Raw genomic sequence first — 115,343 nt, 5'->3', positions numbered from 1 at the left:
GCGGCCCTCCAGAGCCGCCCCGGGGGCCCATACGCGCCGGTTCACGGGCCAGCCGCCGTCCTCCCGCTGGAGCGCGGCGAGGTGGTCCAGCGCCCGGCGCGTCTCCGAGTCCGTGAACCAGGCGCGGGCCAGCGAGCCCGGCGCGGCCGCGTAGTCGTACGCGAAATGGTGCTCACCGGGCGCGAAGCCCTCGGGTACGGGGACGTCCGCCGCCCGGTCCGGGGCCAGGAGGACCAGCCGCTGCTCGCGCACCATGGCACCCAGGCGCCGCGCGGCGGCCTCGGCGCGCGGCCGGTCGGGCGCGCCCTCCAGGAAGGCGAGCGCCGCCAGGACCTCGTACGGATGGGGCCGTTCCAGGGACTCCACCGCCCGCCAGCAGAAGTCCGTGGCCCGGAACAGCCAGGCGTGCCACACCTCGTTACGGTGCAGCAGGCCCACGACGGGGCCGGTGGCCAGGAGGGCGCTCGGCGGGTCGTCGCGCACCGGCAGCCACGGCGCGGCCGGATAACCGCGCAAGGTGGGGTGCACGGCGGGCAGCGCCCCCTCCAGGGTGGACACCCCGGTCAGATAGCGGCAGATCCGCTCGGCCCGCTGTCCGCCGCAGCGCCCGATGAGGTCGAGGACGTACAGGGCGTGCGCGGTGTGCAGCGGCTGGCTGACCGGCCCGCGCAGGTCAGGCTCCAGGGCGTGCCCGTAACCGCCGTCGGGATTCGTGTACGCGGCGAGCGCGGCGTCGACACCGTCCGCGCTCCCGCCCAGGAAGTGATACGCGAAACGGCGCTGTTCGAGCACCCGGGCAGTGAGCCAGATGAACCGCTCGGCACGGGCCAGTGAGGTCGGCTGTGGTGCTCCGTTTTCCGCCATGGACCGACGGTAGGGCCGTGGGCCCCGCCCGGCACCGGCGCGGACGCGGCTGCACCCTCAGGGCGGGGTGTCGGACGTCCGCGGTTGACGGCCGCCCGGCGGCGGACGGGGCGGACGGGGCGCCGCCCTGGCCGCCCGCCGGCGCTCACCGCCGCGCAGCATGCCCCCCCCGCGTTCGCCGACGGGCGTGTCGGGGTCCTTCGACAGACGGAGCGTCAGAGGGGCGAGGCTCGCGAGGTCGACGGCGTGGTCGCCTCCCTTGCCCGTGGCGTCCGGTTTCGCGTGGGTGATGTTCTCGCGGAGGGCACCGTGCACCGCCGGGCATGCTGTTCGACCGGACTCATGGCGGCGCGGCACTCGCCGAGGGGGAGGGCACGGCCGCGCCGGGCGGTCGGAAGCGAGCGGCGGCCCGGGACGCTTCCCAGGGCCTTCGGGCCCGCGCTCCGGGCCTTACTCTGCGTCCATGCGTGCTCTTCACTCGTGTGGGGGGCGCGGCAGAGGAAACGTGCGGGTCAAGGCGAGTGCGGAGTGGGTTTCATGCGGTTGACGGTCTTCTGGGAGCGGATGGCGGATCACTTCGGCGAGGCGTACGCCGACTCGTTCGCGCGGGATCACGTGATGTCCGGGCTCGGCGGGCGGACCGTTCACCAGGCACTGGCGGACGGGTGGGAGGCCAAGGACGTGTGGCGGGTGGTCTGCGCGACGATGGACGTGCCGTACGACAAGCGCTGACGGGAACCACGCCTCCGGGGGCGGAGGAGAGCCGCCCGGAGGTATCGGGCCGCGGCGGGCGGCCGGGGTGCGCGGGGCAGGGCGGGCATTGTCGGACCCGTGAGCGACACTGGGCCCGTGCCAGCGACCGAGAATCCCATCAGCCACGACGACCCACGCCCCGGGGGGTCCGCTCAGCGGATGCCGCGGTGGCTGCCCCGCGCCATGGTGCTGGCGCTCGCCCTCGTGGCCTGTTTCCAGCTCGCGAGCTGGGCGTTCCACCAGCTCATCTCGTTGCTGCTGAATGTGCTGATCGCCTTCTTCCTCGCCCTGGCCGTCGAGCCGGCCGTGGACTGGATGGCGGCCCGGGGGATGCGCCGAGGGGGCGCCACCGGGCTGGTCTTCCTCGGGATACTCGTCGGGACCGCGGGCTTCTTCGCGCTGCTCGGCTCGATGCTCGCGGGGCAGATCGCGAACATGGTCCAGGAGTTCCCGCAGTATTTGGACTCGGTGATCAGTTGGATCAACACCACCTTCCACACCCACCTCTCGCGGGTCGAGGTGCAGAACAACCTGCTGAAGTCCGACTGGCTGCAGAAGTACGTCCAGGACAGCGCCAACAACGTGCTCGCCGTCTCCGCGACCGTCCTGGGCAGCCTGTTCAACCTCCTGACGGTGGCGCTGTTCTCCTTCTACTTCGCCGCCGACGGCCCCCGGCTGCGCCGCGCCCTGTGCTCGGTCCTGCCGCCGTCCCGGCAGACCGAGGTGCTGCGCGCCTGGGAGATCGCGGTCGCCAAGACCGGCGGGTATCTCTACTCCCGCGGCCTGATGGCACTGATCTCCGGCATCGCGCACTACGTCCTGCTGGAGATCCTGGGCGTTCCGTACGCCCCCGCGCTCGGCATGTGGGTGGGGCTGGTCTCCCAGTTCATCCCGACCATCGGCACCTACCTCGCGGGCGCGCTGCCGATCCTGATCGCCTTCACCGTCGATCCCTGGTACGCGCTGTGGGTCTTCGGGTTCGTCGTGGTCTACCAGCAGTTCGAGAACTACCTGCTCCAGCCGCGCATCACGGCCAAGACCGTGGACATCCACCCGGCCGTCGCCTTCGGGTCGGTGATCGCCGGTACGGCGCTGATGGGCGCCGTCGGCGCGCTGATCGCCATCCCGGCCACCGCGACACTGCAGGCGTTCCTCGGGGCGTACGTGAAGCGGTACGAGGTCACGGACGACGTACGGGTGCAGGGTGGCGGACGGCGCCGGCGCGCGTCCTCTGCCCTGCGGCGGCTGCGCCGCTCCCTGCACGACGAGCCCCCGGCCGCGCCGCTGGAGGGCCGTGGAGCCGAGGGCGACCGGGACGGGCGAGGTGAGGGGGAGCCCGGCACAGGGGGCAAGGGGGAGTGAGGGGAGCGGCCCGTCCGGGGTGAGGGCCCGGCCGCAGTGAGGGCCTGGTCGGGGTGAGGGCCCGGCCGGGTGGCAGCGTACGGTGACGGGCCCGAGTCCCTGGCCGGCCGGCAGGGGAGCGGGGCCACGGGGCCCCTGCCCCATGCCGTCGAACCTTGCGAGTGCCATCCGAGTTTGCATGATCTGGGCCACATGCTCGCGTTCCTGCGCCGGAGGGCAGTGGGCCGGTCCGGACGGCGTGATGTGTGGTTACGGACTTGCCGGCCAATCGGTGTACCGAGCACGAAACCCGGAGCTCACCGGTACGAGCCGCCCCGGTCCGGATCGATCTGCCAGATCTCGCCTGCGTGCGGGCCTCAGGGGGAGCCGGATGAAGGCGCCGTAGCCTGTACGGCCAGCATGAGGCTGCCCCGGTTCACTCCGTCGACCGGTGTCCCGATCCGGCCTGCCGCGGGATTGCTCGAACGCCCGGATCCCCGTCTCGGGCGGGTGCGGCACCAGCGCGCCCACACCCCGGCCCCCGCGTCCGCACGCTGCGCGGCCGTCTGCTGCGGGCTTCCGCGGTCGGGCCTCTGACCAGCGCGTTCCATCCTCGGTGACACCACCTCGCAGCCATCGAGGTTCACTGGCACGCGGTCACAGTTCGACGGCGCCGGGCGGCGCTGGAAGGCAGGGGCGGCGGGCCTGCGGGGTGCGCTTGACACCAAAATCGAACATCTATTCTTATGAGGCATCCGACCCGTGTTTCCGCCCGGAGGCCCCGGGAGTTATCCACAGGCCGGAGCCGGGTCCGGGCGCATTGTCAGTGGCAGGCGTTAGCGTCATGGACGTGAAGCGATCGACTCAAGCAAACCGGGTGGAAGCCATGGCAGGGACTGACCGCGAGAAGGCGCTGGACGCCGCACTCGCACAGATTGAACGGCAATTCGGCAAGGGCGCCGTGATGAGGATGGGCGAGCGCCCGAACGAGCCCATCGAGGTCATCCCCACCGGGTCGACCGCACTCGATGTCGCGCTCGGCGTCGGCGGCATCCCGCGCGGCCGTGTGGTGGAGGTCTACGGCCCGGAGTCCTCCGGCAAGACGACCCTGACCCTGCACGCGGTGGCGAACGCGCAGAAGGCCGGCGGCTCCGTCGCCTTCATCGACGCCGAGCACGCGCTCGACCCCGAGTACGCCAAGAAGCTGGGCGTGGACACGGACGCGCTGATCCTGTCCCAGCCGGACAACGGCGAGCAGGCCCTGGAGATCACGGACATGCTGGTCCGCTCCGGCGCGCTCGACCTCATCGTGATCGACTCGGTCGCCGCGCTGGTGCCCCGGGCCGAGATCGAGGGTGAGATGGGCGACTCCCACGTGGGTCTCCAGGCCCGTCTGATGAGCCAGGCGCTGCGGAAGATCACCAGCGCGCTCAACCAGTCCAAGACCACCGCGATCTTCATCAACCAGCTCCGCGAGAAGATCGGCGTGATGTTCGGCTCGCCGGAGACCACGACCGGTGGCCGCGCCCTGAAGTTCTACGCCTCGGTGCGCATCGACATCCGCCGCATCGAGACCCTCAAGGACGGCACCGAGGCGGTCGGCAACCGCACCCGCTGCAAGGTCGTCAAGAACAAGGTCGCCCCGCCCTTCAAGCAGGCGGAGTTCGACATCCTGTACGGCCAGGGCATCAGCCGCGAGGGCGGCCTGATCGACATGGGTGTGGAGCACGGCTTCATCCGCAAGTCCGGCGCCTGGTACACCTACGAGGGCGACCAGCTCGGCCAGGGCAAGGAGAACGCCCGCAACTTCCTCAAGGACAATCCCGACCTCGCCAACGAGGTGGAGAAGAAGATCAAGGAGAAGCTGGGCATCGGCGTCAAGCCGGAGGCCCTGGCGGAGCCCGGCGCGGACGCGGCGGGTGCGGCGGCCGACGCGGAGGCCCCGGCCAAGTCCGTACCGGCACCGGCCGCCAAGGGGGCCAAGGGCTCCAAGGCCGCCGCGGCCAAGAGCTAGTCCATCGTGACGCGGCGAACGGAATGGCCCGACGACCACGACTACGGCCCCGGTGCGGAAGTCGGTCACGACGGGGGGCGTGACGACGACGGCCGGGGCGGGAGCGGCAGCGCCGCGGGCGGCGCCGAGAACCGTGGGAAACGCAAGGACGGCGGTGGTTCCTCCTCGTCGAGGGCCGAGGCGGGACCGCCGCGTACGCCCCAGGAGCAGGCGCGGGCGATCTGCCTGCGCCTGCTCACCGGGTCCGCGCGGACGCGCAAGCAGCTCGGGGACGCCCTGCGCGAGCGGGGCATCCCCGAGGAGGCCGCACAAGAGGTGCTGTCCCGCTTCGAGGAGGTGGGGCTGATCGACGACGCGAAGTTCGCCGACGCCTGGGTGGAGTCCCGGCACCACGGCCGGGGGCTGGCCCGCCGCGCACTCGCCCGCGAACTGCGCACCAAGGGCGTCGACCCGGCGACGGTCGACGAAGCCCTCGGACAACTGGACTCCGACCAGGAGGAACGCACGGCCCGGGAACTGGTCGACCGCAAGCTGCGGACGACCCGGGGCCTGGACCGGCAGAAACGGATACGGCGCCTCGCGGGAATGCTGGCCCGCAAGGGCTACCCGGAGGGCCTCGCCCTACGGGTGGTCCGGCAGGCGCTGGAGGAAGAGGGTGACGAGGGGGAGGACTCGGAGCTGATGGGGTATCACCTGCCGGAGGGGTGAGCTGGTGGGGTGCGAGTCGGGAGGCGTCTCGGTGGAGGCGTGATCTGGGGATGCGTCTCGGCGGGTACGTGATCTGGCGGTGTGTCTCGGCGGAGGCGTGGCCTGGGGGTGGCGTACCTCGGTGGAAGGGGCGACCGGTGGGGGCGACACAGCAGGGGTGTGGCTTGGCGGGGTGGGTCCTGGCAGAGGTGTTCCGATGCGGCGGGCGTGATCCAGCGGGGACGTGGCCTGGGGGGGGCGGCACGGCACGCCGGCACCACCTCGGCCTGGGTGAGGGCCCCGGCACCCGCCCGTACGGCCACCCGCGGGCGACCGTCACCGCCTCGGTCGACGCGTTGCGCGCGGCTCGTGCGTTTTCCCGGCAGGAGCGCCGCACCCTCGCCAGGAACGTGCTGGTCAGTGGCTTCTCGCAAGGCGGGCCCGCCAGCATGATGGCCGGCCGGGGCCCTGCAACGGGGTGCTGATCCGTACTTCCGCCTGGGCGCGCTCGTCCCGATCGCCGGGCCCTTCGACCTGAGCGGCTTCGAAGCCGCCGCGGCCAACGACGAGATCGTCCGGTCGTCGCTCTACCTGGCCTACTTCCCGGCTGCGGGTCGGATGTGCGGCTTGTACGACACGCCGGGTCAGGCGTTCCGCGCGCCGTACGACACGACGGTGGAGGTTCTCTTCGACGGTGACCACAAGGCGTCGGAGATCGCGGCAGCGCTGCCGGCGACCTCGCAAGGACTGTTCATCCCGGAGTTCCTGGACCCGATCCGCAGCCCGAGGGGCAGGCTGCGGCAGCAGGTGAAGGCGCTGAACCCCACCTGCGACTGGCACCCGGATGTGCCGGTGCACCTCTACCACGCAAAGGGGGACAAGGACGTGGCGTTCGCCAACGCCCGCACCTGCCAACGTCAGCTCACCGTCAACGGGGCCGCCCAACAGCTCACGGACGGCGGGGACGCCGACCACAACGGGACGGTGCGCGAGGCCCTGCCGTCAGTGGTCCGGCAGTTCGACGCCGACCGCTGAGCCGACGGCGGATCCGCCCCGGGCGGATCCGCCACCACCTCACGCGTGGACCGGCAGTCCCGCCGCCCGCCACGCCTGGAAGCCGCCCACCAGGTCGGTCGCCCGGAACAGGCCGAGCTGACGCAGGGAGACGGCCGCGAGACTCGACGCGTAGCCCTCGTTGCAGACGACCACCACCGCAAGGTCGTGACCGGTGGCTTCCGGGGCGCGGTGGGCGCCGGTGGGGTCCAGGCGCCACTCCAGTTCGTTGCGTTCGACGATCAGCGCGCCCGGGATGGTGCCGTCGCGGTCGCGCAGGGCCGCGTAGCGGATGTCGACCAGGAGCCCGCCACCCCGCTGGACCGCCGCGGCCTGCTCGGGGGACACCCGGTCCAGTTCGGCGCGCGCCGCGTCCAGGAGCGCGTCGACGGCGCTCACAGCCAGTCCTCGGGGCCCTCGACCTCTTCGAGGCGCAGGACGGGCCCGGTGCGGCTGTAGCGGCGCATCAGCGGCAGCGGCGGATAGTAAGCGTGTACCGAGACGGCGTGCGCGTCCTCGGAGAGGTTGAGCACCTGGTGGACGTGGTGCGGGCCGAAGGCGCGGCCGTGGCCGTCGGCCAGCTTGCGCTGCCGGTCCACGCCGTCCGCCAGCTCCAGCGTCTTCCAGCCTTCGGTGGGCAGTCGGGCGGCGAGCGACTGCTCGGTCAGCTCGCCCGCGGCGGCGGCGAACGCGCCGTGCGAGCCGCCGTGGTCGTGCCAGCCGGTGCCCGTACCGGGCGGCCAGCCGATCAGCCACGCCTCACTGCCGCCGGGCCCGTCCAGACGGATCCAGGTACGGCCTTCGGGGTCGAGGGGCAGGGAAGCGATGAGCGCGGTGTCGGCGGCGGTACGGCGGGCGAAGTCGAGGAGTTCGGCGGCGCCGGGGCCGCCGGTGGCGGCAGGTTGCGGGCGCGCGGAAGTACGTACGTCGGGCACAGGAACCGTCCTGAGTGATCGCGAAGAGGCGCGCGGGCAGCGTGGGACGCGGCGGCGCGCGGGGAAGGACTGCGGATCAGCAGGACGGACGACACACACAGCCCGCGTAGCGGACCAGGTCCAGATGGACCCTCCGCCAGAAGCGCGAACCGTTCTCCGTCACGTTCCGGAGTCAAGCACGGGGCTTCCCACAGGGTCAACCGCCGACCGGCGCAACGGGGGGCGCACAGGGGCAGCCGCAGGCCGACCCTGGACGCCTCCCGTGAAGCAGGCCGTCGGCCCGGCCCCAGCGGCCCCGTGGGCTCACCCGCCCGCCGACCGGACCTCCGCCTCCGTCCCGCCCCGCGCCGCGTCCCGCTCGGCCTGCGGGTACGCCCCTTCGGCGGGTGGCGGGCCCCCGGCCGCGCGCGCCGGGTCCGGAATCGAGCCCTCCGGATCCGCGCCGACCCCAACGGCTCCGGCCCCAGCCCCGGCTCCGGTCCCACCACCGGCCCCACCCCCGGACGCCGCAGCACCCTCCGCGCGACCCGTGCGCCCCGTGGGGCCCACCCCCCCCACACCCTCCAAGCCGCTCCCCGCACCCTCCCGGCCGTCCTCCGCGCCCACACCCCCGCCCCGTACCGCTTCCGCGCACGCGTACAGCTCCGCCGGGCGAACGCCGCCCATGGCCGCGACCAGGTGGCCGTCCGGCCGTACGACCAGGACGGTGTGCGCGACCGCGCCCGGGTACCCCTCGGCGACCAGCACCTCGGCGGGCATCGGCAGGGCGTCCACCGTCTTCGAGAGGCGCGGCATCAGGCCGGCCGACTTCCAGTGCCGCCGGTCCCACACACCCGTGCCCGGCGCCACCAGCACCACCAGCAACCCCCGGCCCAGCCGGGTGCGGAGCGGTACCTGGGACCCGTCCGAGGCCGTCACGGGAACGTCCGCGACCGGCGCGCCGGCCGGCGTCCCCACCGTCATCGCGCAGGACGGATCGGTGACCGGGGCGAGCGGGGAGCGGGCGTACGCGGGGGGCGCGCCGAGTGGTCCGCGCCCTAGATGCCCGTCGGTGAGCATCGCCGTGTGCCCGCGAGCGGCTCCCGGGAGCACCGCCCGCCACCGACCGCCCCGCTCGCCGTCGCGCAGCAGTGGCAGAGCCCGGTCGGCGGCGCGCAGCCGGGCCGTGACGGCGCCCCTGCGCTCCGTCTGGTAACTGTCCAGCAGGGTCTCCGAAGCGCCCTGGTGCCAGGCCAGCGCCAGCTTCCACGCGAGGTTCTCGGCGTCCCGCAGGCCCTCGTCCAGGCCCTGGGTGCCGAGCGCGCCGAGCAGGTGGGCGGCGTCACCGGCGAGGAAGGCGCGCCCGCGCCGCCAGCGCCGCGCCAGCCGGTGGTGCACCGTGTGCACACCGGTGTCGAGGAGTTCGTACGGCGGCACGGACGGAACACGTACGCCGCCCCCGTCCCGGGCACCACGAGACGGCTTGGCCCCGCCCCCCGGACCCACACCCGCCCCGGGCCCGGCACCCACCCCCGGCCCGAAACTCCCTTCAGACCCGCCACCAACCCCCGAACCAGCACCAACCCCCGAACCAGCACCAACCCCCGAACCAGCACCAACCCCCGAGCCAATCCCGGCCCCGACCCCAGCCCCGGCTCCCACCCCCGACCCGGCCCCCGCCTCCGCGCACCACACCGCCAGCGAATCGCGGATCCGGGCCACCAGCGCGTCCGGAGTGACCAGGTCCCGGCCGGGCGGCAGCAGCCAGTCCAGCCGCCAGACCCCGCCGGGCAGCGGCCGGGCCGTCACCTCGCCCCCGGACCCGCCACCGCCCTGCCGCGCGGGTGAGCGGTGCAGGAGCGCCTCGCCGGGCCAGGGGAGTTCCGTACGCAGCGCCGCCACCGCGTGCCGTTCGACCGCCGTACGCCCGGGGAAGCGGACCTCCAGCAGCTTGCGGACCGTCGAGCGCGGGCCGTCGCAGCCGACCAGGTAACTGGCGCGCCACCACGTGCCGTTGCTGCCGCGGGTGTGGGCGCTGATCCCGTACTCGTCCTGCCGCAGGTCGTCGAGCCGGCTGCCGGCGACGATCCGGGCGCCGGGTTCCGCCGCGAGCGCGGTGCGCAGCGCCCGGGTCAGCGCGTGCTGCGGCACGTGTACGGGGGAGGGGTTCTCCGGGCCGAACTCCACCCGCTCCAGCAGCCGCCTGCGGCGCACCGAGCGCCAGGCCGTCCAGCGGGTGCCCGCCGAGTCCAGGGCGGGGCCGCAGCCCAGCCGCTCCAGGAACGCGGTGGTGTCCGGTCGCAGGACGACGGTGCGGGCGGGCCGCGGGTCGACCGCGCCGGGGGCTTCGTCCAGGACCACACACGGCACGTCGAGGCGGGCGAGGGAGAGGGCGAGCGCGAGGCCGACGGGGCCGGCCCCGACGACGATCACCGGGTCCACGGCGTGGCTCCCCCGGTCCGCAGGTGCTTACGGGACGTACGGGAACTGGCAGTTGGAGCCCGGTGCGCGATCACACAGCGTATGCAACCCATTGCGGGCGCCCGCGTCAAGTGACGGGGGCAGCGGCGCACGCGGCACTGCCCCCGTCCAAGGTGTCACACCGTCAGCCCCCGGCGCCGCCCCCGCCGCCCGCGGGCGGGATGTCCGGCGGCCGCCGGGTGCCCGCTGGGTCGCCGGGTGTGCCGTCGGCTGTTTCCAGCGCGTCCGCCGCGGTGACCGGCTCGGCCGCCCCGGCCATCACGATGCCGGTCTTGGCCCGCCGGCCGCGCCGCTCGATCCAGTTGGCCAGCGCGGACAGCGCCAGACACATCGCCACGTAGATCGCGCCGGCCACGATGATCATCGGGACGTACGGGTTCTCGTCGTTGACGACGATGGTGCTGGCCATCTGCTGGATCGTGTACAGCAGCTCCTCGAAGGTGATGACGTAGCCGAGCGAGGTGTCCTTGAGGGTCACCACGAGCTGGCTGATGATCGTCGGGAGCATCGCCCGGACGGCCTGCGGCATCAGTACCGTCGTCATGACCTGTGTCTTGCTCATGCCGAGCGCGTACGCCGCCTCGCGCTGGCCCCGGGGCACCGCGTTGATGCCGGCCCGCAGGACCTCCGCCTGCACCGAGCCGTTGTAGACGGTCAGGCCGATGACCAGCGCCCAGAACTGCGGGGTGTCGCCGGTCAGGCCCAGCTCCCCCTTGTAGGAGAGCAGGATCACCCACAGGGCGTAGATCGTGATCAGCAGCGGGACGGCCCGGAAGAGTTCGATGAAGCCGGTCGCCAGCCAGCGCACCGGCTTGTGGTCGGAGAGCCGGGCGACGGCGAGCAGCACGCCGAGCGCGAGGGAGAGCACGGCGGCGACCACGAAGACCTGGAGGGTCGTCAGGACACCGTTGCGGATGTTGGTGCGCACGCCCGCGTTGTTGAAGATGTTCCACATCTCCGGCTCGAACTGGCCCTTGGAGGCCAGCCGCAGCACGGCGAAGACGATCAGGCCGAGGACGGCGAGCCCGCCCGCGACGGTGTAGAGACGGTTGCGGACCTTGGCCTTGGGCCCTGGGGCGTCGTAGAGGACGCTGGTCATCGGGCCACCTCCAGGCGGCGTTCGAGCAGCCGGAAGATGCCGCTGATGGCGAACGTGATGATCAAGTAGGCGAGGGCGATCCAGAGGAAGATCCAGCCGATCGGCCGGCCCTGGTCGTTGAGGAGCTTGGAGACGTTGAACAGCTCGGCGTTGCTGAAGGCGCCCGCGATCGCCGAGTTCTTGGTGAGCGCGATGAGGATGCTGCTCAGCGGCGGGATCACGGTGCGGGTGGCCTGCGGCAGGACGATGATGCGAAGCGTCTGGATGAAGGTCATCCCGATGCTGCGCGCGGCCTCCGCCTGGCCCAGCGGCACGGTGTTGATGCCCGAGCGCACGGCCTCGCAGATGAACGAGGACGTGTAGAAGCCCAGCGCCAGGGTGGCGAGCACGAACGGGCTGATGCCCGGGAAGAAGATCTGCGGGACGACGAAGAAGGCGACCAGGAACAGCAGGGTGAGCGGGGTGTTGCGCAGCAGCGTCACCCAGGCCGTCCCGAAGGCGCGCAGCGGGGGCACCGGCGAGACCCGGAAACCGGCTATGAGGAGGCCCAGCAGGAGGGCGAGCGCCCCGCTGGCCGCGGTGAGCGACACGGTTCCGAGGAACCCGGTGCGGAACTCGGGGAGATAGTCGAGGAGTACGTTCATGGGTTCTCCGCGGTAGCGGTCAGGTCAGCGGCGGGCGGGTGGACGGTCCGGCACGGGGCGTGCGCGACGCGCGGGGTACGGGAGTGTGCACCGGCGTGCGGGCACTTGCGTGCGCGGCGTACGGATGCACGGCCTGGGGCGCGGGCGCGGCCCGCGACGGCGTGCGCACGGGCGGCCCGGCGCGTGGCTCCCCAGGCACCCACGCCCCGTACGCCCGCCGAGGCGGCGTACGGGGCGTGCGGCGGCGGACAGCGGGCGGGCGACCTGGATCAGTCGCGCGGCAGCGGCGTCTCCGGCGCGACGAAGCTGGTCCCGGACTTGCCGAGGGTGCCTTCGTACGCCTTCTTGTAGTCGCCGTTCTTGATGTGCTTCTCCAGCGCGTCGGTGATCGCGTCACGCAGCGCCTTGTCGCCCTTCATCAGGCCGACGCCGTACGGCTCCTTGGTGAACTTCTGGCCGACGACCCGCAGCTTGGTCTTCCGCTCGGCCGCGTACCCCTTGAGGATCGCGTCGTCCGTGGTGACCGCGTCCACCTGGCCGTCGAGCAGTTGCTTGACGCACAGCGAGTACTTGGCCAGCTCGGTGGTCTGCGCGCCGTACTTCGGCTTCTTGATCTCCTGGAGCGGTGTGGAGCCGACGATCGAGCAGACCTTCTTGCCCTTGAGGCTGTCCGGGCCGGTGATGGACTTGTCGTCCCGGCGCACCAGAAGGTCGGCGCCCGCGGTGTAGTACGGGCCCGCGAAGTCGATCTGCTTCTTGCGCTCGTCGTTGATCGTGTACGTGCCGACGTAGTAGTCGACCTGGCCCTTGGAGATCGCGGTCTCGCGGACGTTGGAGTCGATCGTCTTGAACTCGATCTGCTTCTCGGAGAAGCCCAGGTCGGCGGCGATCATCTTGGCGATCTCGATGTCGAAGCCGGACCGCTTGCCGGTGGTGTCCTGGAAGCCGAGGTAGGGCTGGTCGGCCTTGGCGCCGATGGTGATCTTCCCGGCCTTCTTGGCCTTCTTCCAGGCCGGCGAGTTCACGTCCGCCTTGGCGTTGACCGGGTACGTCCCGCTGAAGACCTCCCCGCCGGACGCCTTGTCGCCGGCCGTGCCCGACTCGCCGCCGCACGCGGTCGCCGTCACCGCCAGCGCGAGCGCCACCGCACCCGCCGCGGCCGTCTTACGAATCCTCATGGTGAACATCCTTTGGTTCAGCGGAAGTTGGCAATCATGATGACCGGCCGCGGGATCAGTGGTGGAGGATCTTCGAAAGGAAGTCCTTGGCCCGGTCGCTGCGCGGGTTGCTGAAGAACTGGTTCGGCTCGGCCTCTTCGACGATGCGGCCGTCCGCCATGAAGACGACCCGGTTGGCGGCCGAGCGGGCGAAGCCCATCTCGTGCGTGACCACGACCATCGTCATGCCGTCCCGGGCGAGCTGCTGCATGACCTCCAGCACCTCATTGATCATCTCCGGGTCGAGTGCGGAGGTCGGCTCGTCGAAAAGCATGACCTTGGGGTCCATCGCCAGGGCCCGGGCGATGGCCACCCGCTGCTGCTGTCCGCCGGACAACTGTGCGGGGTACTTGTCCGCCTGGGTACCGACCCCCACCCGGTCCAGCAGGGCCCGGGCCTTCTCCTCGGCCGCCTTCTTGTCCGTACGGCGGACCTTGGTCTGGCCCAGCATCACGTTCTCCAGCACCGTCTTGTGCGCGAAGAGGTTGAAGGACTGGAAGACCATGCCCACGTCGGCGCGGAGCCGGGCCAGCTCGCGCCCCTCCTGCGGCAACGGCTTGCCGTCGATCGTGATGGAGCCGGAGTCCACGGTCTCCAGCCGGTTGATCGTGCGGCACAGGGTCGACTTGCCGGACCCGGAGGGCCCGATCACCACGACCACCTCACCGCGCCGGATGGTCAGGTCGATGTCCTGGAGTACGTGCAGCGCGCCGAAGTGCTTGTTCACGTTGTCCAGCACGACCAGCGGGTCGCCCGCCGGCGCGGGCCCCTTGTCGCTCTTGGTCACCGATACTTCGCTCATCGGCGTACAGCTCCGTCCTCCTCGGTTGGGGAGGACCCTAGTAACGCCCTGCGACCAGCGTCATTACATCTGAGCGGGATTTGAGCATAACGATACGGCCGCGAAGGGACACGCGGCGTGAACGGGGCGCACGGGGCGGGCACCCCGGGGTACCGGCTGCATAACGGAACCGCCCCACCGGGAATACCCCCTTGACGTGCGTGCCGTCCATCGCCGTAGATGCCTTTTGGCCGCTCCGCCGACGGCCCGTGCCCGTACGCGTCCGCGCACGGGTGTACACCTATGCACCCGCGCGTCCACCTATGCGCGGCCGGGCACACATCGTGAGGAGGGGGCCGGTGCGGCTGCTGCTCGTGGAGGACGACGACCATGTCGCGGCCGCCCTGTCCGCCGTGCTGTCGCGGCACGGCTTCGACGTCACCCACGCCCGCAGCGGCGAGGAGGCGCTCCAGGCCCTGCTCCCCGGCGACCAGACGCCCTTCGGGGTGGTCCTGCTCGACCTCGGCCTGCCCGACCAGGACGGCTTCGAGGTCTGCGGGCGGATCCGGCGGATCAGCAGCAGCCCGGTGATCATGGTGACCGCGCGCGCGGACGTACGGTCGCGGATCCACGGCCTGAACCTCGGCGCCGACGACTACGTGGTCAAGCCCTACGACACCGGCGAGCTGCTCGCCCGTATCCACGCCGTCAGCCGGCGCCGCGCCGCCGCGCCCGCCGCCGCGGGGGAGCCGCCCGCCGAGGAGGGCGCCCCGCGCGACGGACTGCGGCTCGGCGCCGTCACGATCGAACTGTCCACCCGGCAGGTCTCCGTGAACGGCGGCGCCGTGCCCCTGACCCGCAAGGAGTTCGACCTGCTCGCCCTGCTCGCGCAGCGGCCGGGCGTCGTCTTCCGGCGCGAGCAGATCATCAGCGAGGTGTGGCGCACGAGCTGGGAGGGGACCGGCCGGACCCTGGAGGTGCACATCGCGTCGCTGCGCGCCAAGCTGGGGACGCCCGCGCTGATCGAGACGGTGCGCGGCGTCGGCTACCGCCTCGTCGCGCCGCCCGCCGCCGTGTCACCGGCCGGCCCGGCCTCCTGACGGCCGGCGGCACCGCACCGTGCGCACCCGACTCCTCCCCCTCCTGATCGTCCTGCTGGCCGGTGTGCTGCTCGCGCTCGGCTTCCCGCTCGCCGGCATCACCGCCGCCGTCGAACAGCAGCGGGTGGTCGTCGACCGGATCGACGACGCGGCGCGCTTCGCCTCCCTCGCCCAGTACGTCACCGCCCGGCCGGGCGCCGGTGGCAAGTCCCCCGACGAGGACGAACGGCAGTCCACGCTCGGCGCCGAACTCAAGCGCTACCACGAGCTGTACGGCATCCGCGCCGGCGTCTTCTTCCGCGACGGGACGCCCATGGCGGCGGCGCCCGCCGACTGGCGCGTACCGGAGGAGGGCGAGGGCGCGCGGGCCTTCAGCGAGGCGCTGGCGGGCCGCCGCAGCCACGACCCCCACCAGATCTGGCCCTGGGACGAGGACGGCCGGATTCCGGTCGCCTCGCCCGTCGTCCGGGACGGCGACGTGGTGGCCGTCGTCGTCACCGACTCGCCCACCGGGCAGATGCGCTCCCGCACCCTGCACGGGTGGCTGCTGATCGGCGCGGGCGAGTGCGCCGCCATGCTCGTCGCCGTGGCCGCCGCCTTCCGGCTCACCGGCTGGGTGCTGCGCCCCGTGCGCGTCCTGGATGCCGCGAGCCACGACATCGCCACCGGCCGGATGAAGTCCCGGGTCGCCGCCGCCTCCGGGCCGCCGGAACTGCGCCGCCTGGCCCGTTCGTTCAACGAGATGGCCGACAACGTCGAGGAAGTGCTGGAGCAGCAGCGCGCCTTCGTCGCCGACGCCTCCCACCAGTTGCGCAACCCGCTCTCCGCGCTGCTGCTGCGCATCGAGCTGCTCGCCCTGGACCTGCCCGAGGGCAACGCGGAGATCGCCTCCGTGCGGACGGAGGGCAAGCGGCTGGCCCGGGTCCTGGACGACCTCCTGGACCTGGCGCTGGCCGAGCATGCCGCCGCCGACCTCCAGCTCACCGACATCGCCGCGCTCGCCGACGAGCGCGTCGACTCCTGGCGCCCGCTGGCCGGTGACAAGGGGGTGCTGCTGTCCTACGAGGGCCAGCGGGCCGTGACGGGCTGGGCGGACCCGGTCGCCCTGTCCAGCGCCCTGGACGCCCTGGTCGACAACGCCCTGAAGTTCACGCCCGCCGGGGAGCGGGTCACCGTCGGCGTGGTGCCGGACGGCGAGTGCGTACGGATCACCGTCCGCGACCACGGGCCCGGCCTCACCGAGGACGAGCTGGCCCGCATCGGCGACCGCTTCTGGCGCAGCGGCCGCCACCAGAACGTCTCCGGCTCCGGCCTGGGCCTGTCGATCACCCGCGCGCTGCTCGCTGCCGGAGGCGCCACCCTCTCCTTCGCGCCGCACCGGCCGCACGGGCTGCGGGTGACCGTGGTGGTGCCGCGCACCGCGCCGTGACCAGCGGCTCCGGTGCCGCACTCGTACGATCGTTCGCGGCTGCGGACCTGTGTTACCGTTGGCGGCGTTGCAGTTGTGGTACCCATGAACTTTGTGCGCGCCCGGAGGCTGGAAGCCCCGGGCGTTCCTTGTTTTCCGGACCTTTCTCCGGTGTGGGGCGATCATCTCGGCGACAGGGAGGCCGTGCAGTGCGGTCTCCGGCTTGCGCCCCTAGAAGGAGAAACACATGGCTACCGGCACCGTGAAGTGGTTCAACGCGGAAAAGGGCTTCGGCTTCATCGAGCAGGACGGCGGCGGCCCCGACGTCTTCGCCCACTACTCGAACATCCAGTCCCAGGGCTTCCGTGAGCTCCTGGAGGGCCAGAAGGTCAGCTTCGACGTGACCCAGGGCCCGAAGGGCCCGCAGGCGGAGAACATCATCCCCGCCTGACGGACCGCGCGTCCGCGGACGGGGCCCGCACCGGTCGGTGCGGGCCCCGTCCGTATCCGTACGGCCCGCCGTCCGTACGACGATCACCGTACGGACGCCCCGCGCCCGTACGACCCGTGTGCGTGCGTCCCGTACCCACACGGCCCGAGACCGCACGGCACCGTGCCGTACGCGCTCGGCCTCCCCGCCACCGAAGGGCTTTCAGTGACCCGAGCGAACGCACCGCGACAGAGCGCCGCCTCCGAGCCGTCCCCGGGGACGGCCGGTCAGCCGCCCGCCGTCTCCTTCGACGAGCTGCCGCTGGCACCGGCTCTTCTCACCGCGCTGCGTGCGCAGGGCGTCACCGAGCCGTTCCCCATCCAGGCCGCGACGCTGCCCGCCACCCTCGCGGGCCGGGACGTGCTGGGCCGCGGCCGGACCGGCTCCGGCAAGACCCTGGCCTTCGGCCTGGCGATGCTCAGCCGTACGGCGGGCCGCCGTGCCGAGAGCAAGAGCCCCCTGGCGATGGTGCTCGTGCCCACCCGCGAACTGGCCACCCAGGTCACCGAGGCGCTCGCCCCGTACGCCACGGCGGTCGGCCTGCGTACGACCACGGTTGTCGGCGGCACCTCGATCAACCGCCAGGTCGACGCGCTGCGCAAGGGCGCCGAGATCCTGGTCGCCACCCCCGGCCGGCTCGCCGACCTGCTGGACCGCCGGGCCTGCAAGCTCGACCAGGTCGCCGTCACGGTCCTCGACGAGGCCGACCAGATGACCGACATGGGCTTCCTGCCGCAGGTCACCCGCCTGATGGAGAAGGTGGACCCGGGCGGCCAGCGGATGCTGTTCTCCGCGACGCTCGACCGCAATGTCGACAAGCTCGTCCGCCGGTTCCTGACCGACCCGGTCACCCACTCCGTGGACCCGTCGGCCGCGACGGTCACCACCATGGAGCACCACGTCCTGTACGTGGACGACACCGACAAGCGGGCCACCACCACCGAGATCGCCGCCCGCGACGGCCGCGTGATCATGTTCGTGGACACCAAGCGCGGCGCCGACCGGCTCACCAAGCACCTGCTGGCGCAGGGCGTCCGGGCCGCGGCGCTGCACGGCGGCAAGTCCCAGCCGCAGCGCACCCGCACCCTGGAGCAGTTCCGCACGGGGCAGGCCACCGCGCTGATCGCCACCAACGTCGCCGCCCGCGGCATCCACATCGACGGCCTCGACCTGGTGGTCAACGTCGACCCGCCGACCGAGGCCAAGGACTACCTGCACCGCGGTGGCCGCACCGCGCGGGCCGGCGAGTCGGGCACCGTCGTCACCCTGGTCACGCCCGCCCAGCGCCGGGACATGACCCGGCTGATGTCCCAGGCGAAGATCACCCCCGGTACGGCGCGGGTCCGGCCGGGCGACAGCGAACTGATACGGATCACGGGCGCGCAGGCGCCGTCCGGCCAGCCGGTGGTGATCGCCGTCCCCGCGCAGCAGGAGCGGCCCAAGCCCGCGGGAGGCGGCGCGCGGCGGCGTCCGCGCCGCGGTGGCTCCGGCTCCGGCTCGGCGGGCGGCGGCAACGGTGCGGCGGGCGGCGGCCGTCCGTCCCGCCGCCCCTCCCGCGCCCCTAAGGGCCCCCGCGCCCCGCGGGCACCGAAGGCGTGACGCGCGCCGGGGCGCGCACGGAAGCCGGTGCGCGCCCCGCGCCGGGGCCACGGTCGGACCGTCCGCTCACGGCTTCTCCGACACGTAATAGCGCCGCGCGCCCTCGTGCAGCGGCAGCGGGTCGGTGAACACCGCGGTCCGCAGGTCCACCTTCTGGGCGGCGTGCACCTCGGTACCGATCCGGTCCCGGCTCCTTATGACGGTCCTGGTGATCGCCTCCGTCAGCACCGGGTCCTGCCGGTCGGTGGTGACCAAGAGGTTCGCGACCGCGATCGTCTTGATCGCCTGTCCCTTCTGGACCCGCGGGTACGCGTCGGCCGGCATCACCGCCGCCCGGTAGTGGCGGGTCCGCCCGCCCTGCCGGTGCAGCGCCGGCAGCAGGTCTCCGAGCTGGACGAGCCGTACGGGCAGCCGCCGGGCCACCTGCTGCACGGCCGAGGTCGGCAGCCCGCCCGACCAGAAGAAGGCGTCCAGCTTCCCGTCCTCCAGCAGCTTCGGCATCCGGTCGATACCGACCCGTACCGCTTCGATGTCGTGGTCGAAGTCCAGCCCGGCCGCCGCGACCAGCCGCCGGGTGATGAGCTGGACGCCGGAGCCGTCCGCCCCCACGCCGACGCGCAGCTTCCCGAGGTCCTTGGCCGAACCGACCGGGGAGTCCGCGCGGACCACGAGCTGCATGTAGTCGTCGTACAGCCGCGCGCAGGCCCGCAGCCGGGCCGCCTCCCGTGGCTTCAGACGCTGCTGCTCGGCCACCGCGTCCGCGGTCGCTATCGCGAACTGGGCGTTGCCGCTCGCCAGTTGGCTCAGGTTGTCCAGCGACCCCGCGCTGTTCCTCAGCCGTACGTCGACCCGCGGCAGGTCCCGGCGCAGATCCTGCTTGAGAAGCTCCCCGTAACGCGCGTACACCCCGGAGCGCACGCCGGTGGACAGCGTCAGCGGCCCGCCGGGCGCGGGCGGGCCGCCCAGCGGCAGCAGCCACCACAGCAGCAGGCCGAGCGCGACCAGCGCCGCGGCAGCCGCGAGCAGCGCCCGGCGACCGCCGGCGCGGGGGAGTACGGAGACCATGGGCCGGATCCTGCCAGCCCCGCGACGGGAACGGGAGGGGCGAGGCGGCGGCGGGAACACGTACCCTGGTCGATTGAGATGAGTGCGAAGACATACGAGGTGCGCACCTACGGGTGCCAGATGAACGTCCACGACTCCGAGCGGCTGTCGGGCCTGCTGGAGGACGCCGGATACGTGCCCGCGCCCCAGGGCGCCGACGGAGCCGACGTCGTCGTCTTCAACACCTGCGCGGTGCGGGAGAACGCCGACAACCGGCTCTACGGCAACCTCGGCCAACTCGCGCCGAAGAAGGCCGCGCGGCCGGGCATGCAGATCGCCGTCGGCGGCTGCCTGGCCCAGAAGGACCGCGACACCATCGTCAAGAAGGCCCCCTGGGTCGACGTGGTCTTCGGGACGCACAACATCGGCAAGCTGCCGGTGCTCCTGGAGCGCGCCCGCGTCCAGGAGGAGGCGCAGGTCGAGATCGCCGAGTCGCTGGAGGCGTTCCCCTCCACGCTGCCCACCCGCCGCGAGAGCGCGTACGCGGCCTGGGTCTCGATCTCCGTCGGCTGCAACAACACCTGTACCTTCTGCATCGTCCCCGCCCTGCGCGGCAAGGAGAAGGACCGCCGCCCCGGCGACATCCTCGCCGAGATCGAGGCGCTGGTCGCGGAGGGCGTCTCCGAGATCACCCTGCTCGGCCAGAACGTCAACGCGTACGGCTCCGACATCGGCGACCGTGAGGCGTTCAGCAAGCTGCTGCGCGCCTGCGGGAAGATCGAGGGCCTGGAGCGGGTCCGTTTCACCTCGCCGCACCCCCGCGACTTCACCGACGACGTCATCGCCGCCATGGCCGAGACGCCGAACGTGATGCCGCAGTTGCACATGCCGCTGCAGTCCGGCTCGGACACGGTCCTCAAGGCGATGCGCCGCTCGTACCGCCAGGAGCGCTTCCTCGGCATCATCGAGAAGGTGCGCGCCGCGATGCCGGACGCCGCCATCTCCACGGACATCATCGTCGGCTTCCCGGGCGAGACCGAGGAGGACTTCGAGCAGACCCTGCACACGGTCCGGGAGTCCCGCTTCGCGCAGGCCTTCACCTTCCAGTACTCCAAGCGCCCCGGGACCCCGGCCGCCGAGATGGACGGCCAGATCCCCAAGGAGGTCGTCCAGGCGCGCTACGAGCGGCTGGTGGCCCTTCAGGAGGAGATCTCCTGGGAGGAGAACAAGAAGCAGGTCGGCCGCACGCTGGAGGTCATGGTCGCCGAGGGCGAGGGGCGCAAGGACGATGCCACGCGCCGCCTGTCCGGCCGTGCGCCCGACAACCGCCTGGTGCACTTCACCCGCCCCGAGGAGCCGGTCCGCCCCGGCGACCTGGTGACCGTCGAGATCACCTACGCCGCGCCGCACCACCTGCTCGCCGAAGGACAGGCCCGGGCCGTCCGCCGGACGCGCGCGGGCGACGCGTGGGAGAAGCGCAACGCCGCCCCGGCCGCCCAGCCCGCCGGCGTCATGCTCGGCCTGCCGACGATCGGCGCGCCGGCCCCCACCCCGGCCCCGGCGGCGGGCTGCGGGTGCGACTGACGCCCTGAGGGGCGCGTGCTGGACGGGGCGGCCGTGATCATGCCGTGTCGGGGCGTGGCCGGTGCCCCGTGCGGCTGTGGCGTGGCTTTCGCCCCGTGCGGCTTTCGCCGCATGCGGCTTCCGCCTCATGCGGCCGGTGCCTCATGCGGCCTCCGCCCCGTGCGGCCGGTGCCTCGTACTGCCTTCGCCTCGTACTGCCTTCGCCTCGTTCGGCCGGTGCCGGACGCGGCGTGGGCCGGCGTCCGAGCGCCCGTGGTCGGCGGTGCGCCCTTGCTAGGGTTCCAGCCATGCTTGTCGCCGCCGCCGTCTGCCCGTGTCCGCCGGTCCTCGTCCCGGAGGTCGCCTCCGGAGCCGCGCCCGAGCTGGACGGTCTGCGGGCCGCCGCCCTGGACGCGGTCGGCGTGCTCGCCGCGGCCCGGCCGGACCGGCTGGTCGTCGTCGGCCCCGCCGAACAGGCCGGCCGCGGACCGCACGGACAGGGCGCGGTCGGCTCGTTCCGCGGCTTCGGTGTGGACCTGGACGTGAGCCTGGGCGCCGCCGAGACGCCCCCGGAGCGGCCGCTTCCGCCGTCGCTGTCGGTCGGCGCCTGGCTGCTGACCCGTACGGACTGGGCCGACGCGCCGGTGGAAGGGCTGGGCATCGGGGAACCGCTCGCCGCCGACCGCTGCGTACAGGTCGGCCGGGAGATCGCGGCCTCGTCGGAACGGGTCGCCCTGCTGGTCATGGGCGACGGCAGCGCGTGCCGCTCGGTGAAGGCACCGGGCTACCTCGACGAGCGGGCCGAGGCGTTCGACGCCGCCGTGGGGCGCGCCCTGGGCGCCGCCGACACCGAGGCGCTGACCGGGCTGGACGCGGAGCTGGCGTACGAGCTTAAGGCCTCGGGCCGGGCCTGCTGGCAGGTCCTGGCAGGCGCCGCGCAGGACGCCGGGCTCCGCGGCGAGCTGCTGCGCGAGGAGGCGCCGTACGGGGTGGGGTACTTCGTGGCGGCCTGGTCCTGAGACGGGCCTGAAGCCCGCGGTGGAGCCCGCGGCGGGCCGGGCCCGGGCCGGCTCGGGCCCGGGGTGTACGGGAGATGCGCGCGAGGCGTACGGGAGCGGTGCGCCAGGCGTACGGAGAGGCCCGGGGCGTACGGAGAGCCGCGGGCCGGGCCGCGGAGCCACCGGCGTGGCGTACGGCCCCGAAGGCGTCGCCCCACTCCCGCGACGCCCGCTCTCACGCGCTGCCCCACTCGCGCGCCGCTCCACTCACGCGACGGCCGCGGAGCGCTTCGCTCCGCGGCCGTGGTGCCGTCCGGGCCGTCCCGCGCGGGCCCGGTGGGAAGGTCAGGAGGCCGGTCCCTGTGGGCCGGAGCCGCCGGGGCCCTGGTTCCCGGAGCGGCGGGACTCCTCGGACAGCCGGCCGAGGGCGTCCTTCGCCTTGCCCGCGCCGGTGCCGATCTGACTGCTGTACTTGCCCTTGGTCCTCTCGTCGGCTGCCCGCGCGGCCTTGTCGAGCCCCTGCTCGATCTTGTCGCCGTGCTGCTGCGCGAGGTCACCGGCCTTGTTCTTCAGAGGACCGAGCTTGGCCTTGAGGTTGTCCAGCAGGCCCATGGGCCACCTTCCTTCGTACGGCGTGCGTGCTACTTGCGGGCGCCTTCCCCGGCTTCGCTGTCCGCAGCCTCCTCCGCCGACTGCTGCTTGGGGATCTCGACGCCTTCGGCGGCCGCCGCCTCGCCGGCTTCCTCCACCGATGGCTGCCCGTCCGCCGCTGCCGCCTCGTCCCGCTCCGCCACCGGTGCGGCCTCGGACCGCCCGGCGGCGGGCTCCCCGCCCTCCGCGGCCGACGGCTCCGCCGTCAGCGTGATGGCGGCGGCCTCCTCCGTCGACGCCTCGTCCTTGCGGCGACGAAACCGTGAAAACACGCCCATAACTACTCCATACCCTACTCGTGTGGGCGAAATCCCGGGGCGCCCGGAGCGTCCCATTGCGCCGCCCGCGGGCCCCGGTTCGTAAACCGGCGGCCGGAACCTCGCAACAGGCAACGAACACGGAGACGAGCCGTCACGTCGCTCGTTCGAGATGAGCCCCGCAGGTTTGCGAGACTGGGCCGGTGAACACCGCAGTTCCCGCACCCCGGGTCATCGCCGTCGTCGGTCCCACCGCGGCCGGAAAGTCCGATCTGGGCGTCGCGCTCGCCCGCCACCTCGGTGGCGAAGTCGTCAACGCCGACTCCATGCAGCTCTACCGGGGAATGGACATCGGCACCGCCAAGCTGACGGTGCCCGAACGCCAGGGCGTCCCGCACCACCTCCTGGACATCTGGGACGTGACCCGGGCCGCGAACGTCGCCGAGTACCAGCGGCTGGCCCGCGCCGAGATCGACCGCCTGCTCGCCGAAGGCCGCACCCCCGTCCTCGTCGGCGGCTCCGGCCTGTACGTACGCGGCGCCATCGACGCCCTCGACTTCCCCGGTACCGACCCGGAGGTGCGGGCCCGGCTGGAGGCCGAACTCGCCGAGCGGGGCAGTGGCGCCCTGCACGCCCGGCTCGCCGCCGCCGACCCGGAGGCCGCCCGCGCCATCCTCGCGAGCAACGGACGCCGCATCGTGCGCGCCCTGGAGGTCATCGAGATCACCGGCCGCCCCTTCACCGCGAACCTCCCCGGACACGAGGCGGTCTACGACACCGTGCAGATCGGCGTCGACGTGGCACGCCCCGAACTGGACGACCGCATCGCCCGCAGGGTGGACCGGATGTGGGAGGAGGGCCTGGTGGACGAGGTGCGGCGGCTGGAGGGCGAGGGGCTGCGCGAGGGCCGTACCGCCTCCCGTGCCCTCGGCTACCAGCAGGTGCTCGCCCAGCTCGCGGGGGAGTGCACGGAGGAGCAGGCGCGGGCCGAGACGGTGCGGGCCACCAAGCGCTTCGCGCGCCGCCAGGACTCCTGGTTCCGCAGGGACCCCCGGGTCCACTGGCTCAGCGGCGGCGCCGCTGACCGCGCGGAACTCCCGGGGCGGGCGCTGACGTTGGTCGAACGACCGGTCACAGCCTGATCACGTCATGGCATCGGGACGCTCCGCCCGTCATCCGGGCCCCCGGGAGCGTGTCATCATCGACCTTCGATCGAGGCGTGCAGTCGGAGTGGGGAGGGCGCGTGGCGATGGAGGCCGGCCCTCGCAACAGACCGCAGCAACCGGACGGGCCGAGAGACGGACAGCGGGACGCGACGGAGTCGCTGACCCAGGACGGGCCCGGGGCCGTGGGCCCCGACGGGCCTGCCCTCGACCACGCCGCGGCCGTCGGGCCCGACGGCCCCGACGCGCTGGGTGAACCGGTTCGCCCGGCGCCCCTGGACGCCGGGGACGGCCCCGCGGAGGCGGCCGAGGGCGGCGAGTCCTTCCGGGAACTGCGCCCGCCGCGCCGGCTGCGCATCTGGCAGCTCGCGCCGATCGTGGGCCTGGCCATCCTCGGCTCGCTGATGTTCGCCTTCCCACTGGCCTTCGAGTTCGGCGGCGACAGCGGCGCGGTGATCTCCATGCTCGGCCTGCTGCTGTTCGGCTGCGCCGCCGGCTGGGGCATGATGGCCGCCCGCCGGGTCGGCCACACCTGGCCCGGCCTGCCCGCACGCGGCTCCGGCCGCCGCCCGGACTGGCGGGTCGCCCTGGCGTACGCGGCGGTCGTGATCGTCCTGGCCCTGCTGGCCGTCTGGCGCGTCGCCCGCCTGCACTGACTGTCACCGCCGCGCCGTACGATGCAGTCATGACCAACGCACAGGGGACCGCAGAGGCCACGGGGGCCGCGGTGAGCGCCGCCACGACCGCCGCGGGTGGCTCGGGCCGGGGCATCGCCTTCCTCAAGGGACACGGCACGGAGAACGACTTCGTGATCGTCCCCGACCCGGACGGCGCCCTGGAGCTGTCCGCCGACGCCGTCGCGCGGATCTGCGACCGCCGGGCCGGCATCGGCGGCGACGGCCTGCTGCGCGTGGTGCGCTCCGCCGCCGACCCCGCGGCCCGCGCCCTGGCCGGCGAGGCCGAGTGGTTCATGGACTACCGCAACGGCGACGGCTCCGTCGCCGAGATGTGCGGCAACGGCGTCCGCGTCTTCGCCCGCTACCTCCAGCACGCCGGCCTGGCCGGCGAGGGCGAGCTGGCCATCGCCACCCGGGCCGGCGTCCGCAGGGCGCGCCTGACCGCGACCGGCGAGGTCACGGTCGCCATGGGCCGCGCCGAGCTGCTCCCGGACGGCGTGACGGTCACCGTCGGCGACCGGAGCTGGCCCGCCCGCAACGTGAGCATGGGCAACCCGCACGCCGTCGCCTTCGTCGAGGACCTCGACCACGCCGGAGAGCTGCGCACGGCCCCGCCGTTCGGCCCAGCCGCCGTCTACCCGGACGGCGTCAACATCGAGTTCGTCGCCGACCGCGGCCCGCGCCACGTGGCGATGCGGGTCCATGAGCGCGGCTCCGGCGAGACCCGCTCCTGCGGCACGGGCGCCTGCGCCGTGGCCGTCGCCACCGCCCGCCGGGACGGCACCGACCCTTCGGTCACCGGCAGCCCCGTCACGTACACCGTCGATGTCCTGGGCGGCAGCCTGACGATCACCGAGCTGCCGGACGGCACGGTCGAGATGACCGGCCCCGCGGTGATCGTCGCGCAAGGTGCGATGGACCCCGCGTGGCTGGTCACGGCCCTCGACTGAGACTTCGCTCGAATGGGTGATCCGGTTCACGCTGGGCGAGAGCGGGACAGCGCTGCGTGATGGGCTCGGTAGCATCAAGCACCGGCCCGGGCGACTGACTGCGGGCGCCCAACCGCCGGTCGACGCCGCCGGAGGTGCCCATGAGCGCAGAGGCCACGAACCCTGGTAACCCCGCCGCGCCTGCCCAGGCCGCTCCGTCCGACCTGGGGGAAGCCTCACATCGCAAGCGCGGCCGCCCCCGCCTGGAACTGCGCGGGCTGCGCCGCATCGGCCGGGCCGCGCTGCTCGGGCCGGCCCCCCGCGACGGCCTGCCGGACGCCCTGGAGCACGTCGCCAAGGTGCACCGCGCCCACCACCCGGACGCCGACCTGGACACCCTGAGCCGGGCCTACGCGCTCGCCGAGTCCTCGCACCGCGGGCAGATGCGCAAGAGCGGCGAACCGTACATCACCCACCCGCTCGCGGTGACCTTGATCCTGGCCGAACTGGGCGCCGAGACCACGACCTTGACCGCCTCCCTGCTCCACGACACCGTCGAGGACACGGAAGTGACGCTCGATCAGGTCAGCCGGGAGTTCGGCAAGGAGGTCTGCTACCTGGTCGACGGCGTGACCAAGCTGGAGAAGGTCGACTACGGCGCCGCCGCCGAGCCCGAGACCTTCCGCAAGATGCTGGTCGCCACCGGCAACGACGTCCGCGTGATGTCCATCAAGCTGGCCGACCGGCTGCACAACATGCGCACCCTCGGCGTGATGCGCCCCGAGAAGCAGGCCAGGATCGCCAAGGTGACGCGCGACGTGCTGATCCCGCTCGCCGAACGGCTGGGCGTGCAGGCGCTCAAGACCGAGCTGGAGGACCTGGTCTTCGCGGTCCTGCACCCGGAGGAGTACGCCACCACCCGCGCGCTCGTCCTCGGTCACGCCGGCCGCCCGGGCCCGCTGGACGCCATCGCGGAACGGGTGCGCACCGTGCTGGGCGAGGCCGACATCGACGCCGAAGTCCTCATCCGGCCGCGGCACTTCGTCTCCGTGCACCGGGTACGCCTGGCGCGCGGCACGGTCACCGACGCGGACCTCGGCCGGCTGCTGGTGCTGGTCGCCGAGGACGCCGACTGCTACGCCGTGCTCGGCGAGCTGCACACCTGTTTCACCCCGGTGGTCTCGGAGTTCAAGGACTTCATCGCCGCGCCGAAGTTCAACCTCTACCAGTCGCTGCACACCGCCGTATCGGACGCGGACGGCGCGATTGCCGAAACGCTCATCCGTACCCACCGGATGCACCGTGTCGCGGAAGCCGGGGTGATCGCACTGGGCAACCCGTACGCCCCCGCGGCCGGCTCCGACCCGGCCGCGGCGGTGGCGGACGGCGCCGGGGGCGCGGAGGGCGCGCAGGCGGCCGAGGACGGCGAGCGCGTCGACCCGACCCAGCCCGGGTGGCTGTGCCGCCTCCTGGAGTGGCAGCGCGCCACCCCCGACCCGGACACGTTCTGGACCTCGTTGCGCGACGACCTCGCCCAGGACCGGGAGATCACGGTCTTCTGCGCGGAGGGCGGCTTCGACGACGGGAGCGGCACGGTCGCGACGGACCCCGCGAGCAACGGCGCGGCAGGCACCGGCGCCGTCGGCCTCCCCGCCGGCGCGAGCTGCGTGGACGCCGCGTACGCGCTGTACGGCGAAGGGGCCCACCACTGCATCGGCGCGCGCGTCAACGGACGCCTGGCGACGCTCTCCACGGTGCTGTGCGACGGCGACAGCCTGCACCTGCTCATGGCCCCCGACTCCGCCGCCGGGCCCTCACCGGACTGGCTCGACCACACCCGTACCCCGGCCGCCCGGCTCGCCATCTCCCGGTGGCTGGCCGCGCACCCGGGGGCGGAGACCGGGCCGGGGGAGGGCCCGGTGGACGCGGGAGCGCCGAGCGGCGCCGGCGGGACACGGAGCGCCGGGGCCGTCGTGGCGTCCGGGCGCCACGGCGGCGACACCGCCGGTCTGTCCACCGACCTCCCCGGCGCGACCGTACGGCTCGCGGGCTGCTGCACCCCCGTACCGCCGGACCACGTCACCGGCTTCGCCGTACGGGGCGGCATCGTCACCGTGCACCGGGCGCTGTGCCCCGTGGTGGCCCGGATGGCCGCGTCCGGCCGGCAACCCGTCGGCGCGCGCTGGCGCGGCGCGGGAAACCGCGTGCAGGGCTGCCGGGTCACGCTCCTCGCGGAGGCGTTCACCAGGCCGCATCTGCTCGCCGACCTCACGGAGGCCATCGCCGCCGAAGGCGCCGCCGTGGTCGCCGCGGCCGTCGAACCGCCCCGTGAGCAGCGCGTACGGCACACCTACACGCTGCACCTGCCGGACGCGGCCAAGCTGCCGTCCCTGATGCGGGCGATGCGGCAGGTACCGGGCGTCTTCGACGTGCTCCGGGCGGGGCGTGCGCAGCCGAGGGTGGCGGCGCGGTCCTGAGGGGCGCTAGCCGCCGTGTACGTGAAGGGCCGCTCGTTCCTGGAGGGGCGCCTGTGGCCGCGTTCCTGGAGGGGAGCACCTGTGGCCGCGTTCCTGGTGGGCAGCCCGTGGCTACTTTCCTCAGGGGGCGCTCGAATCCGCGTTCCTCGGGGGTGGCCGGTTCCCTCGTACGTCATCGGCGGTCCGTTCCCGCGGTCCTGAGAAGCCGCCTGTTCGCGCGCGGCCCGGTGTTCACACGTGTCACTCCGGCCTCTACGGACGCACGGAGCCCCTCGTTCGGGTGCCGTACTGTCGCGTCGGCCACGGGCGAGCGTGCCGCGCTGATAGCCGTTTGTCATGCCGCTTTCCTCGTCCCACCCCGCGCCCGGCCCCGGCTCCGCCCCCGGACGGGGCCCCGAAGGCGCCCCGTCCCGCCCACGCCGCCTCTCCGGGGCCGCCACCCGCCGCCGGAGCGCGCTCGGCCTGCTCGCCGCCGCCTCACTGGTCGCCGCCGGCCTGCCGGACGCCGCACCGCTCGGCATCGGCGACCGGCTCTACCCCCACCTCGGCAACCCCGGCTACGACGTCCGCGCGTACGACATCGCCCTGACGTACTCCGGCCGCAACGACCGGCCGCTGGACGCCGTCACGAAGATCACCGCACGGGCCACCGCCCGCCTGGAGCGCGTCAACCTCGACTTCGCGCACGGCACCGTCCGCTCCGTCGAGGTCGACGGCCGGCCCGCGGCCCACGTCAGCCGCGGCGAGGACCTGATCGTCACGCCCCACCGCGGCGTGCGCGCCGGCACCCCGATGCGGATCGTCGTCCGGCACACCAGCGATCCGCGTCCCCCCAAGGGCGGCAAGGACAGGGAAGTCGGCTGGCTGCGGACGAAGGACGGACTGGTGATGGCCAACCAGGTCGACGCCGCACACCGCGTCTTCCCGGGCAACGACCACCCCTCGGACAAGGCGCTCTACACCTTCCGCGTCACCGCGCCCAGCGGCCTGACGGTCGTCGCCAACGGGACCCGTGTGGCGCGCCACCCGAGCGCCCTGCCGTGGAAGGGCACCACCCGGACGGGACAGGGGCGGGCGGCCCCGGCCACCACCACCTGGGTCTACCGCTCCGCCCACCCCATGGCCACCGAGGTGGCGCAGGTGTCCATCGGGCGCTCCGCCGTCGTCCGGCGCACCGGGCCGCACGGCCTGCCGCTCCGCGACGTCGTACCGGCCGCCGACCGCAAGCGCCTGGAACCCTGGCTGGCCAAGACACCCGGTCAGCTCTCCTGGATGGAGAGCAAGGTCGGCCGCTACCCCTTCGAGACGTACGGCGTGCTCCTCGCCCAGGCCGAGACCGGCTTCGAGCTGGAGACCCAGACGCTGTCCCTCTTCGAGGAGCGGCTGTTCACCACCCAGCAGTACCCCCGCTGGTACATCGAAGCGATCATGGTCCACGAGCTGGCGCACCAGTGGTTCGGCAACAGCGTCTCCCCGCGCACCTGGTCGGACGCCTGGCTCAACGAGTCGCACGCCACCTGGTACGAGGAGCTGTACGCGCACGAGCGCTCCAAGATGTCGATGGACGAGCGGACCCGCCGCGCCTACAGCGTCTCGGACCGGATGCGCGCCGAGGGCGGCCCGCCCGGGGCACCGAAGGCCCCCGGCCCCGGCAACAAGACCGGCATCTTCCGCCCGGTCATGTACGACGGCAGCGCCCTCGTGCTGTATGCGCTGCGCGCCAAGATCGGGCACGCCGCCTTCGACAAGCTGGAGCGCGCCTGGGTGGCCCGGCACCGCGACGGCGTCGCGGGCACCGCCGACTTTGTCGCGCTGGCCTCCCGCGTCTCTGGCCAGGACCTCGGCGGGTTCTTCCGTAGCTGGCTGTACGACGCGAAGACACCGCCGATGCCGGGACACCCGGACTGGAAGAGCAACCACCGGACGCCGCAGCCACCGGCACGGAAGCCGGGGGGCAAGCCCGCCGGGAAGCCTGCGACCAAGCCCGCCGTAAAGCCTGCCGGGCAGTCCGCCGGGAAGCCCCGTGGGTGAGCCTGCCGGGCGGCCTCGCCGGTGGGCCCGCGGGGCCGCCCCCCGTACACCTGAGACGGCGCGGACCGCCACCCCACACGGAAAATCCGTATGACGGTGACCAGCGGCCGTGCGACCATCGTGTGGCCGATGACGGGGCGGCCACCGGGAATCTCCCGGGCGGCCCGGACGTTGTCACGATCGAGAGTCCCGGGGCCGCGTGGCCCCGCACGGGACGTCCCAACGACGCAAAGGATCAAATGACCTCCTCTTCTTCCCTTCCACAGGACCGACAGCGCCTCCCCGAGAGCCGCCGGGCCGACGCCCTGATGGAAGAGGACGTCGCCTGGAGTTACGAGATCGACGGGGAGCGTGACGGCGAGCAGTACGACCGCACGGAGCGGGCCGCCCTGCGGCGTGTGGCCGGACTGTCCACCGAGCTCGAAGACGTCACCGAGGTCGAGTACCGCCAGTTGCGCCTGGAGCGCGTGGTGCTGGTCGGTGTCTGGACCACGGGCACGGCGCAGGACGCGGAGAACTCCCTCGCCGAGCTGGCCGCCCTGGCGGAGACGGCGGGCGCGATGGTGCTCGACGGCGTCGTCCAGCGCCGCGACAAGCCCGACCCGGCGACGTACATCGGTTCGGGCAAGGCCCTGGAGCTGCGCGACATCGTCCTGGAGTCCGGCGCCGACACGGTGGTCTGCGACGGTGAGCTGAGCCCCGGCCAGCTCATCCACCTCGAAGACGTCGTCAAGGTCAAGGTCGTCGACCGTACGGCGCTGATCCTCGACATCTTCGCCCAGCACGCCAAGTCCCGTGAGGGCAAGGCGCAGGTCTCGCTGGCGCAGATGCAGTACATGCTGCCCAGGCTGCGCGGCTGGGGCCAGTCGCTGTCCCGGCAGATGGGTGGCGGTGGCTCCGGCTCCGCGGGCGGCGGTATGGCCACCCGTGGCCCCGGTGAGACCAAGATCGAGACGGACCGTCGGCGGATCCGCGAGAAGATGGCGAAGATGCGCCGGGAGATCGCGGAGATGAAGACCGGCCGTGACATCAAGCGGCAGGAACGCCGCCGTCACAAGGTCCCCTCGGTGGCCATCGCCGGTTACACCAACGCGGGCAAGTCCTCGCTGCTCAACCGCCTGACCGGGGCCGGCGTCCTGGTGGAGAACGCGCTGTTCGCCACCCTGGACCCGACCGTGCGCCGGGCCGAGACGCCCAGCGGGCGGCTCTACACCCTCGCCGACACCGTCGGATTCGTCCGGCACCTGCCGCACCACCTCGTCGAGGCGTTCCGCTCCACGATGGAGGAGGTCGGCGACTCCGACCTGATCCTCCACGTGGTCGACGGTTCGCACCCGGTGCCGGAGGAGCAGCTCGCCGCCGTGCGCGAGGTGATCCGTGACGTGGGTGCCACCCACGTACCGGAGATCGTCGTCGTCAACAAGGCGGACGCCGCCGACCCGCTGGTCCTCCAGCGGCTGCTGCGCCAGGAGAAGCACGCGCTGCTGGTCTCGGCGCGTACGGGGCAGGGCATCGACGAGCTGCTCGCGCTGATCGACGAGGAGCTGCCGCGGCCGCAGGTCGAGATCGAGGCGCTGGTGCCGTACACACAGGGCGCGCTGGTCTCGCGGGCGCACGCCGAGGGCGAGGTGATCTCCGAGGAACACATCGCGGAGGGCACCGTCCTCAAGGCGCGGGTGCACGAGGAACTGGCCGCCGAACTCCGGCCGTACGTACCCGCCGCGTGACGCGACGGCCGTAGCGCCGCACCGAAGAGACAGCACAAGGCAGTACGAAGCCAGCACGTAGACAGCATGAAGGCCCGCTCCCGGAGCCCCGGGGCGGGCCTTCGTCATGCTGTCGCGCTCTGCCGCGGGCGGCGGCGGACCGGCCCGTCCCCGCCGTACGGGGCCGGGCCGCCCGCGCGCTCACCCGGCGCGTGCCGGGTGCCCGCCGCGCACCTCGCCTACTTCGACGCGAACTTCTTGCTCATCGCGCCGTACATGCTCTTGGCCTCCGGGCCGAGGTGCGGGCCGGCCAGCCAGCCGGCCGGACGCGGGCCGATCGAGGTGTTGGACACCAGCGCCGGCTTGCCGTCCGTGCCCTTGGCGAACCAGGGGCCACCGGAGGAGCCGGCGGTCATCAGGCAGCCGATGCGGTACATGGTCGGCCTCTTGGCGTCCAGCGACAGCCGCCCCGGCTTGTCGGTGCACTGCTGCAGCGTCGCGCCGTCGAACGGTGCCTCGGCCGGGTAGCCCTGGGCGGTGATGCTACGGATGTCCGGGATCGCGGAAGCGTTGAAGTCCACCGAGTAGGCGCCGCCGGCGACCTCTTCGAGGGACTTGGCGCCCGCGCCCTTCTCCGGCGTCACGTGCATGATCGCGAAGTCGTACGGCGCCATCGGCACGCTGTTGCCCTGCGGACCGCCCTGGCTGATCCACTGGTTGGAGGTCGACGCGCCGTCGGCCCACCACACGCCCTTGGGGAACATCTGCTCACGCGAGGCGTTCTCCAGTTGGGCCGCGGACTTGCCGCTGTCGTTGAACGACGGGGCGAAGATCATGTTGCGGTACCATCCGCCGGTCTTGCCGGCGTGCACGCAGTGGCCGGCCGTCCAGACCAGGTTGGACTTGCCCGGGTGCGCCGGGTCCTTGACCACCGCGCCGGAGCAGACCGCGTGGCCCTCGGGCGTGTCGAAGAAGATCTTGCCGAGGCCGGGCGCGTTCTGGCCGAACGGCGGCTTGACGGCCTTGGCCTGGACCGGCCGCGGATCCGGGTCGGTCCGCCCCTGGTCACCCGAGATGTCCTTGGGTGTGGGCTCCTTCGGCGGCTTGGCCTTGCTCGCCCGGTCCGGGTCCCACAGACCCTTGATGATCGGGTTGATGAACTCACTGGCCTCGCGGAGCCACTTGTCCTTGTCCCAGTTCTTCCACTCGCCGTTCTTCCACTTGTCCAGGTCGACGCCGTGTTCCTTGAGCTTGTCCTGGATGTCCTGGGGGATCGTGAAGCCACCCCCGCCCGCGCTGCCCTGTTCCGCGGACTGGCCGGGCTTGCCGTCCGCCTGGTTGCCCTCGGGCCCGCAGCCGGTGGCGGTCAGCGCCACCACGGCGGTGAGGGCGGCCGCGGCCAGGACCGGCCGACGTATGGATCGCATGGGTGAACTCCCCCTGGTCTGTTCAGGTTTGCCGCGGGCACGCGTCCGGCCTCGGGCGGCCGTACCGCGCCGTGGACATGCGTGCCGGTCTTGCCCCGGACGTGCCCGCATCTGCTGTTTTGTCATGCACCGGAAAGCCGGGCGCAGGTCCCCACTATGCCGGTGCCGTTGGGGACGGTGGTGAGCGGGTCCCCGGTTCCGATCCGGTGGGGATCTTTCTGTGGAGGTGATGTGGGGGTGGGACGGGCGCGGTGAAGGGGCATGGCGTGGGGCGGTGGGGGGCGCTGAAGAGGCATGGCGCGGGAGCGCCGCGCGGGGGTGTCGTGCCGCGCGCCGTGCCTTTGCGCCGTGGGCTCAACGCCGCGCGCCATGCCCCCGCACCGTGGGCGCCGCGCCGCGCGCCATGCCCTCGCGCGGCGGGCGTAGCGCTGCCGGGCGCCCCGCTTCCCGGTGCGGCAAGGATCTTGTGGCAGGCCGTGTTCTCCCGCGGCCGGCGTCGTTGATACGTACGGGGGACGGCTGAGCCGTGTCCGGCGGTAGCGGGAAGCGGCCCGCCGGCCAGGCCCGGCGACCTGCCGACAGCGGACCAGGCCCGGTGCGCGACGGAAAGCGGCCCGACGGGGCGCGGCCGGCGCGCGGCGGGCCCGCCCGCAGTTCACCGCGAGAGCCCAGCAGCAGGAGGACCGAACCGCCGTGGCCTTGACCCAGCCCCTGCCGATGGCACCCCCTCCCGCCCAAGAGGGCATCCTGCGGCGGCAGTCGCTCCGCGAATCCGCCGCCCGTACGTACGCGCGCTCGCTCCCCATCGTCCCGGTGCGGGCCCGTGGGCTGACCATCGAGGGCGCCGACGGCCGCCGCTATCTGGACTGCCTCTCCGGGGCGGGCACCCTGGCGCTCGGGCACAACCACCCCGTCGTCCTGGAAGCGATCCGCTCCGTGCTGGACTCCGGCGCCCCGTTGCACGTTCTCGACCTCGCCACCCCGGTCAAGGACGCCTTCGTCACCGAGCTGTTCGCCACCCTGCCTCCCGAACTGGCCGACCACGGCCGCATCCAGTTCTGCGGACCGGCCGGCACGGACGCCGTCGAGGCCGCCTTCAAGCTGGTGCGGACCGCGACCGGCCGGGATGGGCTGGCGGCCTTCACCGGCGCGTACCACGGCATGACGGCGGGGGCGCTCGCGGCGTCAGGGGGCGCGCGCGACACCTCCGTGACCCGCCTCCCGTATCCGTACGACTACCGCTGCCCCTTCGGTACGGGCGGCGAACGCGGCGCCGAACTGGCGGCGCGCTGGACCGCCAACGTGCTCGACGACGACAAGAGCGGCGTCGCCCGGCCGGCCGGAATGATCCTCGAACCGGTCCAGGGCGAGGGCGGGGTGATCCCGGCCCCCGACACCTGGCTGCGCCGGATGCGCGAGATCACGGCGGCGCGCGACATCCCGCTCATCGTGGACGAGGTGCAGACCGGCGTCGGCCGCACCGGCGCGTTCTGGGCCATTGAGCACAGCGGTGTGGTGCCCGACGTCCTCGTCCTGTCCAAGGCGATCGGGGGCAGCCTGCCGCTCGCGGTCATCGTCTACCACGAGGACCTGGACACCTGGCGGCCCGGCGCGCACGCGGGCACCTTCCGCGGCAACCAGCTCGCGATGGCGGCCGGCGCGGCCACCCTCGCGTACGTCAGGGAGCACGGCCTGGCGCGGCGCGCGGGTGAGCTGGGCGCCCGTATGACGTCCCGGCTGGCCGGGCTCGCCGCCGAGCACGACTGCGTCGGCGACGTACGCGGCCGGGGCCTGATGCTCGGCCTGGAGCTGGTCGACCCGGACGCCGCCCCGGACCCGTCGGGGGCCCGCCCGGCCGCCCCCACACTGGCCGCGGCCGTCCAGCGGGAGTGCCTCGACCGCGGCCTGATCGTCGAACTGGGCGGCCGCCACAGCGCGGTGGTCCGGCTGCTGCCCCCGCTGACCATCACCGACGAACAGGCGGACGCGGTCCTCGACCGACTCGCCGACGCACTGGCGGCCGCGGCCCGCCCGGAGGCGAGCGGCATGGCCGCGGGGGAGCGGGGTGCGGCCCCCGGGGAGCGTGGTGCGGCCGCCGGAGCGTGTGCGGCGCCTGCGGGGGTGCGGGGTGCGGCCCCCGGAGCCGGTGCGGTTGCCGGAGCCCACGTGGGCGCGGGAGCGCGCGTGGTCGCCGAGGCGGTCGCGGAGCCGATGGCGGCCGGTAGGGCCGTAGTGCCGGGGGTGGGCGCCGGGGAACTCGCGGTGCCCGGCCGGCGGGCGGGAGCGGGGGAGGAGAGCGCATCGGGGGAGTCGGCCGAGGCAGGCGGCCCGGCCGAGGAGGCGGGTGTGGCGCCCGCGCCGGACGGGCAGGGCCACGCGGCACGGCGGCAGGCGACACCCTCCGGAGCGACCCCATGAGCGCGGATCCGCGCCGCTCCGGCCGTACGGAAGCCAGGCGCTCGTCGCCCCGCCGCGCCACGTCGCTCCGGCCCGGGCGCCCCGGGCGCCCCACGCCTGCCTTTGGGCTTCCGGTTTCCCGTGGGGCCACAGCTCCTCACGGGCCCTCAGCTCCTCAGGGACCCACCGGTCCCCATGGGCCCACCGTTCCCCATGAGCCCACCATTCCCCACGGGGCCCCAGCGCCTCATAGGCCCGCAGTTTCCTATGGGGCCCCGGTTCGTCATAGGCCCACAGCTCCTCACGGGCACACGCCTGCCCACCGCCGCATGCCCGCTCACCGCTCCAGCACCGTCCAGACCGCGTCGACCGCGCCGACCCTGCGAGGCACACCCCGATGAACGAAAGCCCCGGCCCCGACGGGACTCCGGCCGACGAGCGACGTCTGCCCCGTGAACCGCTGGCCCGGCTGCGGGAACCCGCCGTCCCCCGCCAGAACCGCCGCGTCGGCGCCCACGACACCGGCGAGAGCGGGGAGCACGGCGCCCACGCCGGCTGCGCCGTACGGCTCGGGCACCACGAGCGGCAGGGGCACGACGAGTGCCACGGGGGCGGGGCCACCCGGGTCGTCACCGTGTACACGGACGACGAGGTCGGCGTCGAAAGCCTGACCGCGGCCGGGTGCGCCACCGACCAGGGCGCCGTCCATCAGGGCAGCGACAGCCAAGGGCCCGGCGCCCAGGGGGCCGAGCAGGACCCCGTACCGGCCCTGGCCCAGGAACCCGTGCGGGCTCAGGCTCGGTTCCCCGTTCAGGACAGGCTGGAGCACCAGGACCCGGCCGTCGCCGCCGACGCCGCCGGGGCCGAGAGCCTGCTCCGCTGCTGGGTCCGCGAGAGCGGTACGCCCCGCCCGGCCGGTGACTGGCTCCGCATCCCCCTCGACGCCAGCGCGGCGGCCCTGCACGTCCCGGTCCTGTACTGGTCGGAGACCGGTTGGCACCGTTTTGGCGCGCCCGTACTGGAAGGCGCCCCCCTCGACGCCGCGCCCCTGGACGCGGTGACCCTCGCCGCCCTATTGCGCCGCGAGGCCGTACACGGCGGTACGGGGGGCAGCACCGGCGAAGGGGCACCGGACCATGGCGGTGCCGGGGGCCCGGACAGTGGCGGCAGCGCCCTCGCCACCACGGAAAGGGGTGGCGGCGCCCGCACTACGGAAAGCCGTGGCAGCGCCCTCGGCGGTATGGGGGACACCGCTACCGCCCTTGGCGATACGGGCGCCACCGGTACCCCCCTCGGCGGTACGAACGGCACCGGCAACGCCCTCGGCAGTACCGGCGGCACCGGCGCCTCGCTTTCCGCCCCGCGCGGGGCCGCCCCCATCCACCCCTCCGGTGCGCCGGACAGCGAGAGCGCCGATCTCGTCGGCCGCGTCGCCGACTCCGTACGGCACACCGCGGTATTCCTCGCCGACCGGCGCGCCACCCCGGCCGACGAGCACGAAGGCTCCCGCTTCCTCGCCGCCGAACAGGCCCTGCTCTTCGGCCACCCCATGCACCCGACCCCCAAGAGCCGGGAGGGCCTGACCGACGCCGAGACGCGTGCCTACTCCCCGGAGCTGCGCGGCGCGTTCCGCCTCCACTGGATGGCCGTCCACCGGGACGTCTTCACCGCCGCCTCGGCCTGGACCGAACGCGGCAGGATCGTCCCCGCCGCGCACCTGGCCGCCCGCCTGGCCGAGGGAGCGCCCCGGACGCCCGCCGGCACCCTGCCACTGCCGATGCACCCGTGGCAGGCCCACCAACTCGGCCACCGTCCGGACATCGCCGAACTGTACGAGGCGGGCCGCCTCCACGACCTGGGCCCCGGTGGCCCCGCCTGGTGCCCCACCTCCTCCGTACGCACCGTCTTCCGCGCCGGCGGCGAGGCCATGCTCAAACTCTCCCTGGGCGTACGCATCACCAACTCCCGCCGGGACAACCTCCGCAAGGAGCTGGAGCGCGGCGTCGAGGTGCACCGGCTGCTCCGTACCGGCCTGGCCGCGCGGTGGCGGGCGGCCTTCCCCGGCTCCCCGGGCTTCGACATCGTCCGCGACCCGGCCTGGTTCGGCGTCGCCGGGACCGACGGCGAGCCGGTGCACGGGCTGGACGTGGTCGTCCGGCACAACCCCTTCACCGCCACCGACGACGCCGTCTGCATCGCCGCCCTCACCTCGCCCCGCCCCTGGCCCGGCCGCACCGGCCTGCGCTCCCGCCTCGCCGACGTGATCGGGGGGCTCACCGCCCGTACCGGACGGCCCGCGGGCGCCGTCGCCACCGAGTGGTTCCTGCGCTACCTCGAAGCGGTGGTACGGCCCGTCCTCTGGCTCGACGGCACCGCGGGCGTCGCCCTCGAAGCGCACCAGCAGAACACCCTCGTCCTGCTGGACCGGGACGGCTGGCCCGCCGGCGGCCGTTACCGGGACAACCAGGGCTATTACTTCCGCGAGTCGCGCCGTACGGAGCTGGAACGGCGGCTGCCCGGCATCGGCTCCACCAGCGACACCTTCGTCACCGACGAGGTCACCGACGAACGCTTTGCCTACTACCTCGGCATCAACAACGTCCTCGGCCTCATCGGCGCCTTCGGTTCCCAGCGTCTGGCGGGCGAGAAGGTGCTGCTCGCGGCCTTCCGGCGCTTCCTCACCGATGCCGCCACCGGGCCCGCGGAACACCGTTCACCGCTCCCCGGCCGCCTCCTGGAAGCCCGCACCCTGCGTTGCAAGGCCAACCTGCTGACCCGGCTGCGCGGCCTCGACGAACTCGTCGGCCCCGTCGACACCCAGTCCGTCTACGTCACCATCCCCAATCCCCTTCACCCCTGACCTCCTGATCCCCCTGCCCCTGACCCTCTGACTCCTCCTCCTGTCCCTGACCGGTTCCGGTCTGTGCGCGGCGTCCGCGGACGTCCGCGTCCGCCGCCTCCGCACCTCGCCGGCCCGGTCCCAGGCCCCGCCCGCCCCGACCCTCGTCTCCGCCCTCCGAAGCCGACCGTGTCCCCGACTCCCTGCCCGCCCGCCCCGTGACCTCGTGAGGAGGCCCGGAAAGGAGAGAGCGCCATCGTGCCCCCCACCGAGTCCGGTATCGATCCAGGATCCGAAGAGACCTTCGACCACCCCCTCGAAACCTCTCCGGACGACGCCCTCGACGACACCCTCGACCTGCACCTGCCGCCCGACATCACGGCGCTGTTCAGCGCGGCGCCCCTCTCCACCGACCCGGCCGACAGCCCGGGCGGCGGAGACCTGCTCGATCACATCGCCGGCTGGGGCCCGGCAGCCACGGCCGCCGGGCCGTTCCAACTCGTACCGGTACGTATCGAACGTGACCTGCCGCTGATCTCCGCCTGGATGAACGACCCGGCCGTCGCGGCATTCTGGGAACTGGCCGGGCCCCAGGAGATCACCGCCGCCCACCTGCGCGCCCAGCTCGACGGTGACGGACGCAGCGTGCCCTGTCTCGGCGTACTGAGCGGTGTCCCCATGAGTTACTGGGAGGTCTACCGCGCCGACCTGGACCCGATCGCCCGCTACTACCCGGTCCGGCCCCATGACACGGGGCTGCACCTGCTGATCGGGGGCGTGGCCGACCGGGGCCGCGGCATCGGGACCGCTCTGCTGCGGGCCGCCGCCGATCTGGTCCTGGACCACCGGCCGCAGTGCGGCCGGGTCATCGCCGAGCCCGATCTGCGCAATGTCCCGTCCGTCGCCGCCTTCCTCGGCGCCGGTTTCCGCTACGCCGACGAGATCGACCTGCCCGCCAAACGCGCGGCCCTCATGGTCCGCGACCGCGTCCACCGCCACCTCCTGTGACCGTCCCCATATCTCGCGCCCGCCGCCGACGCCCCACCGCCGGCGGCTCCCGCCTGCCCTCCACCACTCACAACGCCCTCACCGCACGCCCCGCTCCTCCCGGCCTCGCCATCTCTCCACCGGCCCCACCCGGCCGCCCCACCCCGCTGTCAGCGCCACCTGCCGCGCCTACGGACTCGGCCTCATCCCCTCTGCCGATCCTGTCCGGCCGACCGCTTCCGCCCGACCGACCGGCCCTGCCCGGCAGGCTGGCCGACTGGCCGGCCCCGCCCGCCGGCCGGCCCGACGGAAGCCCGCTCGGAGGGTCCATCGGCCGCCCGCTCGGGGGCTCTGCCGGAATTCCGCCGGGAGGCTCTACCGGCCGCCCGCCCGGAGATTCCACCGGAAGTCCGCCGGAAGGCTCCACCGGCAGCCCGCTCGGAGGGTCTACCAGCAGCTCGTACGACTATTCCGGTCCCTCCATCCCCTCTGGACCTTCCACTTCCTCCGCCCCCTCCGGCCTGTGCCTTCCTCCTGGCCTGTGCCTGCCTTCCGGTTCGTCCGGCCGCTCCTTTCGCACTGTTCGCGTCTTCACACCAGGCTCCCTTTCCCCGCGCACTGTCCGTGTCGCTCAGGTCACGTCCCCAGGAGTCCCGCCTTGTGTCCTTCCTCCGAACCCCTCCATAGTCCTGCTTCCGATCCCGGCATCCCCTCCACACCCTCCACACCCTCCACACCCTCCACCCCCGGTAACCCGGGTGATCCCGGCAGTGATGGCCCGAGTCCCCGCAGCCGAGCCACCGACAGCACCGAGGCCACCGCTCCCGGCGTCGGCAACCCCAGCCGCACCGGCGTAGACGCCCCGGACCCAGGCTGCCCGGACGCCGCCCCAGCAGGCGCGCCCACTGCCCGCGCAGTCGCCCCCGAACCCAGCAGTCCGGACGCCGCCCCCACTCTCCCCACAGGCACCACCGCCCCCACCAGCCACGCCGTCCCCGTCTCCGCCCCCGAGGCGCCAGAAGCTCCGGCAGCCCCGAGCGACGAGCCCTCCGGCGTCGGGACGGACAGCCACCGTGCGTGGCAGAGAGCCGCCCGTCGGCTGCTCGCCAAGATCCTGGCGGAGTTCGCCTACGAGGAGATCATCACCCCCGAACCCGACCCGGGCGCCGCCTCCGTCCCCGCCTCCGTGACCGTCCCCTTCTCCGACCCACGCGACGGTCACGGCGAGCCCGGCAGCACCCCCGGCCGCGATGCCGACAGCCCCTGGGGCCCCACCACCGACTCCGCAGTGCACCTCGGCGCCACCCCCGAGGCCACCGCCCCCAGTGAGGCCTCCGCACCCCCCAAGTCCGCACCGTCCAGCGCAACCGCACCGTCCAGCGCAGCCGCACCGTCCAGCGCAGCCGCACCGGCGAGCAAGGCCGTACCGCCCAGCGACCTCGCACCGCCCAGCGAGGCCGCACCGGACCCGCGACGCGCCCGTACCGCCGACGGGGCCCGCCCCTACCGCCTGCGCCTGAACGACGACGTCACCTACCGCTTCCGGGCCCGGCGTGGCGCCTACGGACACTGGCGTGTCGACCCCGACTCCATCACCCCCACAGGCGACCCCCTCCACTTCCTGTTCCACGCCCACGACACCGTCCTGAGCCTGTCCGGTGACACGACCGGCCACCTCATCCGCGAGCTGACCGCGACCCTCGCCGCAGACACCCGCCTGGACGCCACGGCCCTCGACGCGGCGGAGCTGGCCGACCTCGACTACGCCGCCCTGGAAGGCCACCAGACCGGCCACCCCTGGCTGGTCGCCAACAAGGGGCGGCTGGGCTTCTCGGCGACCGACGCCGCCGTCTGGTCACCCGAGGCCCGCACCCCGCAGCGCCTGCCCTGGATCGCCGCGCACCGCAGGCTGGCCGTCTACCGGGGCGTCCCGGCCCTGGCCGACCCCGATCGTCTCTACGCCGATGAACTCACCCCCGAAACCCGTGCCGCCTTCGCCCGCACCCTCTCCTCGCAGGGCCTCGACCCCGCCGACTACCTCTACCTCCCCGTCCACCCCTGGCAGTGGGACGAGACCGTTGCGCCCCTCTTCGCCCCCCAACTCGCCGACAAACTCATCGTCCCACTCGCCACTGACAACGACCTGCGCCTGCCGCAGCAGTCCATCCGCACCTTCCTCAACCTCAGCCGCCCGCAGGCCCGTACGGTCAAGGTTCCGCTCTCCGTCCTCAACACCCTGGTCTGGCGCGGCCTGCCGACGGAACGCACCATCGCCGCCCCCGCCGTCACCGCCTGGGTCCACGGCCTGCGTGACGCCGACCCGTATCTGCGCGACGAGACCCGGGTGATCCTGCTCGGCGAGACCGCGTCCGTCACCGTCGAACACCCCCTGTACGACCGGCTGCCCGGCGTGCCGTATCAGTACAAGGAACTGCTCGGCTGCATCTGGCGCGAGCCGATCAGCCGCTACCTGGTTCCGGGGGAGCGTGCCCGCACCTTGGCCGCGCTCCTGCAGACCGACCCGCGCGGGCGGGCTTTAACAGCCGAGCTGGTGCACCGCTCCGGGCTGGCGCCCCGTGTCTGGCTGCGCCACCTCTTCGCCGCCCTGCTGCCGCCGCTGCTGCACTTCCTCTACCAGTACGGCACGGTCTTCTCGCCGCACGGCGAGAACGCCATCGTCGTCTTCGACCAGCGGGACGTCCCCACCCGCCTCGCGGTCAAGGACTTCGTCGACGATGTCAACACCAGCGCCGAGCCGCTGCCGGAACACGCCACCATGCCCGCCGACGTCCGCGCGGTGCTGCTCACCGAGCCCCCGGACTTCCTCACCCAGTTCATCCATTCCGGTCTCTTCGTCGGGGTCTTCCGCTACCTCGCCCCGCTGTGCGCTCAGCAACTCGCGGTGCCCGAAAGCGAGTTCTGGTCCCTGGTGCGGGCGGAGATCCTGCGCCATCAGGGACGCTTCCCGCACCTGAAGAAACGCCACGAGACCTTCGACCTGCTCACCCCCCGCATCGCCCGGCTGTGCCTGAACCGCAACCGGCTCCACCTCGACGGATACCGCGACCGTGCCCAGCGTCCGCACGCCGCCGTCCACGGCACCGTGCCGAACCCCCTCCACCACCCGTGACCGAGCAGATTGTCAGTGGGCCCGCGTAGGGTGGCAGCGCTATGACGAAGCCCTCCCTCCCCGATCTGCTGCACGCCGCCGTCACCGCTGTCGGCGGCACCGAGCGCCCTGGCCAGATCGCCATGGCCGAAGCCGTCGCCGAAGCGGTCGGCGGCGCCGCTCCCGAAGACTCGGAAGGCAGCGCAGGCGAAGCGCAGCGAAGCGGTTCCCACCTGCTCGTACAGGCCGGTACCGGCACCGGAAAGTCGCTCGGCTATCTGGTGCCGGCGCTGGCCCACGGCGGCCGTGTGGTGGTGGCCACGGCCACCCTCGCGCTCCAGCGCCAGCTCGTCGAGCGCGACCTGCCGCGCACGGTCGAGGCGCTGCATCCGCAGCTACGCCGCCGTCCGCAGTTCGCCATGCTCAAGGGCCGCTCCAACTATGTGTGCCTCCACCGCCTGCACGAAGGTGTGCCGCAGGAAGAGGAGGAGGGCCTGTTCGACCCCTTCGAGCACGCCACGCCCACCAGCAGGCTGGGCAAGGATCTGCTGCGGCTGCGCGACTGGGCGGACGAGACCGAGACCGGCGACCGCGACGATCTCACCCCCGGCGTCTCCGACCGGGCCTGGGGGCAGGTCTCCGTCTCCTCGCGGGAGTGCCTGGGCGCCTCGAAGTGCGCGTACGGCGCGGAGTGCTTCGCCGAGGCCGCCCGCGAGCGCGCCAAGCTCGCCGACGTGATCGTCACCAATCACGCCCTGCTGGCCATCGACGCCATCGAGGGTGCCCCGGTGCTGCCCCAGCACGAGGTACTGATCGTCGACGAGGCCCATGAGCTGGTCTCCCGGGTCACCGGCGTGGCCACCGGGGAGCTGACCCCCGGCCAGGTCAACCGGGCCGTCAAGCGTGCCGCCAAGCTGGTCAACGAGAAGGCCGCCGACCAGCTCCAGACCGCCTCGGAGACCTTCGAGCGCCTGATGGAGCTGGCACTGCCCGGCCGCCTGGAGGAGATCCCCGAGGACCTCGGCTACTGCCTCATGGCGCTACGGGACGCGGCCCGTACGGTGATCTCGGCCCTCGGCTCGACCCGCGACAAGTCCGTCCAGGACGAGGACGCCGTGCGCAAGCAGGCCCTGGCCTCGGTCGAGAACGTCCACGCGGTCGCCGAGCGGATCGCCAACGGTTCCGAGTACGACGTCGTCTGGTACGAGCGCCACGACCGCTTCGGCGCCTCCCTGCGCGTCGCGCCCCTGTCGGTCTCCGGCCTGCTGCGCGAGAAGCTCTTCGCGGACCGCTCCGTCGTGCTCACGTCCGCCACCCTCAAGCTGGGCGGGGACTTCAACGGCGTCGGCGCCTCCCTGGGCCTCGCCCCCGAGGGCACGGAGGGCGAGGACGTCCTGCGGTGGAAGGGTCTGGACGTCGGCTCGCCGTTCGACTACGGCAAGCAGGGCATTCTGTACGTCGCCAAGCACCTGGCCCAGCCGGGCCGCGAGGGCAGCCGTACGGACATGCTCGACGAGCTGGCCGAGCTGATCGAGGCCGCCGGCGGCCGCACCCTCGGCCTGTTCTCCTCGATGCGCGCGGCGCAGGCCGCCGCCGAGAACCTTCGCGGGCGGCTGGACGTGCCGATCCTCCTCCAGGGCGAGGAGACGCTCGGCGAACTGATCCGCACCTTCGCCGGTGACGCCCGTACGTGCTTGTTCGGGACGCTCTCCCTGTGGCAGGGCGTCGATGTGCCGGGCCCGAACTGCCAGCTCGTGGTCATGGACCGGGTGCCGTTCCCGCGGCCCGACGACCCCCTGATGAGCGCCCGGCAGAAGGCCGTGGAGGAGGCCGGCGGCAATGGTTTCATGGCTGTCGCGGCGACCCACGCCGCCCTCCTCATGGCCCAGGGGGCGGGCCGTCTCGTCCGTGCCACGGGCGATCGCGGCGTCGTGGCCGTATTGGATCCGCGCGTGGAGCGAGCCCGCTACGGCTCATTCCTGCGCAGGTCGATGCCCGAATTCTGGTACACCACCGACCGCAACCAGGTCCGCCGCTCCCTGGCCGCCATTGACGCCGCAGCCAAGGCGACCGAGGGCGAGTAGTTCCACCGGGGCGTCGGAGGGGGCCGTGACGGCCCTGCCACCCGACCCGCGCCCTCAAAGCCCACAGCCCCGACCCGCAGTAACCCCCCACCGTCAGTGGAGCAACCCCCACGTCGCTCAACCAGCCCCGCGAGAGCGGCGCCGACTCAGGCGCAAAGGGGCCCCGCACATGCTGCGAGCCCCGGGACCGGCGCAGTGGTCCCGGGGCTCGGTCGAGGGGGTCAGACCCGCCGCAGCACCGCCACGACCTTGCCGAGGATCGTGGCCTCGTCACCGGGGATGGGCTGGTACGCGGAGTTGTGCGGGAGCAGCCATACGTGACCGTCCTCGCGCTTGAAGCGCTTGACCGTGGCCTCGCCGTCCAGCATGGCCGCGACGATGTCGCCGTTCTCCGCGACGGGCTGGCGGCGTACCGTGACCCAGTCGCCGTCGCAGATCGCGGCCTCGACCATCGAGTCACCGACGACCTTCAGGACGAACAGCTCGCCGTCGCCGACCAACTGCCGGGGCAGCGGGAAGACGTCCTCGACCGATTCCTCGGCGAGGATGGGGCCGCCGGCGGCGATCCGGCCGACGAGCGGGACGTAGGACGCGGCGGGCTTGCCGGTCGTGTCGGTGGGCGCGCTGCTCGGCTGGTCGGAGCCGCGGACCTCGTACGCCCGGGGGCGGTGCGGGTCGCGGCGCAGGAAACCCTTGCGCTCCAGAGCCATGAGCTGGTGGGCGACGGACGAGGTGCTGGACAGCCCGACCGCCTGGCCGATCTCGCGCATGGACGGCGGGTAGCCGCGGCGCTGGACGGAATCCCGGATGACCTCGATGACCCTGCGCTGCCGGTCGGTGAGTCCCGAACTGTCGGCGCGGATGCCTGGAGGGCGGCCGGGCAGTGAGCGGGCTGGCTTCTGCCCCTCGGGGTTCATCGCGTCGTCCATCGGCGGTTTCCGGGTCGGATCGAATCGGCTCTGGGAGTGGCTCTGGGCGGTGATGGTGGCGCTGTCTGCGGTGGTGGTCACGTCGGCCCCTCTCGGAATGTGCTCCCTAGTTAGCCAACGGTAGTTGCTTTCGAAAGGTTGCGCCAAACACACGTTCGAGTGAAAATTTCCGGATTAGCTGACCTGATCACGGGCTTAGGTGTATAGCCGAAAGGCAATTCGGGTCATTGCGGTACTGTTCGCCCCGAGCTGATGGTCGGGAACGCGCGCCGTCCCGCCGGGTGCGGCCCGGGCGCCGCGACGTGCCGATTCTGCCATCCCCGCCCCGCCGGAGCCGCCCCCGGGCCTCGTCCCGTACTCTCGTCGGCGGCCCTGTGCACGGCCCCCGACGGTCCGCCCCGCCACGACACGCTGGGGACGCGGATGGCCTCCCGACACCACATGTAGTGCTTTGATGACTACGGCAGCCCAGAAGTTGTGGTGCCGGTGTCTTTCGGGGCTCTGGGGATCGCCTATGCTTGGGGTCGCTCCGAGGGGCCCGTGAGGGCGGCCCGGAGGTCATCAGCCGTACGCCGGGACCAGTGGGCGTACGACCGTAATTTTCGAGGGTGAGGAGGGTGAATTCATGCATTGCCCCTTCTGCAGGCACCCCGACAGCCGGGTGGTCGACAGCCGCACCACCGACGACGGCACCTCGATCCGCCGGCGCCGCCAGTGCCCGGACTGCTCGCGCCGCTTCACCACCATCGAGACGGCGTCCCTGATGGTGATCAAGCGGAGCGGGGTCACCGAGCCCTTCAGCCGCAACAAGGTCATCGCCGGCGTGCGCAAGGCGTGCCAGGGCCGGCCGGTCACCGAGGACGCGCTCGCCAAGCTGGGCCAGCGGGTCGAGGAGGCCGTGCGCGCCACCGGCAGCGCCGAGCTGTCCACCCACGACGTCGGGCTGGCCATACTGGGCCCGCTCCAGGAACTCGACCTCGTCGCGTACCTGCGCTTCGCGAGCGTCTACCGGGCCTTCGACTCGCTGGAAGACTTCGAGGCGGCCATCGCCGAACTGCGGGAGCAGAGCGAGCGGGGAACGCCCGCGCGGGCGTGCGGGTGTGAAGGGGGCGCCGGACATCCGGCGGTCCCGGTGCCCGCCACCGCCGCCGACTGAGATCGGCACACCACAGACCTGACCAGGGCAAATGCAGGCGCCCTGGTGCCAGACAGACACACACCGTGCCACGGGAAGAAGTGCGCACATATGGGCGTTTGCCCGTACAGGGAGGCGGAATGACAGAGACGACGAGCGGCCCGGCACGAGGCTCCCGCGCCAAGGGCAGCAAGGCGAGCAAGGGTCTGCGTATCGAGCGCATCCACACCACCCCTGGCGTGCATCCGTACGACGAGGTGGCGTGGGAGCGCCGTGACGTCGTCATGACCAACTGGCGCGACGGCTCGGTCAACTTCGAGCAGCGTGGCGTCGAGTTCCCCGAGTTCTGGTCGGTGAACGCGGTCAACATCGTCACGAGCAAGTACTTCCGCGGCGCGGTGGGGTCCGACACCCGGGAATCGAGCCTCAAGCAGCTCATCGACCGGGTGGTCAAGACGTACACCAAGGCCGGCGAGGAGAACGGCTACTTCGCCTCCCCGGCGGACGCCGAGATCTTCGAGCACGAGCTGGCGTACGCCCTGCTCCACCAGGTCTTCAGCTTCAACTCCCCGGTGTGGTTCAACGTCGGCACGAAGCAGCCGCAGCAGGTCAGCGCGTGCTTCATCCTCTCCGTCGACGACTCCATGGACTCGATCCTGGACTGGTACAAGGAAGAGGGGATGATCTTCAAGGGCGGCTCCGGTGCCGGCCTGAACCTCTCCCGCATCCGCTCCTCCAAGGAGCTGCTGTCCTCCGGCGGCAACGCCTCGGGTCCGGTCTCCTTCATGCGCGGCGCCGACGCGTCCGCCGGAACGATCAAGTCGGGCGGCGCCACCCGCCGTGCCGCCAAGATGGTCGTCCTGGACGTGGACCACCCGGACGTCGAGGCCTTCATCGACACCAAGGTGAAGGAGGAGGAGAAGGTCCGCGCCCTGCGTGACGCGGGCTTCGACATGGACCTGGGCGGCGACGACATCACGTCCGTCCAGTACCAGAACGCCAACAACTCGGTCCGTGTCAACGACGAGTTCATGAAGGCCGTCGAGACCGGCTCGAAGTTCGGCCTGCGCGGCCGGATGAACGGCGAGGTCATCGAGGAGATCGACGCCAAGGGCCTGTTCCGCAAGATGGCGGAGGCCGCCTGGGCGTGCGCCGACCCGGGCATCCAGTACGACGACACGATCAACCACTGGCACACCTCGCCGGAGTCGGGCCGGATCACCGCCTCGAACCCGTGCAGCGAGTACATGCACCTGGACAACTCCTCGTGCAACCTGGCCTCGCTGAACCTGATGAAGTTCCTGCGCGATGACGACAAGGGCAACCAGTCGTTCGACGCCGAGCGCTTCGCGAAGGTCGTCGAGCTGGTCATCACCGCGATGGACATCTCCATCTGCTTCGCGGACTTCCCCACCGAGAAGATCGGTGAGACCACCCGCGCCTTCCGCCAGCTCGGTATCGGCTACGCCAACCTCGGCGCCCTGCTGATGGCCACCGGCCACGCGTACGACTCGGACGGCGGCCGCGCCCTCGCCGGTGCCATCACCTCCCTGATGACCGGCACCTCGTACAAGCGCTCCGCCGAGCTGGCCGCGGTCGTCGGCCCGTACGACGGCTACGCCCGCAACGCCGACGCCCACAAGCGCGTCATGAAGCAGCACGCGGACGCCAACGGCGCCGCCAAGCGCATGGACGACCTGGACACCCCGGTCTGGGCCGCGGCCACCGAGGCGTGGCAGGACGTCGTCCGCCTCGGCGACAAGAACGGCTTCCGCAACGCGCAGGCGTCGGTGCTCGCGCCGACCGGCACCATCGGCCTGATGATGGACTGCGACACCACGGGCGTCGAGCCGGACCTGGCCCTGGTCAAGTTCAAGAAGCTGGTCGGCGGCGGCTCCATGCAGATCGTGAACAACACGGTCCCCAAGGCGCTCAAGCGGCTCGGCTACCAGCCGGAGCAGGTCGAGGCGATCGTCGCCCACATCGCCGAGAACGGCAATGTGATCGACGCCCCCGGCCTGGACCCCGCCCACTACGAGGTCTTCGACTGCGCCATGGGCGAGCGCTCCATCTCGGCCATGGGTCACGTACGGATGATGGCGGCGGCCCAGCCGTTCCTGTCCGGCGCGATCTCCAAGACCGTCAACCTCCCCGAGTCGGCCACCGTCGAGGAGGTCGAGGAGGTCTACTTCGAGGGCTGGAAGCTCGGCCTGAAGGCGCTGGCGATCTACCGCGACAACTGCAAGGTCGGCCAGCCGCTCTCCGCCAAGAAGAAGGAGGAGAAGAAGGCCGAGGAGAAGCCGGCCGAGAAGGTCGTCGAGTACCGTCCGGTCCGCAAGCGCCTGCCCAAGGGCCGTCCCGGCATCACCACGTCCTTCACGGTGGGCGGCGCCGAGGGCTACATGACCGCCAACTCCTACCCGGACGACGGTCTGGGCGAGGTCTTCCTGAAGATGTCCAAGCAGGGCTCGACCCTCGCGGGCATGATGGACGCCTTCTCCATCGCCGTCTCGGTGGGCCTCCAGTACGGCGTGCCGCTGGAGACCTACGTCTCGAAGTTCACCAACATGCGCTTCGAGCCGGCCGGCATGACGGACGACCCGGACGTGCGGATGGCGCAGTCGATCGTCGACTACATCTTCCGCCGCCTGGCGCTGGACTTCCTGCCCTTCGAGACCCGCTCCGCGCTCGGCATCCACTCCGTCGAGGAGCGCCAGCGCCACCTGGAGACCGGTTCGTACGAGCCGGCCGACGAGGAGGAGCTGGACGTCGAGAGTCTGGCCCAGTCGGCGCCGCGCCGCCTGGAGTCGGCGAAGGAGCCGTCGACGACCGAGATCGTCGAGGAGGCCGCCGCCCCGGCTCCCAAGCAGGCTCACACCAACGCGGAACTGGTGGAGATGCAGCTCGGCATCAACGCCGACGCTCCGCTGTGCTTCTCCTGCGGCACGAAGATGCAGCGCGCGGGTAGCTGCTACCTGTGCGAGGGCTGCGGCTCGACCAGTGGTTGTAGCTGACGTCGGACGCCCTCGGGTGACTGACTGACCAGGGTGGGGAGCCGGGATTCCGGCTCCCCACCCCGCATTTGTGTGCACGGCTCCGCCCGCCGGGCCCGGCGGAGCCCGGGCGGGTTTCACGCGTCCGGGGACGCCTTCACCGACGCGTCAGCGGGTGACGTTTTCAGTCGCCCATGATGGTGACGAAAGCTTCCGGGTCGGTGTCGAATCCCCGTACGGACGGGTGGAACTGCCATTCGCCCCGCTCGTCCCGGTCGAATTGCGCTATCACGGCCGCGGTGGATCCGGCGACGGCGGAGAAGTCGTCCGCCGCCAGTTCGTCGTACCCCTCGCTGACGCGGACCGCGGTGTTGGCGATGTCCCCGAACGTCTTGCGTCCGCCGCGCTGCTGAATGGCCACGCCGACGACCACACGCCCGTACGTGTCCGCCAGCCGGTTCAGTTCCAGCACCATGGCCTCGTCGGTGCCCAGGCCCAGCCCGGTGCGGCTGTCCCGGCTGAGGGTGATGGTGCCGTCGGGGGAACGGCTGTCGAAGTGCACGAGGTAGGCGGGCGCGCCGCGCGGGTCGTCCTTCGTGTAGGTCGCAGCGATGAGATCCAGGTCGTGGGCCGGAGTGCCCGCGGGGTTGGGGTCCCACTTGAGGGACACTTCGACTTTGCCGATCCCTTTGTTGAGGCTGCTCACAGAGATCCCTTTCCGGTGTTGCAACTCCCGGGCTGTGCAAGGCGGTCCACCATGGTGTCACGCTCCGCGCGCCCTGCCCCGGCGGTCGGGGCGACGCCGTCCCGTCGGCAGGACTGGTACGCGTACTGCTACTCCGACGTATGCGGTAGGACTGAAGTTCCACCAATGCCCCGTACGGGGGTGCGCAGATGTGCCGTACGCGAGTTGAAGCCCAGGTCGGAACGGTTCTGCGGCCGTGCCACGTTGTCGGCGCGGTGGGCGGTGAGTTGACGGGCGACACGGGCGGTGAGTTGACGGGCGGCATCGTCCGCCGGAAGCGCGCGGCGGTCCCGGAGTCCGCCGCGGGGAAGCGCGGGTGGAGAGCGTGCCGGGAGGCTGCTTCCGGGCCCGGAACGACCGTCAGGCGGCCAGGTCGCCCCAGAGGCGCGCCAAGTGGCTGTCCAGGGCGTCGAGCGCCGCGTCCGGGGTGAGGTGCCCGATCAGGACGTGGGTGGTCAGGCCGTCGGTGAGGGCGAGCAGGGTGCGCGCCTCGCGCTCCGCGTCCGGCGACGCGGTGGCCTCGGTGATCAGACGTGTGAAGAGGCCGTGCAGGTCCGCGTAGTTGCCACGCAGGATCTCGGCCAGCGCGGGGCTGACCGCGGCCTGGGCGGCGAAAGCGAGCCAGACGCGTGCCTCGGCCCGGTGCTCGGGGCGCAGCAGGGAGATCTCGGTGGTCGCGTGCCCGAGTGCCGTACGGGCCGACTGTGCGGGGGACTCGGCGAGCCGCGCCGCCGCCCGCGCGGAGATCCGCGTGCCGATGTGGCCGAGCGCGAAGACCAGCATCTCCTCCTTGGTGCGGAAGCAGCGCTGCACCGCCCCCATGGACACGTCGGCGCGCGCCGCCACGTCCCGCAGGGTGACGCCCTCCAGGCCGTGCTCGTCGGCGAGGCGGCAGACGGCCTCGGCGATCTGCCGGCGGCGGCTCTCGTGGTCCACCTGCTTGGGCATGCGGCGCTCCCGGTGATGCGATGCGTGTGTATCGATGACAAGGGTACGATGTGATGCACTTGCATCGGAACGGGTGGGCGGCGCGTCCGTGCCCGTCACGGAACGTCGAGGACGAAGGAGCGCGAAGTGGGAGCGCAGCAGACGCTGTGGAAGCTGACGGCCGCGGCACAGGCGGCCGCCGTGCGGAGCGGAGAGGTCACCGCCGTCCAGGTGGTCGAGCACCACCTGGAACGGATCGCCGAGGTCAACCCGGTCGTCAACGCCGTCACACAGCTTCTCGCCGACCGGGCGCGTGCGGATGCGGCCGCCGTCGACCGGCGCCGCGCCGCGGGCGAGGACCCGGGGCCGCTCGCCGGCGTGCCCTTCACGGTCAAGGAGACCACCGCCATCGAGGGCGTACCGACGACATACGGCGCGGAACACTTCCGTCACCATGTCGCGCACTCCGACGCGCCCCCGGTGGCGCGCTTGCGTGCCGCGGGCGCCGTACCGATCGGCCACAGCAACATGCCCACACTCATCCTCGCGGGCATCCACACGCGCAGCGAGCTGTACGGGGACACCGCCAACCCTTGGGCGCCGGGCGTGACGCCGGGCGGGAGCAGTGGCGGCGACGGGGCCGCGGTGGCCAGCGGCATGGCCGCGATCGGGCTGGGCAACGACTCCGGCGGATCGGTGCGGCTGCCGGCGTCCTTCTGCGGCGTGGCGGGCCTCAAGCCCACGTACGGGCGCTTCCCCGCGGACCACCGCCTCGGTGCGGAGGATCCGGCGCTCGCCACTCAGGTACTGGTGGTCGACGGGCCGCTGGCCCGTACGGTCGGCGATCTGCGCCTGGCCTACGAGGCCCTCGCCGGTACCGACCCGCGGGATCCGAGGGCCGTGGCGGTGCCCCTGTACGGTGCGCGGGCCCCGCGGCCGACGAAGGTCGCGATGGTCACGGACCCGGGCGGCAAGGGCGTGCACCCCTTGGTCCGCAAGGCCGTCGAGGACGCGGCGGACGCACTGCGCGACGCCGGGTACGAGGTGCGCGAGGTCCCGGACGTACCACGGTTGGACGAGGCGCTGGAGGTGTACGGCCGGATGACGCTGGCCGAATTCGCCCCCACCTGGCCCGTGGTGCGGAACCTGCTGGGCAAGGAAGGGCATCGCTACATCGAGATGTCGATGGAGGCGCGGGACGCCGTGCCGATGGACGTGCCGGAATACCTGCGCCTGACGGGCGCCCGGCTCGGCCTCCAGAGGGCGTGGGCCGAATTCCTGGACACCTACCCGCTGCTGCTGGGCCCCGTTTTCGCCGAGCCGCCCTTCGAACCGGGGCTGGAGGTGCGCGACCTGGAGGGACACGCGCGCGTCCAGAAGGCGATGCGCCTGTGCGCGGCCACGAGCCTCGTGGGCGTACCGGCGGTGGCCGTGCCCACCGGAGTGACGGACGGGCTCCCGTACGGAGTCCAGCTCGTCGGCCGCGCCTACCGGGAGGACCTGTGTCTGGAGGCCGCCGAGGCCGTGGAGCGGAGGCTCGGAGTGATCACTCCCATCGACCCGCGGTCGTAGGGGAGTTCGGTGTGGTGGGAGCGTGACACGCGGTGATGCCGGGCCCCGCCGGGCCGTACGATGGCGCGGTGCTGGTCAAGTGGATTAGATGCACGGTCGTGGACCGCCGGGGGTTCGAGAGGGGGCAGCGGAAGTGGGCGGGGCTGCTCGGTGAACCGGGCTTCCGTGGGCAGGGCGGCGGGTGGAGCCGGACGCGGCCTTCGGTCGCGCATCTGGTCGCCTTCTGGGAGAGCAGGGCGTTCTACGACTCCTTCATGGCGCGTTCGCACGACCGGCTGGCGGCGGCCCAGGTGGGCACGTTCAAGGACTCCCGCGTGCGCCTGTTCGAGTACGAACTCGACGTGAAGGTGGGCTTCCGGCCGGTGTTCGCCGACGCCGACGTGCTGCGGATAGCCCACTGCCAGGTGCGCGCCGACCGGGTCGAGCACTTCATGCTGATGCAGGAGAAGGTATGGAATCCGGCCATGGCCGGCTCCCCGGGGATGCTGCGCGGGCTGATGGGGCGCGCTCCGGGCGAGGAGTTCCTGATCCTGTCGATGTGGGAGTCGGCGGCCGAACGGGGGAAGTACCGGCCGGAACGGGTGGAGCGCCTCGGCCTCCGTGCGCAGACGGAGGCCGATGTGCGGGCCGTGACGGGCGATGTGGCCGATCTCGAACCGTCGTGGGCGGTGTGACGGACGGCGCCCGGTCCGGGGGCGTGGAGGCACGGCTCAGAGCTGTGGCTCACAGGGGTGCGCCCGGCTCAGGGCCGTGGTTCACGGTGGTGTGCCCGGCGCACGGCGGCGCGGACACCGGGGCTCATGGCTGTGCGGTCGCGTCGGTCTCCTCCTGCGCGGCCGCGTCGGTGTCCGGCGCGGCGGGTGCCCCGGTCCTCGGCGAGGTGAAGACTCCGGCGCGCGCGGCTGCCAGGGCCGCCGCCGCGGCCTGGTCGGCGGTGTGCTCGTCGACCGGTTCACGCGTGATGAAGAGGCGGAAGAACAGCGGCGCGCACGCGGCGCGTGAGAGTGCTCCGGCGTCGATGTCGCCCTCCAGGGCACCCGGGAGTTCGCCGCGCTCGACCGCGCGCCGCACCAAGGGCTCGCAGCGTTCGAAGCGCTCCCCGTAGTAGGCGCTCAGCGCGTCGGCGGCCCGCTGTGATTGGAAGGCGGCCGCGATGATCGCGGAGCCGGAGGCCGAGGTGGCCGGATCGGTGAACGACTCCACCACCTCGCGGGCGAGCGTGCGCAGATCGCCTTCCAGGGAGCCGGTGTCGGGGGGCGTCCAACTGTCTTCGCCGGCCAGGTCGAGAGTGTCGGCCAGCAGGCCTTCGAGGCTTCCCCAGCGGCGGTAGAGCGTCGTCTTGTGCACGCCCGAATGCTCCGCGACGTACTCGACGGTCAGGCCGGGATAGCCGTGTTCGACCAGGCCGGCCAGCACGGCGTCGCGGACGGCGGCGCGGGTGCGGGCGGTGCGCCCGCCCGGGCGGCGGGTGCCGGGGTTCGGGACGGAGGACTCCGGATCTTGAGACAACTGCAACTCCTGTTGCGTTAGCGCGGCGGCGTGTGTCATCATCGACGTAACGCAACAAGCGTAGCGTTTGAGTTCGGGGTGCGGTGTCGCGCCGCCGAGTCAGGGGGCCCGCATGACCACGCAGATCTCGCTGCACGAGGTGTCCAGGTCCTACGGCGACCGGCTTCTGCTGGACGGTGTCACTCTCTCGGTCCGCCCTGGCGACCGGATCGGCATCGTGGGGGAGAACGGTGCGGGCAAGTCGACCTTGCTGCGGATCGTGGCGGGCCTGGAGCGACCGGACGAGGGCCGGGCCGTGCTGACCGCCGACGGAGGCACGGGCTACCTCGGCCAGGTTCCCGACCTGCCGGCTCACTGCACGGTCGACCAGGCGGTGGACGCGGCCATGGCGGAGTTGCGTGACATCGAAAGCCGGCTGCGCGCGCTGGAGGCGCGCCTCGCGGCCGGAAGGCCGCAGGACATGGAGGAGTACGGCCGGCTGCTCGGCATCTTCGAGCTGCGCGGTGGCTACGAGGCCGATGCGCGGGTCGACAAGGCGCTGTACGGCCTCGGGCTGAGACACGTGGCACGGGACCGGCCCTTCGGCAGCCTTTCCGGCGGGGAGCAGGCCAGGCTCGGGATCGCCTGTCTGATCGCCGCGTCACCCGAGGTGATGCTGCTCGACGAGCCGACCAACCATCTCGACGCAAAGGCGTTGGACTGGCTGGAGGGCGCCCTGACGGCCCACCGCGGCACGGTCGTCGCGGTCTCGCACGACCGCCTCTTCCTGCAACGTGTGGCCGGCACGATCGTCGAGGTCGACGCGGACCGCCGGACGGTCGTCCGGTACGGCGGCGGATACGGCGCCTTCACCGCGGCCAAGGCCGCGGCCCGCCGCCGCTGGGGGCAGGAGTACGAGCAGTGGTGCGCGGAGACCGCGCGGCTGACGGAGTTCGCGGCGGGCGCTGCCCGTCATGTCGCCCAGGGCCGGGCGATCAAGGACAACAACAAGATGGCGTACGACCGGGCCGGCGGCCGGGTCCAGGCATCGGTGGCCGGCCGGGTGCGCAACGCCCAGGAGCGGCTTCGCCGACTGCGTGCGGACCCGGTGCCCAAGCCGCCGGATCCCCTTCGCTTCCGCGCCGGCCCGGCGGCCGGGGATGCCGAAGGGACGCTCGTCGAGCTGGACGGCGTACGGGTGGGGGACAGGCTGACCGTGGATGCGCTGACCGTCGCCGCGGGAGAGCGCTTGCTGGTCCACGGAGCCAACGGGGCAGGGAAGAGCACGCTGCTGCGGGTGCTGGCGGGCGTGCAGCAGCCCGACGCGGGCACGGTTGCGCGGCGGGGGCGCATCGGCTATCTGGCTCAGGAAATACCGGTGTCCCGGCCGCGGGAGCGACTGCTGTCGGCCTTCGGGCGCGGTCTTTCCGGAGACACCGATGAGCTCGCCGAACTTCTCCTGTCGTTCGGCCTGTTCCGGGAGGACGATCTGCCGGTGCCGGTGGGGGTCCTTTCGGCGGGGCAGCGGCGCCGGCTGGCCCTGGCCCGCCTGCTGGCCCGCCCCGCCGACCTCCTGCTTCTGGACGAGCCGACCAACCATCTGGCGCTCGGCCTGGTGGAGGAGCTGGACGCGGCGCTCGCCGCCTGGCCGGGCGCTCTGGTCGTCGTCTCCCACGACCGGCTGCTCGGCCGCCGTTTCGGCGGGCGCCGATGCGAGATACGGGCCGGGCGACCGGTGTGCGTCCGGTGACCGAAGAGGGGGGTGAGGTGAGCGGACGGTGACGGTGCGGCTGCCTTGGCGGGGGGCGGGGGTACGTGGGCATGAGGCATGTACAGAGCAACCGTTTTAGGGTGGCGGCATGGCACGGCCCCGACGCATCGTCCTCATCCGCCACGGAGAATCGGAGGGGAACACCGACGACACGGTCTACGAACGGGAGCCCGACCACGCCCTGAGCCTCACGAAGGACGGACTGCGGCAGGCCGAGGAGGCCGGCGGCTCACTGCGTGCGATGTTCGGCGACGAGGGGGTTTCCGCGTACGTGTCGCCGTACCGCCGCACGCACCAGACCTTCCAGGCGCTCGGCCTCGACATGGACCGGGTCCGGGTCCGCGAGGAGCCGCGGCTGCGCGAGCAGGACTGGGGGAACTGGCAGGACCGCGAGGACGTACGCCTGCAGAAGGTCTACCGCGACGCCTACGGCCACTTCTTCTACCGTTTCGCGCAGGGGGAGTCCGGCGCCGATGTGTACGACCGCGTCGGTGCGTTCCTGGAGAGTCTGTGGCGCAGCTTCGAGCACCCGGACCACCCGCCCAACGTCCTGATCGTCACGCACGGCCTGACCATGCGGCTCTTCTGCATGCGGTGGTTCCACTGGACCGTGGCGGAGTTCGAGTCCCTGTCCAATCCGGGGAACGCGGAGTGGCGCTCCCTGCTCCTGGGCCCGGACGGCCGGTACACGCTGGACCGGTCGTTCGAGCGCTGGTGTGAACCGGAGTCGTACGGCATCACCGGTTAGAGTGCACACCGATGAGCGCCGACCACCGTGACGCAGACCGATTCGAGCGGGCTCTGAAGAGCCTGCGCGGACTTTCCCTGGGCGATGCCCTCGGCTCCCAGTTCTTCGTTCCCGCCAACTACCCCCACCTCAAGCGCCGTGAGCTGCCGCCGTCGCCGTGGCAGTGGACCGACGACACGGAGATGGCCTGCTCGGTCGTCGCCGTGCTCGCGGACCACGGCCGCATCGACCAGGACGCACTCGCCCGGTCCTTCGCCGATCACCACGACGTCGACCGGGGGTACGGCCCGGCGGTCAACCGTATGCTCCGGCTGGTCCGGGAGGGCGGCGACTGGCGCGAGCTGGCCTCGGCGCTCTTCAACGGCCAGGGCTCCTGGGGCAACGGCGCGGCCATGCGCATCGCTCCGCTCGGTGCCTGGTACGCGGACGACCCCGAGCAGGCGACGCACCAGGCCGAGATCTCGGCCTACACCACCCATCAGCACCGGGAAGCGGTGGTCGGGGCGATGGCGGTGGCCGCCGCGGCCGCGCTGGCCGCCGCTCCCGGCCGGACGGCGGGCCCCGAGGCGCTGCTGGACGGCGTGCTGGCGCTGATCCCGCGCAGCGCCGTGCAGGCCGGTCTGCGGCGTGCCCGGGACATGCTCGACTACGGCGACGCCGGCACGGTCGCGGCCGTACTGGGCTGTGGGCGCCGGACCAGCGCCCACGACACCGTCCCGTTCGCGCTGTGGGCCGCCGCGCGCCACCTCGACGACTTCGAGCAGGCGCTCTGGACCACGGCCCAGGTGGGCGGTGACGTGGACACGACCTGCGCCATCGTCGGGGGGATCGTCGCGGCCGGTGGCGCCGCGCCGCCGCCTGACTGGCTGGCTCGCACGGAACCGCTCCCGAGCTGGCTGCCGAAGCTCTCCGGCTGAGCCGCGGCAAGCGCGGGCAGAGGCGGAGTGGCGGGGCGGGAGCGGCAGGGCCGAGCGACGCTGGACGGGGCCAAGGCGGCTCTTCGAGCGTGTAGTTGATCTATGCCCGGGCCCGGAGGCCGCCGACCGCGCGTCGGGAGCGGACCGGGCGGCAGCACTTGATCGCGAACCCGCTGACCAGCCCCCGCGCTGCCGCCCTCGGGGGTGTCGGCGATGATCGGTTCCGGGGGCGGGGCGGTCAGGCGGGTACCCGGTGCGCACGGCTGCCACGATTAGGCGTACGCTTGCTGGCGCCATGCCGTACGAGCCCCCAACCCACACCGTCGAGCGATCGCTTCGCGCCACCACGGGCGCCAAGATCATCGCTGGGGTGGACGAAGTCGGGCGCGGCGCCTGGGCCGGTCCGGTCAGCGTCTGCGCAGCCGTCACCGGACTGCGCCGCCCGCCGGACGGACTCACCGATTCCAAGCTGCTGACACCCAAGCGACGTACCGAACTCGCCGAAGTGCTCGACGGCTGGGTCACGGCGCACGCCCTGGGGCACGCCTCTCCGGAGGAGATCGACAGTCTGGGCATGACCGCGGCGCTTCGACTCGCGGCCGTGCGTGCCCTGGAAGCGCTGCCGGTCCGTCCGGACGCGGTCATCCTCGACGGCAAGCACGACTACCTCGGCGGTCCCTGGAAGGTCCGTACGGTCATCAAGGGTGATCAGTCCTGTATCGCGGTGGCCGCGGCGTCCGTACTCGCCAAGGTCCGTCGCGACGCCATGATGGGTGAACTGGTGGGCGTGCACGCCGACTTCGCCTTCGCGGAGAACGCCGGTTACCCGTCACCGGCGCACCGTACGGCGCTGGAGGAGTACGGCCCCACGGCCCACCACCGGGTGTCGTGGTCCTACATGGACGCCCTGCCCCGCTGGCGCCACCTGAAGAAGGTGCGCAGCACCCCCGAAGCAGCCGCTCTGGAGGCCGGTGGCCAACTCGGCTTCGACTTCTGAGCGGTGCGGGCATGAATTCGGTACCCGATGACATGTTCCGCACCTACGTTTGATAGACATCCTTTTATGCCTCTCTTCCCCGAGGAGCCTCAGATTCACGAGAGTGTCCCGGGTCCCCGCGCAACTCCGGCCGCCGGCCGCACCGCGTCGACCCCCCGTCCTGTTCCTGGCCCCGGTCCCCGCCCCGCGCCTCCGCGCGGCGCCCCCGCGGCCAGCGCCCGCCCCGGCAAGCCCGGACCCGCCATGCCGTCCCGTGGGCCGGCCGGCGCTCCTCCGGCGCAGCGTCCGGGGCCCACGCAGCCCACCGCGACCGCCGGCGCCGCCGACGCCGCTTCCGGAACGCAGCTCCAGTTGATCCCGGCCCCGCAGTCCGGCGCGCTCGACGCCGCCGAGGAGGCCGTCGACCTGCTGCTGGACTCCGGACGCGCGCCGGGCGACATCCTGGTCCTCACCACCGGTGAGATGCACCCGTGGGCCGCCCACGAACTGTCCTTCGGCGAAGCGGCCTACTGGGCGCAGCAGGATGCCGCGGACGACGTGTTTTACGCGGACGCCGCCGCCGAGCGTGCGACCGGACGGCCCGTCGTGGTCGTCGCGGTCAACGGTGGTGCCGAGCAGACCGTCGCCGAGGCCCTGCCCGCCGCGATGACCCGGGCCGGTGCGCTCCTGGTCGTCTGCGGTGACCCGCAGCGGATCAACGCCCTGCTGGGCGTCAACGCCTGACGGGCGCTGTCAGGGGGAAGCCCGGCGGCCACGGGCCGACCGGGCGTCTCGCGCCGGATGCGCGCTGACCGTCAGCGGGCCGCGGTACGCCGTCGCGCGTCCAGCGCGCTGGATGTGCCGCGTCGTGGCGTGCGCCTTCCGTCGTTGCGCGGCGGCTCCGAAGGGGGTCGCGCTTCTCCGGCGTACGGCTGCGGGGCTGTCGTGCGCGTCCGTTCCGTGGAGCGGGTCGGCTCCACCGGAGCGATCCATTCCGGTGAGCCGGGCGGCGATGGTGGCCCGGACCGCCGTATTGCTCCGCCGGTGTGCCTGGTCCTCCCTGGCAGTGCGGTGTCCTCGTCCTGCCCCGGGGCCCCCTCCGGGGCCTGCCCCGACGCCGTTGGCCGCTCGACCGGACCGGGCTGTTCCGGTACGTACCGGCCCGGCATCTGTCCCGTGCCGCGAGGGCGGTCGGGGCGTATGACAGAGCGGGGACGCCGGCCGCCGCGGTCCTCGCCCAGCACCTGCCAACCGCTGCGGGTCAGCGTGATGTACGCGCCGCAGCGCAGCCCGTGCAAAGTGCACGCATCGCGTAGTCCCCACATCCAGGCGCCGTCCGCCTCCGTCCAACGCGGCTCGCCCTCACGGCAGTAGAGCAGGACGGCCGTACGGACCGGGACCCGTAGCCGCAGGTCGTGCGGGACGACCCGGCGAAGCCGGGCCAGGAGCGCGTTGCGGAACTCCCAGCCGTCCGGCGCCGAGGCGTGCTGGACGAACGACGCGCTGGCGACGATGCGGTCCTCGGGCCCGAGCACCGCCACGACGGCCGTCGAAATCCCCGGCAGATGCCGGTCGTGCAGGCCGGTGACGACCTCACGCGGGTTGCGCAGCAGGGGGATGCCGGCCGATGCCCACTCGGAGGGCTCCAGCATGCGGCTCAGCCGGGCGGCGGAATCGGCGGACGTGGGCAGGGAAACATCCGGGGGCTGGGCGAAGCCGAAGGTCACGGTCCTCCCTTCGTCTACGCGTCCGCACTCCGGACGGCGGCCGGCCGTGCGGGCACGGCTCGGTACCGCCGTACCGGGCCGCGGACGGCGGGTACGGGGAAGCGGTCCAATTCTTGCGTTCGTACAGACATGCGGCAATGAACTCGTCACGCGCGGGGCCGTAATCGGGCGCCGCGTCTGCTGTATTCATGCCCGCCGCACCGGCCCCTGACGCCCGACCACCCCCTCCACCTCACCCTTGTACGGCAAGGACCAGCGGAAACACTCCGGCGGCTCCCGCCCTGCGCAGCAGCCGGGCGCCCACGGCCAAGGTCCAGCCGGTGTCCGCGTAGTCGTCCACCAACAGCACCGGCCCGCCCGCCGACGCCAGGGCCTGTGCCAGCTCCGGCGGTACGCTCAACGACCCGTGCAGCGCCCGCAGTCGCTGCGCGCTGTTGCTGCGCGGAATCCGGGTGTCCGGTCCCTGCTCCCCGTACGCCACCGTCCCCAGGAACGGCATCCGGCCGACGGTGGCGATGCGCTCGCCCAGGGAACGGACCAACTGCGGACGGGTGCGGGAGTCGAGCGTCACGACCCCCACCGGACGCGCCGGGGCGTCCGGGGCACCCGAGGCCCAGCCTCCGGGGCCCTTCGCCCAGTCGGCGAGCACCGTCACCACCGCGGACGCGACATCGTCCGGAATCGGCCCGTCGGCGGCCTGCGCGGCGAGCATCGGACGCAGCCGGTTGCCCCACCCGATGTCGGAGAGCCGCCCCAGCGCCCGCCCGGTGGCCGCCTGCTCACCGGCCGGAATGCGCCCCTTGAGATCCACACCGACGGCAGGCAGCCCCGTCGGCCACATCCGCCGCGGCTCGACCTCCACACCCGGCCGCCCCAGCTCGCCGCGCGCGGCGTCCAACGAGGCGGTGGAGACCTCCGTGGTGAAGCGCGCTCCCGCGCAGTTGTCGCAGCGGCCGCATGGCGCCGCCGCCTCGTCGTCCAACTGCCGCCGCAGGAACTCCATCCGGCAGTCCGTGGTCGTGGCGTAGTCCCGCATGGCCTGCTGCTCGGCCTCGCGCTGCCGCGCCACCCAGGCGTAACGCTCGGCGTCGTACGTCCACGGGCGGCCGGTCGCGGTCCAGCCGCCCTTGACCCGGTGGACCGCGCCGTCCACGTCGAGCACCTTCAGCATGGTCTCCAGACGCGAGCGGCGCAGCTCCACGAGAGGCTCCAGCGCCGGCAGCGACAGCGGCCGCTCCGAGCCCGCCAGGACGTCCAGCGTCCGGCGCACCTGCTCCTCGGGCGGGAACGCCAGCGACGCGAAGTACTTCCAGATCGCCTCGTCCTCACGGCCGGGCAGCAGCAGCACCTCGGCGTGCTCGACACCGCGCCCGGCGCGCCCGACCTGCTGGTAGTAGGCGATGGGGGAGGAGGGCGAACCGAGGTGCACCACGAATCCGAGGTCGGGCTTGTCGAAGCCCATGCCCAGCGCGGAGGTGGCCACCAGGGCCTTGACGCGATTGCCGAGCAGGTCGTCCTCGGCCTGCTGACGGTCCGCGTTCTCGGTCTTTCCCGTGTACGAGGTGACCGTGTGGCCGCGCTGCCGCAGGAACGCGGTCACCTCCTCCGCCGCGGCGACCGTGAGGGTGTAGATGATCCCCGAGCCCGGCAGCTCGTGCAGGTGGTCGGCCAGCCAGGCCAGCCGGTGCGCGGCGTCCGGGAGGGGGAGCACGCCCAGGCTCAGGCTCTCCCGGTCCAGGGCACCACGCAGTACGAGCGCCTCGGCGGCCCCCTCGCCCGTCCCCAACTGCTCCGCCACGTCGGCCGTGACCCGCGCGTTGGCCGTCGCCGTGGTCGCGAGCACGGGCACGCCGGGCGGGAGGTCGGCGAGCATCGTGCGCAGCCGTCGGTAGTCGGGCCGGAAGTCGTGGCCCCAGTCGGAGATGCAGTGTGCCTCGTCGACCACCAGCAGGCCCGTGGCCGCGGCCAGTTTGGGGAGCACCTGATCGCGGAAGTCGGGGTTGTTGAGGCGCTCCGGCGACACGAGCAGGACATCGACCTCGCCCGCCGCCACCTCGGCCTGGATCGTGTCCCAGTCCTCGGTGTTGGAGGAGTTGATCGTGCGCGCGCGGATGCCGGCCCGGGCCGCCGCCTCGACCTGGTTGCGCATCAGCGCGAGCAGCGGCGAGACGATCACGGTCGGGCCGCTGCCGCGCTCACGCAGCAGCGCGGTCGCGACGAAGTAGACCGCCGACTTGCCCCAGCCCGTGCGCTGCACCACCAGCGCGCGGCGGTGCTCGGCGACCAGCGCCTCGATCGCCCGCCACTGGTCCTCGCGCAGCCGGGCCGTACCGCCGGGGTCCCCGACGAGGCGGGAGAGGATGGCATCGGCCGAGGCACGTAGGTCTTCGTTGCTCATGGCTCCATGCAACCCGATGCCACTGACAACGCGCGAACCGCCGCCCGATGCTGTGGACAACTTCCGTCACCCGCGAGTTATCCACAGGGGTCGCGGCGGCGTGGCGATTCGCGGGATCTTCGAGCCATGAACCAGCACAGCGAAACGCCTGGCCAGCCCGATCAGCCCAACCAGCCCGAGCGACCGGGGCGGCCCGGACGGCCCGGCCAGGACGACCGGATCGGCCGGCCCGACCGAATCGGTCAGCGCGGCCAGGACGACCGGCCCGGCCGTTCCGACCGGACCGCTCAGCCGGGCCTCCCCGACCTCCCCGACCTCCCCGACCTGCCCGTCCTCCCCGACCTGCCCGGACGTCCCGCGAGGATCGACCGCTCCGCGCGGCTTGGGCAGGACCGGCCCGCCGGGCCCGACCAGCCCGCCGAGCTCGACCGCCCCCGCCCGTCCGTACCGATGCGCCCGGCCGCCCCGTCCCAGCCGGCCGCCCCTCCCTTCCCGGCCCCGACCGCAGCCGCAGCCACAGCCGGATCCGCGGCCGTGGCGAAGGGAGCCGAGGGCGGCGACGAAACCGAGGAGGCCGAGGAGGCCGAGGCCAGGGTGACCCTGCGCGGACCGGCCGAGCTGGCCGACGCGCTGCCGTATCTCCTCGGCTTCTTCCCCGACGACAGCATCGTTCTCGTCGGCCTGCACGGCGAGCGGGGGCGCTTCGGCAGCCGGGCCCGCCTCGGCATCCCGACCGACCGGACGCAGTGGGCGTATGTGTCCGAGCAGCTCGCGGGCTCGCTCGTGACACTCGGCGAGGAGCGTCGCTCCCGCCCCGAGGGAATCATCGTCTACCTCTGCCAGGAACCGGCGAAGGGCGAGAGCGGCTGGGACGTTAAGGAGCGCCTCCGCCCGCTCGCGCAGGGGCTGCGCATCGCCTGCGGGGCGCTGGACGTCCCGGTGCTCGATGCCCTGTGCATCTCAGACGGCCGCTTCTGGTCCTACTGCTGTCCCGACTTCCGCTGCTGTCCCGCCGCGGGCACACCCCTGACGCCGCCGGGTACGTCGGTGATGGCCGCCGCGGCTGCCTACGCCGGCATCCAAGTGCGCGGTTCGCTGCGGGAATTGGAAGCCCGGCTGACAGCGTGGACCGGCCCTCGCGCGGCGGGGCAGACCAGCGCGCTGGACACCGAGGCCCACGCCCTCGTCCCACGCATGATCCAAGAGGGGACGGCGGCACCCGTGCGGGCGGAGACCCTGGCGCGGGCGGGCGACCTGGTCCGCCGGTTCCGTGCGGACCCGCCCACGGGCAGTCGCCGGGCCAGGGACGCCTGCGACGACGCGCTCCTGACCGACGCCGAGGCCGCTCGCCTCATCATCGGCCTCCAGGACCGCGTGGCCCGGGACCGCGCGGCGGAGTGGATGGAAGGGCCCGACGCCGAACCTTCGCTGCGCCTGTGGCAGGCGCTCGCCCGCCGCTGCGTCGGCGGCTACGCCGAGTACGCGGTGGCACCGCTCTCGCTGGCGGGCTGGGTCGCCTGGGCGACGGGCGACCAGCCGTCCGCCCGCGTCGCGCTCGGCCGTGCGCTGACCCTGGACCCCGAGTGCCTCTTCGCCCAACTGCTGCACCGCGGCATCAACGAGGGGCTGGACCCCGAATCGCTGCGCCGCTGCCTGCGGGAGGAGCGGGACGAACGGACCCAGGACCTGTCGGGCAGCAATGTCGTACTGGCGTCCGGGTGTGACTCCGTACCGGTGCTTGTCGATGGTGTCGTGCCCAGGCCCGGCTCACCCCGGAGGGGGGCCCGGTCGGGTGAGGCCGACCGCACCGGTGAGGCGGAGCTGCCCGCCCCATCGGAGGGCCTCGGCAGGGGGCCCACCGGAGCGGAGCGCCCCGGCGGCAGCGGGCGTTGCGGCGGATCGGACCGCCCGGGCGGCCCGCGCGGCAGTAGGCGTCCCGGCTCGCGTACGGGCACGGGCCGGGGCGGGCGGCGCTCCGCCCGCAACGGTGACCGGAGCCGGCCGTGAGCCCGCCGGTGCGGGGACGCCGGCGTGACCTGGGCGCCGGCCCCGGCGTTCACCTCTGTGGCGCAGTCCGTATGGAGCCCAGACCCCAGCAGGGAGCGCAGAGAGTGTCAGGCACGGTCCCCACCACTCAGCCGGCCCGCCGGGCATCCGGAGATCACCGTTCCGGGGTGCCCCGGCCACCGGAACCGCAGCCTGTCCACGGGACCTTGATCTGCGTGGCTCTGCCGGCCCTGGCCATCTCCTCCGAACAGGGCCAGCTCACCGGCCGGGGGACGGACGGCTTCTACCGTGCCGGGCGCCGCGTCCTGTCGCGCTGCCAACTGAGCGCGGGCGGCGCCGAACCCGTCATCGTGCAGGGCAGGTTGATCGCGTCGGACCGTGCGCGGTTCGTCGGGACGGTCCGTACGGCCGTCGACCGGGGCCCGGACCCCGAGATCCGGGTGGAACGGCTGCGGTCCGCCGACGGCGTCGAACGCATCACGTTCCACAGCAGTGCCCCGCGCCGGGTGCGGCTGCCGGTGGAGCTGCGCCTGGGCACGGACCTCGCCGATCTCGGTGCGATCGCCGTCGGCGTCGCCGGCCCCGAACTGCCCGCCAGTGTGCACGGTTCCGGGCTGCGCTGGTCCGCCGCCGGGGCCCACGCCGTGATCGCCGCGTCCCCGGCTCCCACGGACGTCATGGCCTCGGCCGGACTGCTGTGCTGGGAGCTGGACCTGCCGCCCGGCGGCCACCACACCATCGAGGTGCGGGTCCGGCTGGAGCACGCGACATCGGGGACCGTCGCCGGCAGGCCGCTCCCGGCGCTCCCGGCCACCCGCGGTGGTGAGCAACCACCTCGCCCCTGGTCGGCGGCCCGGCTCCAGTGCGACGACCCCCGGGCGGACGCGTTGCTGGCGACCGGGCTCGACGACCTCCATGGTCTGCTGATGCGCGGTCCGGGCGCCCCCACGGACACCTACGTGGCGGGCGGGGTCCCCTGGCGCTGCGGCCTCTCGCCGGCCGAGGCCCTCTGGGCCGCGCGCATGCTGCTTCCTCTGGGCACCCGGCTCGCGGGGAACACCCTGCGCACGCTCGCGCACGTCCAACTGACCGGTTCGGGAGCGGATTCCGGCCGAATTCCGGGTGCCCTGCGGGACGCGGGTCCGTACGCCCCACCCAGTTGTACGGGTGTCGAGGCGACGCTGCTCTTCCCGACGGTCCTCGCCGAAGCCCGCCGCTGGGGCCTGCCCGACCGCGAGGTCGAGCAGTTGCTCCCGGCAGCGGAGAGCTGCCTGAGATGGCTGCGTACGGCCGTGAGCGACGGGGACGGTGACGGAGCCCTGAGCGGAGGCAGCGGCTACGTCCCCGATCCGACGCCCGGAGGGCCGTACCGCTGCGCCACTCAGGCACACGCGCACCGCGCCGCGCTGCTCGGCGCCGATCTGCTCGACGCCTGTGGCAGACCGGGCGCGTCCGGGCTGCGGGAGTGGGCGGCCGGGTTGCGGACGCGCTTCCGTGAGGAGTTCTGGGTGGAGAGCCGCAGCGGCGGCAGCCCTGCCGTACTGCGGACCCCGGGCGGGCGCCTGCTGCCGCACTTCGGTGCCGCGGCCGTCCACCTCCTGGACACCGGACTGCTCGGCGGCGGACGCTCGGCCGTCGGCCTGCTCGACCCGGCGCGCACGGAGCGCCTCGCCCGGCTCCTGGGAAGCCCGGCCATGGACTCGGGCTGGGGTCTGCGGGGACTCGGCGCCAAGGAGAGCGGCTACAACCCCTTCGGCCACCGCAGCGGCGCCGTACGGGTCCACGAGACGGCGGTCGCCGTCGCCGGCCTGGCCGCCGCGGGCCATGACAAAGAGGCCGCCTCCCTGGTCCGCGGGCTCCTCGACGCGGCCCAGAGCTTCGCCTACCGGCTCCCTGAGATGTACGCGGGCGAGCAGCGCACCCGTGACGGCGCCCCCGTGCCGCACCCCGCGGCCTGCCGCCCGGCCGCCGTGGCCGCCGCGGGCGCGGTGCACGCCCTGACCGCCCTGGCGGGGGTGCGTCCCGATGTCCCGGCGGGGACCGTGGCGGTCCGCCCGGTCGGCAGCGCGCCGCTCGGAGCCATGCAGTTCACCGGGCTCAGCATCGCCGGGCAGCCGTTCGCCGTGCGGATCAGCAGACTCGGCCTCGGTCTGGTCGAGGAGGCCGCGAATGGCTTGCAACTGGGGGCGTGAGATACGTCAGGGCCTGATTATCGTCAGGCGGACGACTATGATCGCGCCATGCCTCCCTACGACCCGTCGGCCTTCCCTCCCTTCGCCGTTACCGTCGACCTGGTCGTGCTCACCGTGCGCAGGCACGCGCTGTGCGCGCTGGCCGTGCGCCGCGGCGAGCCGCCGTTCCAGGGACGCTGGGCTCTTCCGGGCGGGTTCGTGCGGGGTGACGAGGACCTGGAGGCGGCCGCCGCACGGGAGCTGGCCGAGGAGACCGGACTGCACGCCCACTGCCCGGCGGGCCCGCCGCCACCCTACGGCGCGCACCTGGAACAGCTCGCCACGTACGGCGATCCCAAGCGCGACCCCCGTATGCGGGTGGTCAGCGTCGCCCACCTGGTGCTCGCTCCCGACCTGCCCGCTCCCACGGCGGGCGGCGACGCCCACAGTGCGCGCTGGGCCCCGGTCGACACGCTTCTGGACCAGGACGGTGGCCTGGGCCGCGAGGGCGAGCAGTCCGCCCCGCTCGCCTTCGACCACGCCCGGATTCTCGCGGACGGAGTGGAGCGGGCCCGCTCGAAGATCGAGTACTCCTCGCTCGCCACCGCTTTCTGCCCGCAGGAGTTCACCGTCGGGGAGCTGCGCAGGGTGTACGAAGCGGTGTGGGGTGTGGCGCTGGACCCCCGCAACTTCCACCGCAAGGTCACCGGTACACCGGGCTTTCTGGTGCCGACCGGCGGGACGACGACCCGTCAGGGAGGCCGCCCCGCCCAGCTTTTCAGAGCCGGCGGTGCGACTCTGCTCAATCCGCCGATGCTGCGTCCGGAGGTCTGAGCGGTCGGGCCCCCGAAGGGTGGGGGCGTGGTCGCACAGAACCCCGCAGGGGTGGGCGACGCCGTAGCGAGCTGTGGGGAGCGGAGGTTCGGCGGTTCGACGGGCGGGTGGCCCGGCGGCGCGGAGGTGTTGTCGGCGGGGCGTGACACGCGCGGGCGTCAACCGAGGAGCATTACCGACAAAACGGACACGCGGAGTTACCGTGGCCGGGTGAGTCCCCACCTCCTCTCCACCGCTTCCGTAAGGTCCCGTACCCCGTGGGGGGCGCGATGATCCAGGCCATCGGACTGACCGGCGGCTCCCGCGAGGGGCGGCGCCCCGCCGTCGACGACCTGAGCTTCGAGGCCCCCGCGGGCAGGATCACCGTCCTGCTCGGCGACGAGGGGGCCGGCAAGACCACCGCGCTGCGGCTCATGCTCCAGTTGGAAGGCGGCCGTGGCGTCGCGCTCTTCCGAGGCCGTCCGCTGCACCGTGTTCCGAACCCGGCCCGGGAGATCGGCGTGGTCTTCGGGGACGTCCCCGGCCACCCCGGCCGTACCGCGCGTGGACACCTGCGGATGCTCAGTGCCGCCGCGGGGGTGCCGGCGTCCAGGGCCGACGATGTCCTGGACCTCGTCGGCCTCAGTGGCCTGGCCGACGAGAAGCTCGGCGCCTTCTCGCGGGGCATGGACCGCAGGCTCGGCCTGGCCGCCGCCCTCCTCGGCGACCCGCACACCCTCCTCCTCGACGAGCCCTCCCGGGGTGTGTCCCCGCGCGAGGCGGCCTGGCTGCACGGCCTGCTGCGGGGCTACGCGGCGCAGGGCGGCGCCGTACTGGTCACCTCCGACGACACCCGGGTGGCCGCCCGGCTCGGTCACCGGGTGGTCACCATCGAGGACGGCAGGCTGGTCGCGGACCAGAACGTCACCGACTTCGCCCGGACCCGGCTGCGCCCGCGCGTCGTCGTCCGCTCCCCGCACGCCGACCGGCTCGCGTCGCTGCTCGTCGACGAGGCGCAGCGCGCGCGTCCGGGCACGGACCCGCACGCCGGCCGCGCGATCGAGGTCGTACGGGAGAGCGGCAACCGTATCGCCGTCTACGGGAGCAGTTGCGCGGCTGTGGGGGACACGGCGTTCCGGCACGGCATCCTCGTGCACCGGCTCGCCGACGAGGTGGGGGACACCGGCCCGGTCGCCCCGCTCACCCGCGCCGACGGCCGTACCCGGAACCGGTCCGTACCGGCGGCCGCCCGTTCCGCCGCGCAGGTTCCAGCCGCACCTGCCGCGACGGCGGCCTCGGGCGCCGCGGGCTCCGAAGAGGCCGCAGCCTCGGACGCCGCGGGAGTTCCGAATGCGGTGGGGGCTCCTGGCACGGCGGGGGCTCCCGATACGGGGGGAACTCTCTGCGCTGCGGGGGATCTCGGTGCCCCTGGGGCTCTCGTGGGGCCCGAGTTCCCCGGGCATCCCGGGGGCCCCAGACATCCCGGGGAACCCGGTGACTCCGCGGCTCACGAACCCCCGGTGGCCCACACACCCCACGCACCCCACGTGTTGACGGACACATCCGCCGTCGTCACCGTCTCCACCGACCTGAGGGGCGATGGTCGAGAAACCCCGGACCAACCCTCACCTGCGGTGACAGGCCGGCTTGTCGACCACGCCCCTCCGCTCGGCCCCATGCAGCCATGCGGCGACGCCCGGTCCGCCGACCCCGCACAACCGGTCGGCCACGTGGCAGAAACCGCCCCCACGCCGTCGGCCGACCACACGCCACCACCACCCATGTCCTCGGCCGACCCCGCGCCCTCGGCCGCTCCGTACCAGGCGACGCCTCCCGCGCACGTACTCCCCTCACCCACACCCACCCCACCCGACCCGAACCCCACCCCCACCGCACCCACACCCCACGAACCGGAGCCCCCCGCTTCCACCCCCACCTCCACCTTCAAACCCCTGAGCCCCCTCCGCACCTCCCTCCCCCCAGGCTCCCCCGGCCCCGCCCCGGCTTCGCCGGAAGACGCTGCTCGAAAGCTCGTCAGCCTGCGGCTGTCCGGCCGTGGCCCGGAATGGCCACTGCTCTACGAGTTCCGCCGCGCCACGACCGATCCCGCCGGTCCGGTCGTGTTCGTGCTGGCACTGGCGCTGGCCCTGGCCTTCGCGCTGGTGCTGGCACGTGCCGGGGACACTTCACAGGTGCATGTGCTCACCGGCTGGCCGCGTCAACTTCCGTTCCCTCCGGTGGCACTCGCGGCCGGGCTGATCGGTGCGCTCTCCTTCGGCCAGGAGTTCCGCTATCCGGCGCTCGCGCCCGAGCAGGGCACGGTGCCCCGCCGCCTCGGCCTGCTCGCCGCCAAGCTGCTGATCAGCGGGGCCGCGGCGGCGCTCCTCGCGCTCGCCACGCTGCTGCTCGACGGGGTGGCGGTAGGTGTCCTGTTCGGTTCCGCCGGCCTGCCTCCCGGGGGCGACGTGAAGGTGCTGGCCGTCGGTTGGACGGCTCTCCTGATCGGCTGTTCGTGGGCGGGCGTGCTGGCGGCCGGTGTCTTCCGGTCCACCGCGACGGGCCTGGCCGTCGTCCTGGCCGTACCGGTCCTCGTTCTTCCCCTCGTACAGCAGGCGTTGGCCGCTCCGGCCGCCCGGTCCCTGGTGGGGGCCCCCGCGCGGCTGCGGTCGGCGGCTTTGGTGCAGTGGCCGTCCGGGCTCGACCAGGCGGTCGGAGCGGCGCTGCGGCTGGCGGCCCAACCGGTGGGCGGTGCCCTGTCGTTGTCGCTCACCGCGCTGGTCTTCGCCTACGCCCTGACCGCACTGCGGAAGAGGGCCCGCTGACCCTCGCGGGCCGCTTTCGCGCGCAGTTGGCACGGCAATGCCCGAGCCCTCCCGTGGGGAGCACCTTTCTTTCCGATAAAGCGTCAATTGGGGAATGATGGGCGATCACCCTTTCGTGTGCTTTTCACCAAAGACCTCAAGGGGTCCCGGGGTGTCGCCGACAAATGATGCGTGAGTACCCTTGCGCACACCATGATGACCGCGGCTCGCCCCGCCGACGCCGGCCTCGCCGGCCCGGGCGAGCTTGACCGCTACTCCTACGCCGCCGCGGGCGCACCCGGCGCCGGCGGTGTCGCCCACGCTCCGGGCGCCGAGCGGGCCGACCGCGTACCGCCCGTCTGGGACGGGCCCGAGGCGGACATGGCCCGGGCCGGCCGCCGCGCGGCGGGCAACCGGGGCCGCGGGCTGCACGGCCAACTCGTCCAGCAGCTCGGCCAGATGATCGTCTCCGGTGACCTCGGGGCGGACCGTCCGCTCGTGCCCGAGGAGATCGGCCAGCGCTTCGAGGTCTCCCGCACCGTGGTCCGTGAGTCGCTGCGCGTCCTGGAGGCCAAGGGCCTGGTCAGCGCCCGTCCGAACGTGGGCACCCGGGTGCGTCCGGTCAGCGACTGGAATCTGCTCGACCCCGACATCATCGAGTGGCGGGCGTACGGCCCGCAGCGCGACGACCAGCGCCGTGAACTGTCCGAGCTGCGGTGGACCATCGAGCCCCTCGCCGCCCGGCTCGCCGCCGGCCACAGCCGCGACGACATCCAGCAGCGCCTCGCCGACATGGTCGAGATCATGGGGCACGCCGCTGCCCAGGGTGACACGCTGACCTTCGGCCGCGCCGACTCCGAGTTCCACACCCTGCTGCTCCAGCTCGCCGGCAACCGGATGCTGGAGCACCTCTCCGGCATCGTCTCCTCCGCCCTGCACGTCTCGGGCGGCCCGTCCGGCGGCTGCGAGCGCCCCGCGGAGAAGACCGTGGGCCAGCACATGCGGATCGTCGACGCGATCGGCGCCGGCGACGCGGCGGGCGCCGAGAGCGCGATGCGCGCCCTGCTGACCGCCCACGGCGAGACCGGCGGCCAGGGTGCCGGCGGCGCCGGGGACCACACCGTCCCGCCGCCCCGCGAGCACTGAAGGTCCGGCGCTCCCGGAGGCCCCGCCCGCCGGAGGCCCGTACCGGCCGGGAGGGCCCGGCCGAGGGGCGCACCCGTAGGGGCGGAAAGCACGTCCGCATGGGGCAGGCCGCCTGAAGGCGTGCGGGCCACCCGGGGTGCGCGGGAGCGGATACCGGGCGCGCGGAGGGCGTGGGGGCGCACAGGGCGTGCGGAGGCCGGCGGAGCGCGCGGGCGTGGGCGTGGGGCCCGCGACGGTGCGCCGCCGCGAGCGAGCGACGGACGCGGGCCGATGTACGTAAGGCCGCCGGGCCCGGAAGCGTGATCCGGGCCCGGCGTTTGCTTGGGAGGATTGCGCACACTTCAGGGGGGAATGTCTCGTTATGTGGTGTGACTCGGGCCACGCAGATTGGGCGTAACGCTCGCCGGGGAGGCGCGATGACTTAAGAGGTGATAGCCGAGGAGGGAATGCGAGCGGCGTTTTCGGCGCTGTTCAACTCCCCGGCTTCCCCCGCGCCGTCGGTCCATCCCCACCGACGGTCGTCGGCTCCGATCCATCGTGGACGGGGTCGGAAGCCGTTTCCATCGTTCCGAGAGGTTGTTCGTGTCGGCCAGCACATCCCGTACGCTCCCGCCGGAGATCGCCGAGTCCGAGTCAGTGATGGCGCTCATCGAGCGGGGAAAGGCTGATGGGCAGATCGCCGGCGATGACGTGCGTCGGGCCTTCGAGGCTGACCAGATTCCGCCAACCCAGTGGAAGAACGTTCTGCGCAGCCTCAACCAGATCCTCGACGAGGAGGGTGTGACGCTGATGGTCAGTGCCGCAGAGGCGCCCAAGCGCACCCGCAAGAGCGTCGCAGCGAAGAGTCCGGCGAAGCGCACCGCCACCAAGACCGTCGCGGCCAAGACGGCCACGGCGAAGAAGGCCACCACCGCGGCCGCCCCGATGGGCGACGTGTCGTACGGCGAGACCGAGGGCGGGCCCGAGAAGAAGACGGTCGCCAAGAAGACCGCCGCCAAGAAGACGGTCGCGAAGAAGACCGCCGCCAAGAAGACCGTGGCGAAGAAGACCGCCGCCAAGAAGGACGTCGACGAGCTTCTCGAGGACGAGCCGATCGAGGAGGCGGCGCCCGCCGGCAAGGGCGGCGAGGCCGCGGCCGAGGTGCCCGAGGGCGCGGAGAACGCCGGGTTCGTCCTGTCCGACGACGACGAGGACGACGCCCCCGCGCAGCAGGTCGCCGCGGCCGGCGCCACCGCCGACCCGGTCAAGGACTACCTCAAGCAGATCGGCAAGGTTCCGCTGCTCAACGCCGAGCAGGAGGTCGAACTCGCCAAGCGCATCGAGGCGGGCCTGTTCGCCGAGGACAAGCTGGCCAACTCCGACAAGCTGGCGCCTAAGCTCAAGCGCGAGCTGGAGATCATCGCCGAGGACGGCCGCCGCGCCAAGAACCACCTGCTGGAGGCCAACCTCCGTCTGGTGGTCTCGCTGGCCAAGCGCTACACCGGTCGCGGCATGCTCTTCCTGGACCTGATCCAGGAGGGCAACCTCGGTCTGATCCGTGCGGTCGAGAAGTTCGACTACACGAAGGGTTACAAGTTCTCCACGTACGCGACGTGGTGGATCCGCCAGGCGATCACCCGCGCCATGGCCGACCAGGCCCGGACGATCCGTATCCCCGTCCACATGGTCGAGGTCATCAACAAGCTGGCCCGTGTGCAGCGCCAGATGCTCCAGGACCTGGGCCGCGAGCCCACCCCGGAGGAGCTGGCCAAGGAACTGGACATGACCCCCGAGAAGGTCATCGAGGTCCAGAAGTACGGCCGCGAGCCGATCTCGCTGCACACCCCGCTGGGCGAGGACGGTGACAGCGAGTTCGGTGACCTGATCGAGGACTCCGAGGCGGTCGTGCCGGCCGACGCGGTCAGCTTCACGCTCCTGCAGGAGCAGCTTCACTCGGTCCTGGACACGCTCAGCGAGCGTGAGGCGGGCGTGGTCTCCATGCGCTTCGGCCTCACCGACGGCCAGCCCAAGACGCTGGACGAGATCGGCAAGGTCTACGGCGTCACGCGTGAGCGGATCCGTCAGATCGAGTCCAAGACGATGTCGAAGCTGCGTCACCCGTCGCGTTCGCAGGTTCTCCGCGACTACCTGGACTGATCCGGAAGCCGTCGTTCCGGACGGCCGTACGAGTGCATTGCGGGCCCGGACCCCCTCGGTGGGGGCCGGGCCCGCGGTGTGTCCGGGTGCGTGATGCGTCCAACTGTCTCACCCTGGGTGTGCGAACACTTCCGCACAGTCAGGAGCGTGTATGCGTGCCTACCTCCGGGCCGTCCTCGGGGCCCTCGTCCTGGTTCTCGCCGTACCGGTCACCGCGCGGGCGGACGAGTCGGTGGTGGGGGGCCGCCAGGTGAAGGTCTCCGACAACCCGTGGATGGTGGCCATCGCTTCCCGCTCGCGCTTCGGTGCGGACCGCTCGGGCCAGTTCTGCGGCGGTGTGCTGGTCGGCCGGGCGACGGTGGTCACGGCGGCGCACTGCCTGAGCCGCGCGGTGCTGGGCGTGGAGTGGCAGCAGGTCAAGGATCTGCGGATCATCGTGGGGCGCGAGGACATGCGGGGCCGGGGCGGGGAGGAGCTGACGCCGCGGCGGGTCTGGGTGAACCCGTCGTACGACAGCTACAGCAACGCCGGTGACATCGCGGTCCTCACGCTCGGCAAGAAGATGCCGAAGGGGCGGGCACTCGTGATGGCCAAGGCCGGCGACGCCGCGTACAAGGCGGGTACGAGGGCGGACGTGTACGGCTGGGGCGACACCACCGGCAACGGCTCGTACTCGGCCACGCTCCGCTCGGCGCAGGTCCAGATGTTCTCGAACGCGGCCTGTAGCAGAGCGTATCCAGGCAATGCGGACGGTAGGTATCTGTCCAGTTCCATGCTGTGCGCCGGCACGTCGAACGGCGGCCGGGACGCCTGCCAGGGGGACAGCGGGGGGCCGCTGGTGGCCCGGGGGCGCCTGGTGGGGCTGGTGTCCTGGGGGACGGGCTGCGGGAAGGTGGGAAAGCCCGGCGTCTACACGCGCATCTCGGCGATGGTGAAGCATGTGACCGCCCATGGGGCCGGCTGAGGGCCGCGGAGCGGGTGCCCGGGGCGTGGGTCGGGATGTGCGACGGGAGAGCCTCAGGGCGTCACGAGGGGCGCGTGAAGGCGCAACCGTGACGGCTTCGGGCCGGCTGTGCGGGTGCAGACGAGTGCGGGCGGCCCCCCGATGGTGCCGGGGGACCGCCCGCCGCACGGCCCTAGACCGCTACTCGCTCGTCGTCGGATGCGATGTGTCAGCGCTCCTCATCGGAAGCAGACGCGGGAGGGGCGGTCAGCCGCTCCGTCTCATCCTGTATTTCCGCGGCGATCTTCTTGAGTTCTGGCTCGAACTTGCGGCCGTGGTGGGCGCAGAAGAGCAGTTCGCCGCCGGACATCAGGACGACGCGCAGGTATGCCTGGGCGCCGCAGCGGTCGCAGCGGTCAGCGGCCGTCAGCGGGCTCGCGGGGGTCAGAACAGTAGTCACGTCGCCTCTTCTCTAGCTCGACGAGCTGTCGTACCAGGGTCAACATCCAACCAGGCCGAAAACGTTCCCGCTCGTGCCTATTCCCTGAAAATTTTTTTCCAGGGGGGCCGGGTGTTGCCGGGTGGCGGCGAATGAGCCGTATTGCGTGGTGGTCTGATTCACGTTGGTTGCTGGGCTTTTGTCCTCCCGGCTGGCTTGCCGGTTGTTCAAGAGGACGTGCCCGGAGCCTAAATGGTTCATGCCTCGAAGGGAACGTGATGTGCGCGGCACCGCGCTCTCACTCCATCGAGGGATCGAACACCTGAACGAAAGTCTACTACCATGGACACCGTCACGGGTGGCGTCACATCGGCTCTACCGGGCCTCGGTACGCTCTCACCGGCGACACCGCCACGACCGGGTCCGCGGAATGCGGGCCACCAGTAATTCAGCGAGGAGCGAACCGCGTGACCGCCGAGATGTCCGTGCCGTCCACCGCCGTGCTGACCGGGGCAGACCGGGACGGATCCAACTACACCGCGCGGCATCTGCTCGTCCTGGAGGGACTGGAGGCCGTCCGCAAGCGCCCGGGCATGTACATCGGCTCGACGGACAGCCGTGGCCTGATGCACTGTCTCTGGGAGATCATCGACAACTCCGTCGACGAAGCGCTGGGCGGCTACTGCGACCATATCGACGTCATCCTGCACGACGACGGCTCGGTCGAGGTCCGGGACAACGGCCGCGGCATCCCGGTCGACGTGGAGCCCAAGACCGGCCTGAGTGGCGTCGAGGTCGTGATGACCAAGCTGCACGCCGGCGGCAAGTTCGGCGGCGGCTCCTACGCGGCCTCCGGCGGTCTGCACGGCGTCGGCGCCTCGGTGGTCAACGCGCTCTCCGCCCGGCTGGACATCGAGGTGGACCGCAACAGCAAGACCCACTCGATCAGCTTCCGCCGCGGGGTGCCCGGCATCTTCACCGAGTCCGGCCCCGACGCCCCCTTCGATCCGGCCAACGGCCTGCTCAAGGGCAAGCGCATCCCCAAGACCCGGACCGGCACCCGGGTGCGCTACTGGGCCGATCGGCAGATCTTCCTCAAGGACGCCAAGCTGTCCCTGGAGACGCTGCACGCGCGGGCGCGCCAGACCGCCTTCCTGGTGCCCGGCCTGACCCTCGTCGTACGGGACGAGCGCGGCGTCGAGAGCGAGGGCCCGACGGAGGAAACCTTCCGGTACGACGGCGGTATCAGCGAGTTCTGCGAGTACCTGGCGCAGGACAAGGCCGTCTGTGACGTGCTGCGGCTGACCGGGCAGGGGACCTTCAAGGAGACCGTGCCGGTCCTGGACGAGCGCGGCCACATGACGCCCACCGAGGTGACCCGGGAGCTGGGCGTCGACATCGCGCTTCGCTGGGGCACCGGCTACGACACCACCGTCCGGTCCTTCGTCAACATCATCGCCACCCCCAAGGGCGGCACGCACGTGTCCGGATTCGAACGGTCCGTGGCCAAGACCGTCAACGAGGTCCTGCGGTCGGCCAAGCTCCTGCGCGTCGCCGAGGACGACGTCGTCAAGGACGACGCCATGGAGGGGCTCACCGCGGTCGTGACCGTGCGGCTGGCGGAGCCGCAGTTCGAGGGGCAGACCAAGGAGGTGCTGGGCACCTCGGCCGCCTCCCGGATCGTGGCCCAGGTCGTCGCCAAAGAGCTCAAGGCGTTCCTGACCTCCACCAAGCGGGACGCCAAGCAGCAGGCCCGCGCCGTTCTCGACAAGATCGTGGCGGCGGCCCGTACGCGTATCGCGGCCCGGCAGCACAAGGAGGCGCAGCGCCGCAAGACGGCACTGGAGTCCTCCTCGCTGCCCGCCAAGCTGGCCGACTGCCGCAGCGACGACGTCGAGCGCAGCGAGCTGTTCATCGTCGAGGGTGACTCGGCGCTGGGCACCGCCAAGCTGGCGCGCAACTCCGAGTTCCAGGCGCTGCTGCCGATCCGCGGCAAGATCCTCAATGTTCAGAAGTCGTCGGTCTCGGACATGCTCAAGAACGCCGAGTGCGGCGCGATCATCCAGGTCATAGGAGCGGGTTCCGGCCGTACCTTCGACATCGACGCGGCCCGTTACGGCAAGGTCATCTTCCTCGCGGACGCCGATGTCGACGGCGCGCACATCCGGTGCCTGCTGCTGACGCTCTTCCAGCGCTACATGCGCCCGATGGTCGAGCAGGGGCGGGTCTTCTCGGCGGTGCCGCCGCTGCACCGTGTCGAGCTGATCCAGCCCAAGAAGGGCCAGGACAAGTACATCTACACGTACTCGGACAACGAGCTGCGCCAGACCCTGCTGGAACTCCAGCGCAAGAACGTCCGTTACAAGGACAGCATCCAGCGCTACAAGGGTCTCGGCGAGATGGACGCCGACCAGCTCGCGGAGACCACGATGGACCCCCGCCACCGGACCCTGCGCCGGATCAACATCAGCGATCTGGAGGCCGCCGAGAAGGCCTTCGATCTGCTCATGGGCAACGAGGTCGCGCCGCGCCGGGAGTTCATCACCAGCTCCGCCTCCACGCTGGACCTCTCGCGCATCGACACCTGACGGGCCGCCGCGGGGGCGCGTGACGCGTCTGCGCGCGCTGGTGCGGGCGTCTGTCCACCCACGGGTGGAGAGGCGCCCGCCGCGTTTTCCACCCGGGCCCCACCCGCACGCCGATCCGCCCGGTGGGGCCCGCTCCGTAGCGTCGGGACGGTTGTTGTTCCCGTACCACGGAGGCCCAGGTCATGAGCGGCTCGCTCAACGTTCTCGTCGTCATCGCGGTCATCGCGGTCATCGCTGTGGTGGCCGTACGGCAGCTCAAGCCGCGGCGGCTGACGGCGCAAGGCAAGAGCTGGTGGCTGATACCCGCTGTCCTCACCTTCCTGGCGGTCCGCGAACCCGGCCTGATCGACAGCGCGCACCCCACCGGATCCACCGTCCTGCTGGCCGTCGGCGTGGCCCTCGGCCTGCTCACCGGCGCGGCCTGGGCGTGGACGACGCGGATCTGGACCGACGCGGACGGCGAGGTCTGGTCCGCGGGCCGCGCGGTGACCGCCGTGGCCTGGGTCGTCGGCGCGGGGCTGCGGTTCGCCCTGTACGGGGTCGCGGTGTCGGCCGGGGTCCACCTGGGCACCCAGGCCACGCTGCTGACCGTGGCCGCCACGCTGCTCGCCCGTACGGGCGCCATGGTGTGGCGCGCCCAGTCGCTGCGCCCGACGTACCGTGTTGCAGCCGGTGGATGAGAGCGTGACTCCGCGTCCCGCAGAACGCGCCGGCGGCCCAGCCCCGGGAGCACCGTGCCGGAAGGATCGTTTGTGCCGCTGAGTTTCTGGACGAGCTGGCCCTCCCGGGAGGCGCTTTCCCGGGAGGGTTCGAACAGGACACGCGTGTGGATCGGCCGAGCCATCCGCATCGTGGTGATGGCCGGCCTGCTGTGGAGCGCGCTGGCGGGCCGGGAGTTCCGGAACGCCGGAGTGGGGCTGGGGCTGGCCGTGGTCGCACTCTGCGTTCTGGCCCTGTGGGGGTTCTTCCGAGCGACGCTCCGGCGCCGGCTGTGGCCGGCGCTCGGACTGCTGGCGCTGCTGGAGGGCGGCGCGTTCTGGTTCGACATGGGAAACGCGAGGGTGCCGGCCGCCGTGGTGTGGGGCGCGAGCGCCATCGTCTCGATGGCGCAGCTTCCGCTGGCGGCGGCGGTGCCGTGCATGGTCGCGTCCCTGACGGCGTATGCCGTGCGCAGCCCGGACGGCTGGCCGTCGATCGCGGCGACCGTCGTCGGGCTCGGACTCGCCGGGTACGTCGTGCGGCTGGACGCCGAGGCGCGGGGCAACGCACAGCGGCTGCTGGCCCAGGAGCGGGCCGCCCGTGAGGCCGAGGCCGAGACGGCCGCGCTGGCCGAGCGCGGCCGCATCGCCCGCGAGGTCCACGACGTGCTCGCGCACAGTCTGAGCGCGCAATTGGTGCACCTGGAGGCGGCGCGGCTGCTGATCCGGCGCAGCGGCGACCTGGAGGCGGACCGGCAGCAGATCCTGGAGCGGGTCGTGGCCGCGCGCGGTATGGCCAGGGAAGGGCTGGACGGCACGCGTCAGGCGCTGTCGGCGCTCCGGGGTGAGATGGCCCCGGTGGAGGACTACCTGCGTCATCTGACGGCCGCTGAGAACGCCTCCCTGGAAGTGACGGGGGAGCGGCGCGAACTGTCCGCCGAAGCGGGTCTCGCGCTGCGCAGGGTGGCGCAGGAGGCGCTCACGAACGTCCGCAAGCATGCCCCCGGCGCGCGGGTGGCCGTACGGCTCGCCTACGTGGAGGACGAGGTGGAGCTGGAGGTGCGGGATTCCGGCGCGCGGAGGACATTCCGCGGTGGCAGGCCGGGGGACCTCGGCGATCTGGGCTCGTCCGGTTCCGGGTACGGTCTGCTGGGGATGCGGGAGCGCGCCGAACTCCTCGGCGGAACGCTGGGCTCCGGTCCTGCCGAGGAGGGTTTCGTGGTGCGGTTGAGGGTGCCGGTATGACGGTGCGCGTCGTGGTGGCCGACGACCAGACGGTGGTGCGCGAGGGAATCGTGATGCTGCTGGGGCTGTTGCCGGGTATCGAGGTCGTAGGGTCCGCCGGGGACGGCGAGCAGGCGGTGCGGCTCACCGCCGAACTGGCCCCGGACGTCGTCCTGATGGACCTCCGGATGCCCCGCTGCGACGGCGTCGAGGCCACCCGCAGGATCCGGACGGAGCACCCGGGCACCGAGGTCGTCGTGCTGACGACCTACGCGGACGACGACCACCTCTTCCCCGCGCTGGAAGCCGGCGCCCGGGGCTATCTGACGAAGGACGCGGACGGCGACGAGATCGTCCGGGCCATCGAGGACGTGCTGTCGGGCGCGGCCGGGCTGTCCCCGAAGGTGCAGCGGCGGCTGCTGGAGCGGTTCGCCGAACCCGTAGGGACGGCCGCCCCGGCGACGCCGCCCGACCCTCCGGACGGGCTGACCGCGCGCGAGGTGGAGGTACTGGGACTGGTCGCCGAGGGGCTGTCCAACCCGGAGATCGCCCGGTCGCTGCACGTCTCGAACGCGACCGTGAAGACCCACATCAACAACCTCTTCGCCAAGGCGGGGCTGCGGGACCGGGCCCAGGCGATCCACTACGCCTACCGGCACGGTCTCGCACAGCCACCCGGATCATCCGTCACCTGATCGGGTGAGAAAGCTCTTCGGGGCGGCGTCCGGTCGTCAGACCCAGACGTAACGGTGTTCGGGGCGGCCGGTCTCCCCGTACCGGAGACTGAGCCGCACCCGCCCGGCACGTTCGAGGAGCTTGAGGTAGCGCTGCGCGGTCTGCCGGCTCAGGCCGGCCTGTCGGGCCACCTCCTGGGCGGACAGCGGCGCGTCGGCCGAGCGCAGGACGGTCCGGACGCGGTCGGCGGTGGCCGTCGAGTGCCCCTTGGGCAGCTCAGCGGGGCCGGCGTTGGCGGAGCCCAGCGCCCCGAAGAGCCGGTCGACTTCGGACTGTTCGGCCTGGCCGCCGCCCTCGAAGGTGCGGTGGAGCGCCGCGTAGCCCTCCAGCTTGGAACGGAGCCCGGCGAACGTGAACGGTTTGACCAGGTACTGGAGCGCGCCCTGACGCATCGCCGCCTGCACCGTCGCGATGTCGCGGGCCGCGGTCACCATGATCACGTCGGTCTGCAGGCCGCGCTGCCGGAGCCGCGAGACGAGCTGAAGCCCGGTCCCGTCGGGCAGGTAGTGGTCCAGCAGGACGAGATCGACGGCGGTGGTCTGCAGGGCGGCCAGGGCCTCGGCGGCGGAGTGGGCGAGGCGGCTGACCCGGAAGCCCGGGATCTTCGCGACATACGCGGCGTTGATCTCGGCGACCCGTATGTCGTCGTCCACGACCAGCACGTCGATCATCGGCCGGCCGCCGCGGCGTCGCCGGGGTCGCGGCCGTCGGACGCGCGCCCCTCCGTGGCTCGCGGACCTGCGCCGCCCGCGTTTCCGGCGGCGACACCGTCCGGTGCGTCCTCGGCGAGCGCGTCGGACAGCGCGTCAGGGAGCGTGACGGTGAACTCCGCGCCCCCGCCGGGACTCTCGCCCACATCGGCGGTGCCTCCGTACCGTTCGGCCAGCCGGCGGACGAGCGCGAGGCCGATGCCGCGCTGCCCGTGCGCGGGGGGCTCCTTGGTCGTCCAGCCCTCGGTGAAGATCTCCGTACGCCGGGCCCGCGGCACTCCGGGGCCGTTGTCGCGGACCCGGACGACCGCGGTACGGCCCTCGGCGCAAAGCTCCACCTCGACCCGCGCACCAGGAGTGCCGGCGGTCGCGTCCAGGGCGTTGTCGACCAGGTTGCCCAGGACGGTGACCAGGCTGTGCGGGTCCACCACGCGGTCCGGCAGCCGACTGCCGGGAGCGATGCTCAACGAGACGCCGCGTTCGGTGGCGACCGTCGCCTTGCCGACCAACAGGGACGCCAGCAGCGGATCGTGCACCCGCTCGGTGACCTGCTCGGCGGTCGCCCGGTGCACGCCCACCGCCTGGGTCACGAACTCCACGGCTTCCTGGTGCAGGCCCAGTTCGAGGAGGCCCAGCAGGGTGTGGAGACGGTTGGCGTGCTCGTGGTCCTGGGCGCGCAGCGCGTCGATCAGTCCGCGGGTGCCGTCCAGCTCGCGGCCCAGCCGCTCCAGCTCGGTGCGGTCGCGCAACGTCACCACGGCCCCGCCGTCGTCGGTCGGCATCCGGTTGGCCACCAGGACGCGCTGCCCGCTGACGGTGAGCAGGTCGGCGCCGCGGACCCGGCCGGAGAGCACTTCGGCGGTACGGCCGGGCGGCAGGGCGTCCTCCAGGGGACGGCCGGTGTCCTCGGAACGCAGGTCGAGCAGGCGCTGCGCCTCGTCGTTCAGCAGCCGGACGCGGCCGCGCGCGTCGAGCGCGATGAAGCCCTCCCGGATGCCGTGCAGCATCGCCTCGCGCTCGGTGAGCAGGGCGGAGATGTCGGAGAAGGCCAGGTCATGTGTGCGGCGCTGGAGGCGTCGGGCGACCAGGTAGGCGGCGAGCGCGCCGACGGCGAGCGCCCCGCCCGCGTAGGCGAGCAACTGCGGAACGGTACTCAGCAGTCGCTGTTGCACGCTCTCGTACGCGATGCCGACCGAGACGGCGCCGACGATGTCGCCCTTCTCGTCCCGCAGCGGCACTTTCCCGCGCGCGGAGCGGCCCAGGGTGCCCTCGTCGATCTGCATGACCTCGCGGCCCGCCAGGACGCCGCTGGGATCGGTGGAGACGCGCCGCCCGATCTGGTCCGGATCGGTGTGGGACCAGCGCACCCCGCGGGTATCCATGATCACGACGTACTCCGCTCCGGTGGCACGGCGGATCCGCTCCGCCTCGTCCTGGACGGGGCCGCGGCGGCCGGGGCGGGAGTTTTTCAGCGCGTCGTCGAGGCGTGATTCGGCGGCGGTGGTCTGGGCGATGGCCAGGGCGCGGCGCATCGCCTGGTCGTCGAGCTGCGCACCGAGCGGAGCGAGGAAGAGGCCGGTGGCCAGCGCCGTGACGCCGGCGGCGATGGCCAACTGCATCAGCAGCACCTGCGCGAAGACGCGGCGCGGCCAGCCCACGCGCAGACGCAGCCCCGGCAGCGCGGCACGGAGCCCGCTGCCGGTGGGGCGGTCCACACCCGGCCGCGCGTCGATCTCGCCCTTTGCGCCCATACGCACGAACAGTAGGCGGGGCGCAGTGCGGTCAGGTAATCAGCCCGGCTCCGGGCGGTGGGGGACGTTATCCACAGGGGTTTCACGGTCTTTCCGTGACCGGTTAATCTCGCAGAGTCACAACCGGTCACCGAACGTGACGGGTGGCCGGGGCAGTCGAAGGGGTCGAAGGAGGGGGCCTATGTGGTCGAAGATGGCGGGTGCGGCCAAGAGGTTCGGCGGAAGGTGCGGCCGAGCGGCCGGGTCAGGCGAGAGAGCGTACGGACAGCACGGCCATGCGGGCGGGTCTGCCGAGCGGAGAACCGCAGCCGACCGGCGCGGGGGTGCCGTCGGCGCGCTGCTGGACCATGACCCGCCAGGACCGGCCGTCGCGGTGCGCGACGGTGACGGCCCAGGTGGGGGCGGGGGCGTCACGCAGGGCCGCCGCCGGGGATGCCGTGGTCGTCGGGGGTGCGGGAGGCGCCGGGGGTGCGGGAGCCGCCGAGGCGGGGTCCTCGTGGCGAGAGCCTTTCGCCTCTTTTTCCGTCCCCTCATCTTCTCCCGTCCCCTCGCCCCCGTCGTCTCCGCCGTCGTCGGGTGGCGGTACGGGCGCGCTGTGCACGACGTCGATCGCGTCCGCCCGGTCCTCGCGTATCAGCTCGCGGACGGCGAGGTCGGCGGCCTGCGCCGGGCGCTCCCAGGTCGAACGGCCGCGGCAGTGGCCCAGCAGGATCCGGCCGTCCCGCGCCGATGCCATGGCGTCCTTGACCAGCGGAGCGGAAGCCCGCCCGTAGGCGTATCCGTACGGGAGGACGAAGAGGGTGGGGGAGAAGCGGTGGCCGCCGATGTGGGTGACTTCCCACGCCTCGGCGCCGCTGGCGGCGAGTTCGGCGGCCAGCGGGCGCCCGAGGACGGCGCAGCAGCGGTCACGCTTGCCGTTGGTGCAGACGAACGCCAGCGGCTCGCCGTCGTACGGCTCCCAGAGCCCGTCGTGCTCGCCCGAGCCCAGCCGGGCGAAGTCGAGGTGCGGCAAGGTGCCCGGGTCGGTGACGGAGGCGGTCCGGATCCAGGAGCGGTTCGGCGCGGTGTGGGCGAGAAACGCCCGGCGGGCGGGGGCGCCGTGGCAGTCTGCGTGCCGGCCCGGACGACGGACGAGGGCCACCCGTACGCCCGTGCCGTCCGCCGCCGCCTCGAGGGCGCGGCCGATGCGGGGATCGAGGTGGCTCTCGGTCAGCGCCTCGGTGCCCCAAGGGCCGGTCTGCTCGACGAGCAGCCAGGTCCGGGCGGTGGCCGAAGTGCCCGCGACGGGCTCGGCGGCATCGCGGGAAGCGGTTGCGCACGTGCTCACATAGGTAACCCTAACCTGCCCCGGGGCGACCGGAATCCGGAACCGAAAGCGCGCGAACCGGAAACCGAAAACGGGCGATCCGGAGCCGGACGAAGGAGGCGGAGCCGGGTTCTCTGTTCGGGACCAGGGGGTTGGGCGGAAATACTCTGGATCGGTTCGGAGGGGGCCCTGACGACTCGACAGTGAGCCCGGTCCGTGGTCGTGGAGTGCTTCGCCGGTCGTGGCTGATGTGGCGCGCTCGTCCGCTTGTTGAGCCCGGTTCAGGGGGAGACAGCCGTGAGGTTCCGTTCCGCGTTTGTCGCGGCGGTCGCACTGGGTGGCGTCTTGGTGGTGGACCTGGGCTTGGCTCCGCCCCTGGCTTCGGTTCTGGTCTTGGCCCCGGGCCCGGCCATGTCTTCTACTCCGGCTCCAGCCCTGGCCTTGCCCCCGGTAGTGCCCTTGGTCTTGTGGGCCGGCTCCGGCCTTGTCTCCGGCCTCGGCTCCGGCCTCGTCCTCGGCCCCGGCTCCAGCCCTGGCCCCTCCCCGGGCTTGTCCCCGGCCCGGCCCCGCCTCCGGCTCCGGCCTTGGCTCAGGCGCCAGCCGCAGCCCACGTCCCAGCTTCGTGCCCGTTCTCGCACCTGGCCGCCGCGGCGGCCAGCGCCGCAGGCCGCCGGGCCAGGCGTCGAGGGGCCTTCGGTGTCCGCCTTCGAGGACCTCATGGACGAGCACGATGACCGGGCGGTGGCCAGGGGTTCGGAGCGGATCGCCACCCCCCCCTCGGCGGACAGCCCTCGGGGCCTTGTCGCTCAAGCTCCTTCTCGTCTCGTCTCGTCACGGTAGGGGCTGCGGTGGGCGGAGGCCCTGATAGTGGCCGCTGGGGCGCATGCGCATGGGGCGTTCCTCGTACTCCTCCAGCGCGTGGGCGATCCAGCCGGCGGTGCGGGCCACCGCGAAGACGGTCTCGCCGGCCGCGGCGGACATGCCCGCCGAGACGGTCAGCACGCCCAGAGCGAGGTCGACATTGGGGTGCAGCGGGGCGTGGCGGGCGGTCGTCGCGGCCACCTCGCGCGCCGCCCGTAGCGCTGGGCCGGCCTGCGGTACGTCCTCCAGGAGGCGGAACAGGGCGCGGGCGCGCGGGTCCTCGCCCCGGTAGACGCGGTGGCCGAGGCCGGGCACCCGACGGCCGGCGCGCAGATGGTCCGCCACCACGGCCGCCGCGCTGCCCCGTTCCAGTACCTCCCGCAGCATGCGGTGCGTGAGGGTGCTGGCGGCGCCGTGCAGCGGGCCGTCGAGGGCGCCGAAACCGGCCGAGACGATGGTGTACGGGTGGGCCCGTGCCGAGGCGGCCACCCGCGCGGCCAGGGTTGAGGCGGCGAGGTCGTGGTCGATGAGAAGGACAAGTGCCGCGCTCAGGACGCGCAGTGACGCCTCGTCGGGCCGCTGCTCGGTGAGGCGTGACCACAGACGGCGGGGGATCGGCGCCGAGGCGCGGTCGGTTCCGCTCTCCAGGCGGGGGAGCGCGTCCACGAGCGTGGGAATGAGGGAGCGTGCGGTGCCCAGGACGGCGTCCTCGGACAGGTCGAAGCGCAGCGGGTCGGCGGAGGCCGCCGCCACCACCGCGACGCGTAGCCGGTCCATCGGGCTGCAGTGCCCGGGCAGGGCGTCGACGGCCCGGCGGGCGGCCGCGAGAGCTTCCTCCGGAGCGGTGAAACGGACGCCAGGACGCAGTGCGCCGGTCCAGAGCCACTCGGCGACCTCTTCGTAGCCGTAGTGGGCGGCCAGCTCGGTCGTGTCCACGCCGCGGAAGTAGCAGCGGTCCGCGTCGATGAGGGTGATGCCCGTACGGAGGGCCAGGTCACCGCCCGTGACGGACGGTTCGCGGCGGGCGCCGCGGCGGGCGAGGGCGTCCACTTCCGCCGCGTCGAAGGTGCTGCCCCGGCCGGCCGGGGCCCGTCGGCTGGTCAACTGGCCGCGGCTGACGTAGGCGTAGATCGTCTCCGGCTTCACGCCGAGCCGTTCGGCCGCCTCCCGGGTGGTCAGGCGCCGCTCGCCGCCCATGCTGCCGCTCCCGCCGCCACCGATGCCTACCGGGCCGACGTCGCCGTGGCCACTGCCGCCCGTTCCGTGATCCGCCATGATGCCCACTGTATCGATTGTCTCGACGTATGTATTGATTAAATCAATGTTGACACCTCCCCAGTCCACATTGGACAGTCGAGTCAACAGGGAGTGATCAGGAGAGCAGGAGGACCGATATGTCGATTGCCGAGGCCGGTGCGACGTTCGACGCGCCCCGCGGGCTCGCGGGAGTGATCGTCACCGAGACCGAGCTGGGGGACGTACGGGGCGGGGAGGGCTTCTACCACTACCGCCAGTACTCCGCCGTGGAGCTCGCGCAGAGCCGTACCTTCGAGGACGTCTGGCACCTGATGCTCCGCGGCCACCTGCCGGACGGGGAACAGCGGGCGGCCTTCGAGGCGGCGACCGTGGCACTGCGCCGCCTGCCCGACGCCGTACGGGACGCCCTGCCCGGGATCGCCCGTGCGAGTGCCCGCAGCGGCCCGCTCGCCGGCCTGCGCACCGCGCTCTCCCTGCTCGGCGCCGCGGCGGACTTCCAGCCTCTCTACGACATCGACTCCCGGCAGCGCGACGTCGACGCCCTCACCGCGAGTGCCGCGGTGCCCACCATCCTCACCGCGCTGCACCGCATCGGCCGGGGCCTGGCGCCGGTCGAGCCGCGGGACGACCTTCCGTACGCCGCCAACTACCTGTACATGCTCACCGGTGAGGAGCCCGACCCCGCGCGTACCAGGGCCATCGAGCGGTACCTGATCTCCACCATCGACCACGGCTTCAACGCCTCGACGTTCACCGCCCGCGTCATCGCCTCCACGGGCGCCGACCTCGCGGCCTGCCTGGCGGGCGCGGTCGGTGCGCTCTCCGGGCCGCTGCACGGCGGGGCGCCCAGCCGGGCCCTGGACTCCCTCGACGCCATCGGCAGCCCGGACCGTATTGACGCCTGGATCCGCGAACGGGTCCGCTCGGGGGAACGCATCATGGGCTTCGGACACCCCGTCTACCGCACCGAGGACCCGCGCTCGCGGATGCTGCGCGACATCGCCCGGGGCTTCGGCGGGCCGCTCGTGGACTTCGCCGTGCAGGTGGAGGAGCGGGTCGAGGCGCTGCTCGCCGAACTCAAGCCCGGCCGCGAACTGCACACCAACGTCGAGTTCTACGCGGGTGTGGTGATGGAGCTGTGCGGCCTGCCGCGTGAGATGTTCACCCCCACGTTCTGTGCGGCACGGGTGGTCGGGTGGAGCGCCAATATCCTGGAGCAGGCGGACGACACGAAGATCATCCGCCCGGCGGCCCGCTATGTGGGTCCGCTCCCGCCGCAGCCGGTGCCCGCCGCGCTGACCTGACGGCGCGCCGGACCGACGGCGCGCCGCCGCACCGACGTACGACGATGGAGGCGCCCCCTTGGCCCCGCAGGCCCCGCGACAGATCCCGGTCATCGTGCTCGCCGGATTCCTCGGCTCCGGCAAGACGACCCTGCTCAACCATCTGCTGGGCCGCAGCGGAGGCAGCCGCGTCGGTGCGGTGGTCAACGACTTCGGCAGCATCGAGATCGACGCCATGACGGTGGCCGGCCAGGTCGACTCGATGGTCTCGCTGGGAAACGGCTGCCTGTGCTGCGCCGTCGACACCAGCGAGCTGGACGAATACCTGGAACGGCTGGCCCGGCCGTCGGCCCGGATCGACGTCATCGTCATCGAGGCGAGCGGGCTGGCCGAGCCGCAGGAACTCATCCGCATGATCCTGGCCAGTGAGAACGACCGCATCGTCTACGGCGGGCTGGCCGAGGTCGTGGACGCGGCGGAGTTCGAGGCCACCCGGGCCCGGCACCCGGAGATCGACCGGCATGTGGCCATCGCCGACCTGGTGGTCCTGAACAAGGCCGACCGGATCGGGGAGGCGGAGCAGCGTTCGCTCCTGGACACCCTCGCCGAGCTGAGCCCGGGGACGCCCGTCGTGCCCGCCGCGTACGGGCGGATCGACCCGGAGCTGTTCTTCGACCGCAAACCGCGCGACGCGGACGACGAGGCGGTCCGTCAGTTGTCCTTCGAGGACCTGTTCCGCGAGGAGGCGGAGGCTGAGGCGGAAGCCGAGGGGGAGACGGCCGTGGAGGGGCACGGGCCGGGCTGCGACGGGCGGGAGTGCGGCCACGATCATCGGCGGCACCTCCACGCCGCTTACGAGAGCGTCGAGTTCGTATCGGACGAGCCGATGAACCCGCGTCGGCTGATGGCCTTTCTCGACAGCAGGCCCGCCGGACTCTATCGGATCAAGGGGTTCGTCCACTTCGACGTACCGGAGAACCGCCAGAAGTTCGCCGTGCACGCGGTCGGAGACTTCCTGCGCTTCTACCCGACGCCGTGGCAGCCGGACGAGGCGCGCCGCACCCAGCTCGTCCTGATCGGCACTGGGGTCGACGCGGTGGCTCTGCGCAAGGAGCTGGCGGACTGCCGGGAAACGGGCCCGGAGCGCGCCGACGTCAACAGCATGTGGGGCGTACTGCGGTACGTACCGTCCCTCGGTGAGCCCGGTGAGCCCGGTGAGCCCGGTGAGCCCGGTGAGCCCGGTGAGCCCGGTGAGCCCGGTGAGCCCGCTGCCTTCGCTGCTTCGGAAGAGTCGGGGGAGCCGGGAGAGCCGGAGGGGCCGGAAGAGCCCGACGACCAGTAAGCCGCCCCTCCCGCACCGAGCCCTCCGACGAGGCCCCACCAGGCCCCCACCGAGAGATCCCCGAGAACAGCACGACAACGCTCCGGGCCCGGCTGCCCCCCGTGCCCGGCCCCCGGCACGAGCACGCCCCCGGCCCGGCCGCAGCCGCCCCGGGGGCGTCGTCAGCGCGGTACTGCGCCCGCTACACCGGCCCGGCCAGCGCGGCGACCGGCTTCGTCAGTGGTACGCCCGAGCCGTCCCGGCGCGGGTCCGGCTCCGGGAGGTCGACCGGCGCGCCCTTGGCGTTCGCCGCCCGCACCGGCGCGGCGCCGGCCCAGGCCAGGGAGAGGCAGTCCTCGCCCTTCAGGAACCGCTGGCAGCGCACGCCGCCGGTCGCCCGGCCCTTGCGCGGATACTGGTCGAAGGGCGTGAGCTTGGCCGTGGACACCGAGTCGTCGAGCGTGCCGTGCGAGCCGGAGACCGTGAAGACCATGGCGTCGGCACCCGGATCGACGGCCGAGAAGAAGATGACCTTCGCGTCCGGTCCCAGCTTGATGCCCGTCATGCCGCCCGCGGGCCGGCCCTGCGGCCGTACCTGGCCGGCCGGATAGCGCAGTAGCTGTGCCTCGTCGGTGATGAAGACCAGGTCCTCCTCGCCCGTACGCAGCTCGACGGCGCCCACGACGCGGTCGCCCTCCTTGAGGGTGATGACCTCCAACTCCTCCTTGTGCGACGGGTAGTCCGGCACCACGCGCTTGACGATGCCCTGCTGTGTGCCCAGCGCCAGGCCGGGCGAGGACTCGTCGAGCGTCATCAGGCAGATCAGCGACTCGCCGTCCTGGAGGCTGAGGAACTCGGAGACCGGCGCGCCACCGGACAGGGTCGGCGCGGCGATGGTGTCCGGGAGCTGCGGCAGGTCGACCACCTGGAGCCGCAGCAGCCGGCCGGCGGACGTCACCGCGCCCACCTCGCCGCGCGTGGTGGCCGGCACCGCCGAGACGATCACGTCGTGCTTGACGCGCTTGGCCTCCGTGTCGAAGTTCACCTCGCCGTTGGCCGTACGGGCCAGCAGGCCCGTGGAGGACAGCAGCACCCGGCACGGGTCGTCGGCGACCTCCAGCGGCACCGCGGCCACCGGGGCGCCCGCCGACTCCAGCAGGACCGTGCGCCGGTCCGTGCCGTACTTCTTGGCCACCGCGGCCAGCTCGCCGGAGACCAGCTTGCGCAGCTCGGCGTCCGATTCGAGGATCTTGGTCAGCTCCTCGATCTCCGCCTTGAGCTTGTCGCGCTCCGACTCCAGCTCGATGCGGTCGAACTTGGTCAGACGGCGCAGCGGGGTGTCGAGGATGTACTGCGTCTGGATGTCGCTCAGCGCGAAGCGGTCCATCAGCCGCTCCTTGGCCTGTGCGCTGTTGTCGCTGGAGCGGATGAGGCGGATGACCTCGTCGATGTCGATGAGGGCCGTCAGCAGGCCCTCGACCAGGTGGAGGCGGTCGCGCTTCTTGGTGCGCCGGAACTCGCTGCGCCGGCGCACCACGTCGAAGCGGTGGTCGACATAGACCTCCAGCAGCTCCTTCAGCCCCAGCGTCAGCGGCTGGCCGTCCACCAGCGCGACGTTGTTGATGCCGAAGGACTCCTCCATGGCCGTGAGCTTGTAGAGCTGCTCCAGGACTGCTTCCGGGTTGAAGCCGTTCTTGATCTCGATGACCAGGCGCAGGCCGTGCTCGCGGTCGGTGAGGTCCTTGACGTCCGCGATGCCCTGGAGCTTCTTCGCGCCCACCAGGTCCTTGATCTTGGAAATGACCTTCTCGGGGCCGACGGCGAACGGGAGTTCGGTGACGATCAGCCCCTTGCGGCGGGCGGTCACGTTCTCGACCGAGACCGTGGCGCGGATCTTGAACGTGCCGCGGCCGGACTCGTACGCGTCCCGGATGCCGCCCAGGCCCACGATCCGGCCGCCGGTCGGCAGGTCGGGGCCCGGCACGTACTTCATCAGCGTGTCGAGGTCCGCGTTCGGATGTTTGATCAGGTGGCGGGCGGCGGCGATGACCTCGCCGAGGTTGTGCGGCGGCATGTTCGTCGCCATGCCGACCGCGATGCCGGACGCGCCGTTGACGAGGAGGTTCGGGTAGGCGGCCGGCAGGGCGACCGGCTCCTGCTCCTGGCCGTCGTAGTTCGGTGCGAAGTCGACCGTGTCCTCGTCGATGGACTCCGTCATCAAGGACGTGGCCGAGGCCATCTTGCACTCGGTGTACCGCATGGCGGCGGGCGGGTCGTCGTTGCCGAGCGAGCCGAAGTTGCCGTGGCCGTCCACCAGGGGCAGCCGCATCGAGAAGGACTGCGCCATCCGCACCAGGGCGTCGTAGATGGAGGCGTCGCCGTGCGGGTGGAGCTTACCCATCACCTCGCCCACGACGCGGGCGCACTTGACGTAGCTGCGCTCGGGGCGCAGCCCCATCTCGTTCATCTGGTAGAGGATGCGGCGGTGTACGGGCTTGAGGCCGTCGCGGGCGTCCGGGAGGGCGCGGGAGTAGATGACCGAGTACGCGTACTCAAGGAAGGAGCCCTGCATCTCGTCGACGACGTCGATGTCGAGGATCCTCTCCTCGAAGTCGTCCGGCGGCGGGGTCTTCGTGCTACGGCGGGCCATCGCGGCTGCGGCTCCTTCGCTTGCTTCCTGCTGCTTGCCGATGCGGGATCAACGTTCGGGTCTTACGTCGACCATTGTGGCCCGCCCCACTGACAACGCCGACCGCGACCCTCCCCGTGGCCCCGGACGAGGTGGTCGCGAAGACCGCTCGTACGAGGCAGCCGGGTCGGGAACTTCGCCATAGCTCGGCACGCTTGCATACAGTGACAGAACTTCCTCGCAAGCGGATCGAAGGGACGTACATGCCCATGGGTCACACGGCCACAGAACAAGCCGGCTCCGGCGGCCTGACAGCAACCGAGCACCGGCTGGCCAACGGCCTGCGTGTGGTGCTCTCCGAAGACCACCTGACCCCGGTCGCCGCGGTCTGCCTCTGGTACGACGTCGGCTCGCGCCACGAGGTCAAGGGCCGTACGGGCCTGGCCCACCTTTTCGAGCACCTCATGTTCCAGGGCTCCGCCCAGGTCAAGGGCAACGGTCACTTCGAACTGGTCCAGGGCGCCGGCGGCTCCCTGAACGGCACCACCAGCTTCGAGCGCACCAACTACTTCGAGACCATGCCCGCCCACGAGCTGGAGCTGGCGCTCTGGCTGGAGGCCGACCGCATGGGCTCCCTGCTGACGGCGCTCGACGAGGAGTCCCTGGAGAACCAGCGCGACGTCGTCAAGAACGAGCGCCGGCAGCGCTACGACAACGTCCCCTACGGCACGGCCTTCGAGAAGCTGACGGCCATGGCCTATCCGGAGGGACACCCGTACCACCACACGCCCATCGGTTCGATGGCCGACCTGGATGCCGCCTCCCTGGAGGACGCGCGGGCCTTCTTCCGCACGTACTACGCGCCCAACAACGCGGTGCTGTCGATCGTCGGCGACATCGACCCCGAGCAGACCCTCGCCTGGGTGGAGAAGTACTTCGGCTCCATCCCCGGCCACGAGGGCAAGCAGCCGCCGCGCGACGGCTCCCTCCCGGACGTCATCGGCAAGGAGCTGCGTGAGGTCGTCGAGGAGGACGTCCCCTCCCGCGCCCTGATGGCCGCCTACCGCCTCCCGCAGGACGGCACCCGCGAGGCCGACGCGGCCGACCTGGCGCTGACGGTGCTCGGCGGTGGCGAGTCCTCGCGCCTGTACAACCGGCTGGTGCGCCGCGACCGCACGGCCGTGGCGGCGGGCTTCGGCCTGCTGCGGCTGGCCGGCGCCCCCTCGCTCGGCTGGCTGGACGTCAAGACCTCCGGCGGCGTCGAGGTGCCCGCCATCGAGAGCGCCGTGGACGAGGAGCTGGCCCGCTTCGCCGCCGAGGGGCCCAGCGCCGAGGAGATGGAGCGTGCCCAGGCCCAGCTCGAGCGCGAGTGGCTGGACCGGCTCGCGACGGCGAGCGGCCGCGCCGACGAACTGTGCCGGTTCGCGGTCCTGTTCGGCGACCCGCAGCTCGCCCTGACCGCCGTGCAGCGCGTCCTGGAGATCACCCCGCAGGAGGTGCAGGAGGTCGCCAAGGCCCGGCTGCGCCCCGACAACCGCGCGGTCCTCGTGTACGAGCCGACCGAGCCGACCGCCGCCGAGGACAACGACGAGGAGGCGGCCCAGTGAGCGACGCCGTCAGCAGCACGATGACCTTCCATCCGCAGCCGGCCGGCGGCGACCCCAAGCCGTGGGCCTTCCCGGCCCCCGGGCGCGGGCAGCTCCCCAACGGCCTCACGGTGCTGCGCAGCCACCGCCCCGGTCAGCAGGTCGTCGCCGTCGAGATCGACATCGTCGCGCCCCTGGAGGCCGAGCCCGCGGGCCTGGACGGCGTCGCCACGATCATGGCGCGCGCCCTGTCCGAGGGCACCGACAAGCACGACGCCGAGCAGTTCGCCGCCGAGCTGGAGCGCTGCGGCGCCACCCTGGACGCGCACGCCGACCACCCCGGCGTCCGGGTCTCCCTGGAGGTCCCGGCCTCCCGGCTGGACAAGGCGCTCGGCCTGCTCGCCGACGCCCTGCGCGCCCCGGCCTTCCCGGACAGCGAGGTCGAGCGCCTGGTGCGCAACCGCCTCGACGAGATCCCGCACGAGCTGGCCAACCCGGCGCGCCGCGCCGCGATGGCCCTGTCCAAGGAGCTGTTCCCGGCCGACTCCCGGATGTCGCGGCCGCGCCAGGGCACCGAGGAGACCGTCTCCCGTATCGACGCGGCGGCCGTGCGTGCCTTCTACGAGGCCCATGTGCGCCCCGCCACGGCCACCGCCGTCATCGTCGGTGACTTCACCGGCGTCGACCTGGACGCGGCCCTCGCGGAAACGCTCGGAGCCTGGACGGGCTCGCCCGCCGAACCGGTGAAGGCCAGCCCGATCACCGCCGACGACACCGGTCGCGTGGTGATCGTCGACCGCCCCGGCGCCGTGCAGACCCAACTGCTGATCGGCCGCATCGGCGCCGACCGGCACGACCGCGTCTGGCCCGCCCAGGTGCTCGGCACGTACTGCCTGGGCGGCACCCTCACCTCCCGTCTGGACCGGGTGCTGCGCGAGGAGAAGGGCTACACCTACGGGGTGCGCGCCTTCGGCCAGGTGCTGCGCTCCTCGGCCGACGGCGACGGCGCCGCGATGCTGGCCATCAGCGGTTCGGTGGACACCGCGTCCACCGGCCCGGCGCTGGAGGACCTCTGGAAGGTGCTGCGCACCCTCGCGGCGGAGGGCCTGACGGACGCCGAGCGCGATGTGGCCGTGCAGAACCTCGTCGGGGTCGCGCCGCTGAAGTACGAGACCGCGGCGGCGGTCGCCGGCACCCTCGCCGACCAGGTCGAGCAGCAGCTCCCGGACGACTTCCAGGCCCGGCTGTACGAGCGGCTGGCGCGGACCGGCACCGTCGAGGCGACCGCCGCGGTCGTCAACGCCTTCCCGGGCGACCGGCTGGTGACGGTCCTGGTGGGCGACGCCGCCGAGATCGAGGAGCCGGTCAAGGCGCTCGGCATCGGCGAGGTGACGGTCGTCAGAAGCTGACGGCACGACACCGGCGCGGGCGGGGCCGTCGGCCGCCGACGGCCCGTGCCCGGGCGGGTGACGAACGGTCACCCGAGGGATCCAGTGGTGCGCAGGTGCCACTGGATCTTCTTTATGTCCCAATTGTTGGGGGTGGTTGCACGGTGCCCGTGTGGCGTACGGCACAAATTCGGTGTTCTGTTTGCCGATTGAAAGTTGCCCCGTTTAGCGTCGATCCGGCTGTCCGCAGGATCACCGCCGCAACCGCGGCACGGACAGTCATCGCCGAGTCCCCGTACGGCGCGAGCCAGGGGAGCCGGGGACCCATGTCCCTTGGGGTGAATCGGACGCCTTCCCGGAGGCGCCCGTAGGAGACCTTCCTGCTCCGAACCCGTCAGCTAACCCGGTAGGCGAGAGGGAAGGAAAGGACACAGCCAGCCCATGGCGTTCACCCGTGCCACCGGGAAGCACCGTGGTCCGAGCCGCAGCGCGCGGACGACCCGTAACCTCGCCGGCATAGCCACGCTCGCCGCGTCCGGCGTCATCGCCTCCGTCGCCTCCCCGGCACTGGCGGCCGGCAACCCGGACGACGCGAGCACCCACGACACCGGCTTCCACCAGGCCGTCGTCCTCGGCGACGAGCTCGCCGAGCAGATCGAGGCGCAGGCCGACGCCCAGCAGGAGGCCGCCGACGCCGCCGCCGCGCAGGCCAAGGCCGAGGCCGAGGCGCGCAAGCAGGCCGAGGAGGCCAAGCGCCAGGCCGAGGCCGAGGCGAAGAAGGAGCGGGAGGCCAAGGAGCGCGCCGCCCGCGAGGCCGAGCGCAAGCGCCTGCTCACGTACGTCGCCCCCGTCGACGGCTCCTACGTGTCCACCAGCTACAAGGCCTCCAGCGGCCTGTGGTCCTCCGGCAGCCACACCGGCGTCGACTTCCACGCCGCCTCCGGGACCCCCGTCCACGCCGTCGGCTCGGGCACCGTCGTCGAGACGGGCTGGGGCGGCGCGTACGGCAACAACGTCGTCATCAAAATGAACGACGGCACCTACACGCAGTACGGCCACCTGTCGTCCATCAGTGTCTCGGTCGGCCAGACCGTCACCCCGGGCCAGCAGATCGCCCTGTCGGGCGACACCGGCAACACCACCGGGCCGCACCTGCACTTCGAGGCCCGCACCTCCGCGGAGTACGGCTCGGACATCGACCCGGTCGCCTACCTGCGCTCGCACGGCGTGAACGTCTGACGCGCACCCGTCCCCCGTACGATGCCCCGGCCTCCGTGGCCGGGGCATCTTCGTGTCCGGGGCCGGCCCCGGACACGGTCGCGCCCATATGCCGTCGTACGCGGTCCCGGCCAAAAAATAGCCATGAATTCGCCGCGACTGTCGGCCAATGCCTTCCCGTCGAATAGAGTCGCACCGAATGTCGCCGCCCGGCGTCATTTCCGGGTGTTCTCAGGGGATTACGGCGGAGGCACAGGTGGTGCGAGGCCCTCTTTCCGCGCATGTGGTGTGCACGGCGATCCGCGACGACATCGTATCCGGCGTTCTTCCGCCGGGCAGCCGGCTGATCGAGGAGTTGCTGGCCGGCCGTTACGGGGTCTCCCGTGTTCCCGTGCGCGAGGCGCTGCGGACGTTGCAGTCCGAGGGCTTCGTCGCGATCCGGCACCACGCGGGCGCCTGCGTGGCCGAGCCGACCGAGCGCGAAGCGGCCGACGTCCTGGACATCCGGGCGCTGCTGGAGCCGCTCGGCGCTGCGCGCGCCGCCGCCCGCCGCACCGCCGCGCACCTCAAGGTCCTGCGCGGCGTCGTACGGTTGGGCCGGGAGCGCGCCCGGCACGGCCACCGGGCCGAGCTGCGCCAACTCGACGGCTGGTTTCACGAGACGCTCGCCCAGGCGTCCGGCAGCGCCGCCATGGCGGCGCTGCTCACGCAGCTCCGGCGCAAGATCGAATGGATGTACACAGTCGAGCTCCCGGCCCGCGACGAGCGCTCCTGGGAGGAGCACGGGGCGGTGCTGGACGCGGTGAGCCGCGGAGACGCCGAGCGGGCCCGCGCCCTGATGGCGGCGCACATCGAACGCTCGCGCCCGGTGTACCGGCTGCGCCCGGTGGTCCCGGCGCCGGCGGTGAGAAGTTCGAAACGGACCGTAAACACGGCGCGCGAGCAGAATTAACATGACGGCCGTATACAAGCGGTAGGGGATTGGCCGGAAACGGAAAGCAGGCGGGACGTCAAGGCATGGAGGTGTGGTGGGGAATTCCCGGGAGGGGTCTGAAATCCCGTCCCCGAAAGGCCTCGGAAGTCCCCGGAAAGTGGTGTACGGGATTTACGGGCGGCCTCGCCGATTCCACGCGTCATGCCGAGCGGCCGGCCGGGAATTCGCGCCCCGCCCCGCGGGCTCCCCGGCGGGCGGGCACACAAAAGCGGCCCCGCCCGGCGCCGGAAACCCGGCTACCGCGGCGGAGCCGCGAACACAGTGACCCGCGAGGCGGTTCAGACGGTCTCCGGGAGCTCCTCGAGGCCCTCGGCGACCAGCTTCGCGAGACGGTCGAGCGCGGCGTCGGCGCCCTCGGCGTCGGAGGCCAGCACGATCTCCTCGCCACCCTGGGCGCCCAGGCCCAGCACGGCCAGCATGGAGGCGGCGTTGACCGGGTTGCCGTCGGCCTTGGCGATCGTCACGGGGACCCCGGCGGCGGTGGCCGCACGGACGAAGATCGAGGCGGGGCGGGCGTGCAGACCCTCGGCCCAACCGACATTGACGCGGCGCTCAGCCATGGTGTTGCCCTTCAAGTCGTAACGGTTGTCTAGACCAGTGTCTCATGGCGCCGGGAGTGCTCCGGCAGCCCGCGACCGCGCTCACGACCGCGCTCACGACCGCGCTCACGACGGCGCTTTCCGCAGGCCGGGGGCACCGTACCCGCGGGTGGCGGGCGCGCGATCACACCGTCCGCCTCGTGGGCGGCCGCCCGGTACCGTCCCAGCCTGCCCCCGCCCGCATGCGCCCGCACCCGCCCGCACACCGAGCCGGTTGTCGGTGGCGGGCCGTACGCTGTCCCCCATGCAGAGCCCGTCGGACAGCGTCTACCCGGCCCACTGGGAAGCCGATGTCGTGCTGCGCGACGGCGGCACCGCGCGTATCCGCCCCATCACCCCCGACGACGCGCAGCGCCTGGTCTCGTTCTACGAACAGGTCTCGGACGAGTCGAAGTACTACCGCTTCTTCGCGCCCTACCCGCGCCTGTCCGACCGCGACGTGCACCGCTTCACCCACCACGACTACGTCGACCGGGTGGGCCTCGCCGCCACCGTGGGCGGCGAGTTCATCGCCACGGTCCGCTACGACCGCATCGACGAGCGCGGCCGCCCCGCCAAGGAGCCCGGCGCCGACCAGGCCGAGGTCGCCTTCCTCGTCCAGGACGCCCACCAGGGCCGCGGGGTGGCCTCCGCGCTCCTGGAGCACGTCGCCGCGGTCGCCCGGGAGCGCGGCATCCGCCGGTTCGCGGCCGAGGTGCTGCCCGCCAACACCAAGATGATCAAAGTCTTCACGGACGCCGGGTACACCCAGCAGCGCTCCTTCGAAGACGGCGTGGTGCGCCTGGTGTTCGACCTGGAGCCCACCGAGCAGTCCATGGCCGTCATGCGCGGCCGCGAGCAGCGCGCCGAGGCCCGCTCCGTACAGCGCCTGCTGGCGCCCGGCTCGGTCGCCGTCATCGGCACCGGCCGTGCCCCCGGCGGCGTCGGCCGCTCCGTCCTGCGCAACCTCCTCGACTCCGGCTATCCGGGCCGGGTGTACGCGGTCAACCACGCCTTCCCCGGGAGCGGCGCCCGCCTCGACCCCGAAGGCGTGCCGGGCCACCGCTCGGTGTCCGAGATCCCCGAGCCGGTGGACCTCGCGGTGCTCGCCGTCCCCGCCGCCCAGGTCCCCGACGTGGTCCGCGAGTGCGGCGAGCACGGCGTGCGCGGCCTGGTGATCCTCTCCTCCGGGTACGCCGAGTCCGGCCCCGAGGGCCGCGACCGGCAGCGCGCCCTGCTGCGCCAGGCCCGCTCGTACGGCATGCGGCTCATCGGGCCGAACGCCTTCGGCCTGATCAACACCGCGGCCGACGTCCGCCTGAACGCCTCCCTCGCCCCCCAAATGCCCGGTGCCGGGCGCATCGGCCTGTTCACACAGTCCGGCGCGATCGGCATCGCCCTGCTCAGCGGTCTGCACCGGCGCGGCCCCGGGGACGGCTCGATCGCCGGCATCTCCACCTTCCTGTCGGCCGGCAACCGCGCCGACCTCTCCGGCAACGACCTGCTCCAGTACTGGTACGACGACCCCGCCACCGACGTCGCGATCCTCTACCTGGAGTCCATCGGCGACCCGCGCAAGTTCATGCGGCTCGCCCGCCGGACCGCCGCCGTCAAGCCCGTCGTCGTCGCCAAGGGCGCCCGCCACACCGGCACCGCGCCGCTCGGCCACACCGTCCCCACGGTCCGCATCCCCGACAGCACGGTCTCCGCCCTGATGCGCCAGGCCGGCGTGATCCGGGTCGACACGGTCACCGAGCTGATCGACGCCGGGCTGCTGCTCGCCTCCCAGCCGCTGCCGAACGGCCCGCGCGTCGCCATCCTCGGCAACTCCGAGTCCCTTGCCCTGCTGACGTACGACGCCTGTCTGACCGAGGGGCTGCGGCCGCTGCGGCCGCACGTCCTCGCCGCCGCGGCCACGCCCGAGGACTTCCATACGGCGCTGGCCGCCGCCCTGGCCAACGGCCTCTGCGACGCCGTCGTCGTCACGGCCATCCCCTGGGTGGGGGAGGAGGGCGTGGCCTCCCCGGGGGAAGGCGCCGACCTCGCCGCGGCGCTGCGCGCGGCGGCCTCGTCCGCGACGCCCGCCAAGCCGGTCACCGTCGTGCACCTGGCCATGGACGCCCTCGCCGACGCCCTGGCGGCTCCGCCGCCCCCCGAGAGCGCTCCACAGCCGCCCCACAACGCCCCGCAGCCCCACAACGCCCCGCCACCGTCCGACGGCACCCCGGCCCGCCCGAACGCCTCCACGGCCCCGGGCGGCGCCACCGGAGCCCCGCAGGCCCCCGCCCCGCCCCCAACCGGCCCGCCCGGCGGCGCATCCACAGGCGCCCCGTCCGCCGCCCCCCTGGTCCCGGCCTTCCCCGCCGCCGAGCGCGCCGTCCGGTCGCTCGCCCAGGCGGTGCGGTACGCGAAATGGCGCAAGGACGCCACCGACCCGGGCCGGGTGCCCGAGTACGAGGACATCGAGGAGGCCGCCGCCGGCGCCGACATCGACCGGCTGCTCGACGAACTCGCCCGGCACGCCGACATCACCCGCTCCGTACCGCTGCCGGCCGGGGACGCCCACGCCCTCCTGGCCCGGTACGGCATCCCCGTGCGCCCCGCCCACCCGGCGCCCGACCCGGACACCGCCGTACGCGCCGCCGCCCGCCTCGGTTACCCCGTCGCCCTGAAGACCACCGCACCGCATCTCCGCCACCGCCCCGACCTCGGCGGCGTCCGGCTGGACCTGACCGGCGAGGCGGAGCTGCGCCGTGCCTACGCCGAGCTGACCGACTTCCTCGGCAAGCCGGAGGAGCTGCGCCCGGTCGTCCAGCCGATGGTGCCGCGCGGCGTCGACACGGTCGTCCGCGCCGCCATCGACCCGGCCGCCGGCGCCGTGCTGTCCTTCGGCCTCGCCGGTGCCCCCTCGCAGCTCCTCGGCGACATGGCACACCGCCTCATCCCCGCGACCGACCGCGACGTCGCCGAGCAGATACGCTCCATCCGCACGGCTCCGCTGCTGTTCGGCTGGCGCGGCAGCCAGCCGGTGGACACCGCCGCCCTGGAGGATCTGCTGCTGCGGGTCTCCCGGCTGGTCGACGACCACCCCGAGGTCGTCGGCGTCGACCTGGAGCCCGTCGTCGTCGCCCCGCACGGCCTCGCCGTCCTGGACGCCACGGTCCGCCTGGCCCGCCCGCCGGCCACCACCGACCTGGGCCCCCGCCGGATGTCCGCCTACTGAGCGCCGGGCCCGGGCCCGGCCGGGCGGGACCGCCGGGCGCGGGGCCGAGCCGTGCTCCGCGCAGTCCCGGCCGGGCCTCCTCGGGCCCCGCACCGGGCGCCCGGGGTCCGGACGAGGGCTCTCGGACCCGCCCCGGCCGGTACGCCCCGTAAGATGGCCGCATGGCTAAGACCGGTACGACGACCCAAGGGCTGCGCGCGGCGATCGAGCGCAGCGGCTATTACCCGGCCCTGGTGGCCGAGGCGGTGCAGGCCGCGGTCGGCGGCGAGCCGGTGGTCTCGTACTTGGTCCACCAGGAGACGACCTTCGACGCCAACGAGGTCCGCCGCCACGTCACGGTCCTGGTCCTGACGGGCACCCGGTTCATCGTCAGCCACACCGACGAGCAGTCCGCCGACGACACCTCCCCCTCGCCGTACGCGACGACCTCCACCGAGTCCGTGAAGCTGGGCCGGATCTCCTCCGTCGTGCTCAGCCGGGTGGTCGCCAACCCCGAGTCGTACACCCCGGGCCGACTGCCCCGCGAGGTCGTCCTGACCATCGGCTGGGGCGCCGTCGCCCGTCTGGATCTGGAGCCCGCCACCTGCGGCGACCCCAACTGCGAGGCCGACCACGGCTACACCGGCTCCTCGACGGCCGACGACCTGTCGCTGCGCGTCAGCGAGGCCGGTGACGGCCCGGACACCGTGCGGCAGACCCTCGCCTTCGCCCAGGCCCTGTCCGAAGCCACCGCGGCCACCACCCGCTGATGGCACACGCCGTCCCCGCCTGGCCGGAACCGGAACCCCTCGACCTGGCCGGCGCGCCGGTGCCCCGCTACGGCACCGGCTCGCTCGCCGACCTGCTGCCCGCCATCACCGCCGGCCAGGGCCTGACCCAGCCCGGCGCCGGGCAACCGGGCGCGCCGGGCATGGGCCTGGACCCCGCCGACCGCGTCTGTGTCTTCCTCATCGACGGTCTCGGCTGGGAGCTGCTGCGCGACCACCCCGACGAGGCGCCGTTCCTGACGTCCCTTCTGGACAGCTCGTTCAACCGCACGGGCAGCCCGATCACCGCCGGTTTCCCGGCCACCACCGCCGCCTCGCTCGCCTCCGTCGGCACCGGCCTGCCGCCGGGCGCCCACGGCCTGGCCGGGTACACCTGTCTGAACCCGGACACCGGCGAGCTGATGAACCAGCTCCGCTGGTACCCGTGGACCGACCCGTACGCCTGGCAGCCGTACCCGACCGTCTTCCAGCAGGCGCACGCCGCCGGGATCCACACCTGCCAGGTCTCCTCGCCGAACTTCGAGCGCACCCCGCTCACCGAGGTCGCGCTCAGCGGCGGCACGTTCCACGGACGGCTCGCCGGCGAGGAACGCATGGACCTGGCGGCCGAGCAGCTCGCCGCCGGTGACCGCTCGCTGGTCTACACCTACTACGCCGAGGTGGACGGCGCCGGACACCGCTACGGCGTCGACTCCGACGCCTGGCGCGGCCAGTTGATGTACGTCGACCGCCTCGCCCAGCGCCTCGCCGAGCAACTGCCGCCGCGCAGCGCCCTGTACGTCACCGCCGACCACGGCATGGTCGACATCCCGTTCGACCCGGAGCACCGCGTCGACTTCGACGAGGACTGGGAACTGCGCGCCGGTGTGCGGCTGCTGGGCGGCGAGGGGCGCGCGCGGCATCTGTACGCCCACCCCGGCGCGGCCGGTGACGTGCTCGCGGTATGGCGGGAGGTGGTCGGGGAACACATGTGGGTGGCGGGCCGCGACGAGGCCATCGCCGCCGGGTGGTTCGGCCCCCGGGTCGACGACCGGGTCCGGGCCCGTATCGGTGACGTCGTCGCCGCCGCGCACGCCGACATGGTGATCGTGGCGAGCGAGACGGAGCCGCGCGAGTCCGCGATGGTCGGGATGCACGGCTCGATGACCCCGGCCGAACAGCTCGTCCCGCTCCTCGAAGTCCGTACCTGAGCCCGTACCCCAGTCCGTACCCGACCGTGGGTGGCTGAGCCCGGCCCCACGTCCTGTCCGCCCTGCCGCCCGGCGGGCGCGCCCCCACGCGCGCTCCCGTCCGCCCCCACCCGGCACAAGCCCGAAAGGCCCGCGTTCTCCCATGCCCGAGCTGGTGTTCTTCTCCGGAACGATGGACTGCGGAAAGAGCACCCTCGCTCTGCAGATCGAGCACAACCGCTCGGCCCGCGGCCTGCAAGGAATGATCTACACACGCGACGACCGGGCGGGCCGCGGCAAGCTCTCCTCCCGCCTCGGGCTGGTCACCGAGGCCGTCGAGGCGACGGACGAGATGGACTTCTACGCCCACATCGTCGCCGCCCTCAGTTCCGGCGGCCGGGTGGACTACGTCATCGCCGACGAGGCGCAGTTCCTCGCCCCGGACCAGATCGACCAGCTCGCGCGGGTCGTCGACGATCTGGAGCTGGACGTCTTCGCCTTCGGCATCAGCACCGACTTCCGCAGCAAGCTCTTCCCCGGCTCGCAGCGCCTGGTCGAACTGGCCGACCGCATAGAGGTCCTCCAGGTCGAGGCCCTGTGCTGGTGCGGCGCCCGCGCCACCCACAACGCCCGCACCCTCGACGGCCAGATGGTCGTCGAGGGCGCGCAGGTCGTCATCGGCGACGTCCACAGCGCTCCCGCGGAGGTCGGCTACGAGGTGCTCTGCCGCCGCCACCACCGGCGCCGCCAGACCTCCGCCACCGCCCACGCGGCGGCGCTCTCACCGGACGTACTGCCGGTGTACACCGCCGAGTAGCGCCGGGCGGCGGCACCGGAGGGCGCGCCGCGCGGGCGCCGCGCGCCCCGTCCGGCCGATTGCTCAGCCCGGCTGCTGGAGCAGGGCGAACACGGCCCCCTCGGGGTCGGCGACCGTCGCCACGCGCCCGTACGCGGAGTCCTGGGCCGCCTTCACCTCCTGGCCGCCCAGTTCCACCACGCGCCGCACCGCGGCATCGGTGTCCGACACGGCGAAGTACGTCATCCAGTGCGGCCCCAGCTCCCGCGGCAGCGCGTCGCCGACGCCGTGCACTCCCGCCACCGGCTGCCCCTTCAGATGCAGTGTCAGGTAGTCGGGGACCGCGTCCTCCGGCCGGGTCTCGTAGCCGAACACCGCCTCGTAGAAGGCGGTCACCTCCGTCTCCCGGGTCACCAGCTCGTTCCACACCGGAGCCCCGGGCACGCCGACCAGCGCCGCGCCCACCATCTCCTTGCCCTGCCACAGCCCGAAGACCGAACCCTGCGGGTCCGAGGCGATCGCCATCCGCCCCGCCTCGTCGTCGGCGTCCAGCGGCCCGACGGCGACCGTTCCGCCGCAGCAGCGGATCTGCTCGGCCGCCGCGTCCGCGTCGTCACTGGCCAGGTAGGTCGTCCAGGCGACCCGCAGGTGGCGGTCGGGCGCCAGTTCCCCGATCCCGGCCACCTCCCGCCCCTGGAGACAGGCCCGGACGTACGGGCCGAAGTGCTGCGGCCCCGGTTTGAACTCCCAGCCGAACAGCGCGCTGTAGAACTGCTCCGTCGTGGCCAGGTCGTGCACCATGAGACTCACCCAGCAAGGCGCGCCGGGCGTCCGCCGAGTCGTTGCCTCGGTCGTCATCGTCACTCTCTCCTCGGACCATCGGGGTGGTGGCCGTGCGGGGACCGGGCGCGAGTGCGCCGTCCCGTGCAGATGCTCGCACCCCCTCATCCGCCGCGCGCCCCGGCCGCGCCGTCTTCGACGCGTTCCCATGGAAGATTGCCCGATTTGATGTTTCGCACCCGTTTCGGCGACGTTGCCGTTCGGGGGCGTGCTCCGGGTGCCCGCCCGGGCGGGCCGCGCGCGGGGCCGGGCACCGCCTTCTGCGGCGGGCCCGTCCTGCGCGAGGATGAGCCCCATGAACGCGCTCATCACCGCCGCCGAGCTGGCGGACGCACTGGCCTCCGGGACCCCGCCGGTCCTCCTCGACGTCCGCTACCGGCTCGGCGGCCCGCCCGGCCGCCCCGAGTACGAGGCCGGGCACGTACCCGGCGCCGTCTACGTGGACATGGACGGCGACCTCGCGGGCCCCGCGGGGCCGGCCGGCCGCCACCCCCTCCCGGACCTCGACGCCTTCGCCGAGGCGATGCGCCGGGCCGGGGTCTCGGCGGACCGCCCCGTGGTCGTGTACGACGGGGGGCTGGGGGCGCCTCCCGGGCAAGGCGCCGGGGGCGGGTGGTCGGCGGCCCGTGCCTGGTGGATGCTGCGCTACACCGGGCACCCCGCGGTACGGGTCCTGGACGGCGGCCTGGCCGCCTGGATCGCGTCCGGGGGGACCCTCAGTACCGACGTACCGTCTCCCGAGCCCGGCGATTTCGCCGCGGTGCCCGGCGCGCTGCCGCTGCTGACGGCGGACGAGGCGGCGGCCCTGGCCCGGCGGGGTGTCCTGCTGGACGCGCGGGCCGGGGAGCGCTACCGGGGTGAGGTGGAGCCCATCGACCGCGTGGCCGGGCACATCCCGGGCGCGCTGTCCGCGCCCACGGCGGAGAACCTCGCCGCCGACGGCACGTTCCTGCCGCCCGCCGAGCTGGCCGCCCGCTTCACCGCCCTCGGGGCCACCGCGGACGCCGAGGTCGGGGTCTACTGCGGTTCGGGCGTCTCGGCCGCGCAGGAGGTGCTGGCCCTCACGGTCGCGGGCGTTCCCGCGGCGCTGTACGTGGGCTCCTGGAGCGAGTGGTCCAGCGACCCGGCGCGTCCGGTGGCCACCGGCGCGCAGGCGGGCTGACATCCGGCCGAAAACGATCCGTACGCTCGTCCGCTTCGGCGGGCGGGCGTATCGGGCGGCGGGCGCGCGGACACGGGCCGGCGTCCCAGCCGCTACGTCCGTGCCTGCCCCGCCGCTACTCCGGTTTCTTGCGCCGTGTCCCGAAGACGATCTCGTCCCAGCTCGGCACGGCGGCGCGCCGCCCCGGCCGTACGCCGTCGGCCTCGGCCTGGCGGTCGGTCGTCCCCGTGAGGCGGTCCCGGTGGCCCGCCACTGCCCGTGGCATGAGCACGTCGGCGTAGGCCGACCCCGCGCCCGCGCTCGCCGCCGGAGCGGCCGGCTCCTCCAGCTCCTCGTCCTCGACGGACTCCTCCTGCGCCGGCGCCTTCGCCGGCTCCGGGACGACCATGTCGCCACGGAAGCTGGGCACCGCCTCCAGGAGGCTGGTCAGGGAGTCGCGCTCCCGCTCGCCGGAGCCGTCCTCGGCCCGCGCCTGCTCGGCGTCCTCGCCCCCCGTACGGTCGCGGTCGCGGTCCTGGGACGACTGGCGGTCCAGGGCGCGGTCCAGCGGCCGGTCGCGCGGCAGCCGCGCGATACGCGGCACGAACGGGAAGCTGGGCTCCGGGGTGTCGTCGGTCTCGCCGATCAGCGCCCGCGCCTCGTCGTCGACGGCCTGGACGAGCCGCCGCGGCGGGTCGTAGGTCCAGCTCGCCGAGTGCGGCTCGGCCGCGACGCGGTAGACCAGCAGGACCTCCCAGGTGCCGTCGTCGCGCCGCCAGGAGTCCCACTGCACGGATTCCTTGTCGGCGCCGCGCAGCAGCAGCCGCTCCGCGACGGCCTCGCCGAGCTGCGGGCCGGTGTTCTCCCCGGGGCGGCGTACGGGCGTCTTGCGGGCCCGCTCGGCCATAAAGGCGCGCTCGGCGAGCACCGGGCCCTCGAAGCGGCGCACCCGGTCGACCGGGATGCCGGCGAGCTGGGCGACCTCCTCGGCGGAGGCACCGGCCCTTATACGGGCCTGGATGTCCCGCGGGCGCAGGTGGCTCTCGACCTCGATCTCGATCTGGCCGAGTCGCGCGCGGTCGTTACGGACCGCGGCGCGCAGCCGCTCGTCGATCGGAAGCGTGTACTCGGTGCTGTCCGCAGCTTTGAGCACCAGCCGTGTGCCGTCGTTGGAGACGGCCACGACACGCAGTTCGGGCATGGGGACCTCCCGGGTGGTGCCTGCCGACGTCACGTGCGTCGCTGCTTCCGCTAGTCGAGTGTGGCCTGCCCGGGTGCAGCCTGCCACAACATTGCCGAGTTACCCGGCGTGTCGAGGCTTGGCCCAGAAACGCCGTTATGACACGGTTACCTGTTCGCAACGCTCAGTGACCATGTCCTGTTCCTGCTCCCAGTCACCCGTGCCCGGTGGCGGCACCCGGGGGTGAGTGCCACCTTCCGGCCCCCTCCCGTGTATCCGGGCAGCCGGACGGGATACCGGGGCCAGGGCTCGCCACAGTACTCCATTCGGGCCACTGAGGTGGACCGCCGCGCCACCGAAGTTCTCGTACGCCAAGGGAGTTGGTCGCCTTGTCGATCTCTCTACACGGCGTGACGGGTGGCGAGGTTCACAGAATCCGCAGAATCGGAACTACCGGCTTCGCCCATAGGTCACTTGTCCGTGCAAGATGGATCGAAGGGGCGATCAAAGGCTGGAGATGGACAACAAAAGCGATACCGACACGAAAAACAAGGAGAAACGGCTCGACCTGAGCGTTCCTCAGGTCGCGGGCAGTGCCCTGGCGGCTGCGGTCGCCGCCTTTCTCGCCGGGAAGCTCGGCGTGTACGGGACCATCATCGGCGCGGGTGTGGTGAGTGTCGTGGCCACGACCGGCGGCTCGGTCTTCCAGCACCTCTTCCGGCGTACCGGCGAGCAGCTCAAGGAAGCCGCGACCGTCGGCACCCGGCCGAAGCCGCGCCGGTCCTCGGCCTCCCGCAGACCGCCGGGCGCCGGGTCCGGCACCGGCATGGTGCTGCCCACCTTCGACCGGCACGGCGCGGAGGACGAGATCACGTCCGTCGCGGCCAAGGACCAGGCCGGGGACACCGACCGTACGCAACTGCTTCCGCAGGCCGGGGACGCGGACCGTACGCGGATGCTGCCGCAGGCCGACGCGGCGCGGGCCTCCGGCGCGGACGCCGCGAACGCCGCGGACACCGACAAGACGCAGATGGTGCCGCGCCTCGACGACCGGACCATGGCGCTGGGGCAGGCGCGCCCCGGCCATCCGGCGGCGGGCGCCACCGCGGTGCCGCGGCGGGCCGAGGAGGTCAGCACCGCCACCTACGGCACCCGGCTGCGCGGCTGGAAGCGTCCCGCGCTGGCCGCGCTGGCGATCTTCGTGCTGTCCATGGGCGCCGTCACCTGCGTCGAGGTGATCACCGGGAAGACCGCGGCGGGCGGTGACGGCACCTCGGTGGGCAAGTTCTTCGAGGGCAACGGGCACAAGTCCGAGCCGAAGCCCCCGCCGGCCACGGACCGGCCGTCTCCCGGGACCTCCCACGGCGACGGCACGACGGGCAGCACCGGCGGCACGCCGTCGCCCGGCCCCAGCGGCTCCACCGGCACCGGCGACGGCACCACCGGCGGTACGGGCGCCCCGTCCTCGCCGACGCCGAGCCCGGACGCGAGCCGGAGCGGCGGGCCCACCCCGCCGCCGAGCCCGCAGCCGTCGAAGTCCGGCGGCGGCACCGGGGACGACACCGGCAAGGGCGGTGACGACTCCAAGGGCGATTCCGGCGACCGGAACAAGCAGGAGCCCGGCCAACAGCAGGCCCCCGACCCGAAATCCTCGTGAACGCGGGACGGAAATCCGCACCCGGGCGGGACGTAATGCCGTCCCGCCCGGGGACCTAATCCCCTTAACCGGCGCGGAATTTCCGTCCTCCGCGGCGGCCGATTCCCTTTCGGCGGGAGAACGGACCGGGCCGCCCCACGGGCGGTGCCCCGAACCGGCCCGGACCCGGCCCACGCGCCGGGTCCGGGCCGGGCCGCTGCCGGGCCCCTGGGCCCACCGGGCCGTTCATCCCTGCGGGACGTTGGGCCGAATGGGCGTTTCAGCCGTCCGGGCGGTCCTGCCGGCCCGGTCGCGGTCTCACTCGCCCAGCACGCGCCGCAGGTAGGCGTTGGTGAACAGGCGCTGGGGGTCCAGCCGGTCGCGCAGCGCGGTGAACGCACCGAATTGCGGGTAGACGCCGGCCAGGTACGCGGCATCGCGGCTGTGCAGCTTCCCCCAGTGCGGCCGCCCGCCGTGCGCCGTCATGATCCGCTCGGCGGCGGTGAAGTACGCCCGGTACGGCGTCCCCCGGTACATGTGTACGGCGATGTAGGCGGTGTCCCGCCCGAAGGCGGTGGACAGCGGGATGTCGTCGGCCGGCGCGGTCCGCACCTCCACCGGGAAGCTCACCCGGAAGTCCGAGCGCTCCACCAGCGTCCGCAGCTCGCGCAGCGCCTCGACGGCGGCCTCCCGCGGCAGCGCGTACTCCATCTCCACGAAGCGCACCCGGCGGGGGCTGGTGAAGACCTTGTACGGGATGTCGGTGTACGTACGGGCGGACAGGGCGCGGCTGGAGAGCAGGGCGAGGCCGGGAACGGTGGCGGGCACCGCCCGGCCGACGGCGCACGCGGCGCGGAAGACCCCGTTGGAGAGCAGTTCGTCGTCGATCCAGCCGCCGACCCGGCCGAGCGGGGCGGCGGGGCCCTGGCTGCGGTTGTTGCGCTTGGTGCTGCAGTTGCCGGTGTGCGGGAACCAGTAGAACTCGAAGTGCTCGTTCTCGGCCACGAACTGGTCGAACTCGGCCGTCACCCGGGTGAAGGACATCGGCTCCTCACGGGCCGACAGCCAGAACTGCGGCTCCACGGCGAGGGTGACGGAGCTGATCACGCCCAGCGCGCCCAGGCCCACCCGGGCCGCCGCGAAGATCTCCGGGTGTTCGGTGGCGGAGCAGGTGCGCACCGTGCCGTCGGCGGTGACCAGGTCGAGCGCGGTGATCTGGGCGGCCAGGGACGCCGAGTCGCGGCCGGTGCCGTGGGTGCCGGTGCTCACCGCCCCGGAGACCGTCTGCTCCATGATGTCGCCCATGTTGGCCAGCGACAGGCCGTGCGCGGCGAGGGCCTGGTTGAGGTGCCTGAGCGTGGTGCCGGCGGCCACCGTCACCGTGCCGGCGGCGGGGTCCACCTTCCGTATGCCGGTCAGCCGCTCGGGCCGTATCAGCAGGCCGTCGGTGGCGGCGGCCGCGGTGAAGGAGTGGCCGGTGCCGGCCGCCTTGACCGTCAGCCCGTCGGCGGCCGCCGCGCGCACCGCCGCGGCCAGTTCCCCGGTGGAGGCCGGCGCGACGCTGCGCGCCGGGTCCGCGGTGACGGTGCCCGCCCAGTTACGCCAGGCGGGCCGGGGCCTGGTCCCCCGTATCGCCCGTACCGCGCGGGCCGCCCCCGTCCGTACGGCCGTCCTGTCCCTGCCGGTCGTCCTGTGTGCCTCGGTCATCTGCGCCCGTCCCCTCACGCTGCGGCGCCGGCCGCAGCCGGCGGTATCCGAGGAACGCCACCGCCGCCGCGAGCGCCCCCGCCACGGCCGGCACCAGGTAGCCGCGGCCGGCTCCGGCCGCGTCCACCACCGACCCGGCGGCCGACGAGCCGAGCGCCACTCCGACCGCGAGCCCGGTGCTGGTCCAGGTCATGCCCTCGGTCAGGTTCGCGCGCGGTACGTGCTGCTCGACGAGGGCCATGGTGGTCACCATCGTCGGCGCGATGGACAGGCCCGCGAAGAAGAGCGCCACGGCCAGCAACGGAAGGTTCCCGACCAGTTGGAGCGGGATCATACTCACGGCCATCGCACACACACCCACCAGCCACCGGCGGGCGGCCAGGCCCTTGAAATGGATCATCCCGAACACCACGCCCGCGGAGCACGACCCGAGCGCGTAGGTCGCCAGCACCAGGCTGGCGGCGCCCTGATGGCCCTGCTCCGTGGCGAACGCCAGGGTCACCACGTCGATCGCGCCGAAGATCGCACCGGTCGCCACGAACGTGACCACCAGCACCTGGAGGCCGCGCGAGCGCAACGCCGAGCCCTTGGCGTGGTGTTCGCGCGGATGCGGCGCCGGCTCGGTCGCGCGCTGCGCCGTCAGCCAGAAGACTCCCGCCACCAGGAAGACCGTCGCCAGCAGCGGGCCCGCCTCGGGGAACCAGGAGGTGGACAGGCCGATGGAGAGGATCGGGCCGACGATGAAGCACGCCTCGTCGACGATCGACTCCCACGAGTAGGCGGTGTGCAGCAGGTGCGGCGAGCTGTGGTGGACGGCCGCCCAGCGGGCCCGGACCATCGAGCCGACGCTGGGCACACAGCCCGCGCAGGCCGTGAAGACGAACAGCGTCCAGTCGGGCCAGCCCTGCTGCGCGCTCACCAGCAGTCCGGCCATGGCGGCCGCCGAGATCAGGGTCACCGGGCGCAGCACCCGGCGCTGGCCGTGCCGGTCCACCAGCCGGGAGACCTGCGGGCTGAGCACCGCCGAGGCCAGCGCGACGGTCGCCGCCAGGGCCCCCGCGAGGCCGTACCGGCCGGTCAGCAGCGAGACCATGGTGACGATGCCGATGCTGGACATCGACAGCGTCATCCGGCCCAGGAAGCCGGCGGCGGTGAACGTCTTGGTGCCGGGTGTGTCGAAGAGCGCGCGGTACGGGCTTGGCATGGGGAGCTCCGCCGGTGAGAGCCGCCGCCGGGGGCGCCGGAGGTCGGTAAGGCATGTCTGAGGCCGACACAGCTTACGCGTGCCGGTCGGTCGGCCGCTCCGGTTTTCCGCCTGTCAGTGGCTGGTGGCAGGATCGAAGACATGCCCGAACAGTGCGATCCGCCCCTTCCAACCGCCGGGGGGACCCCCGGTCCCTACGACGCCCTGCTGCTGCTGTCCTTCGGCGGCCCCGAAGGCCCGGACGACGTCGTCCCCTTCCTGGAGAACGTCACCCGCGGCCGCGGCATCCCCCGCGAGCGACTGAAGGAGGTCGGGCAGCACTACTTCCTGTTCGGCGGCGTCAGCCCGATCAACGCGCAGAACCGCGAGCTGCTGGACGCCCTGCGCAAGGACTTCGCCGAACACGGCCTGGACCTGCCGGTCTACTGGGGCAACCGCAACTGGGCGCCCTACCTGGTCGACACGCTGCGCGAGATGGTCCGCGACGGCCGCCGCCGCATCGCCGTCCTGGCCACGAGCGCCTACGCCTCGTACTCCGGCTGCCGCCAGTACCGCGAGAACCTGGCCGACGCGCTCGCCACCCTCCGGGCCGACGGCCTGCCGGTGCCGCAGGTGGACAAGCTCCGCCACTACTTCAACCACCCCGGCTTCGTCCGCCCGATGGTCGACGGCGTGCTCGCCTCCCTCGCCGAACTCCCCGAGGGCGTCCGCGACGGCGCCCACATCGCCTTCACCACCCACTCCATCCCGACCGCCGCGGCCGACACCTCCGGCCGCCCGGAGGACCACACCGGGGACGGCGAGGACGGCGGGGACGGCGGGGGCGGCGGGGGCGGCGGGGGCGGCGCGTACGTCGCCCAGCACCTCGACGTGGCCCGGGTGATCGCGGAAGCGGTCCGCGAGGAGACCGGCGTCGAGCACCCGTGGCGGCTGGTCTACCAGTCCCGCAGCGGCGCCCCGCACATCCCTTGGCTGGAACCGGACATCTGCGACCACCTCGAAGAGGTGCACGGCGCGGGCGCCCCCGCCGTCGTCATGGCCCCCATCGGCTTCGTCTCGGACCACATGGAGGTCAAGTACGACCTCGACACCGAAGCCACCGCCAAGGCCGCCGAGCTGGGCCTGCCCGTCGCCCGCTCCGCCACCGTCGGCGCCGACCCGCGCTTCGCCGCGGCCGTCCGCGACCTGGTCCTGGAGCGCGCCGCCGCCGAGCGGGGCGGCGCTCCGGCGCGCTGCGCCCTCGGCGAGCTGGGCCCCAGCCACGACCTGTGCCCGGTCGGCTGCTGCCCGGCCCGCACCCCGCGCCCGGCTGCCGCGGGCGTGGACTGGTCCGGCCCGGTGGTGCCGGAGGCCCGGGGGTAGGGCCGGGCCCGCACCGGGTCACCAGACGTTCGGCGGCGCCGCGCCGCCCCGTACGGCCGTCACGGGCGGCCGTCCGTACGAGCAAGGAGCACCGTGTCCGATCCGCTGCAGGACGAACTTCTCGACCTGGCCCTGGAGGCCGCCCGCCGCGCCGGTGAACTGCTGCGCGACGGCCGCCCCGCCGACCTCGGCGTGGCCGCGACGAAGACCAGCCCCATCGACGTCGTCACCGAGATGGACATCGCCAGCGAGAAGCTGATCACCGGCTTCCTCGCCGAGCGGCGTCCGGACGACGGCTTCCTGGGGGAGGAGGGCGCCAGCGTCACGGGCAGCAGCGGGGTCCGCTGGGTCATCGACCCGGTCGACGGCACGGTCAACTACCTGTACGGGCTGCCCTCCTGGGCCGTGTCCATCGCCGCTGAGAAGGACGGCGAGGCCGTCGTCGGCGTCGTCGCGGCGCCGATGCGCGGCGAGACGTACCACGCCGTTCTGGGCGGCGGCGCCTTCCGCAACGGCGAGCCGGTCCACTGCCGCCCCGCGCCGCCGCTGTCCCAGGCCCTGATCGGTACGGGCTTCGCCTACATCGGCGAGCGCCGTGCCGCCCAGGCCGAGGTGCTGCGCACCCTGCTCCCGCGGGTCCGCGACATCCGGCGCGGCGGTTCGGCCGCGATCGACCTGTGCGACGTGGCCTGCGGCCGGCTCGACGGCTACTACGAGCGCGGGCTGAACCCGTGGGACATGGCGGCCGGCGCCCTGATCGCCCGCGAGTCCGGCGCGTCGACCGGCGGCTGTCCCGGCGAGCCCGCCTCCAACGACCTGGTCGTGGCCGCCTCGCCGAAGGTGTTCGCGGTCCTTCAGCCCCTGCTGGAGGAACTGGGCGCCTGGCACGACTGAGATCTTGGCCCCGCCCGGCACGCGACAGCGCCCCGGACCCTGCGCGGGTCCGGGGCGCTGCCGTCGTGAGCGGCCGGGAAGGGGTCAGGCGCTGGCTGCCGTGACCTGCACGCCGTGTTCGGCGGCAAGGCGCTGCAGGTCTTCCAGCTCGGCCTGCTCCACCTCGACGAGGAAGTCGTCGCCCGACTCGCGGGCCCGGTCCAGGTCGGCCTCGGTGTTCCGTATGCGCTGCAGAATGCCTGCGGTGAACGCGTCCATGGTGCGCCCCCTCGTCGTGGGTCGGTGGCACGGGGGTGTGCCGACGGGCGGGGCGATCACGGCGTGGTCCCTGCGAATGGAGCAGAGCGCGGCATGGCGCCGTACAGGGCGTGATCGCGGGTGTGCAGACGTCCTCCCCATGGGCAACCTCACGGAAACCTCAACCGGCACAGGAATTCGAAAACCGTCCGAAGGGCGCCGTTCCGGGGCCGGACCCGTCGGTCCGGAGCCCGGGGACACCCGGCCGCGGGGCGCCACCCACCCCTCTTACTGCCGGTTTACAGCCGTTCGGGGCAGGATGGAGGGGCTCCGATTTGCCGTGCCCCGGACTGCCAGGGCCCTGAGGAAGGAATTGCGACGTGCGTGTTCTCGTCGTCGAGGACGAGCAACTGCTCGCCGATGCGGTGGCCACCGGGCTGCGCCGGGAGGCCATGGCCGTCGACGTGGTGTACGACGGCGCGGCCGCCCTGGAACGCATCGAGATCAACGACTACGACGTGGTGGTGCTGGACCGGGACCTCCCCCTGGTGCACGGCGACGACGTCTGCCGCAAGATCGTCGAACTGGGGGTGCCCACCCGCGTCCTGATGCTCACCGCCTCCGGTGACGTCAGCGACCGCGTCGAGGGCCTGGAGATCGGCGCCGACGACTACCTCCCCAAGCCGTTCGCCTTCACCGAGCTGACCGCCCGGGTGCGGGCCCTGGGACGCCGTACGACGGTCGCCCTGCCGCCCGTCCTGGAGCGGGCCGGCATCAAGCTGGACCCGAACCGCCGCGAGGTCTTCCGCGACGGCAAGGAGGTCCAGCTCGCGCCGAAGGAGTTCGCGGTGCTGGAGGTCCTGATGCGCAGCGAGGGCACGGTCGTCTCGGCCGAGCAGCTCCTGGAGAAGGCGTGGGACGAGAACACCGACCCCTTCACCAACGTCGTGCGGGTCACGGTCATGACCCTGCGCCGCAAGCTGGGCGAGCCCGCGGTGATCGTCACGGTGCCGGGCTCCGGTTACCGGATCTGACGCCGATGCCCGCTTCGTCCAAGGCGCCCACCCCGCCGCCCGCCACCCCGCCCATGCCCACCTGGGATCCCCAACCGGTCAACGTCCGGCCGTTCCCCTGGCTGCGCCCCACCATCCGGATACGGCTCACGCTGCTGTACGGCGGCATGTTCCTGATGGCCGGCATCGTGCTGCTCACGATCATCTACATGCTGGCCGCCAACGCGCTCCAGGAAGGCAACGAGCTGCCCGTCAAGGTCCTCCGGGGCAACTTGGTGGCCACCAGCAACGTCTGCGACCTGCCCAGCCAGTCCTCCGGGGAGATCTTCACCCAGGCGATCCAGAGCTGCCTCCAGCACCAGCGGGCCCAGGCCCTGAACACCCTGCTCAACCGTTCCTTGCTGGCGTTGCTGGGGCTGACCGTCGTGGCGTTCGCCTTCGGGTACGCGATGGCGGGCCGGGTGCTGTCGCCGCTGGGGCG

General features: G+C 72.8%; 86 protein-coding genes, 3 pseudogenes and 1 riboswitch (1 of these 90 running past the window's edge). Of the genes and pseudogenes, 58 read left to right on the top strand and 31 right to left on the bottom strand.

The window, feature by feature from the left end:
- Window positions 1-864, bottom strand: the 5' portion of a protein-coding gene (locus ACH4EB_RS27120) for a hypothetical protein (RefSeq protein ID WP_398350405.1). 63 nt of this gene lie to the left of the window's left edge; only the first 864 of its 927 coding nucleotides appear in the window; the start codon lies at window positions 862-864; its stop codon lies beyond the left edge, outside the window.
- Between the two features lie 537 nt (window positions 865-1,401).
- Between ACH4EB_RS27120 and ACH4EB_RS27115 the strand changes: the two genes are divergently transcribed.
- The 5 genes from ACH4EB_RS27115 (at window position 1,402) to ACH4EB_RS27095 (ending at window position 6,694) form a co-directional block, all read left to right on the top strand.
- A complete protein-coding gene (locus ACH4EB_RS27115) occupies window positions 1,402-1,596 on the top strand; it encodes a DUF3046 domain-containing protein (protein WP_361155678.1) in 195 nt (64 codons plus the stop codon).
- Window positions 1,597-1,713: 117 nt separating this feature from the next.
- Entirely contained in the window at window positions 1,714-2,979 is a 1,266-nt protein-coding gene (locus ACH4EB_RS27110; RefSeq protein WP_398350404.1) for an AI-2E family transporter, read from the top strand.
- Between the two features lie 865 nt (window positions 2,980-3,844).
- Window positions 3,845-4,972: a recombinase RecA gene (gene recA, locus ACH4EB_RS27105; protein WP_398350402.1), complete on the top strand. Its 1,128-nt coding sequence runs from the start codon at window positions 3,845-3,847 to the stop codon at window positions 4,970-4,972.
- A gap of 6 nt (window positions 4,973-4,978) precedes the next feature.
- Entirely contained in the window at window positions 4,979-5,680 is a 702-nt protein-coding gene (gene recX / locus ACH4EB_RS27100; protein WP_398350401.1) for a recombination regulator RecX, read from the top strand.
- A gap of 606 nt (window positions 5,681-6,286) precedes the next feature.
- On the top strand, window positions 6,287-6,694 hold the full coding sequence (locus ACH4EB_RS27095) for a hypothetical protein (protein WP_398350400.1): 408 nt from the start codon (window positions 6,287-6,289) through the stop codon (window positions 6,692-6,694).
- Between the two features lie 39 nt (window positions 6,695-6,733).
- On the opposite strand, the gene ACH4EB_RS27090 is transcribed toward ACH4EB_RS27095, so the two are convergent.
- The 8 genes from ACH4EB_RS27090 to ACH4EB_RS27055 all read right to left on the bottom strand — a co-directional run bounded on the left by ACH4EB_RS27090 (window position 6,734) and on the right by ACH4EB_RS27055 (window position 13,869).
- Window positions 6,734-7,111, bottom strand: a complete 378-nt coding sequence (locus ACH4EB_RS27090) for a rhodanese-like domain-containing protein (protein WP_398350399.1) — start codon at window positions 7,109-7,111, stop codon at window positions 6,734-6,736.
- Window positions 7,108-7,647 carry a cysteine dioxygenase gene (locus tag ACH4EB_RS27085; RefSeq protein ID WP_398350398.1) on the bottom strand — a complete coding sequence of 180 codons (540 nt, stop codon included), beginning with the start codon at window positions 7,645-7,647 and terminating at the stop codon, window positions 7,108-7,110. Before ACH4EB_RS27085 ends, ACH4EB_RS27090 begins: the two co-directional genes overlap by 4 nt.
- A gap of 76 nt (window positions 7,648-7,723) precedes the next feature.
- Entirely contained in the window at window positions 7,724-7,810 is an 87-nt protein-coding gene (locus ACH4EB_RS27080; protein WP_324607239.1) for a putative leader peptide, read from the bottom strand.
- 140 nt (window positions 7,811-7,950) lie between these two features.
- The gene (locus ACH4EB_RS27075; RefSeq protein WP_398350396.1) at window positions 7,951-10,068 is read right to left on the bottom strand and encodes an FAD-dependent oxidoreductase; all 2,118 of its coding nucleotides are present in this window, start codon (window positions 10,066-10,068) and stop codon (window positions 7,951-7,953) included.
- Window positions 10,069-10,231: 163 nt separating this feature from the next.
- Window positions 10,232-11,206: an amino acid ABC transporter permease gene (locus ACH4EB_RS27070; protein ID WP_398350394.1), complete on the bottom strand. Its 975-nt coding sequence runs from the start codon at window positions 11,204-11,206 to the stop codon at window positions 10,232-10,234.
- On the bottom strand, window positions 11,203-11,850 hold the full coding sequence (locus ACH4EB_RS27065; protein WP_398350393.1) for an amino acid ABC transporter permease: 648 nt from the start codon (window positions 11,848-11,850) through the stop codon (window positions 11,203-11,205). The genes ACH4EB_RS27070 and ACH4EB_RS27065 overlap by 4 nt, the downstream gene beginning before the upstream one ends.
- A 269-nt stretch (window positions 11,851-12,119) precedes the next feature.
- Entirely contained in the window at window positions 12,120-13,028 is a 909-nt protein-coding gene (locus ACH4EB_RS27060) for a glutamate ABC transporter substrate-binding protein (protein WP_398350392.1), read from the bottom strand.
- Window positions 13,029-13,083: 55 nt separating this feature from the next.
- The gene (locus tag ACH4EB_RS27055; protein WP_398350390.1) at window positions 13,084-13,869 is read right to left on the bottom strand and encodes an amino acid ABC transporter ATP-binding protein; all 786 of its coding nucleotides are present in this window, start codon (window positions 13,867-13,869) and stop codon (window positions 13,084-13,086) included.
- Window positions 13,870-14,207: 338 nt separating this feature from the next.
- On the opposite strand from ACH4EB_RS27055, the gene ACH4EB_RS27050 reads away from it, so the two are divergent.
- The 4 genes from ACH4EB_RS27050 (at window position 14,208) to ACH4EB_RS27035 (ending at window position 18,445) form a co-directional block, all read left to right on the top strand.
- Window positions 14,208-14,948, top strand: a complete 741-nt coding sequence (locus tag ACH4EB_RS27050; RefSeq protein WP_398350389.1) for a response regulator transcription factor — start codon at window positions 14,208-14,210, stop codon at window positions 14,946-14,948.
- 19 nt (window positions 14,949-14,967) lie between these two features.
- On the top strand, window positions 14,968-16,377 hold the full coding sequence (locus tag ACH4EB_RS27045; protein WP_398350388.1) for a sensor histidine kinase: 1,410 nt from the start codon (window positions 14,968-14,970) through the stop codon (window positions 16,375-16,377).
- A gap of 226 nt (window positions 16,378-16,603) precedes the next feature.
- Window positions 16,604-16,807: a cold-shock protein gene (locus tag ACH4EB_RS27040; protein WP_398350386.1), complete on the top strand. Its 204-nt coding sequence runs from the start codon at window positions 16,604-16,606 to the stop codon at window positions 16,805-16,807.
- 162 nt (window positions 16,808-16,969) lie between these two features.
- The gene (locus tag ACH4EB_RS27035; RefSeq protein ID WP_398350385.1) at window positions 16,970-18,445 is read left to right on the top strand and encodes a DEAD/DEAH box helicase; all 1,476 of its coding nucleotides are present in this window, start codon (window positions 16,970-16,972) and stop codon (window positions 18,443-18,445) included.
- A 66-nt stretch (window positions 18,446-18,511) separates the two neighbouring features.
- On the opposite strand, the gene ACH4EB_RS27030 is transcribed toward ACH4EB_RS27035, so the two are convergent.
- A complete protein-coding gene (locus tag ACH4EB_RS27030) occupies window positions 18,512-19,510 on the bottom strand; it encodes a TAXI family TRAP transporter solute-binding subunit (protein WP_398350383.1) in 999 nt (332 codons plus the stop codon).
- A 78-nt stretch (window positions 19,511-19,588) separates the two neighbouring features.
- Between ACH4EB_RS27030 and miaB the strand changes: the two genes are divergently transcribed.
- Both miaB and ACH4EB_RS27020 read left to right on the top strand, forming a co-directional pair.
- Window positions 19,589-21,073 (top strand): tRNA (N6-isopentenyl adenosine(37)-C2)-methylthiotransferase MiaB, encoded by a 1,485-nt coding sequence (gene miaB, locus ACH4EB_RS27025; RefSeq protein ID WP_398350381.1) that lies wholly within the window; start codon window positions 19,589-19,591, stop codon window positions 21,071-21,073.
- 287 nt (window positions 21,074-21,360) lie between these two features.
- The gene (locus ACH4EB_RS27020) at window positions 21,361-22,071 is read left to right on the top strand and encodes a class III extradiol dioxygenase subunit B-like domain-containing protein (protein WP_398350379.1); all 711 of its coding nucleotides are present in this window, start codon (window positions 21,361-21,363) and stop codon (window positions 22,069-22,071) included.
- Between the two features lie 324 nt (window positions 22,072-22,395).
- On the opposite strand, the gene ACH4EB_RS27015 is transcribed toward ACH4EB_RS27020, so the two are convergent.
- Complete coding sequence (locus tag ACH4EB_RS27015) at window positions 22,396-22,662, bottom strand: antitoxin (RefSeq protein ID WP_398350377.1); 267 nt, start codon at window positions 22,660-22,662, stop codon at window positions 22,396-22,398.
- Between the two features lie 29 nt (window positions 22,663-22,691).
- The gene (locus ACH4EB_RS27010; protein ID WP_398350375.1) at window positions 22,692-22,979 is read right to left on the bottom strand and encodes a gliding motility protein; all 288 of its coding nucleotides are present in this window, start codon (window positions 22,977-22,979) and stop codon (window positions 22,692-22,694) included.
- A 182-nt stretch (window positions 22,980-23,161) separates the two neighbouring features.
- Between ACH4EB_RS27010 and miaA the strand changes: the two genes are divergently transcribed.
- From miaA to hflX, 6 genes are all read left to right on the top strand, one after another.
- Window positions 23,162-24,100, top strand: coding sequence for a tRNA (adenosine(37)-N6)-dimethylallyltransferase MiaA (gene miaA / locus ACH4EB_RS27005; RefSeq protein WP_398350374.1), 939 nt, complete (start codon window positions 23,162-23,164; stop codon window positions 24,098-24,100).
- A gap of 107 nt (window positions 24,101-24,207) precedes the next feature.
- Window positions 24,208-24,777 (top strand): hypothetical protein, encoded by a 570-nt coding sequence (locus tag ACH4EB_RS27000; protein WP_398350446.1) that lies wholly within the window; start codon window positions 24,208-24,210, stop codon window positions 24,775-24,777.
- 29 nt (window positions 24,778-24,806) lie between these two features.
- Window positions 24,807-25,748 (top strand): diaminopimelate epimerase, encoded by a 942-nt coding sequence (dapF, locus tag ACH4EB_RS26995; protein WP_398350373.1) that lies wholly within the window; start codon window positions 24,807-24,809, stop codon window positions 25,746-25,748.
- A gap of 140 nt (window positions 25,749-25,888) precedes the next feature.
- Window positions 25,889-28,204 carry a RelA/SpoT family protein gene (locus ACH4EB_RS26990; protein WP_398350372.1) on the top strand — a complete coding sequence of 772 codons (2,316 nt, stop codon included), beginning with the start codon at window positions 25,889-25,891 and terminating at the stop codon, window positions 28,202-28,204.
- Between the two features lie 336 nt (window positions 28,205-28,540).
- The gene (locus ACH4EB_RS26985) at window positions 28,541-30,235 is read left to right on the top strand and encodes a M1 family metallopeptidase (protein ID WP_398350371.1); all 1,695 of its coding nucleotides are present in this window, start codon (window positions 28,541-28,543) and stop codon (window positions 30,233-30,235) included.
- Between the two features lie 239 nt (window positions 30,236-30,474).
- Window positions 30,475-31,962: a GTPase HflX gene (gene hflX, locus ACH4EB_RS26980; RefSeq protein WP_398350370.1), complete on the top strand. Its 1,488-nt coding sequence runs from the start codon at window positions 30,475-30,477 to the stop codon at window positions 31,960-31,962.
- Window positions 31,963-32,180: 218 nt separating this feature from the next.
- Here the strand turns inward: hflX and ACH4EB_RS26975 are convergent, their stop codons facing one another.
- Window positions 32,181-33,368, bottom strand: coding sequence for a trypsin-like serine peptidase (locus ACH4EB_RS26975; protein ID WP_398350369.1), 1,188 nt, complete (start codon window positions 33,366-33,368; stop codon window positions 32,181-32,183).
- Between the two features lie 693 nt (window positions 33,369-34,061).
- Here ACH4EB_RS26975 and ACH4EB_RS26970 point away from each other — a divergent pair.
- The 5 genes and pseudogenes from ACH4EB_RS26970 to ACH4EB_RS26950 form a co-directional block, all read left to right on the top strand.
- Window positions 34,062-35,399: pseudogene (locus tag ACH4EB_RS26970) on the top strand (diaminobutyrate--2-oxoglutarate transaminase family protein); the annotation flags it as partial.
- A gap of 763 nt (window positions 35,400-36,162) precedes the next feature.
- Window positions 36,163-38,625 carry an IucA/IucC family protein gene (locus ACH4EB_RS26965; protein WP_398350368.1) on the top strand — a complete coding sequence of 821 codons (2,463 nt, stop codon included), beginning with the start codon at window positions 36,163-36,165 and terminating at the stop codon, window positions 38,623-38,625.
- A gap of 237 nt (window positions 38,626-38,862) precedes the next feature.
- Window positions 38,863-39,612: a GNAT family N-acetyltransferase gene (locus tag ACH4EB_RS26960; RefSeq protein WP_398350367.1), complete on the top strand. Its 750-nt coding sequence runs from the start codon at window positions 38,863-38,865 to the stop codon at window positions 39,610-39,612.
- A 1,078-nt stretch (window positions 39,613-40,690) separates the two neighbouring features.
- A complete protein-coding gene (locus ACH4EB_RS26955) occupies window positions 40,691-42,721 on the top strand; it encodes an IucA/IucC family protein (RefSeq protein WP_398350445.1) in 2,031 nt (676 codons plus the stop codon).
- 41 nt (window positions 42,722-42,762) lie between these two features.
- Window positions 42,763-44,784 carry an ATP-dependent DNA helicase gene (locus ACH4EB_RS26950; protein WP_398350366.1) on the top strand — a complete coding sequence of 674 codons (2,022 nt, stop codon included), beginning with the start codon at window positions 42,763-42,765 and terminating at the stop codon, window positions 44,782-44,784.
- Between the two features lie 221 nt (window positions 44,785-45,005).
- Here the strand turns inward: ACH4EB_RS26950 and lexA are convergent, their stop codons facing one another.
- Window positions 45,006-45,794 (bottom strand): transcriptional repressor LexA, encoded by a 789-nt coding sequence (gene lexA / locus ACH4EB_RS26945; protein WP_365845266.1) that lies wholly within the window; start codon window positions 45,792-45,794, stop codon window positions 45,006-45,008.
- A gap of 544 nt (window positions 45,795-46,338) precedes the next feature.
- Between lexA and nrdR the strand changes: the two genes are divergently transcribed.
- Together nrdR and ACH4EB_RS26935 are read left to right on the top strand one after the other, a co-directional pair.
- A complete protein-coding gene (gene nrdR / locus ACH4EB_RS26940) occupies window positions 46,339-46,869 on the top strand; it encodes a transcriptional regulator NrdR (protein ID WP_398350365.1) in 531 nt (176 codons plus the stop codon).
- 119 nt (window positions 46,870-46,988) lie between these two features.
- Window positions 46,989-49,862, top strand: a complete 2,874-nt coding sequence (locus ACH4EB_RS26935; RefSeq protein ID WP_398350364.1) for a vitamin B12-dependent ribonucleotide reductase — start codon at window positions 46,989-46,991, stop codon at window positions 49,860-49,862.
- Window positions 49,863-50,025: 163 nt separating this feature from the next.
- On the opposite strand, the gene ACH4EB_RS26930 is transcribed toward ACH4EB_RS26935, so the two are convergent.
- A complete protein-coding gene (locus ACH4EB_RS26930; RefSeq protein WP_398350363.1) occupies window positions 50,026-50,571 on the bottom strand; it encodes a TerD family protein in 546 nt (181 codons plus the stop codon).
- Between the two features lie 375 nt (window positions 50,572-50,946).
- Entirely contained in the window at window positions 50,947-51,534 is a 588-nt protein-coding gene (locus ACH4EB_RS26925; RefSeq protein ID WP_398350362.1) for a TetR/AcrR family transcriptional regulator, read from the bottom strand.
- A gap of 126 nt (window positions 51,535-51,660) precedes the next feature.
- Here ACH4EB_RS26925 and ACH4EB_RS26920 point away from each other — a divergent pair, with 126 nt between their 5' ends.
- Together ACH4EB_RS26920 and ACH4EB_RS26915 are read left to right on the top strand one after the other, a co-directional pair.
- Window positions 51,661-53,085 (top strand): amidase, encoded by a 1,425-nt coding sequence (locus ACH4EB_RS26920; RefSeq protein WP_398350361.1) that lies wholly within the window; start codon window positions 51,661-51,663, stop codon window positions 53,083-53,085.
- Between the two features lie 68 nt (window positions 53,086-53,153).
- Entirely contained in the window at window positions 53,154-53,759 is a 606-nt protein-coding gene (locus tag ACH4EB_RS26915; RefSeq protein ID WP_398350360.1) for a YdbC family protein, read from the top strand.
- Window positions 53,760-53,883: 124 nt separating this feature from the next.
- On the opposite strand, the gene ACH4EB_RS26910 is transcribed toward ACH4EB_RS26915, so the two are convergent.
- On the bottom strand, window positions 53,884-54,633 hold the full coding sequence (locus ACH4EB_RS26910; RefSeq protein ID WP_398350443.1) for a TetR/AcrR family transcriptional regulator: 750 nt from the start codon (window positions 54,631-54,633) through the stop codon (window positions 53,884-53,886).
- 73 nt (window positions 54,634-54,706) lie between these two features.
- Here ACH4EB_RS26910 and ACH4EB_RS26905 point away from each other — a divergent pair, with 73 nt between their 5' ends.
- From ACH4EB_RS26905 to ACH4EB_RS26885, 5 genes are all read left to right on the top strand, one after another.
- On the top strand, window positions 54,707-56,323 hold the full coding sequence (locus ACH4EB_RS26905) for an ABC-F family ATP-binding cassette domain-containing protein (protein WP_398350359.1): 1,617 nt from the start codon (window positions 54,707-54,709) through the stop codon (window positions 56,321-56,323).
- Between the two features lie 109 nt (window positions 56,324-56,432).
- The gene (locus ACH4EB_RS26900; protein WP_398350358.1) at window positions 56,433-57,092 is read left to right on the top strand and encodes a histidine phosphatase family protein; all 660 of its coding nucleotides are present in this window, start codon (window positions 56,433-56,435) and stop codon (window positions 57,090-57,092) included.
- A gap of 11 nt (window positions 57,093-57,103) precedes the next feature.
- Window positions 57,104-58,009 carry an ADP-ribosylglycohydrolase family protein gene (locus ACH4EB_RS26895; RefSeq protein WP_398350357.1) on the top strand — a complete coding sequence of 302 codons (906 nt, stop codon included), beginning with the start codon at window positions 57,104-57,106 and terminating at the stop codon, window positions 58,007-58,009.
- Between the two features lie 295 nt (window positions 58,010-58,304).
- The gene (locus ACH4EB_RS26890) at window positions 58,305-59,006 is read left to right on the top strand and encodes a ribonuclease HII (protein ID WP_398350355.1); all 702 of its coding nucleotides are present in this window, start codon (window positions 58,305-58,307) and stop codon (window positions 59,004-59,006) included.
- A 66-nt stretch (window positions 59,007-59,072) separates the two neighbouring features.
- Window positions 59,073-59,729 carry a hypothetical protein gene (locus ACH4EB_RS26885; protein ID WP_398350354.1) on the top strand — a complete coding sequence of 219 codons (657 nt, stop codon included), beginning with the start codon at window positions 59,073-59,075 and terminating at the stop codon, window positions 59,727-59,729.
- Window positions 59,730-60,186: 457 nt separating this feature from the next.
- Here the strand turns inward: ACH4EB_RS26885 and ACH4EB_RS26880 are convergent.
- Together ACH4EB_RS26880 and ACH4EB_RS26875 are read right to left on the bottom strand one after the other, a co-directional pair.
- Window positions 60,187-60,712: pseudogene (locus tag ACH4EB_RS26880) on the bottom strand (hypothetical protein); the annotation flags it as partial.
- A gap of 232 nt (window positions 60,713-60,944) precedes the next feature.
- Complete coding sequence (locus ACH4EB_RS26875; RefSeq protein WP_398350352.1) at window positions 60,945-63,110, bottom strand: RecQ family ATP-dependent DNA helicase; 2,166 nt, start codon at window positions 63,108-63,110, stop codon at window positions 60,945-60,947.
- Window positions 63,111-63,236: 126 nt separating this feature from the next.
- Here ACH4EB_RS26875 and ACH4EB_RS26870 point away from each other — a divergent pair, with 126 nt between their 5' ends.
- The 7 genes from ACH4EB_RS26870 to ACH4EB_RS26840 all read left to right on the top strand — a co-directional run bounded on the left by ACH4EB_RS26870 (window position 63,237) and on the right by ACH4EB_RS26840 (window position 75,148).
- Window positions 63,237-65,117, top strand: a complete 1,881-nt coding sequence (locus ACH4EB_RS26870; protein ID WP_398350351.1) for a DUF4192 family protein — start codon at window positions 63,237-63,239, stop codon at window positions 65,115-65,117.
- Between the two features lie 215 nt (window positions 65,118-65,332).
- A complete protein-coding gene (locus ACH4EB_RS26865) occupies window positions 65,333-67,309 on the top strand; it encodes a glycogen debranching N-terminal domain-containing protein (protein ID WP_398350349.1) in 1,977 nt (658 codons plus the stop codon).
- Window positions 67,310-67,357: 48 nt separating this feature from the next.
- Window positions 67,358-68,122, top strand: a complete 765-nt coding sequence (locus ACH4EB_RS26860; protein ID WP_398350348.1) for an NUDIX domain-containing protein — start codon at window positions 67,358-67,360, stop codon at window positions 68,120-68,122.
- A 269-nt stretch (window positions 68,123-68,391) separates the two neighbouring features.
- Complete coding sequence (locus ACH4EB_RS26855) at window positions 68,392-70,923, top strand: ATP-binding cassette domain-containing protein (RefSeq protein ID WP_398350346.1); 2,532 nt, start codon at window positions 68,392-68,394, stop codon at window positions 70,921-70,923.
- A gap of 192 nt (window positions 70,924-71,115) precedes the next feature.
- On the top strand, window positions 71,116-72,048 hold the full coding sequence (locus ACH4EB_RS26850; protein ID WP_398350442.1) for a FadR/GntR family transcriptional regulator: 933 nt from the start codon (window positions 71,116-71,118) through the stop codon (window positions 72,046-72,048).
- Between the two features lie 582 nt (window positions 72,049-72,630).
- Window positions 72,631-74,184, top strand: coding sequence for an RNA polymerase sigma factor (locus ACH4EB_RS26845; protein ID WP_398350345.1), 1,554 nt, complete (start codon window positions 72,631-72,633; stop codon window positions 74,182-74,184).
- A gap of 151 nt (window positions 74,185-74,335) precedes the next feature.
- Window positions 74,336-75,148: a S1 family peptidase gene (locus ACH4EB_RS26840; protein ID WP_398350343.1), complete on the top strand. Its 813-nt coding sequence runs from the start codon at window positions 74,336-74,338 to the stop codon at window positions 75,146-75,148.
- Window positions 75,149-75,356: 208 nt separating this feature from the next.
- Here the strand turns inward: ACH4EB_RS26840 and ACH4EB_RS26835 are convergent, their stop codons facing one another.
- Entirely contained in the window at window positions 75,357-75,587 is a 231-nt protein-coding gene (locus tag ACH4EB_RS26835; RefSeq protein ID WP_033267354.1) for a hypothetical protein, read from the bottom strand.
- 446 nt (window positions 75,588-76,033) lie between these two features.
- On the opposite strand from ACH4EB_RS26835, the gene ACH4EB_RS26830 reads away from it, so the two are divergent.
- From ACH4EB_RS26830 to ACH4EB_RS26815, 4 genes are all read left to right on the top strand, one after another.
- A complete protein-coding gene (locus ACH4EB_RS26830) occupies window positions 76,034-78,154 on the top strand; it encodes a type IIA DNA topoisomerase subunit B (protein WP_398350341.1) in 2,121 nt (706 codons plus the stop codon).
- Between the two features lie 182 nt (window positions 78,155-78,336).
- Window positions 78,337-78,834 carry a DUF1453 domain-containing protein gene (locus ACH4EB_RS26825; RefSeq protein ID WP_398350340.1) on the top strand — a complete coding sequence of 166 codons (498 nt, stop codon included), beginning with the start codon at window positions 78,337-78,339 and terminating at the stop codon, window positions 78,832-78,834.
- A gap of 72 nt (window positions 78,835-78,906) precedes the next feature.
- Window positions 78,907-80,097 carry a sensor histidine kinase gene (locus ACH4EB_RS26820; protein WP_398350338.1) on the top strand — a complete coding sequence of 397 codons (1,191 nt, stop codon included), beginning with the start codon at window positions 78,907-78,909 and terminating at the stop codon, window positions 80,095-80,097.
- Window positions 80,094-80,771 carry a response regulator gene (locus ACH4EB_RS26815; protein WP_398350336.1) on the top strand — a complete coding sequence of 226 codons (678 nt, stop codon included), beginning with the start codon at window positions 80,094-80,096 and terminating at the stop codon, window positions 80,769-80,771. The genes ACH4EB_RS26820 and ACH4EB_RS26815 overlap by 4 nt, the downstream gene beginning before the upstream one ends.
- Window positions 80,772-80,807: 36 nt before the next feature.
- Here ACH4EB_RS26815 and ACH4EB_RS26810 read toward each other — a convergent pair whose 3' ends face one another.
- The 4 genes from ACH4EB_RS26810 to ACH4EB_RS26795 all read right to left on the bottom strand — a co-directional run bounded on the left by ACH4EB_RS26810 (window position 80,808) and on the right by ACH4EB_RS26795 (window position 86,636).
- Window positions 80,808-81,482 (bottom strand): response regulator, encoded by a 675-nt coding sequence (locus tag ACH4EB_RS26810; protein WP_398350335.1) that lies wholly within the window; start codon window positions 81,480-81,482, stop codon window positions 80,808-80,810.
- The gene (locus tag ACH4EB_RS26805; RefSeq protein ID WP_398350441.1) at window positions 81,479-83,140 is read right to left on the bottom strand and encodes an ATP-binding protein; all 1,662 of its coding nucleotides are present in this window, start codon (window positions 83,138-83,140) and stop codon (window positions 81,479-81,481) included. The genes ACH4EB_RS26810 and ACH4EB_RS26805 overlap by 4 nt, the downstream gene beginning before the upstream one ends.
- A 376-nt stretch (window positions 83,141-83,516) precedes the next feature.
- On the bottom strand, window positions 83,517-84,599 hold the full coding sequence (locus tag ACH4EB_RS26800) for a sucrase ferredoxin (RefSeq protein WP_398350333.1): 1,083 nt from the start codon (window positions 84,597-84,599) through the stop codon (window positions 83,517-83,519).
- 810 nt (window positions 84,600-85,409) lie between these two features.
- Window positions 85,410-86,636, bottom strand: a complete 1,227-nt coding sequence (locus tag ACH4EB_RS26795; protein WP_398350439.1) for a citrate/2-methylcitrate synthase — start codon at window positions 86,634-86,636, stop codon at window positions 85,410-85,412.
- 197 nt (window positions 86,637-86,833) lie between these two features.
- Here ACH4EB_RS26795 and ACH4EB_RS26790 point away from each other — a divergent pair, with 197 nt between their 5' ends.
- Both ACH4EB_RS26790 and ACH4EB_RS26785 read left to right on the top strand, forming a co-directional pair.
- Window positions 86,834-88,000, top strand: coding sequence for a citrate synthase (locus ACH4EB_RS26790; protein ID WP_398350331.1), 1,167 nt, complete (start codon window positions 86,834-86,836; stop codon window positions 87,998-88,000).
- Window positions 88,001-88,058: 58 nt separating this feature from the next.
- Window positions 88,059-89,321 carry a CobW family GTP-binding protein gene (locus ACH4EB_RS26785; protein WP_398350329.1) on the top strand — a complete coding sequence of 421 codons (1,263 nt, stop codon included), beginning with the start codon at window positions 88,059-88,061 and terminating at the stop codon, window positions 89,319-89,321.
- Between the two features lie 181 nt (window positions 89,322-89,502).
- Here ACH4EB_RS26785 and ACH4EB_RS26780 read toward each other — a convergent pair whose 3' ends face one another.
- A complete protein-coding gene (locus ACH4EB_RS26780; RefSeq protein ID WP_398350327.1) occupies window positions 89,503-91,950 on the bottom strand; it encodes a DNA topoisomerase (ATP-hydrolyzing) subunit A in 2,448 nt (815 codons plus the stop codon).
- Between the two features lie 248 nt (window positions 91,951-92,198).
- Between ACH4EB_RS26780 and ACH4EB_RS26775 the strand changes: the two genes are divergently transcribed.
- The 4 genes from ACH4EB_RS26775 to ACH4EB_RS26760 all read left to right on the top strand — a co-directional run bounded on the left by ACH4EB_RS26775 (window position 92,199) and on the right by ACH4EB_RS26760 (window position 97,073).
- A complete protein-coding gene (locus ACH4EB_RS26775; protein WP_398350437.1) occupies window positions 92,199-93,536 on the top strand; it encodes a M16 family metallopeptidase in 1,338 nt (445 codons plus the stop codon).
- 20 nt (window positions 93,537-93,556) lie between these two features.
- The gene (locus ACH4EB_RS26770; protein WP_398350436.1) at window positions 93,557-94,924 is read left to right on the top strand and encodes a M16 family metallopeptidase; all 1,368 of its coding nucleotides are present in this window, start codon (window positions 93,557-93,559) and stop codon (window positions 94,922-94,924) included.
- Between the two features lie 252 nt (window positions 94,925-95,176).
- Window positions 95,177-95,331: riboswitch (cyclic di-AMP (ydaO/yuaA leader) on the top strand.
- Between the two features lie 13 nt (window positions 95,332-95,344).
- A complete protein-coding gene (locus ACH4EB_RS26765) occupies window positions 95,345-96,142 on the top strand; it encodes a M23 family metallopeptidase (RefSeq protein ID WP_398350326.1) in 798 nt (265 codons plus the stop codon).
- Window positions 96,143-96,407: 265 nt separating this feature from the next.
- Window positions 96,408-97,073, top strand: coding sequence for a GntR family transcriptional regulator (locus tag ACH4EB_RS26760; protein ID WP_398350435.1), 666 nt, complete (start codon window positions 96,408-96,410; stop codon window positions 97,071-97,073).
- Window positions 97,074-97,393: 320 nt separating this feature from the next.
- On the opposite strand, the gene ACH4EB_RS26755 is transcribed toward ACH4EB_RS26760, so the two are convergent.
- A complete protein-coding gene (locus ACH4EB_RS26755; protein WP_030021209.1) occupies window positions 97,394-97,675 on the bottom strand; it encodes an HPr family phosphocarrier protein in 282 nt (93 codons plus the stop codon).
- Between the two features lie 283 nt (window positions 97,676-97,958).
- On the opposite strand from ACH4EB_RS26755, the gene ACH4EB_RS26750 reads away from it, so the two are divergent.
- From ACH4EB_RS26750 to ACH4EB_RS26735, 4 genes are all read left to right on the top strand, one after another.
- Window positions 97,959-100,916, top strand: coding sequence for a GNAT family N-acetyltransferase (locus tag ACH4EB_RS26750; RefSeq protein WP_398350325.1), 2,958 nt, complete (start codon window positions 97,959-97,961; stop codon window positions 100,914-100,916).
- 161 nt (window positions 100,917-101,077) lie between these two features.
- Window positions 101,078-101,665 (top strand): DUF5998 family protein, encoded by a 588-nt coding sequence (locus tag ACH4EB_RS26745; RefSeq protein ID WP_003981824.1) that lies wholly within the window; start codon window positions 101,078-101,080, stop codon window positions 101,663-101,665.
- Window positions 101,665-102,873: an alkaline phosphatase family protein gene (locus ACH4EB_RS26740; protein ID WP_398350324.1), complete on the top strand. Its 1,209-nt coding sequence runs from the start codon at window positions 101,665-101,667 to the stop codon at window positions 102,871-102,873. The genes ACH4EB_RS26745 and ACH4EB_RS26740 overlap by 1 nt, the downstream gene beginning before the upstream one ends.
- Before the next feature lie 142 nt (window positions 102,874-103,015).
- A complete protein-coding gene (locus tag ACH4EB_RS26735; protein ID WP_398350322.1) occupies window positions 103,016-103,669 on the top strand; it encodes a thymidine kinase in 654 nt (217 codons plus the stop codon).
- 63 nt (window positions 103,670-103,732) lie between these two features.
- Here the strand turns inward: ACH4EB_RS26735 and ACH4EB_RS26730 are convergent, their stop codons facing one another.
- Window positions 103,733-104,506, bottom strand: coding sequence for a VOC family protein (locus ACH4EB_RS26730; RefSeq protein WP_398350321.1), 774 nt, complete (start codon window positions 104,504-104,506; stop codon window positions 103,733-103,735).
- A 277-nt stretch (window positions 104,507-104,783) separates the two neighbouring features.
- Between ACH4EB_RS26730 and ACH4EB_RS26725 the strand changes: the two genes are divergently transcribed.
- Window positions 104,784-105,650 carry a sulfurtransferase gene (locus tag ACH4EB_RS26725; protein ID WP_398350320.1) on the top strand — a complete coding sequence of 289 codons (867 nt, stop codon included), beginning with the start codon at window positions 104,784-104,786 and terminating at the stop codon, window positions 105,648-105,650.
- Between the two features lie 115 nt (window positions 105,651-105,765).
- Here the strand turns inward: ACH4EB_RS26725 and sepH are convergent, their stop codons facing one another.
- Window positions 105,766-106,830, bottom strand: a complete 1,065-nt coding sequence (gene sepH, locus ACH4EB_RS26720) for a septation protein SepH (protein WP_398350319.1) — start codon at window positions 106,828-106,830, stop codon at window positions 105,766-105,768.
- 496 nt (window positions 106,831-107,326) lie between these two features.
- Here sepH and ACH4EB_RS26715 point away from each other — a divergent pair, with 496 nt between their 5' ends.
- On the top strand, window positions 107,327-108,466 hold the full coding sequence (locus ACH4EB_RS26715; protein ID WP_398350317.1) for a hypothetical protein: 1,140 nt from the start codon (window positions 107,327-107,329) through the stop codon (window positions 108,464-108,466).
- A gap of 297 nt (window positions 108,467-108,763) precedes the next feature.
- Here the strand turns inward: ACH4EB_RS26715 and ACH4EB_RS26710 are convergent, their stop codons facing one another.
- A complete protein-coding gene (locus ACH4EB_RS26710) occupies window positions 108,764-110,152 on the bottom strand; it encodes a D-arabinono-1,4-lactone oxidase (protein WP_398350316.1) in 1,389 nt (462 codons plus the stop codon).
- Window positions 110,043-111,356 carry an MFS transporter gene (locus ACH4EB_RS26705; protein WP_398350315.1) on the bottom strand — a complete coding sequence of 438 codons (1,314 nt, stop codon included), beginning with the start codon at window positions 111,354-111,356 and terminating at the stop codon, window positions 110,043-110,045. The genes ACH4EB_RS26710 and ACH4EB_RS26705 overlap by 110 nt, the downstream gene beginning before the upstream one ends.
- Before the next feature lie 141 nt (window positions 111,357-111,497).
- Between ACH4EB_RS26705 and ACH4EB_RS26700 the strand changes: the two genes are divergently transcribed.
- Entirely contained in the window at window positions 111,498-112,718 is a 1,221-nt protein-coding gene (locus tag ACH4EB_RS26700; RefSeq protein ID WP_398350313.1) for a ferrochelatase, read from the top strand.
- A 93-nt stretch (window positions 112,719-112,811) separates the two neighbouring features.
- Window positions 112,812-113,612, top strand: coding sequence for an inositol monophosphatase family protein (locus tag ACH4EB_RS26695; protein WP_398350311.1), 801 nt, complete (start codon window positions 112,812-112,814; stop codon window positions 113,610-113,612).
- 84 nt (window positions 113,613-113,696) lie between these two features.
- Here the strand turns inward: ACH4EB_RS26695 and ACH4EB_RS26690 are convergent, their stop codons facing one another.
- A complete protein-coding gene (locus ACH4EB_RS26690) occupies window positions 113,697-113,870 on the bottom strand; it encodes a hypothetical protein (RefSeq protein WP_398350310.1) in 174 nt (57 codons plus the stop codon).
- A gap of 359 nt (window positions 113,871-114,229) precedes the next feature.
- Here ACH4EB_RS26690 and ACH4EB_RS26685 point away from each other — a divergent pair, with 359 nt between their 5' ends.
- On the top strand, window positions 114,230-114,883 hold the full coding sequence (locus tag ACH4EB_RS26685) for a response regulator transcription factor (protein ID WP_398350309.1): 654 nt from the start codon (window positions 114,230-114,232) through the stop codon (window positions 114,881-114,883).
- A gap of 5 nt (window positions 114,884-114,888) precedes the next feature.
- A pseudogene (locus tag ACH4EB_RS26680) lies at window positions 114,889-115,343 on the top strand (two-component sensor histidine kinase); the annotation flags it as partial.

The organism is Streptomyces sp. NPDC018045 (genome assembly GCF_044327445.1).
Taxonomy (GTDB): domain Bacteria; phylum Actinomycetota; class Actinomycetes; order Streptomycetales; family Streptomycetaceae; genus Streptomyces.
The sequence above is the reverse complement of the archived record's forward strand: the minus strand, read 5'-3'. Positions and strand labels throughout refer to the sequence as shown.

What these genes read in the sequence shown, in the direction of transcription:
- ACH4EB_RS27115 (WP_361155678.1), top strand. Translation starts at nt 1,402, where the DNA reads ATGCGGTTGACGGTCTTCTGGGAGCGGATGGCGGATCACTTCGGCGAG.
- recA (WP_398350402.1), top strand. Translation starts at nt 3,845, where the DNA reads ATGGCAGGGACTGACCGCGAGAAGGCGCTGGACGCCGCACTCGCACAG.
- ACH4EB_RS27070 (WP_398350394.1), bottom strand. Translation starts at nt 11,206, where the DNA reads ATGACCAGCGTCCTCTACGACGCCCCAGGGCCCAAGGCCAAGGTCCGC.
- ACH4EB_RS27065 (WP_398350393.1), bottom strand. Translation starts at nt 11,850, where the DNA reads ATGAACGTACTCCTCGACTATCTCCCCGAGTTCCGCACCGGGTTCCTC.
- ACH4EB_RS27060 (WP_398350392.1), bottom strand. Translation starts at nt 13,028, where the DNA reads ATGAGGATTCGTAAGACGGCCGCGGCGGGTGCGGTGGCGCTCGCGCTG.
- ACH4EB_RS27055 (WP_398350390.1), bottom strand. Translation starts at nt 13,869, where the DNA reads ATGAGCGAAGTATCGGTGACCAAGAGCGACAAGGGGCCCGCGCCGGCG.
- ACH4EB_RS27040 (WP_398350386.1), top strand. Translation starts at nt 16,604, where the DNA reads ATGGCTACCGGCACCGTGAAGTGGTTCAACGCGGAAAAGGGCTTCGGC.
- ACH4EB_RS27030 (WP_398350383.1), bottom strand. Translation starts at nt 19,510, where the DNA reads ATGGTCTCCGTACTCCCCCGCGCCGGCGGTCGCCGGGCGCTGCTCGCG.
- miaB (WP_398350381.1), top strand. Translation starts at nt 19,589, where the DNA reads ATGAGTGCGAAGACATACGAGGTGCGCACCTACGGGTGCCAGATGAAC.
- ACH4EB_RS27020 (WP_398350379.1), top strand. Translation starts at nt 21,361, where the DNA reads ATGCTTGTCGCCGCCGCCGTCTGCCCGTGTCCGCCGGTCCTCGTCCCG.
- ACH4EB_RS27015 (WP_398350377.1), bottom strand. Translation starts at nt 22,662, where the DNA reads ATGGGCCTGCTGGACAACCTCAAGGCCAAGCTCGGTCCTCTGAAGAAC.
- ACH4EB_RS27010 (WP_398350375.1), bottom strand. Translation starts at nt 22,979, where the DNA reads ATGGGCGTGTTTTCACGGTTTCGTCGCCGCAAGGACGAGGCGTCGACG.
- ACH4EB_RS27000 (WP_398350446.1), top strand. Translation starts at nt 24,208, where the DNA reads ATGGAGGCCGGCCCTCGCAACAGACCGCAGCAACCGGACGGGCCGAGA.
- dapF (WP_398350373.1), top strand. Translation starts at nt 24,807, where the DNA reads ATGACCAACGCACAGGGGACCGCAGAGGCCACGGGGGCCGCGGTGAGC.
- ACH4EB_RS26990 (WP_398350372.1), top strand. Translation starts at nt 25,889, where the DNA reads ATGAGCGCAGAGGCCACGAACCCTGGTAACCCCGCCGCGCCTGCCCAG.
- ACH4EB_RS26985 (WP_398350371.1), top strand. Translation starts at nt 28,541, where the DNA reads ATGCCGCTTTCCTCGTCCCACCCCGCGCCCGGCCCCGGCTCCGCCCCC.
- hflX (WP_398350370.1), top strand. Translation starts at nt 30,475, where the DNA reads ATGACCTCCTCTTCTTCCCTTCCACAGGACCGACAGCGCCTCCCCGAG.
- ACH4EB_RS26975 (WP_398350369.1), bottom strand. Translation starts at nt 33,368, where the DNA reads ATGCGATCCATACGTCGGCCGGTCCTGGCCGCGGCCGCCCTCACCGCC.
- ACH4EB_RS26965 (WP_398350368.1), top strand. Translation starts at nt 36,163, where the DNA reads ATGAACGAAAGCCCCGGCCCCGACGGGACTCCGGCCGACGAGCGACGT.
- ACH4EB_RS26950 (WP_398350366.1), top strand. Translation starts at nt 42,763, where the DNA reads ATGACGAAGCCCTCCCTCCCCGATCTGCTGCACGCCGCCGTCACCGCT.
- nrdR (WP_398350365.1), top strand. Translation starts at nt 46,339, where the DNA reads ATGCATTGCCCCTTCTGCAGGCACCCCGACAGCCGGGTGGTCGACAGC.
- ACH4EB_RS26935 (WP_398350364.1), top strand. Translation starts at nt 46,989, where the DNA reads ATGACAGAGACGACGAGCGGCCCGGCACGAGGCTCCCGCGCCAAGGGC.
- ACH4EB_RS26925 (WP_398350362.1), bottom strand. Translation starts at nt 51,534, where the DNA reads ATGCCCAAGCAGGTGGACCACGAGAGCCGCCGCCGGCAGATCGCCGAG.
- ACH4EB_RS26910 (WP_398350443.1), bottom strand. Translation starts at nt 54,633, where the DNA reads ATGACACACGCCGCCGCGCTAACGCAACAGGAGTTGCAGTTGTCTCAA.
- ACH4EB_RS26905 (WP_398350359.1), top strand. Translation starts at nt 54,707, where the DNA reads ATGACCACGCAGATCTCGCTGCACGAGGTGTCCAGGTCCTACGGCGAC.
- ACH4EB_RS26900 (WP_398350358.1), top strand. Translation starts at nt 56,433, where the DNA reads ATGGCACGGCCCCGACGCATCGTCCTCATCCGCCACGGAGAATCGGAG.
- ACH4EB_RS26895 (WP_398350357.1), top strand. Translation starts at nt 57,104, where the DNA reads ATGAGCGCCGACCACCGTGACGCAGACCGATTCGAGCGGGCTCTGAAG.
- ACH4EB_RS26890 (WP_398350355.1), top strand. Translation starts at nt 58,305, where the DNA reads ATGCCGTACGAGCCCCCAACCCACACCGTCGAGCGATCGCTTCGCGCC.
- ACH4EB_RS26885 (WP_398350354.1), top strand. Translation starts at nt 59,073, where the DNA reads ATGCCTCTCTTCCCCGAGGAGCCTCAGATTCACGAGAGTGTCCCGGGT.
- ACH4EB_RS26875 (WP_398350352.1), bottom strand. Translation starts at nt 63,110, where the DNA reads ATGAGCAACGAAGACCTACGTGCCTCGGCCGATGCCATCCTCTCCCGC.
- ACH4EB_RS26870 (WP_398350351.1), top strand. Translation starts at nt 63,237, where the DNA reads ATGAACCAGCACAGCGAAACGCCTGGCCAGCCCGATCAGCCCAACCAG.
- ACH4EB_RS26860 (WP_398350348.1), top strand. Translation starts at nt 67,358, where the DNA reads ATGCCTCCCTACGACCCGTCGGCCTTCCCTCCCTTCGCCGTTACCGTC.
- ACH4EB_RS26855 (WP_398350346.1), top strand. Translation starts at nt 68,392, where the DNA reads ATGATCCAGGCCATCGGACTGACCGGCGGCTCCCGCGAGGGGCGGCGC.
- ACH4EB_RS26850 (WP_398350442.1), top strand. Translation starts at nt 71,116, where the DNA reads ATGATGACCGCGGCTCGCCCCGCCGACGCCGGCCTCGCCGGCCCGGGC.
- ACH4EB_RS26840 (WP_398350343.1), top strand. Translation starts at nt 74,336, where the DNA reads ATGCGTGCCTACCTCCGGGCCGTCCTCGGGGCCCTCGTCCTGGTTCTC.
- ACH4EB_RS26825 (WP_398350340.1), top strand. Translation starts at nt 78,337, where the DNA reads ATGAGCGGCTCGCTCAACGTTCTCGTCGTCATCGCGGTCATCGCGGTC.
- ACH4EB_RS26815 (WP_398350336.1), top strand. Translation starts at nt 80,094, where the DNA reads ATGACGGTGCGCGTCGTGGTGGCCGACGACCAGACGGTGGTGCGCGAG.
- ACH4EB_RS26810 (WP_398350335.1), bottom strand. Translation starts at nt 81,482, where the DNA reads ATGATCGACGTGCTGGTCGTGGACGACGACATACGGGTCGCCGAGATC.
- ACH4EB_RS26805 (WP_398350441.1), bottom strand. Translation starts at nt 83,140, where the DNA reads ATGCAGTTGGCCATCGCCGCCGGCGTCACGGCGCTGGCCACCGGCCTC.
- ACH4EB_RS26795 (WP_398350439.1), bottom strand. Translation starts at nt 86,636, where the DNA reads ATGGGCGGCGAGCGGCGCCTGACCACCCGGGAGGCGGCCGAACGGCTC.
- ACH4EB_RS26790 (WP_398350331.1), top strand. Translation starts at nt 86,834, where the DNA reads ATGTCGATTGCCGAGGCCGGTGCGACGTTCGACGCGCCCCGCGGGCTC.
- ACH4EB_RS26780 (WP_398350327.1), bottom strand. Translation starts at nt 91,950, where the DNA reads ATGGCCCGCCGTAGCACGAAGACCCCGCCGCCGGACGACTTCGAGGAG.
- ACH4EB_RS26775 (WP_398350437.1), top strand. Translation starts at nt 92,199, where the DNA reads ATGGGTCACACGGCCACAGAACAAGCCGGCTCCGGCGGCCTGACAGCA.
- ACH4EB_RS26770 (WP_398350436.1), top strand. Translation starts at nt 93,557, where the DNA reads ATGACCTTCCATCCGCAGCCGGCCGGCGGCGACCCCAAGCCGTGGGCC.
- ACH4EB_RS26765 (WP_398350326.1), top strand. Translation starts at nt 95,345, where the DNA reads ATGGCGTTCACCCGTGCCACCGGGAAGCACCGTGGTCCGAGCCGCAGC.
- ACH4EB_RS26755 (WP_030021209.1), bottom strand. Translation starts at nt 97,675, where the DNA reads ATGGCTGAGCGCCGCGTCAATGTCGGTTGGGCCGAGGGTCTGCACGCC.
- ACH4EB_RS26750 (WP_398350325.1), top strand. Translation starts at nt 97,959, where the DNA reads ATGCAGAGCCCGTCGGACAGCGTCTACCCGGCCCACTGGGAAGCCGAT.
- ACH4EB_RS26745 (WP_003981824.1), top strand. Translation starts at nt 101,078, where the DNA reads ATGGCTAAGACCGGTACGACGACCCAAGGGCTGCGCGCGGCGATCGAG.
- ACH4EB_RS26740 (WP_398350324.1), top strand. Translation starts at nt 101,665, where the DNA reads ATGGCACACGCCGTCCCCGCCTGGCCGGAACCGGAACCCCTCGACCTG.
- ACH4EB_RS26735 (WP_398350322.1), top strand. Translation starts at nt 103,016, where the DNA reads ATGCCCGAGCTGGTGTTCTTCTCCGGAACGATGGACTGCGGAAAGAGC.
- ACH4EB_RS26730 (WP_398350321.1), bottom strand. Translation starts at nt 104,506, where the DNA reads ATGACGACCGAGGCAACGACTCGGCGGACGCCCGGCGCGCCTTGCTGG.
- ACH4EB_RS26725 (WP_398350320.1), top strand. Translation starts at nt 104,784, where the DNA reads ATGAACGCGCTCATCACCGCCGCCGAGCTGGCGGACGCACTGGCCTCC.
- sepH (WP_398350319.1), bottom strand. Translation starts at nt 106,830, where the DNA reads ATGCCCGAACTGCGTGTCGTGGCCGTCTCCAACGACGGCACACGGCTG.
- ACH4EB_RS26715 (WP_398350317.1), top strand. Translation starts at nt 107,327, where the DNA reads ATGGACAACAAAAGCGATACCGACACGAAAAACAAGGAGAAACGGCTC.
- ACH4EB_RS26710 (WP_398350316.1), bottom strand. Translation starts at nt 110,152, where the DNA reads ATGACCGAGGCACACAGGACGACCGGCAGGGACAGGACGGCCGTACGG.
- ACH4EB_RS26705 (WP_398350315.1), bottom strand. Translation starts at nt 111,356, where the DNA reads ATGCCAAGCCCGTACCGCGCGCTCTTCGACACACCCGGCACCAAGACG.
- ACH4EB_RS26700 (WP_398350313.1), top strand. Translation starts at nt 111,498, where the DNA reads ATGCCCGAACAGTGCGATCCGCCCCTTCCAACCGCCGGGGGGACCCCC.
- ACH4EB_RS26690 (WP_398350310.1), bottom strand. Translation starts at nt 113,870, where the DNA reads ATGGACGCGTTCACCGCAGGCATTCTGCAGCGCATACGGAACACCGAG.